115 protein-coding genes and 1 riboswitch (2 of these 116 running past the window's edge) are annotated in these 115,343 nt (G+C 33.3%); of the genes, 32 read left to right on the top strand and 83 right to left on the bottom strand.

Going from position 1 to position 115,343, the window contains the following annotated elements; genetic code table 11:
* Both BN863_RS08150 and BN863_RS08145 read left to right on the top strand, forming a co-directional pair.
* Nucleotides 1-189 carry the 3' portion of a winged helix-turn-helix transcriptional regulator gene (locus BN863_RS08150; RefSeq protein ID WP_084817494.1) on the top strand. The gene continues 156 nt to the left of window position 1, outside the view, so the window shows 189 of its 345 coding nt (coding positions 157-345); its start codon lies beyond the left edge, outside the window; the stop codon is at nt 187-189.
* Nucleotides 190-216: 27 nt separating this feature from the next.
* A complete protein-coding gene (locus BN863_RS08145) occupies nt 217-666 on the top strand; it encodes a TlpA family protein disulfide reductase (RefSeq protein ID WP_038529457.1) in 450 nt (149 codons plus the stop codon).
* A gap of 65 nt (nt 667-731) precedes the next feature.
* On the opposite strand, the gene BN863_RS08140 is transcribed toward BN863_RS08145, so the two are convergent.
* The 15 genes from BN863_RS08140 to BN863_RS08070 all read right to left on the bottom strand — a co-directional run bounded on the left by BN863_RS08140 (nt 732) and on the right by BN863_RS08070 (nt 13,209).
* On the bottom strand, nt 732-1,115 hold the full coding sequence (locus tag BN863_RS08140) for a VOC family protein (RefSeq protein ID WP_038529455.1): 384 nt from the start codon (nt 1,113-1,115) through the stop codon (nt 732-734).
* A gap of 50 nt (nt 1,116-1,165) precedes the next feature.
* Nucleotides 1,166-1,675, bottom strand: coding sequence for a hypothetical protein (locus tag BN863_RS08135; RefSeq protein WP_038529453.1), 510 nt, complete (start codon nt 1,673-1,675; stop codon nt 1,166-1,168).
* Between the two features lie 21 nt (nt 1,676-1,696).
* On the bottom strand, nt 1,697-2,347 hold the full coding sequence (locus BN863_RS08130) for a hypothetical protein (protein ID WP_148304584.1): 651 nt from the start codon (nt 2,345-2,347) through the stop codon (nt 1,697-1,699).
* Nucleotides 2,348-2,390: 43 nt separating this feature from the next.
* Nucleotides 2,391-2,762 (bottom strand): hypothetical protein, encoded by a 372-nt coding sequence (locus tag BN863_RS08125; protein ID WP_038529449.1) that lies wholly within the window; start codon nt 2,760-2,762, stop codon nt 2,391-2,393.
* Nucleotides 2,763-2,861: 99 nt separating this feature from the next.
* Nucleotides 2,862-3,359 carry a DUF6653 family protein gene (locus BN863_RS08120; protein ID WP_084817493.1) on the bottom strand — a complete coding sequence of 166 codons (498 nt, stop codon included), beginning with the start codon at nt 3,357-3,359 and terminating at the stop codon, nt 2,862-2,864.
* Nucleotides 3,360-3,383: 24 nt separating this feature from the next.
* Nucleotides 3,384-3,806 carry a hypothetical protein gene (locus BN863_RS08115; RefSeq protein ID WP_038529448.1) on the bottom strand — a complete coding sequence of 141 codons (423 nt, stop codon included), beginning with the start codon at nt 3,804-3,806 and terminating at the stop codon, nt 3,384-3,386.
* Between the two features lie 360 nt (nt 3,807-4,166).
* Nucleotides 4,167-4,940, bottom strand: coding sequence for a hypothetical protein (locus tag BN863_RS08110; RefSeq protein WP_038529445.1), 774 nt, complete (start codon nt 4,938-4,940; stop codon nt 4,167-4,169).
* Between the two features lie 185 nt (nt 4,941-5,125).
* On the bottom strand, nt 5,126-5,548 hold the full coding sequence (locus BN863_RS08105; RefSeq protein WP_148304583.1) for a hypothetical protein: 423 nt from the start codon (nt 5,546-5,548) through the stop codon (nt 5,126-5,128).
* Nucleotides 5,549-5,721: 173 nt separating this feature from the next.
* Complete coding sequence (locus BN863_RS08100) at nt 5,722-6,402, bottom strand: Lipl32 family lipoprotein (RefSeq protein ID WP_038529441.1); 681 nt, start codon at nt 6,400-6,402, stop codon at nt 5,722-5,724.
* Nucleotides 6,403-6,445: 43 nt separating this feature from the next.
* Nucleotides 6,446-7,063: an SIMPL domain-containing protein gene (locus tag BN863_RS08095; protein ID WP_038529439.1), complete on the bottom strand. Its 618-nt coding sequence runs from the start codon at nt 7,061-7,063 to the stop codon at nt 6,446-6,448.
* Between the two features lie 29 nt (nt 7,064-7,092).
* Nucleotides 7,093-7,512 (bottom strand): hypothetical protein, encoded by a 420-nt coding sequence (locus BN863_RS08090; protein WP_038529437.1) that lies wholly within the window; start codon nt 7,510-7,512, stop codon nt 7,093-7,095.
* Between the two features lie 361 nt (nt 7,513-7,873).
* Nucleotides 7,874-8,515 (bottom strand): response regulator transcription factor, encoded by a 642-nt coding sequence (locus tag BN863_RS08085; RefSeq protein ID WP_038529434.1) that lies wholly within the window; start codon nt 8,513-8,515, stop codon nt 7,874-7,876.
* Between the two features lie 5 nt (nt 8,516-8,520).
* Entirely contained in the window at nt 8,521-10,554 is a 2,034-nt protein-coding gene (locus BN863_RS17990) for an ATP-binding protein (protein ID WP_051774622.1), read from the bottom strand.
* A gap of 267 nt (nt 10,555-10,821) precedes the next feature.
* Nucleotides 10,822-11,658 (bottom strand): 5'-nucleotidase, lipoprotein e(P4) family, encoded by an 837-nt coding sequence (locus BN863_RS08075; protein ID WP_084817491.1) that lies wholly within the window; start codon nt 11,656-11,658, stop codon nt 10,822-10,824.
* Between the two features lie 228 nt (nt 11,659-11,886).
* Nucleotides 11,887-13,209 carry an MFS transporter gene (locus tag BN863_RS08070; protein WP_038529430.1) on the bottom strand — a complete coding sequence of 441 codons (1,323 nt, stop codon included), beginning with the start codon at nt 13,207-13,209 and terminating at the stop codon, nt 11,887-11,889.
* 555 nt (nt 13,210-13,764) lie between these two features.
* On the opposite strand from BN863_RS08070, the gene BN863_RS08065 reads away from it, so the two are divergent.
* From BN863_RS08065 to BN863_RS08030, 8 genes are all read left to right on the top strand, one after another.
* Nucleotides 13,765-14,511 carry a hypothetical protein gene (locus BN863_RS08065; RefSeq protein ID WP_038529428.1) on the top strand — a complete coding sequence of 249 codons (747 nt, stop codon included), beginning with the start codon at nt 13,765-13,767 and terminating at the stop codon, nt 14,509-14,511.
* A 6-nt stretch (nt 14,512-14,517) separates the two neighbouring features.
* A complete protein-coding gene (locus tag BN863_RS08060) occupies nt 14,518-17,295 on the top strand; it encodes a TonB-dependent receptor (RefSeq protein ID WP_038529426.1) in 2,778 nt (925 codons plus the stop codon).
* Nucleotides 17,295-18,497 (top strand): DUF4249 domain-containing protein, encoded by a 1,203-nt coding sequence (locus tag BN863_RS08055; RefSeq protein WP_038529424.1) that lies wholly within the window; start codon nt 17,295-17,297, stop codon nt 18,495-18,497. Before BN863_RS08060 ends, BN863_RS08055 begins: the two co-directional genes overlap by 1 nt.
* Complete coding sequence (locus tag BN863_RS08050) at nt 18,485-20,209, top strand: hypothetical protein (RefSeq protein ID WP_038529422.1); 1,725 nt, start codon at nt 18,485-18,487, stop codon at nt 20,207-20,209. The genes BN863_RS08055 and BN863_RS08050 overlap by 13 nt, the downstream gene beginning before the upstream one ends.
* Before the next feature lie 103 nt (nt 20,210-20,312).
* Nucleotides 20,313-20,410, top strand: a riboswitch (SAM-I-IV-variant riboswitch).
* A 44-nt stretch (nt 20,411-20,454) separates the two neighbouring features.
* Complete coding sequence (locus BN863_RS08045) at nt 20,455-21,759, top strand: Na+/H+ antiporter NhaC family protein (protein WP_038529420.1); 1,305 nt, start codon at nt 20,455-20,457, stop codon at nt 21,757-21,759.
* Nucleotides 21,760-21,884: 125 nt separating this feature from the next.
* Nucleotides 21,885-22,817 carry a DUF302 domain-containing protein gene (locus BN863_RS08040; protein ID WP_038529418.1) on the top strand — a complete coding sequence of 311 codons (933 nt, stop codon included), beginning with the start codon at nt 21,885-21,887 and terminating at the stop codon, nt 22,815-22,817.
* A 21-nt stretch (nt 22,818-22,838) separates the two neighbouring features.
* The gene (locus BN863_RS08035; protein WP_242404086.1) at nt 22,839-24,509 is read left to right on the top strand and encodes an acetolactate synthase large subunit; all 1,671 of its coding nucleotides are present in this window, start codon (nt 22,839-22,841) and stop codon (nt 24,507-24,509) included.
* 5 nt (nt 24,510-24,514) lie between these two features.
* Nucleotides 24,515-25,882, top strand: coding sequence for an NAD-dependent succinate-semialdehyde dehydrogenase (locus tag BN863_RS08030; RefSeq protein ID WP_038529416.1), 1,368 nt, complete (start codon nt 24,515-24,517; stop codon nt 25,880-25,882).
* 143 nt (nt 25,883-26,025) lie between these two features.
* Here the strand turns inward: BN863_RS08030 and BN863_RS08025 are convergent, their stop codons facing one another.
* From BN863_RS08025 to BN863_RS07935, 19 genes are all read right to left on the bottom strand, one after another.
* Nucleotides 26,026-26,220 (bottom strand): hypothetical protein, encoded by a 195-nt coding sequence (locus BN863_RS08025; protein WP_148304582.1) that lies wholly within the window; start codon nt 26,218-26,220, stop codon nt 26,026-26,028.
* Nucleotides 26,221-26,458: 238 nt separating this feature from the next.
* Nucleotides 26,459-27,118, bottom strand: a complete 660-nt coding sequence (locus BN863_RS08020) for a hypothetical protein (RefSeq protein ID WP_038529412.1) — start codon at nt 27,116-27,118, stop codon at nt 26,459-26,461.
* A 195-nt stretch (nt 27,119-27,313) separates the two neighbouring features.
* Nucleotides 27,314-28,123, bottom strand: coding sequence for an alpha/beta hydrolase (locus BN863_RS08015; RefSeq protein ID WP_038529410.1), 810 nt, complete (start codon nt 28,121-28,123; stop codon nt 27,314-27,316).
* A 260-nt stretch (nt 28,124-28,383) separates the two neighbouring features.
* Nucleotides 28,384-29,562 (bottom strand): carboxypeptidase-like regulatory domain-containing protein, encoded by a 1,179-nt coding sequence (locus BN863_RS08010; protein ID WP_038529408.1) that lies wholly within the window; start codon nt 29,560-29,562, stop codon nt 28,384-28,386.
* A 115-nt stretch (nt 29,563-29,677) separates the two neighbouring features.
* Nucleotides 29,678-29,812 (bottom strand): hypothetical protein, encoded by a 135-nt coding sequence (locus BN863_RS18895; protein ID WP_262486724.1) that lies wholly within the window; start codon nt 29,810-29,812, stop codon nt 29,678-29,680.
* A gap of 313 nt (nt 29,813-30,125) precedes the next feature.
* Nucleotides 30,126-30,500: a GreA/GreB family elongation factor gene (locus BN863_RS08005; protein ID WP_038529406.1), complete on the bottom strand. Its 375-nt coding sequence runs from the start codon at nt 30,498-30,500 to the stop codon at nt 30,126-30,128.
* Between the two features lie 421 nt (nt 30,501-30,921).
* Nucleotides 30,922-31,431, bottom strand: a complete 510-nt coding sequence (locus tag BN863_RS08000) for a 2'-5' RNA ligase family protein (protein WP_038529404.1) — start codon at nt 31,429-31,431, stop codon at nt 30,922-30,924.
* A gap of 367 nt (nt 31,432-31,798) precedes the next feature.
* Nucleotides 31,799-32,752 (bottom strand): calcium/sodium antiporter, encoded by a 954-nt coding sequence (locus tag BN863_RS07995; RefSeq protein ID WP_038529402.1) that lies wholly within the window; start codon nt 32,750-32,752, stop codon nt 31,799-31,801.
* Nucleotides 32,753-33,968: 1,216 nt separating this feature from the next.
* A complete protein-coding gene (locus tag BN863_RS07990; protein ID WP_148304581.1) occupies nt 33,969-34,271 on the bottom strand; it encodes a hypothetical protein in 303 nt (100 codons plus the stop codon).
* A 166-nt stretch (nt 34,272-34,437) separates the two neighbouring features.
* Entirely contained in the window at nt 34,438-34,707 is a 270-nt protein-coding gene (locus BN863_RS07985; RefSeq protein ID WP_051774621.1) for a DUF6090 family protein, read from the bottom strand.
* 270 nt (nt 34,708-34,977) lie between these two features.
* Nucleotides 34,978-36,207, bottom strand: a complete 1,230-nt coding sequence (locus BN863_RS07980; protein WP_038529399.1) for a WD40/YVTN/BNR-like repeat-containing protein — start codon at nt 36,205-36,207, stop codon at nt 34,978-34,980.
* A 295-nt stretch (nt 36,208-36,502) separates the two neighbouring features.
* Nucleotides 36,503-37,519 (bottom strand): TQO small subunit DoxD, encoded by a 1,017-nt coding sequence (locus BN863_RS07970; protein WP_038529393.1) that lies wholly within the window; start codon nt 37,517-37,519, stop codon nt 36,503-36,505.
* 6 nt (nt 37,520-37,525) lie between these two features.
* Nucleotides 37,526-37,948 carry a DsrE family protein gene (locus tag BN863_RS07965; protein WP_038529389.1) on the bottom strand — a complete coding sequence of 141 codons (423 nt, stop codon included), beginning with the start codon at nt 37,946-37,948 and terminating at the stop codon, nt 37,526-37,528.
* Nucleotides 37,945-38,103 (bottom strand): hypothetical protein, encoded by a 159-nt coding sequence (locus BN863_RS18955; RefSeq protein WP_316930383.1) that lies wholly within the window; start codon nt 38,101-38,103, stop codon nt 37,945-37,947. Before BN863_RS18955 ends, BN863_RS07965 begins: the two co-directional genes overlap by 4 nt.
* The gene (locus tag BN863_RS18950; RefSeq protein ID WP_316930382.1) at nt 38,091-38,354 is read right to left on the bottom strand and encodes a DoxX family protein; all 264 of its coding nucleotides are present in this window, start codon (nt 38,352-38,354) and stop codon (nt 38,091-38,093) included. The genes BN863_RS18955 and BN863_RS18950 overlap by 13 nt, the downstream gene beginning before the upstream one ends.
* Before the next feature lie 551 nt (nt 38,355-38,905).
* Entirely contained in the window at nt 38,906-40,546 is a 1,641-nt protein-coding gene (locus BN863_RS07950) for a hypothetical protein (protein ID WP_038529383.1), read from the bottom strand.
* Between the two features lie 356 nt (nt 40,547-40,902).
* On the bottom strand, nt 40,903-41,760 hold the full coding sequence (locus BN863_RS17985; RefSeq protein ID WP_051774619.1) for a DUF6602 domain-containing protein: 858 nt from the start codon (nt 41,758-41,760) through the stop codon (nt 40,903-40,905).
* 66 nt (nt 41,761-41,826) lie between these two features.
* A complete protein-coding gene (locus tag BN863_RS07940) occupies nt 41,827-42,678 on the bottom strand; it encodes an IS3 family transposase (protein ID WP_038529380.1) in 852 nt (283 codons plus the stop codon).
* Nucleotides 42,678-43,049: a transposase gene (locus tag BN863_RS07935; protein ID WP_038529377.1), complete on the bottom strand. Its 372-nt coding sequence runs from the start codon at nt 43,047-43,049 to the stop codon at nt 42,678-42,680. Before BN863_RS07935 ends, BN863_RS07940 begins: the two co-directional genes overlap by 1 nt.
* 393 nt (nt 43,050-43,442) lie before the next feature.
* On the opposite strand from BN863_RS07935, the gene BN863_RS07930 reads away from it, so the two are divergent.
* A complete protein-coding gene (locus BN863_RS07930) occupies nt 43,443-44,414 on the top strand; it encodes an IS110 family RNA-guided transposase (RefSeq protein WP_038529374.1) in 972 nt (323 codons plus the stop codon).
* 58 nt (nt 44,415-44,472) lie between these two features.
* Here the strand turns inward: BN863_RS07930 and BN863_RS07925 are convergent, their stop codons facing one another.
* From BN863_RS07925 to BN863_RS07885, 9 genes are all read right to left on the bottom strand, one after another.
* Nucleotides 44,473-44,916: a nuclear transport factor 2 family protein gene (locus BN863_RS07925; RefSeq protein WP_038529370.1), complete on the bottom strand. Its 444-nt coding sequence runs from the start codon at nt 44,914-44,916 to the stop codon at nt 44,473-44,475.
* 172 nt (nt 44,917-45,088) lie between these two features.
* Entirely contained in the window at nt 45,089-45,604 is a 516-nt protein-coding gene (locus BN863_RS07920; RefSeq protein ID WP_038529367.1) for a hypothetical protein, read from the bottom strand.
* 1 nt (nt 45,605) lies between these two features.
* Nucleotides 45,606-46,517, bottom strand: a complete 912-nt coding sequence (locus BN863_RS07915) for a helix-turn-helix domain-containing protein (protein ID WP_038529364.1) — start codon at nt 46,515-46,517, stop codon at nt 45,606-45,608.
* Between the two features lie 9 nt (nt 46,518-46,526).
* Nucleotides 46,527-47,477, bottom strand: coding sequence for an SDR family oxidoreductase (locus BN863_RS07910; protein WP_038533332.1), 951 nt, complete (start codon nt 47,475-47,477; stop codon nt 46,527-46,529).
* Nucleotides 47,478-47,709: 232 nt separating this feature from the next.
* Nucleotides 47,710-48,231 (bottom strand): GNAT family N-acetyltransferase, encoded by a 522-nt coding sequence (locus BN863_RS07905; RefSeq protein WP_038529361.1) that lies wholly within the window; start codon nt 48,229-48,231, stop codon nt 47,710-47,712.
* 163 nt (nt 48,232-48,394) lie between these two features.
* A complete protein-coding gene (locus BN863_RS17980; RefSeq protein WP_051774615.1) occupies nt 48,395-49,447 on the bottom strand; it encodes a restriction endonuclease in 1,053 nt (350 codons plus the stop codon).
* Nucleotides 49,448-49,611: 164 nt separating this feature from the next.
* Nucleotides 49,612-50,244, bottom strand: coding sequence for a hypothetical protein (locus BN863_RS07895; protein WP_038529358.1), 633 nt, complete (start codon nt 50,242-50,244; stop codon nt 49,612-49,614).
* 375 nt (nt 50,245-50,619) lie between these two features.
* Nucleotides 50,620-53,115 (bottom strand): ABC transporter permease, encoded by a 2,496-nt coding sequence (locus BN863_RS07890; RefSeq protein ID WP_038529356.1) that lies wholly within the window; start codon nt 53,113-53,115, stop codon nt 50,620-50,622.
* Between the two features lie 47 nt (nt 53,116-53,162).
* Nucleotides 53,163-53,852, bottom strand: coding sequence for an ABC transporter ATP-binding protein (locus BN863_RS07885; RefSeq protein WP_038529354.1), 690 nt, complete (start codon nt 53,850-53,852; stop codon nt 53,163-53,165).
* A 28-nt stretch (nt 53,853-53,880) separates the two neighbouring features.
* Here BN863_RS07885 and BN863_RS07880 point away from each other — a divergent pair, with 28 nt between their 5' ends.
* Nucleotides 53,881-54,624, top strand: a complete 744-nt coding sequence (locus BN863_RS07880; RefSeq protein WP_038529351.1) for an arylesterase — start codon at nt 53,881-53,883, stop codon at nt 54,622-54,624.
* Nucleotides 54,625-54,815: 191 nt separating this feature from the next.
* Here BN863_RS07880 and BN863_RS07875 read toward each other — a convergent pair whose 3' ends face one another.
* Both BN863_RS07875 and BN863_RS07870 read right to left on the bottom strand, forming a co-directional pair.
* Nucleotides 54,816-55,085: a CBU_0592 family membrane protein gene (locus BN863_RS07875; RefSeq protein WP_038529349.1), complete on the bottom strand. Its 270-nt coding sequence runs from the start codon at nt 55,083-55,085 to the stop codon at nt 54,816-54,818.
* A 120-nt stretch (nt 55,086-55,205) separates the two neighbouring features.
* On the bottom strand, nt 55,206-56,075 hold the full coding sequence (locus BN863_RS07870; RefSeq protein ID WP_148304580.1) for a helix-turn-helix domain-containing protein: 870 nt from the start codon (nt 56,073-56,075) through the stop codon (nt 55,206-55,208).
* 220 nt (nt 56,076-56,295) lie between these two features.
* On the opposite strand from BN863_RS07870, the gene BN863_RS07865 reads away from it, so the two are divergent.
* The gene (locus tag BN863_RS07865; protein ID WP_038529344.1) at nt 56,296-57,261 is read left to right on the top strand and encodes a sugar phosphate isomerase/epimerase family protein; all 966 of its coding nucleotides are present in this window, start codon (nt 56,296-56,298) and stop codon (nt 57,259-57,261) included.
* Nucleotides 57,262-57,295: 34 nt separating this feature from the next.
* On the opposite strand, the gene BN863_RS07860 is transcribed toward BN863_RS07865, so the two are convergent.
* Nucleotides 57,296-58,804: an SLC13 family permease gene (locus BN863_RS07860; protein WP_242404085.1), complete on the bottom strand. Its 1,509-nt coding sequence runs from the start codon at nt 58,802-58,804 to the stop codon at nt 57,296-57,298.
* A gap of 314 nt (nt 58,805-59,118) precedes the next feature.
* Here BN863_RS07860 and BN863_RS07855 point away from each other — a divergent pair, with 314 nt between their 5' ends.
* Both BN863_RS07855 and BN863_RS07850 read left to right on the top strand, forming a co-directional pair.
* Entirely contained in the window at nt 59,119-59,274 is a 156-nt protein-coding gene (locus BN863_RS07855) for a YqaE/Pmp3 family membrane protein (protein ID WP_038529340.1), read from the top strand.
* Between the two features lie 8 nt (nt 59,275-59,282).
* Nucleotides 59,283-59,579: a hypothetical protein gene (locus BN863_RS07850; RefSeq protein ID WP_038529338.1), complete on the top strand. Its 297-nt coding sequence runs from the start codon at nt 59,283-59,285 to the stop codon at nt 59,577-59,579.
* A 69-nt stretch (nt 59,580-59,648) separates the two neighbouring features.
* Here the strand turns inward: BN863_RS07850 and BN863_RS07845 are convergent, their stop codons facing one another.
* The 4 genes from BN863_RS07845 to BN863_RS07830 form a co-directional block, all read right to left on the bottom strand.
* On the bottom strand, nt 59,649-60,482 hold the full coding sequence (locus BN863_RS07845; RefSeq protein WP_038529336.1) for a phospholipase A: 834 nt from the start codon (nt 60,480-60,482) through the stop codon (nt 59,649-59,651).
* A 268-nt stretch (nt 60,483-60,750) separates the two neighbouring features.
* Nucleotides 60,751-61,848, bottom strand: coding sequence for an alkene reductase (locus BN863_RS07840; protein ID WP_038529334.1), 1,098 nt, complete (start codon nt 61,846-61,848; stop codon nt 60,751-60,753).
* A gap of 136 nt (nt 61,849-61,984) precedes the next feature.
* Nucleotides 61,985-62,455 (bottom strand): nucleoside deaminase, encoded by a 471-nt coding sequence (locus BN863_RS07835; protein WP_038529332.1) that lies wholly within the window; start codon nt 62,453-62,455, stop codon nt 61,985-61,987.
* Between the two features lie 83 nt (nt 62,456-62,538).
* Entirely contained in the window at nt 62,539-62,709 is a 171-nt protein-coding gene (locus BN863_RS07830; RefSeq protein WP_038529330.1) for an adenylosuccinate synthetase, read from the bottom strand.
* Nucleotides 62,710-62,948: 239 nt separating this feature from the next.
* Here BN863_RS07830 and BN863_RS07825 point away from each other — a divergent pair, with 239 nt between their 5' ends.
* Nucleotides 62,949-64,349 carry an NAD-dependent succinate-semialdehyde dehydrogenase gene (locus tag BN863_RS07825; RefSeq protein WP_038529328.1) on the top strand — a complete coding sequence of 467 codons (1,401 nt, stop codon included), beginning with the start codon at nt 62,949-62,951 and terminating at the stop codon, nt 64,347-64,349.
* 80 nt (nt 64,350-64,429) lie between these two features.
* On the opposite strand, the gene BN863_RS07820 is transcribed toward BN863_RS07825, so the two are convergent.
* The 4 genes from BN863_RS07820 to BN863_RS18945 all read right to left on the bottom strand — a co-directional run bounded on the left by BN863_RS07820 (nt 64,430) and on the right by BN863_RS18945 (nt 68,328).
* Complete coding sequence (locus BN863_RS07820) at nt 64,430-64,936, bottom strand: peroxiredoxin-like family protein (RefSeq protein ID WP_038529326.1); 507 nt, start codon at nt 64,934-64,936, stop codon at nt 64,430-64,432.
* Between the two features lie 52 nt (nt 64,937-64,988).
* The gene (locus BN863_RS07815; protein ID WP_038529324.1) at nt 64,989-65,618 is read right to left on the bottom strand and encodes an SDR family oxidoreductase; all 630 of its coding nucleotides are present in this window, start codon (nt 65,616-65,618) and stop codon (nt 64,989-64,991) included.
* A 174-nt stretch (nt 65,619-65,792) separates the two neighbouring features.
* Entirely contained in the window at nt 65,793-67,346 is a 1,554-nt protein-coding gene (locus BN863_RS07810) for an SDR family NAD(P)-dependent oxidoreductase (protein ID WP_038529322.1), read from the bottom strand.
* A 163-nt stretch (nt 67,347-67,509) separates the two neighbouring features.
* Nucleotides 67,510-68,328 carry an FKBP-type peptidyl-prolyl cis-trans isomerase gene (locus tag BN863_RS18945; protein ID WP_084817490.1) on the bottom strand — a complete coding sequence of 273 codons (819 nt, stop codon included), beginning with the start codon at nt 68,326-68,328 and terminating at the stop codon, nt 67,510-67,512.
* Between the two features lie 238 nt (nt 68,329-68,566).
* Between BN863_RS18945 and BN863_RS07795 the strand changes: the two genes are divergently transcribed.
* Nucleotides 68,567-69,466: a DMT family transporter gene (locus BN863_RS07795; protein ID WP_038529320.1), complete on the top strand. Its 900-nt coding sequence runs from the start codon at nt 68,567-68,569 to the stop codon at nt 69,464-69,466.
* A 108-nt stretch (nt 69,467-69,574) separates the two neighbouring features.
* Here BN863_RS07795 and BN863_RS07790 read toward each other — a convergent pair whose 3' ends face one another.
* From BN863_RS07790 to BN863_RS07780, 3 genes are all read right to left on the bottom strand, one after another.
* On the bottom strand, nt 69,575-70,999 hold the full coding sequence (locus tag BN863_RS07790; protein ID WP_038529318.1) for a CotH kinase family protein: 1,425 nt from the start codon (nt 70,997-70,999) through the stop codon (nt 69,575-69,577).
* Nucleotides 71,000-71,133: 134 nt separating this feature from the next.
* Nucleotides 71,134-72,132 (bottom strand): metal-dependent hydrolase, encoded by a 999-nt coding sequence (locus BN863_RS07785; protein WP_038529316.1) that lies wholly within the window; start codon nt 72,130-72,132, stop codon nt 71,134-71,136.
* Between the two features lie 51 nt (nt 72,133-72,183).
* Nucleotides 72,184-72,534, bottom strand: coding sequence for a hypothetical protein (locus BN863_RS07780; RefSeq protein WP_038529314.1), 351 nt, complete (start codon nt 72,532-72,534; stop codon nt 72,184-72,186).
* Between the two features lie 495 nt (nt 72,535-73,029).
* Here BN863_RS07780 and BN863_RS18670 point away from each other — a divergent pair, with 495 nt between their 5' ends.
* Nucleotides 73,030-74,232, top strand: coding sequence for a LuxR C-terminal-related transcriptional regulator (locus tag BN863_RS18670; protein ID WP_038529312.1), 1,203 nt, complete (start codon nt 73,030-73,032; stop codon nt 74,230-74,232).
* 53 nt (nt 74,233-74,285) lie between these two features.
* On the opposite strand, the gene BN863_RS07770 is transcribed toward BN863_RS18670, so the two are convergent.
* The 12 genes from BN863_RS07770 to BN863_RS07715 all read right to left on the bottom strand — a co-directional run bounded on the left by BN863_RS07770 (nt 74,286) and on the right by BN863_RS07715 (nt 86,767).
* Nucleotides 74,286-75,068 (bottom strand): hypothetical protein, encoded by a 783-nt coding sequence (locus BN863_RS07770; RefSeq protein WP_038529310.1) that lies wholly within the window; start codon nt 75,066-75,068, stop codon nt 74,286-74,288.
* A 188-nt stretch (nt 75,069-75,256) separates the two neighbouring features.
* Nucleotides 75,257-76,453 (bottom strand): IS256 family transposase, encoded by a 1,197-nt coding sequence (locus BN863_RS07765; protein ID WP_038527458.1) that lies wholly within the window; start codon nt 76,451-76,453, stop codon nt 75,257-75,259.
* A gap of 97 nt (nt 76,454-76,550) precedes the next feature.
* Nucleotides 76,551-77,297, bottom strand: a complete 747-nt coding sequence (locus BN863_RS07760; protein WP_038529308.1) for a hypothetical protein — start codon at nt 77,295-77,297, stop codon at nt 76,551-76,553.
* A 145-nt stretch (nt 77,298-77,442) separates the two neighbouring features.
* Entirely contained in the window at nt 77,443-78,180 is a 738-nt protein-coding gene (locus tag BN863_RS07755) for a LytR/AlgR family response regulator transcription factor (RefSeq protein WP_038529306.1), read from the bottom strand.
* A gap of 4 nt (nt 78,181-78,184) precedes the next feature.
* Complete coding sequence (locus tag BN863_RS07750) at nt 78,185-79,216, bottom strand: sensor histidine kinase (protein WP_038529304.1); 1,032 nt, start codon at nt 79,214-79,216, stop codon at nt 78,185-78,187.
* A gap of 17 nt (nt 79,217-79,233) precedes the next feature.
* Entirely contained in the window at nt 79,234-80,535 is a 1,302-nt protein-coding gene (locus BN863_RS07745) for a YHYH protein (protein WP_038529302.1), read from the bottom strand.
* A 7-nt stretch (nt 80,536-80,542) separates the two neighbouring features.
* Entirely contained in the window at nt 80,543-81,139 is a 597-nt protein-coding gene (locus tag BN863_RS07740) for a YbhB/YbcL family Raf kinase inhibitor-like protein (protein WP_158408979.1), read from the bottom strand.
* 35 nt (nt 81,140-81,174) lie between these two features.
* Nucleotides 81,175-82,185 (bottom strand): hypothetical protein, encoded by a 1,011-nt coding sequence (locus tag BN863_RS07735; RefSeq protein ID WP_038529298.1) that lies wholly within the window; start codon nt 82,183-82,185, stop codon nt 81,175-81,177.
* A gap of 43 nt (nt 82,186-82,228) precedes the next feature.
* Nucleotides 82,229-83,449 (bottom strand): ABC transporter permease, encoded by a 1,221-nt coding sequence (locus tag BN863_RS07730; protein ID WP_038529296.1) that lies wholly within the window; start codon nt 83,447-83,449, stop codon nt 82,229-82,231.
* 2 nt (nt 83,450-83,451) lie between these two features.
* A complete protein-coding gene (locus BN863_RS07725) occupies nt 83,452-84,198 on the bottom strand; it encodes an ABC transporter ATP-binding protein (RefSeq protein WP_038529295.1) in 747 nt (248 codons plus the stop codon).
* Nucleotides 84,199-84,215: 17 nt separating this feature from the next.
* Complete coding sequence (locus tag BN863_RS07720) at nt 84,216-85,436, bottom strand: efflux RND transporter periplasmic adaptor subunit (protein ID WP_394331997.1); 1,221 nt, start codon at nt 85,434-85,436, stop codon at nt 84,216-84,218.
* Nucleotides 85,436-86,767: a TolC family protein gene (locus BN863_RS07715; RefSeq protein ID WP_038529290.1), complete on the bottom strand. Its 1,332-nt coding sequence runs from the start codon at nt 86,765-86,767 to the stop codon at nt 85,436-85,438. Before BN863_RS07715 ends, BN863_RS07720 begins: the two co-directional genes overlap by 1 nt.
* A gap of 349 nt (nt 86,768-87,116) precedes the next feature.
* Between BN863_RS07715 and BN863_RS07710 the strand changes: the two genes are divergently transcribed.
* Nucleotides 87,117-89,570, top strand: a complete 2,454-nt coding sequence (locus BN863_RS07710; protein ID WP_158408977.1) for a T9SS type A sorting domain-containing protein — start codon at nt 87,117-87,119, stop codon at nt 89,568-89,570.
* 105 nt (nt 89,571-89,675) lie between these two features.
* Here BN863_RS07710 and BN863_RS07705 read toward each other — a convergent pair whose 3' ends face one another.
* The 4 genes from BN863_RS07705 to BN863_RS07690 form a co-directional block, all read right to left on the bottom strand.
* Complete coding sequence (locus BN863_RS07705; protein ID WP_316930381.1) at nt 89,676-90,695, bottom strand: zinc-binding alcohol dehydrogenase family protein; 1,020 nt, start codon at nt 90,693-90,695, stop codon at nt 89,676-89,678.
* A gap of 17 nt (nt 90,696-90,712) precedes the next feature.
* On the bottom strand, nt 90,713-91,507 hold the full coding sequence (locus tag BN863_RS07700) for an SDR family NAD(P)-dependent oxidoreductase (RefSeq protein ID WP_038529284.1): 795 nt from the start codon (nt 91,505-91,507) through the stop codon (nt 90,713-90,715).
* A gap of 29 nt (nt 91,508-91,536) precedes the next feature.
* Entirely contained in the window at nt 91,537-91,830 is a 294-nt protein-coding gene (locus tag BN863_RS07695) for a putative quinol monooxygenase (RefSeq protein WP_038529282.1), read from the bottom strand.
* A gap of 192 nt (nt 91,831-92,022) precedes the next feature.
* Entirely contained in the window at nt 92,023-93,528 is a 1,506-nt protein-coding gene (locus BN863_RS07690; RefSeq protein WP_242404084.1) for a BCCT family transporter, read from the bottom strand.
* A gap of 300 nt (nt 93,529-93,828) precedes the next feature.
* Here BN863_RS07690 and BN863_RS07685 point away from each other — a divergent pair, with 300 nt between their 5' ends.
* From BN863_RS07685 to manD, 3 genes are all read left to right on the top strand, one after another.
* Entirely contained in the window at nt 93,829-94,968 is a 1,140-nt protein-coding gene (locus BN863_RS07685) for a Gfo/Idh/MocA family protein (RefSeq protein WP_038529278.1), read from the top strand.
* 8 nt (nt 94,969-94,976) lie between these two features.
* The gene (locus BN863_RS07680) at nt 94,977-96,734 is read left to right on the top strand and encodes a sodium:solute symporter family transporter (protein ID WP_197539173.1); all 1,758 of its coding nucleotides are present in this window, start codon (nt 94,977-94,979) and stop codon (nt 96,732-96,734) included.
* A 288-nt stretch (nt 96,735-97,022) separates the two neighbouring features.
* Complete coding sequence (gene manD / locus BN863_RS07675; RefSeq protein WP_038529277.1) at nt 97,023-98,240, top strand: D-mannonate dehydratase ManD; 1,218 nt, start codon at nt 97,023-97,025, stop codon at nt 98,238-98,240.
* A 79-nt stretch (nt 98,241-98,319) separates the two neighbouring features.
* Here manD and BN863_RS07670 read toward each other — a convergent pair whose 3' ends face one another.
* The 4 genes from BN863_RS07670 to BN863_RS07655 all read right to left on the bottom strand — a co-directional run bounded on the left by BN863_RS07670 (nt 98,320) and on the right by BN863_RS07655 (nt 102,216).
* A complete protein-coding gene (locus BN863_RS07670) occupies nt 98,320-98,766 on the bottom strand; it encodes a KTSC domain-containing protein (RefSeq protein WP_038529275.1) in 447 nt (148 codons plus the stop codon).
* A 342-nt stretch (nt 98,767-99,108) separates the two neighbouring features.
* Nucleotides 99,109-100,422: a DEAD/DEAH box helicase gene (locus BN863_RS07665; protein WP_038529272.1), complete on the bottom strand. Its 1,314-nt coding sequence runs from the start codon at nt 100,420-100,422 to the stop codon at nt 99,109-99,111.
* Nucleotides 100,382-101,767: a DEAD/DEAH box helicase gene (locus BN863_RS07660; RefSeq protein WP_051774612.1), complete on the bottom strand. Its 1,386-nt coding sequence runs from the start codon at nt 101,765-101,767 to the stop codon at nt 100,382-100,384. The genes BN863_RS07665 and BN863_RS07660 overlap by 41 nt, the downstream gene beginning before the upstream one ends.
* A 164-nt stretch (nt 101,768-101,931) precedes the next feature.
* Nucleotides 101,932-102,216, bottom strand: coding sequence for an EF-hand domain-containing protein (locus tag BN863_RS07655; protein WP_038529270.1), 285 nt, complete (start codon nt 102,214-102,216; stop codon nt 101,932-101,934).
* 298 nt (nt 102,217-102,514) lie between these two features.
* Here BN863_RS07655 and BN863_RS07650 point away from each other — a divergent pair, with 298 nt between their 5' ends.
* Nucleotides 102,515-103,444 carry a sensor histidine kinase gene (locus BN863_RS07650; RefSeq protein WP_242404083.1) on the top strand — a complete coding sequence of 310 codons (930 nt, stop codon included), beginning with the start codon at nt 102,515-102,517 and terminating at the stop codon, nt 103,442-103,444.
* On the top strand, nt 103,437-104,108 hold the full coding sequence (locus tag BN863_RS07645; RefSeq protein WP_038529266.1) for a LytR/AlgR family response regulator transcription factor: 672 nt from the start codon (nt 103,437-103,439) through the stop codon (nt 104,106-104,108). Before BN863_RS07650 ends, BN863_RS07645 begins: the two co-directional genes overlap by 8 nt.
* Here the strand turns inward: BN863_RS07645 and BN863_RS07640 are convergent.
* The gene (locus BN863_RS07640; RefSeq protein ID WP_038529264.1) at nt 104,105-105,034 is read right to left on the bottom strand and encodes an EamA family transporter; all 930 of its coding nucleotides are present in this window, start codon (nt 105,032-105,034) and stop codon (nt 104,105-104,107) included. The two genes, BN863_RS07645 and BN863_RS07640, sit on opposite strands and share 4 nt — an antisense overlap.
* 264 nt (nt 105,035-105,298) lie before the next feature.
* Here BN863_RS07640 and BN863_RS18940 point away from each other — a divergent pair, with 264 nt between their 5' ends.
* From BN863_RS18940 to BN863_RS07610, 7 genes are all read left to right on the top strand, one after another.
* Nucleotides 105,299-105,943: a histidine kinase dimerization/phospho-acceptor domain-containing protein gene (locus BN863_RS18940; protein WP_316930380.1), complete on the top strand. Its 645-nt coding sequence runs from the start codon at nt 105,299-105,301 to the stop codon at nt 105,941-105,943.
* On the top strand, nt 105,940-106,386 hold the full coding sequence (locus BN863_RS18935; protein ID WP_316930379.1) for a sensor histidine kinase: 447 nt from the start codon (nt 105,940-105,942) through the stop codon (nt 106,384-106,386). The genes BN863_RS18940 and BN863_RS18935 overlap by 4 nt, the downstream gene beginning before the upstream one ends.
* Before the next feature lie 2 nt (nt 106,387-106,388).
* A complete protein-coding gene (locus BN863_RS07630) occupies nt 106,389-107,714 on the top strand; it encodes a sigma-54-dependent transcriptional regulator (RefSeq protein ID WP_038529262.1) in 1,326 nt (441 codons plus the stop codon).
* 386 nt (nt 107,715-108,100) lie between these two features.
* Nucleotides 108,101-109,396: a Glu/Leu/Phe/Val family dehydrogenase gene (locus tag BN863_RS07625; RefSeq protein WP_038529261.1), complete on the top strand. Its 1,296-nt coding sequence runs from the start codon at nt 108,101-108,103 to the stop codon at nt 109,394-109,396.
* A 16-nt stretch (nt 109,397-109,412) separates the two neighbouring features.
* A complete protein-coding gene (locus BN863_RS07620) occupies nt 109,413-109,829 on the top strand; it encodes a GreA/GreB family elongation factor (protein WP_038529259.1) in 417 nt (138 codons plus the stop codon).
* A gap of 5 nt (nt 109,830-109,834) precedes the next feature.
* Nucleotides 109,835-110,188 carry a hypothetical protein gene (locus BN863_RS07615; RefSeq protein ID WP_038529257.1) on the top strand — a complete coding sequence of 118 codons (354 nt, stop codon included), beginning with the start codon at nt 109,835-109,837 and terminating at the stop codon, nt 110,186-110,188.
* Between the two features lie 41 nt (nt 110,189-110,229).
* Entirely contained in the window at nt 110,230-110,607 is a 378-nt protein-coding gene (locus BN863_RS07610) for a hypothetical protein (protein WP_148304579.1), read from the top strand.
* Between the two features lie 14 nt (nt 110,608-110,621).
* On the opposite strand, the gene BN863_RS07605 is transcribed toward BN863_RS07610, so the two are convergent.
* From BN863_RS07605 to BN863_RS07585, 5 genes are all read right to left on the bottom strand, one after another.
* Complete coding sequence (locus BN863_RS07605; protein WP_038529256.1) at nt 110,622-111,494, bottom strand: DMT family transporter; 873 nt, start codon at nt 111,492-111,494, stop codon at nt 110,622-110,624.
* 126 nt (nt 111,495-111,620) lie between these two features.
* Nucleotides 111,621-112,721, bottom strand: coding sequence for an MBL fold metallo-hydrolase (locus BN863_RS07600; protein ID WP_051774941.1), 1,101 nt, complete (start codon nt 112,719-112,721; stop codon nt 111,621-111,623).
* 81 nt (nt 112,722-112,802) lie between these two features.
* Nucleotides 112,803-113,375: a TetR/AcrR family transcriptional regulator gene (locus tag BN863_RS07595; protein WP_038529251.1), complete on the bottom strand. Its 573-nt coding sequence runs from the start codon at nt 113,373-113,375 to the stop codon at nt 112,803-112,805.
* Between the two features lie 100 nt (nt 113,376-113,475).
* Nucleotides 113,476-114,093 (bottom strand): fumarylacetoacetate hydrolase family protein, encoded by a 618-nt coding sequence (locus BN863_RS07590; RefSeq protein ID WP_038529249.1) that lies wholly within the window; start codon nt 114,091-114,093, stop codon nt 113,476-113,478.
* 158 nt (nt 114,094-114,251) lie between these two features.
* Nucleotides 114,252-115,103, bottom strand: a complete 852-nt coding sequence (locus BN863_RS07585; RefSeq protein WP_051774608.1) for a universal stress protein — start codon at nt 115,101-115,103, stop codon at nt 114,252-114,254.
* Between the two features lie 188 nt (nt 115,104-115,291).
* Here BN863_RS07585 and BN863_RS07580 point away from each other — a divergent pair, with 188 nt between their 5' ends.
* Nucleotides 115,292-115,343 carry the start of a response regulator transcription factor gene (locus BN863_RS07580; protein ID WP_038529247.1) on the top strand. The gene runs 647 nt beyond the window's last position, so the window shows 52 of its 699 coding nt (coding positions 1-52); it begins with the start codon at nt 115,292-115,294; its stop codon lies beyond the right edge, outside the window.

Below are 115,343 nucleotides of genomic sequence, written 5' to 3'. Positions count from 1 at the left end.
ACCTTGAGTTTACAACTTAAAACTTTAGAAGAAGATGGTGTTATTAAGCGAAAAGTGTACACTACTAAACCGCCTTTAAAAGTAGAATATTCGTTAACCGATTTTGGTAAAACCTTAATTCCGGTTATTCAATCTATAGCCGATTGGGGCGTTTCTGTCGTGGATAACAAACACTTAATGGTCAAGTAAAATCTTGAAATTACACACACTTATACTATGAATACTCTAATACAACACATTCCTGTTATAGATTTAGACAGAGAGCCGGTAGATTTAATCTCGGCTTATAGAAATAAAATCTTGCTTATAATTATCTATAATAACGATTGTCTGGGTTGCACGGGTCGTGCTATTCCGTTGGCATACGAATTTCAGCAGACCTTCCCTTCTATTCAAGTGATTGGGATACATGCGGATTTTAAAAATAGAGAAGGCAACAAAGACACTATTAAAGCCGTGTTTACAAGTGGCGAAGTGCCGTTTCCTATTTATATAGACCAGCACCATAAAGTCTTCGACCAATTTAATGCTGAAGGCACACCACAATGGTTACTTATTTCCGAACAAGGTGAATTGTTTCGCTCTATTTTCGGCTCTCAAGATAATGCGCAGAATAGATTGCATTATGCGTTAGAAAGTCTTGTACATGGCGATGATACCAACTAAAAAACGCTCGAGGTAATCTAAATAGATAACCATATGACGTCCATCGTTCTTAAGCTGAAATATTTTTATTTCGATGTAAGGCGCCAAGGTGGATTCAGTCTGTTATCGCCACCGTAAAATAAAATCAGTTGATTTCCGTCTACATCTTTTAACCGCGCTTCTCGCCAGAGCCAACTTTGGTCTGTAGGGTCTTGGTCTATTTTAATGCCTTTGCTTTTAAGGTTCGCTACATGTTCATCAAGGTTTTTACACTCAAAGTAGACAGAAATACCGGGGCCTTCGGGTAGCGTTTCGGTACGGTGAATAGAAAATGTCGTATTCCCATCGGGACATTCGAACCTTGCGTAATCGGGTAACGCTTTTACAATTAACTTTAGTCCTAAAGTTTCATAAAACGGAATAGATTTTTCCAGGTTTAACGATGGAATAGTAATTTGATTTAAATTCATAGTCTACATTCTAGTACATTCATTTTCACATTTTAATAGTAAAATACACATTATGGTACGTCTATAATATACGTTTCAGATAAAGGCTCGTCTTGCCAAAACGCTAATGGAAAGGACCAATAAGGTGTGTCCTCATATATTATATGATAATCGCCCCAAGCATATTGAAATGTGTAATAGGCTTGAAGCTCTTTACTGTAAATTTTACCAAAAAGATAAGGCGTAGTGGTGCCACTCACTCTATTGGTATAGAGTTCTACCTTATCTATAGTTACCGCTGTTTCCACAGGAAATGTAGCAACAACTTCTAGTCCTGAATCCATGCCATAACTGCTACCGTCTTCTAGGTGATATGTGTAATCTTTATCTTGTTTAATGCTTTCATCATTCACTATTAAAAGCTGCTTTTTAGTAATGAGGTCTTTTTGTACAATATTAGAAAAGGGAGGTTCATTAGAAACATCACGAGTTTTAGGTAGCGAAAGCACAAAGAAAATTAAGACTACTAAGCCAACGCCTAGTAGTAATAACGTAACAAAACCTAGTAGTATTTTCTTCATGAATGCGTGTTGTTTTTCTCTTTATATTTTAGAAACTTGTAATTTTAAAGCTTTATCTGAATCTTCTAATATTATAAAGGTATACTGTTTCCAAGTTAGTAACAGTTTTTTTTTATCTGCACAATCTAGAGACGTAAAAGAAATATTATGTTGTTCATGCTCTTCAGATAGCGAAATGTTATAGGTGTTAAATGCACTGTGCTGATTACCATGAATATCTTCCGACCACTCGCCTATGCAATGTACAAACGTCATGTTTAAGTTTTCAATACTTGCAGTACGACCAAGCTCTATATAAAACGGCATTTCGAAGTCTATTTTTTTAACAACCAAAGCAATATCGTCTTTAGTAGTGAAGGTTAGTTTAAATATGTAATTCTGAAATGCTTTAGGATAGTTTATGCTTTGGTAACCTTCAGCGTCTGTATGATGCCAAAGAAAAGTTGAATAGGTCGTGTTGTTTGCTATGCTATTTAATTCTAGCTGAATGTTTGGTAAAACGTGTTGTGTGGGGTCCGCCTGAATAACAACGTTCGCAGATTCTACATGTAATGTTTCGAATTGAAAACTTGGATTTGTGCCACTTTTTAGAGGAATTGTAATGGAATGGGCTGTCATATCCTGTTTAGATTGGGCATATGCAGACACTTGAATTATTATGCATATTATCATCAATAGTTGTATTTCGATACGCTTCATTATGGAGTACGTTGTTTTAAAAAAGGCGATTTAAATTAAATGTAAACATAAAAATAAGCATACCTAGTGTCGCTAATATATGAAAACAAAACCCCAAAGTGTTTATTACTTTTACATAGATTGTATTCTTAAATCTTAGAATAACATAGAGCGCACAACTTAAAATTACGACTTCTATTGCTAGTATAACTACCGTTAGTAATTCAAATAGCTGAGGATTTCCACATAACAAATCAACACTACCAAAACCAAGTACACCAATAGCAAAAATGGCGTTTACATACGCTATAGATGCGGTTAGTGTTTTTGTTTTATAACCAATGGTTAGCGATGCTAATTGACAAATAAAAATCGTACACAGTAATATACTTACAGTTGTATCATTCATAAATATGAAACCATTTTTAAGCAGAGTACAACTTTATTATATGCTATTGAGTTGCCTAATTAAGTGTGTAAGTTAGCAAATAAACCGTAGCATGTTGTGTTATTCTATGTGTTGGTTTTTCATGTTTTCGAAGACCCAAACCATGCGGTCTAAAAACCACATTTTAGCCATATAGACTATTGATGCTCCTAAAATGGTTAAATACAGGTGAAAGTTCCATAAGCCAATAACTAAAAGTATACTACCTAGAGTTTGTAGAATGGTTAAAATATGAATTGGTGTATAGTGGTGTTTGGGAACGGGATTAGTCTTGCGTTCTGACCATAATTTTTCGCCTAAAACTGCCTTTGACCCCCAGTGATTAAGATGTTTGGGTGCTTTAAATAAAGTCGGGTTAACAAATAACCATATGATGAGAATTGCTATTGGAATAAGACAAAACCAACCTATCCACGCTCGAGACCAAATGGCTACAACCAAAAAGGGTAAAGTTGCAAACCTGGTCCATATAGACCACGGATTGGCATGTTTTAACCAACGCTCGTCCTTAAGGTTAAACGCTTCTGCTATCTTTTTTTCAAAACTTATAGATGACATTGTTTAGGGTGTTAAAAGTCTGTTTTAATCTAATTTTTTATATGTAAGACCAGGGCCATCACAAGCGCTCCAAGTACTTAAAAAAATAGTGTCCGATTGAAGAGTCATTGTTTCTTTGGTGTGCGACGTACAAGACCCAATAAGTTCACTTGCGCCATCGAACGTAAATTCTAGTATCGAATTGTCAATTAAATTATACGTTCCTGTAATTTCGATAATCACTCCCGCTCTGTCTCTTGATTTTAAAAAGGTACCGTCTGCTCGTAATTGATAGATTTCTTGCCAGTCCATTTCTGCACCTGTAGTTTCAGAGTCTGGAATGCTACCCGTCATTTGTATAAGGTTCCAATTCCCAATAAGTTTAGTTTCTGATTGAGTTGCATCATCATTTTGATTACAAGAACATAATAAGCCCATAAACATTAAAAGTAAAATGTATTGTTTCATATATTGTTTATGTTTTATAAAGTAGATGCCTTTTTTATAGTTTGGTTGCGTTAAGATGATGAGAAATAATCAAGTATTTAATTATTATGTCACAAACGTGCAAGATGTTCGATTATGATTGTTTAGGCTTAACGCATCCCATAATTAGCAATACAACACTACATACTTCCAAATATAAGATTTATGTCGCATATGCTTAACATCAAATTATTTAAAACAAAAAAACTTCACTTTATTTTTAATACGACTGTTTTAATGTTTACCAACAATTAAAGACGTGCTAATACACTAAAATATAGGATATATATTCTTTTTAAAAGAAACTATTCTTCTTAGAAAACTAAATGCAGTAGAATACTATCAGTCTGCAATATACCAGTTGTTTAAAGTCATAGTTTCGTTTTTAGATTGTAATTCTACGATACTTTTTTGTAAGTCGTCTACATTAATAATAATGTTAAAATGCACATCTGCTTTAGGTGTGGCTGTAAACATATTAAACTGATTCTGTAATTCCTTTTTATCGAACATAACTTCTATCCGGTCTTTAAATTCTCTATCCTTTAAAATTTTAATTTGGATGAGACTCGGTAAGGGTTTTGTGCTTTCTTTTCTTAAAAAATCAGAAGACCTTGTGTATTGATTCAAATAAAAATCGATGACTTTAATGTCTTGAGACATACTAAATCCTTGTTCTTTTTGTTGTAATTCAACCTGAATACCATAGGTATGTAGATTTTTAAAAGCCAATATCTCTTCTGGAGTTAATTTATCAACTGTGCCATTAGTTAATATTTTAAAATCACGATTTAGATTTTTGTAATCGATGTTTTCTGATGGAATCTGAGAGTATTGTTTGAAAATAGAATCTATACTCTGACCTTTTACATCATTAAATGCAACATCATAATAGGAATTTAAATGGCTATAATTGGTATATTCGTTCTTTAATAACTCTACATGGCCATTGGGTAATATATTAACTAGTAGGTCACTTATTGTTAATTGTTTATCATAATTTTCATCTACTTTTAATTTTTTCTGATCGATAGAAAAGGTATCTCTATAAAATTTTTCTTCGGGAACGGAATACCAGGACAATTCGAAAGTATCAAACTCAATTGGAATTAACATTTTAGGCAATCTAGTGTAGTACCTCTGACTCTGCAAAAATTCGAAAGCGTCACTTAAACCTTCTATTTGGTTCAGTTTTCTGTCGTTTTCAAGAAATCTAGAAGTTAAAGAAGATGATTTATTAGTTTTAGAATCGAAAAATCTTAAGCGGTCAATAAGAATAGGAAAATCTATGGGATGTGCAATTATAATTTCGGTTTCATAATTTTTTTTTGTGTGTTGTACAAACTACTCGCAGCGCTAATAGATAGATACATTGGATATCCTAATAAGATTACACCCCAAATTAATAGTTTAAGTTTATAGCCATCTATACCATAAGTTACCTGTTTTAAACAAAAACAACCATAAGCAATAAATGCATACAAGGCAGCATATGCTAAGACCATAAACATAAGATCCCAATCGAAAGATTTAGAAGAACCCCCACCACCATTAGCAAAAGAACTTCCTAATGCTTTTGCGTAGATTAGCAGAAAAGCACTAATTGCTGTTAGTATTATAGTTACAACTATTAAACTTATTTTACCACCAATAAAAGCAGTTGGAAGCAGGAATAAAAGACCTACACCAATCATAATTAATAGTATCGAGAGAAAATCTGACATGGGATAAATTTATTTTAAGGTTCTAAAGTAGTATAATTTATAAACTAAAAGGTGTAATAAGGCCTAATCTAAAACAGTGGATTTAAGCTTTAAAGTAAATCTGGAAAAATAAAAAAACACCTCTCTATTTGCCATAAAGAGATGTTGATTATCATTACAAATGTATGGTTTGATTATAGTCCTTTTTTAAGTTCTTCAATAGTTTTAGCCATAACCACACCTGGTAATTTTACTGGTGCAGCAACTTCGGCTAAAAATGTTCCATTAACTTCTCCTGTTTTATAGGTTGTAAATCCGATACGGTATAAACCAACAGTTAAAGCTTTTGTAGGATTTCCAACTTCACTTTCGTATCTCAATAAAGAATTGTAACTACTTCCGCTTGGTTGTTTTGGCATTTCACTACTGTCGTCGTTACTAGCAAGTGTTGTCCACGTAGCGCTTTTTACAGCCGCTTCAGAAATGTCTTCTTTAGTAAAAATAGTAGAACGTTCTAAAGTTATGTATGTATCAAAATAATCGCTAGATGATGCGTTGTCTTTGTAATCCGCAGATTCTATTGCATTTTTTACTTTTGTTTTAGCTACAGGCGACAACATTCTTACACCAAGTTCTGGTGCTACAGCTGGAATCCATAAGTAAATGTAATAGAATTTTTTACCGTCTACGACTTCATCTTCGTTACCTGCAGCCGCATAGCCTAAATAAGAAATAACGTCTGTGTAAGGCACTTGAATGGTTTTTGGTCCAACTTTTTTCTCTATAGAACTTCCAAACTTGTTTAATTTTTGTGCTTCTGCATTAAAAACTGAACAGATAGCGAATACTGATAATACTAGTAATTTAATTTTCATTTTTGTGTTTTGGTGTTATGTTAATATATAGACATTTGTAATTTTATAGTAATTCGAAAGACACAGATACACTATGGATTTGTGTAGGTAAAGTGCCATAACTTTGCACATATTGTTCGCTGCTATTTGTATCGTTAATGCTAACAATCTCCCCAATATTTTTATTTAGTGCCTTAGCCATAGCCTCTGCTTTTTCTTTTGCATTGGCAATAGCTTTTGTAGAAAGCGCTACCAATTCTTGACTTGTTAAATCTTTGGTTTCTACATCGACATTGACCACAGACATTCCAGCAGATTTTAATTTTACTATTTTTCTAACTTCAGCTTCGTCTGAGGTTTTTAAATAGTAACAGGCAGTTTCTCTGTTTTGTGAATACGACATGGCAAACTCATAATGTGTATTTTTTTTAAAATTGTTAAAATCTATGCCTGCTTCTTCTGTCTTTTTAATGTAATTTTCTCTTACCACATCTAAAGAGGTGGCTTCTACTTCGCCTTGTCCCTCGTAAACCATAACTTGTTGTAAGGCTATTAAAATGGTATAACTGTCGTCGGTCACATGTTTTTCTGTTTCTCCAACAACTGTAATTGTGTTTTTACTGTTTTGTGCCATACTTGGTAAAGCAAACATTAAGATGATGGCGTACATGATATTTTTCATAATAAATTAGTTTTAAAGTGATTATAATATTAAAAGAATAAAATATTAGCGACTATCATCCAAATCCCTACAACTATGCCAATAAGACCTAGTTTACCTTGTTTAGGCGCAAGTTTTTCTCTTAGAATGATTGCATTGTCTTTAACGGTATCGTTTTTAGATAATACATATTTGTTGATTAAACTAAAGCCCAACATAAATCCTAATACGGCTTGAATGATGTTTCCTGCTAATAAGGTTCCCCACCAGATTGGAAATGTTGAAATCCAACCCAAGTTTAAAATTGAAAAGACGATACCCCAAATTCCATAAAAACAAAAGATTAAACCAATCCATCCTTGGTAAGGTTCTATTTTTTCTAAGAGTTCTTTGGCATTAGGTTTTTTAGATAATAATAACGAGGGTACTGCAATAATACTTAATACGATGAGTGTAATTCCGAAAATCATAAGGTGTTTTTAAAGGTTAAAAGTTGTTTCGTTTTTCTTAATGATAACATCATCTAGTTTTGTGATGCGTTTCAAATTCTGAAGCAAATTTAGACGAATAGCCTCTGCTGTTTAACCCCTTATTTGGTGAAAGTGCATATCCCTGAAAACAGTGAGTGTTATAAATTTTACACTGATTTTGAGTAACTTAATGAATGCACTACATTTTATGGTTTTACTTTGAAGTCTATTATTTTAAAAATTAAGCATAACCATGATATGTTCTAGATATAGAACTCCGATGCTTTTTTATACAGATAGATAAAATAAAAAAGGTACTATTTTAAATAGTACCTTTTGGTGTATAATTTACGGTAGATTATTAAGAAACATACCCTTTTTTAATAGCGTATTTGGTGAGACCAGCTAGGTTTCTCACATTCAGTTTTGTAATCAGGTTTTTGCGGTAACTTTCTATGGTGTGTTTACTTAAAAACAGCTTATCTGCTATTTCTTGTGTGGTAAATTCTTCTGCGATAAGCGAGATGACTTCTACTTCGCGTTTTGTAAGTTTAATGTCCTGATCTTTTTGTTTTTCGAATTTGTTTTTAAGATAGATGTCTTTAATTTCTCTAGAGAAATATTTTTCACCACCTAAAATGGTTTTAATCGCTTTTAGAAACTCTTCTTTTTGTGCATTTTTCTGAAGATATCCATCGACATCGTTCGCAATAAGATTGTCTATAATCTCTGCCGAATTATGCATACTCACTACTAACGTTTTAATATCCCTAGAGCTATTTTTAATCCATTTATTAAGTTCAATGCCATCAATCTCTGGCATGGTCACATCGGTAATAACCAAATCTATTTGTTCTTCAGTATTGATAGAAATATATTTCTGAACGTCGCCACCGTGTTTTCCGGTGTATACAATATCGTAATCACTTTCTGTGCTTAGAATACTTAATAAGCCGTCTAAAAACATTTTATGGTCGTCGGCTATGATAAGATTATGCTTCATTTTAATTAGGCGTTTAGGGGAATTTCAATATTTATACTTGTACCACGATGTTGTTTAGAATCTATATGTAACGTTCCATTATAACTTGCTACCCGCTGCTTGATATTGGTTAAGCCTATACCTAAAGATGTTTTAGAAACATCAAAGCCAATTCCATCGTCTTCGTATACAAAAAAGATACAGGCATTTAGGAGGTCTAACTGAATGTCTATGGTTTTAGCTTTAGCGTATTTAAGCGTATTGGTGGTCAATTCTTGAAATATTGAAAACAATTCGTTTTGTAAATTTTTGTTTAGGGTGTTAATCTTAGCTTCGTCGAAAAACGACACGTTTATAGTGATGTTGCTAGCATCTTCTACCGTGTAAATATATTCCTTAATTAAAAAGACAAGGTGTTTTTCTCTTATTTTCTTTGGTAATAGATTGTGCGATAGGTTCCGTACTTGCTCGTAAGTATCGTCTAACTGACTGTAAATTAACGCCATCTTTTCTGGATGATTTGTTAGCTGACTGAATTGTAATTTTATAGCCGCTAAATTACCACCTATACTATCGTGCATTTCTTGCGCAATTTTTTTACGCTCCTGATTTTGTCCTTCTACAGAAGCTTTGATAAGTTTTAATTCCTGATCTTTTTTTAATGAATTGACGCGCTGTTCGTTAATCTCTTTTTCTTTTAAATTAAGTAACCCTTGTGCTTGTAGTTTTTGGTAATAGATAATTAAAAGCGCCACAATGGGAACCAATAGAATAAAAAACGCTACCAGCACCACATATTTAATGGTTTTTTCGCGGTCTAGTTCTACCGCCTTTAAGGCTTCTTTTTCTTTAAGTAGAGCAATCTCGCTTTGACGTTTTTCGGCTTTATTCTGAAATTGTAAAACCTGGTTCTCGTTTTGTTTTGCAATAATGGCTTGCTGCAGTTTGTACTTCTCTATATCTGCATCTTTATTTTTAATGTTTAAACTCTTATTTAAGTTTTCAATCTCTAATAACTTTATTTTTTTCTCCTTTTCAAGCGTTTCAAACTGAACTTCTAAACTATTTATTTCTTTCTCTTTCTGAGAGTTTTCTATAGAGTCTTTAATCTTATAATAGCGTTTCCCGTAGTGATACGCATTGTTGTAATCGTCATTTCTAACCGATAACTTTTCTAACATCAAATAGGTGTGCATTAAGACATCTAAAGACCCTAAACTCATTGCTTTTGGTAATGCACTGGTGTAGATTAAAAGGGCATCGGTATTGCGTTTTTCATTGTACAGAACAGTACCAATCTTGTCTGAAATAATAAGATCTAGATTATGAAACCCATTATCGAAACTTATTTTTTTGGCTTCGTAAAATTGATACAAAGCTTTATCTGATTCGCCTTTGTTTATATAGTTATCGCCTATATTAATGATAACGTTTATTAAGGCTTGTTTTTGATGAGGATCCTGTTCGCAGATCTCTTTAGCTTTCTGCAAATAGGTATTAGAGGTTTTGTATTGATTTAGTGATGAATAAATGGAACCTAAATTGATATAGCTTCCTAAAATAATTTCTTGATCGTTAGAATATGTAATACATTTTTCTAAAAGCTCTAAAGCTTCGGTGTTTTTACCCAACGCAATATAAGTACTTGCTAGTCCGTGTATGTGAGAGTAATATAAATTGGTCTCGTTATGGGCTTCACTAAGTTCGGCTCCCTGAATATGCCACTTTTTACTTTCGTGATATAAGCCCTTATTTTTATTATTTATAGCAAGTAATTGATAGGCTAAAATGGTTAATCGAATGCTTAAAGAATCGTTTACCGAGGCTCTACTTTTAAGTGCTTTTTGAGTGTAATAAATAGAAGAATCTATTGCTGCATAACGATTGTGATAGTAAGCCAATAGAAAATTTGTATTTACTATGGCCTTATTGGTTTTAAACTGAGGTAGCAAACGATGCGCCTCTTGATATGCTTTTTTATCGGAGCCATTATTGAAATAGTAAAACAGGGAGTCTATTTTCTGATTTTCCACCTCAATAACTGTCGTGCTTTGCGCCATACATATGGACGTGTAACAGATACAAAAAAATAAAAGTATGTTTTGGGACTTAAAACGCATGCGCAAATGTAGGCAATGTAGTACGACTAATTATCCCCGAAAACCGTGTTTTATGTGTTTTACGAAAAAACAGGACAATACGCAATTCACATGTTTGGGCTAACGGCATTGTATTTTAATATCAAATGGATTCTGAAATACTTAAATATATTAAAAATGAAATGCGGAAATACATTCAGCATCGCACTCAAAACAGGTTCAATGCGATTAATACGATTTTAATTTGGCTCTTCTTAGAGAATCCTTTTTAACGTCATTAATGCCATATGGGTTTTTATTATACAATCCATATTCCCAAGCGCCATACATAGGATTAGGAAATACAATATACGAAGCTCCGTATTTAGATTGTAAACTATCGGTTATCTTATGGCGTTCTGGGGTTGTTTTATGATCATATACACTGTCGAAATCGCCAAGATTATCTCCCAGATACATAATGACATGGTGTGTTTTTAGTACACTTTGTCGTCTTAAATCTTTATTTGAAGTATCGGTTTGAAGCAATACATGTGCTGCATCAGCAAAAGGTAAACCTTCTTTTTTTAAATTATTAATGGTTGCTTGAGTCTGTGAATATTCACGATTAGAAATGTAAAATATATCAACATTTTTACTCGCAGCATAATTTAAAAAATCGACTGCTCCGGGTACAGGCTCTGCAGATTCTAAGTTAACCCATGTATCCCAACTTTCAGCTGTAAACTTTATATCAGTTTCAATTAATTTCCCTGAGTACGGACTGTTATCAAGAACCGTTTCGTCTATATCGGTTATTATTGCTAGTGGCATATTGCTATCATGCTCTAACAGGTGTTGGTCTAAGCGCAGTCGAGCAAGATTATAAGACTGATAACACAACGCTTTGTACTCGGAAGCTAGTTGTTGCCACAACACAGCCAACATTAAATTCTCTTGGGTTGGTACGCTTAATTCTTGTTTTACAGCAGCTGTACCACTTTGTATTGCATGCGACGATTCAGAGATTTTAGGCGAGCAGCTAATTAAGATAGAAATAGCTAAAAATGGTAGTATACGTTTCATAACGATATGGATTGTTTTTTATGTCTGTTTATATGTGAGAGGAAGAATATTGTTTTAAGTGCCGATTTTTAGAAACACTTGATTTGCTTTCCTCCCTATTCTCATCCCAAACTTTTTGGTTTTACAACTGCTTTTTCTAGAAATAATCAGTTCATAAAATTAATAGTAGATTGCTGATTATATAAATACACTGTCAAATATAGTATATCAATAGAAAAGCTGTTAATACTACTGCGGATTCTTTACAGCTATAGCACCCACTGTTAAAAACAACAAGAACCCCAAAGCCATGTAACTTATATAAGCATAAGAACCGAACGTGCTAAAGCAATAACTAAACAAACTTGGTGCAATGGCACTTGCTACCACTAAAAAGCTCATTACTTTTCCGGTAATAGCACCTAAATGTAAACGACCATAATATCTTGGCCAAGTTACTGCATTAATTACAGCAAATAATCCGCTTAATAGTCCTAAGCCAGCCACTAATGCATACACGCCAAACGGATGCGACAAGCACATTAATCCGCAAGATGCTAAAATACCACCACCAATCATAACGTATAAATATATTTTATGACTGATGTAATCACTTAAAATATTACATAATGTAGATACTGATAACGCGATAATAGAAATGGGGATAAAAATAGCAATGGCATGGGTTTTGGAATACCCTTGACTCCCAAAAATAGACACCACGTGAAATGTAAATCCTGTAGTAAAAAAACTATTAAACGCTAAAATTAAACTAAACATCCAGAAACCGCGGGTTTGTTTTGCTTCGTGTAAAGTAAAGTGCCTGAGTACCTTTTTAAGTGGTTCTGTAATTGTTTGTACTTCATCACTGGTTTCGGGCGTTTTTACACCATCGGGAACCATATTAAAATCTTCTGGTTTATTTCTATACAATTGCAGGATACCAAAACTAAACACAAATAGACATACAGCCAGAATTTGCCAACTCCGCTCCCATCCATGATTATCAATTAAATAATTTAAAACTAAAGGCGAACTCGAAAATCCAAGAGAAACAGTTACACTACTTAAAGCATTAACTTTACCTCTATTTTTATCGAACCACAACATGATCATGTTTCTAGATGCCATTGTTAAAACACCTTGTCCACTAAATCGAATACAAAAAAACAAGACACACATAACACCAAACGGAACCATCCAAGTAGATATCTTTAAAAGCGTGTTAATAGCGTGACTAATTTCTACAGCAACAGAACACAATAGTAATGACATCCCTAATACAACAGTAGCACCAAAGGCCACATAGCGCGCACCATAGCGGTCGAATAAAATACCTGCTTTCGATACAAAAAAGGCACTTAGTATAGTTCCAATCATATACGCATTACTAAACTGATTTCTACTTAAGCCCAAAGCATCTTTTACCGGGTCGGTAAAAACAGACACCCCAACCGTTTGCCCCGGAATACTCGCAAGCACACCAATACTTCCTATAAAAAGCACAATGTAGCCATAGAAAAAAGGAACGTTTTTAGGATTAACAAAAGAGAATTTATTGGGCGTAGACATATTAAAATTTGAGGGTATAAAAGTAACAGTTTTAAATCAGTGCCATAAAATAAATGATTCTTTTTTCGCTTTAAACTTTTACTTAACAGTTTCTATTTTATATCTATTAAAATAGATCAATCGCAATACTAACGATAAGGATTAATAACTCATGCAGTATAGACGGAACATATTTTACCACTAAGAATGAAGATAACGCAAACCTTGTGTTTTGGGATTATTGAACGACCTAATGCTAACGACATTTACTTTATTAGAGCATCTCTGATTTACTTTTTTTTATAAATTCTGTAACAAAAACTGAAAGCCTATTGTAATATATTTTCAATAAATCAGTCAAATATATATATAGTTTAAATTATTTCGATAATTACATTTTAGAAGGGTGTTTTCTTAAAATTTCATATTTAAATTCAATCATTTTGCTCACTTAATAAATTTAACACGCCTAAAGCTTAAAACAAGCATACAGTATAATATTAAGGGTCTTATTCAAGAAAAATATTTAAATTTAAATTAACATTAATTTTATATATTCACGGCTAATTGTTATCTATGACCTCTTTTTTACTAAACAATAGCAAAAAAAAACATGCTAATTTTACACTGTTATGTAGTGTGTTTTTATCCAGTTTTGTTTTTGCTCAAACAGATTTTTCTACAGAAAGTTATTATAAAACTTATGATACTTTAAGTCAAAATATTAATTTAATTAATGGCAAAGAGTATTTGGACACTTATAGAAGTTTAAAAAAAGAAAACCATAAATTTTATAACTCCGATATATTTTTAAAAGGTTCTATAGTTTATAGCGAACAGCCTTATTACGGTGTTGAATTTAAATATGATATATTAAATGATTTAATTATTGTAGAATTAATTAATGAAAAGGTAAGTTATGTTAGTTTAAATTCTGAATTGGTTGCCGAGTTTACTTTAGCTGGAGACAAATTTATTCATTTACCTAATCACGAGGTATTAGAGCGCTATTACAGAAATGGATATTTTAAAGAAAGTTTTAAAGGAACAAATTATACACTATTTACAAAATACATAAAAGATAAAAATGAAGTAATTGACCAACTCAAAGTTTATTACACATTCAATTCTAAAGAAAATTACTTTCTGCAAAAAGACGATACTTACTATCAGATAAATAATATAAAAGACCTTACATCTATTTTTAATTCACAAAAGAAATTAATTCAATCTTTTTATAAAGAAAATAAAAACCTTTATAGAATAAATAGAGAACAGTTCTTTAAAACAATTTTATTCACCTTAGATAATATTAATGCTTAAAATAGTATGAATTCAAGACAAATATTTTTAGCATTTTTACTTTTATTGATAGTGCAATTTGGATTTAGTCAATCTGATAGAAAAACATCCATAGTTTTTGAAAATGTTACGCATATAGATGCGCTACTGCAATTAGAAAAAAAGATAGATTTCGTTTTTTACTTTGATGAAGCTTGGTTTGGCGACACATTAATATCAAAAACGTTTACCGGTGCAACTAAAGAAGAAATTATATACGGTATTTTAGAAGACACTCCTATTAATTACACTATTATAGATCGTAATATCATCTTAACAAAAAACAATAATATTAGAGAAGAATTACCGCTTAATTATTTTTCTGAAGACGATACTAAAACCGAAGTAATCTCAGAAGTTACTGAAGACGCCATTACAGCACCTGTGTTACAAAAACAATATACAACACACTATAATGAATTAGATAGCCGAGTATATTCAATAGGTAAAGAAAACGACCAAGCTTTAAAAAATAAGTATACTATTTCTGGAAATGTAGAAGACTTTAATACAGGAAAAGGAATAGAAAATCTATCCGTTTACGTTAAAGATAAAAATGTAAATACAACTACCGATGCAAATGGTTACTACAGTTTAGAGCTTCCTTCTGGATTTCACATTTTAGAAACATCTTCGCTATCACATGGAAAAATTCAAAAGCAAATTATTGTGTACGGAGATGGTACTTTTAGTTTTGACCTTAATGAAAATTTAGAGCAACTAGAAGAAGTTCTTATACAGTCTAACAGAGATGAGAATATTAAAAGAGTGGTTTCTGGTGTTACAAAAATAGATGTTGAAAGCATTAAAACTATTCCTTTGGTTTTAGGGGAACGGGATATTTTAAAGGTAGCGACTACTATGCCAGGTGTTAAAAGTGCTGGTGAAGGTGCACTTGGCTATAATGTTAGAGGAGGAAAAGCAGATCAGAATTTAATTCTTTTTGATGATGCTGTAATATATAATCCATCACATTTCTTTGGTGTATTTTCTGCTATAAATCCTTTTATTTCTGGGAATGTAGAAATTTATAAAGGAACAATTCCTTCGGAATTTGGAGGAAGATTATCTTCTGTAATCGATATTTCTACCAAAGACATTAATAAGAATGAATTTTCTGGCGAAGGAAGCATTGGTCCGGTTACTGCTAATTTAGCTATTGAAACTCCTATTGTTAAAGGAAAAAGCGCTTTAATGATTGGTGGAAGAGCAACATATTCTGATTGGATATTAAATCAATTAAAAGACAAATCGATAAAAAACAGTAATGCGTCTTTTTATGATGCTGCTTTAAAATACGAACATAAGATTAACGACAACAACAACATTCAGGCCACTGCATATTTTAGTAAAGATGAATTTAGTATTTCCTCAGATTCTATTTACAGCTATGGAAACTTGATTGGATCTATAAAATGGGATCACAAATTTAATGAGAAAAACAGTCTAGAAACCCAATTTGCAACAAGTCAGTATAGCTATAATATTTTATACGATGGTGCATTTAACACTAATTTCGATTATGGTTATACTATAAATGAAAGTCAGTTAAAATTAAAGGCAAAATACAACCTAAATAAAAAGCATAAAATTGAATATGGTTTAAGCAGTAAGCTATATAAAATTCAGCCAGGTTCTATAGAACCTTTAGGTGCAGAATCTGTAATAAGACAAGAAAGTATTGGTAAAGAGAAAGGATTAGAATCGGCATTGTTTATTTCAGATTTATTTGAAGTCAACGATAAGCTATCATTCGATCTAGGGTTACGATTTTCCACTTATTTATCTTTAGGCCCTAAAGATCAAAATTATTACGATCCAAGTTTGCCGATAAGTGAAGAAACAATTACAGAAACAAAACAATACAATAATAACGAAGTTATACAAACATATGGCGGTCCAGAATTCCGTTTTTCTGGTAGATATTTCCTTGATGATAATCTGTCTTTAAAGGCAGGTTACAGCACAACTATTCAATATTCACACTTGCTTTCTACAAACACTACAGCATCTCCTGTAGATTCATGGAAACTATCAGATCCTAATTTAAAGCCTGAAAAAGCGCAACAAGTATCGATTGGTTTATTTAAAAACTTTGAAAACAGTGATTACGAAATTAGTCTTGAAAGTTATTACAAGAAAATGAAGAATCTTCTTGATTTTAAAACTGGAGCAGAACTGGTTTTAAACAATAATATAGAAACAGAATTATTAACTGGAGAAGGAAAAGCTTATGGGGTTGAATTCCTTCTTAGAAAGAGTTTAGGCCGATTAAATGGTTGGTTAGGATATTCTTATTCGAGAACCTTAATAAAACTGGATAGTGAATTTTTAACAAATCAAGTTAATGGAGGTGAATATTACGCGGCTAATCAAGATAGGCCACACGATTTAAATTTAGTTACTAATTATAGAATTACAGAACGTTATAGTGTCTCTTTTAACTTCAATTACCAGTCAGGGAGACCTGTTACCTACCCTATTGGGAAATATGAATTTACAGGTACAGAAAATGTACTGTATAGTGATAGAAATAAATTTAGAGTACCAGATTATTTTAGACTAGATGTGGGATTAAACATTGAAGGAAATCATAAAAATGAAAAACTAGCACACAGTTTCATCAATATTTCCATCTATAATGTATTAGGACGAAATAATCCATACTCTGTTTTCTTTGTAAATGAAGGCGGACAAATTGAAGCCTATCAATCTTCTATATTTTCAGTGCCAATTCCAACAATAACATATAATTTCAAGTTTTAATGACACATAAATTTATCATATTATCTCTTGTCATCTTAGGTTTTTCTATGCTTAATTGCACAGAACAAATAGAATTAAAAACCGAAGATTTTCAAGATGCATTAGTAGTTGAAGCTACTTTTACAAATGAGTTTAAAAAGCACGAAATAAAACTTTCTAGAACGTTTAGGCTTGAAAGTAGTGATGTTATTGTAGAAGAAAATGCCGATGTCAAAATATTAGATAGCAAAAACAACGAGTATGTTTTTCAAGATACTGGTAACGGTGTGTATGTATCCAATTTAGAGTTTCAAGCTTTAAAAGATGTCACCTATCAGTTAATAATAAATACTACCGACGGCACACAATATGTCTCTACAGAAGAGCTTTTACCAAGTGAAGCTTCTATAGATAATTTGTATCCCGAATTAGTAAATTTAGGAGACGATTATGGTGTGCAAATTTTTGTAGATACTAACAACAATTTAGGCGATGCACAATTTTTTAGATATGAATACGACGAAACATACAAGCTAATTGCACCTTACTACACAGGTATGGATAGCAAGTTAATAAATGTTATAGAGGGGTTCGATGGTACAATACATTATGATGTCTCTATTTTTCCAAATCCCGAAATGCAAGAAATATGTTATCCAACAAATTATTCAGGAATTATTTTAGCAAATAAAGATGTGGTTACAGGCGATCAAATTGTAAGTTTTCCTATTCGTTTTACAAGTCATAACAATTATAGTGTTTTTAAAAACAGATATAGTATTTTAGTTAGGCAGTATGTGCAATCTGCAAATGCTTATAATTTTTACAGGATTTTAAAAGAACTTCAAGGTGACGATAGTGTTTTATTAGATAATCAACCTGGATTTATTCAAGGAAATATTAGTTCTACTACAAATGAAAACAAAAAGGTTATAGGATATTTTGATGTGTCTACAGTAGATTCTAAAAGAATATTTTTCAATTATAAAGATATCGGCATTGATATTCCTCCATATATCATTGATTGCGATGCACAAACCTTTGACAAATCTGAAACCGACGACGACGACAATCAGTCTCTTCAATTATATAATTATTTATCAAGTCAATATACAGTATACGATCATCCCGATGATTCGACGATTTACACCGTTGCAAAGCGAAACTGTATGGATTGTTCAGTATTTGGAACCAGTATAAAACCAGAATTTTGGGAAGATTAATAAAACATAAAACTATAAAAGTTACAATACTATTGTGCTTTTTAAATATTCTTGTTTACGGGCAAGTCAACGTTAATACATTAGATGCAATTCCTAGAGAAACAGTACATCTAAGTCATAATGCGAATACATTTTTGGTTGGTGAAACCTTATATTATAACTTTTACAGTTTAATTGAAAACAATAAACCAAGTAGTATAAGTAAGATTGGATATGTAGAATTAATTGGACAAGATGGAGACTTCCTTTTTAACCATAAATTAAAACTAGATGAGGGGCTCGGGTCTGGCGACTATTTTATTCCTGCTGATATTGAAACAGGACAATACAAACTCATTGCGTATACAAAATGGATGAAAAATGAAGATGCTGTTTTTATTAGTGATGTCTATATTATAAATCCATTTTTAAAACATTCTAATATACAAGACACCAAATCTATAGCTATTTCAAAATCTAAAAATAGCGCTGTAAATTCTAAACCAATAGAACCTACAGGTATTACAATAGAAACTAATTCGGAAAGTTTAAAACCTAGGCGTTTATCTTCTATTCGTTTAACAACGAACAACGTAGATTTATACAATGGAAATTATGCTTTATCGGTAAGAAAAATATCCCCATTAGAAATTAAAAACAACTCAACAGTTGAAGGTGAAAATATTATAAAATTAATTGATAGTTCTAATACATTACCTGAATTAAGAGGAGAAATTATATCAGGGACTGTTAAAAATAAATCGAATGATTCTTTGGTAAGAAATGCTGTTGTTTCTCTTTCTATTCCAGGTAAAGAGTTTATATTAAAGAATGTAAAAACAAACAATTCAGGTCGCTTTTATTTTAGTCTATCTGAGAATTATACGAGCACAGATGTATTAATACAAGTTATAGATAAAACAACGAACAGTGAATACAAAATTGTTTTAGATAATCCAGAAGTTTACGATTTTACTAATCTTCGCTTTGAATCTGTGTATTTAAATCCAAATTTAAAAGATTGGTTAACAACTACAAGTAAATATACCCAAATAGAGAATGCATATTTTAACTCTAAAAAAGATAGTATAATAAATAGGCTACCTTCTTCTTTGTTTTATGTTGAGCCAGATGTTGAATACGTATTAGATGATTACAAGAGATTCCCAACTTTAAAAGAAACTTTTGTCGAAATCATTCAATCTGGAGCTATTCGAAAAAGCAAAGGCTCCCTTAAATTTAAAGTACTTGAAGACCAAACAAGTTATTATTCTGGTTACGATCCTTTGGTGCTTTTTGATGGTATATTAATTCAGAATAATGAAGATATTATGAATTACGATGCTAGAAATATAGAACGCATAAGTATTTTAAGCGACACTTATTTTTATGGTCCTAGTGTTTATTATGGAATTATAGATATTAAAACAAAAAATGGAGATTTTGTATTAGAAGGTAACGCTGATAATAAAATATACCTCAATCTTGATGCTCCACTTAATTCTAAACTTTTTTATTCACCAAAATACGATACAGAACTAACCGCTTTTAATAGAATTCCAGATTATAGAAAACAACTCTTATGGCTGCCTAAATTAGTAATGGATACTAATTCCAAAAATATCGAATTTTACACTTCAAGTGTAACAGGAACTTACGAAATAGTGTTAGAAGGCTTCACGCTTTCAGGAAAACATGTGGTTATAAAAAAGACTATAGATGTTAAAGACTAATAATTACATAGTTTTCTTTTTATTCACCTGATTGATTCATTAAAAAAATTAACAGATTTTAAAGCTGTATTTCTGATTAAAACAAATACTTTTGCGCCCTTAAAATAATTATCAAGAATCTCAAGACAAGAGATAGCAACCTGCAATAACGAGCAAGGTGCTAAATAGATAAGCCAATTACTTGGAACACATGTTAACTCATCTTTCTACTTATTTGCTACTATAGTCTCTTAAAATTAATTATAATGGCAAACAGTAACTCCGGAACTCCTAAATTTTCAGCATTAATACCGCTATTCGTATTTGTATTTACATTTTTAGGCGTTGGTATTTATAAAGACGATTTTTACGCTTTACCCTCTCCTATAGCCGTAATTATAGGAATTATTGCAGCCTTTCTGCTCTTTAGACAATCAATAGATTCTAAAATAAAAACACTTTTAAAAGGGTGTGGCGATTATAAGATTTTAACCATGTGTTTAATCTATTTACTCGCTGGTGCGTTTGCAGCCATTGCTAAAGCAACTGGTAGTGTAGATGCTATTGTAAATCTAGGATTAGACTATATAGCGATTCAATATATTTATGTCGGTATTTTTATTATTGCTGGTTTTTTATCGGTGTCTACAGGAACTTCCGTGGGATCTATCGTCGCGCTAGCACCTATTGTAGTTAGTGTTGCAGAAAAGAGTAATGCCGATTTAGCCATACTGTGTGGAGCATTATTAGGAGGCAGTATGTTTGGTGATAACTTATCTATGATTTCCGACACCACCATTGCAGCAACACAATCTTTAGGTTGTAAAATGAGTGATAAATTCAAACAGAATATCAAAATCGCGTTACCTGCTGCATTACTAACTATTGCCGTTTTAATTTTTCAAGGTTTGGACTTAAAATCTGATGACAATACAACATTGCTTGTTCAGAGTTACACCATTATAAAAATAGTGCCTTACATACTTGTAATTATACTTTCAATAGTAGGTGTTAATGTGTTTGTAACCTTGCTTTTAGGCAGTGTATCTGCAGGGGTTCTAGGTTTAATGTATGGCGATTTTACATTGCTTGAAGCCACTAATATCACCTATACCGGATTTACAAACATGACCGAGATATTCCTATTATCGCTACTTACTGGAGGTTTAGCTGCATTAGTTGAAAAGCATGGTGGTATCGATTATATTTTAGTCAATATTAAAAAACGCATAAAAAACAAAACATCGGCACAATTTGGAATCGCCACCTTAGTCAGTGCCATCAATTTGGCCATTGCTAATAATACAGTATCCATCATTATTGCTGGTCCGATTAGTAAAACCATTAACGACGAATATCAATTAGATAATAAACGAACTGCCTCTATTTTAGATATTTTTTCATGTATTTCTCAAGGGGTATTGCCCTATGGTGCTCAAGTATTAATGATTCTTAGTTTTTCTAATCAAGGTTTAAATTACTTAGACTTGGTGAGCAATACGTGGTACTTGGTCTTTTTACTATTTTACACAGTAGCTTTTATCTGTTTCAAGCCATTAAGAGCATCTTAGTTCCTGAATTATAAGTATTAGAACACCTCAAGAACATGGTGCGTTATCACGTCAATTTTATCAGTGATAGTGCTAATAATTAAATACAAGCTTCCTTACATTGCGTGTAATTAAAAATAGATACCATGAAAACATTAACACTTACATCCATATTTTTTAGTGCACTATTACTAATTACATCTTGCGATAGCGACGATGATAAATCGACACAAATCCCCGATAACGACACTCCTGAAACAGCCGGAATTGGGTATTCAGAAACTAATGAAGACCCCACCAACATATATAATGCGATTACTGCGACTTTAAATGCCAATGATAATATTGGAATTGTTGCTGAAGTGAATCATTCTGCAAATGCTCAAAACGCGGGTTTAAGTCTAGATTATACAAGAACCGTGTATTTTGGAAACCCAGCTTTAGGGACACCACTTATGCAAGATAATATTCAGGCGGGTTTAGATCTTCCGCAACGTATTAGCGTCTATACAGATGAAGATAATCATACAGTTGTAACTTATAATTCTGTAGATTATATCATCAACAGACACAGTTTAGGAACAGTATCGTCTACCGAAATGATTGAAAATGCTCTAGCGAATATTGTAGAGTCTGCAACCGGTGAGGCTGTTGTTCTTAATCCTATAGAAAATGAAGGTTCAAAAGGTATTGTCTCTGTTGCTAGTTCAAATGATTTTGATACCACTTATAACAACATCATTAACACCTTAAATAATCTAGAGCCAATAAGCATCATGGCAGAATTAGACCATCAAGCCAATGCCGAAAGTATTGGTATGGAGTTAATGCCAGCAAAACTTATTATATTCGGAAATCCCGTTTTAGGAACACCTTTAATGAATGAATCTAGAACCATGGCTTTAGATTTACCTCAAAAAATGTTAGTATATCAAGATGCTGAGGGTAAAGTGCATATTATCTATAATGACCCATTTTATTTAGCAGAACGTCATGATGTAGATGATAATGATGACACTTTAGAAACCATTTCTCAGGCCTTAGAAAACATAGCAAATTCAGGAGCTTCAGAATCATAATAGTTACTAAAACATACCATTATGAACACTAAAATGAAAGCCTCAGATGTCTTTGTCAAAGCATTAGAACATGAAGGAGTCGAATATATTTTTGGACTTCCAGGAGAAGAAAACTTAGATATTCTAGAATCCATCAGGAAATCAGAACAGATTAAATTCATACTTACCCGGCACGAACAAGGTGCCGGGTTTATGGCAGCTACTTATGGCCGTCTTACCGGGAAACCAGGGGTGTGTTTATCGACTTTAGGACCAGGCGCAACAAATTTAATGACGCCTGCAGCCTATGCACAATTAGGTGCGATGCCCATGCTTATGATTACAGGGCAGAAACCGATTAAAAAAAGCAAGCAAGGGAAGTTTCAAATCCTAGATGTCGTAGAAATGATGCAACCCTTAACCAAATATACCAAGCAAGTTACACATGCCAATCATATCCCTTCCATGGTTCGGGAAGCGTTTCGCTTATCGCAAGAAGAACGTCCAGGTGCAGTACATATTGAACTACCGGAAGATATCGCTCAAGAAGAGTTAGACGAACTCAGAGTGTTTGATGTTGTAAACGACAGAAAACCTATAGCCGATTTAAAAGCGATACAACAAGCTGTGTCTCTAATAAAATCAGCGTCCAAACCTTTAGTACTTATTGGAGCTGGGGCTAATAGGAACCGTACGAGTAAAGCACTTACTGAATTTGTAGATACATTAGAAATTCCGTTTTTTAATACACAAATGGGAAAAGGTATAATTGATGAACGTCATGAGTTATATTTAGGAACTGCTGCATTGTCTAACGACGATTTTCTGCATGAAGCCGTGAATCAAGCGGATTTAATATTAAATATAGGGCATGATACCATAGAAAAGCCTCCATTTATAATGGAAGCAGAACGCAACCAAAAGGTGATTCATGTTAATTATTTTGCCGCAGAAATAGATCAGCTGTATTTCCCTCATTTAAATATTATAGGAGATATTGCTAGCAGTGTTAATCAGCTTACAGAAGCTTTAAAACCAGTCGCAAAGTCTTGGGATAATACGTTTTTCCTTCGGGTTAAAGATAATGTGTGTAAGCACTTAACGACCTACGAAGACGATAACCGTTTTCCTATACTTCCTCAACGTTTAGTAAAAATAGTACGCGAAACCTTACCGCAAGACGGTATCGTAACTTTAGATAATGGGATGTATAAATTGTGGTTTGCTAGAAATTACAAAGCCTATAAACAAAACACATTAATTTTAGATAATGCCTTAGCGACTATGGGCGCTGGTTTGCCGTCGGCAATGATGGTTAAAGCATTAAAACCTGATAAAAAGGTGATTTCTATAAATGGAGACGGTGGCTTTATGATGAATGTTCAAGAACTTGAAACCGCCTCTCGACTAAAATTAGATCTTGTAGTTATTATTTTAAATGATAATGGGTATGGCATGATTGAGTGGAAACAAGAAGACGAAGGTTTTCCTAGATACGGATTGGAATATACCAACCCAGATTTTGTTAAATTAGCTGAAAGTTTTGGTGCTGTTGGATACAAACCAGATTCGGTAGCCGCATTTAAAACAGCATTAAACAACGCATTACATGCTAAAGGCATTCACGTTATCGATTTAGCTATCGATTATTCGTTAAATCATGAAATCTTAAATGTACTTATTAAAGAATTTTCAGAACAATTAAAATCTTAAACACCATGAATACATCAATTTCAATAAACCCTGCAACTGAAGAAAAAATAGCGGAATATGAGCGTTTAACCACATCTGAAACGATGTCTAAAATTGAAGACGCGCATCAAGTCTATTTAACTTGGAAACAAACTTCTTTAGATGAGCGTGCACAATTAATGCATAAACTGGCAGAGGAATTTGAAACGAACACTGAACATTATGCCCAAATAGCGACTTCAGAAATGGGAAAAACTATTGCTCAATCCAGAAAAGAGGTTGAAAAATGTGCGTGGGTGTGTCGGTATTACGCAGACAATACTAAAGATTTATTAGCAGACACTTCAGTAGATACAGAAGCCGAAAAAAGTTATGTGACCTTTCAACCTCTAGGTGTTGTATTGGCTGTTATGCCTTGGAATTTCCCATTCTATCAAGCTATTCGGTTTTTAGCACCTGCGCTTATGGCGGGAAACACAGGAGTTTTAAAGCATGCTTCTAATGTGCAAGGGTGTGCTTTTGCTATTGAAGCTGCTATTATTAAGGCAGGGTTCCCAAAAGGCATTTTTTCTAATTTAAATGTAGAATCAGATGCTATTGAAGCTGTTATTGAACATAAACACATTGTAGCCGTAACGCTAACAGGTAGTGGTCCTGCAGGGCAATCTGTTGCTTCCATAGCTGGTAAAAACTTAAAGAAAACGGTATTAGAATTGGGCGGAAATGATGCCTATATTGTTTTAGACGATGCCGACTTGGAAGAGGCTGTAGAATTAGCAACACTTGGACGTTTACAAAATAACGGACAAACTTGTATCGCTGCGAAACGTATTATTGTTTTAGATAAAATATACGATGATTTTTTAAAGTTATATAAAGAGAAAATGGAGGGCGCCAAAATGGGAGAACCTACAAATGAAAATACATATTACGGTCCTTTAGCCCGTTTGGATTTACGAGATGAATTGCATGAACAAGTTAAAAAAACCATCGCTCAAGGTGGTAAATTAATTTTAGGTGGTGAAATCCCTAAACAGAAAGGAGCCTACTACCCTGCTACTATTTTAGCGGATTTAGAAGATGGTATGGAAGCATTTACCGAAGAGTTATTCGGACCGGTAGCGTCTGTAATCCGTGCTAAAGATGAAGCACATGCTATTGCATTAGCCAATACCTCTAAGTTTGGTTTAGGTGCAGGTGTGATTACAAGCGACAAGAAGAAAGGTGAAACAATAGCCTTACAATTAGAAGCAGGAAGTTGTTTTGTAAATAAGCTAGTGGCATCCGACCCAAGACTCCCTTTTGGTGGTATAAAAACCAGTGGATTCGGTCGTGAGCTTTCTGGTTACGGCATTAAAGAGTTTGTGAATACCAAAACCATTTGGGTAGATTAAGACTTATAATATACAAGCAGAACATAAACGACTTATCGTCCTGTAATAATAGAGCGGTTAAACAGCTTAATGCTAAGTCGTTTATGTTACTTTTTTAGGTAATGCAAAAAAGTAAAGTATTAATACAATGTAATTAGGTGTTATTAAGAACACGTTTGACTGATAACAAACGTTAGATAATCATCATTTGAAATGAGTGTGTTTAAAACAGCACTCATTTTTACTGCTACGTCATAATCACGGGTATACGACACAAATACATCGCCTTCAGGCTGAAAGTAAACTTCAGAAACATCTAAGTTTTTATCTCGCGCTGCAGTTTTAAAGAGCTTTTCCAAAACCGTGCCTTGATGTAATCTATACGTATCACATAATTCCTCGACAAGCACATAATCTGGTTGCTCGGGTAATCAGACCGTATAATTGTTATTAATTTTCGACTTTTCAATCTTACATGCATATATTGAATTACTTTCCATATCTTTTAACTACTCGTTTGTTTTTAAATAGATTACCCAATGTTACTTAAATATAAATAATACTATTTATTACCATGTTACAAAGCGATTTAATAGGTTAGTTTAAAGTGCGCTTTACAACTCTTTTACTACGGACTTTTCGTTTCCAATATATAATATAAATACTGCCTAGAATTGTAGGTACAGTCCAAGCGATTATATGTCCGATGCCTAAACCAGCAATTATAAAAGCCGTAATCGATGCAATTAAAGCACCAATCATTTTACCAATATGAGATATTAGCCAAGCTTGTTTAAATCGTTTTGGGGTATTGTAAAAGATGAAATCTTTAATTGATAATAACAAACCGAAACCTCCAAAAAACAGATATAACACGCTAAGCGAATTGCCCCGAATTAAGCCGTAAGTTCCAATACTGATCATAACAAACGAGAAGAAACACATACTTCCAGAAATAAGTTTATCAATCCAATCTGCTTTGTCTTTAGTCTTAAACGTTAACGCTCTATTTCCTGCCAAAACAAGATATATTGTAAATAAACCAATTAAAAATAAAAAAAGATTTTCATGATTAGGCAACCAAGAGATTGGTATAGAAATCAGAGTACTGCCTATCATTCCTATTGAGAATATTTTTCCCATCTTTTTATGCATCAGACTTCCTTTCTTAACTAAAACACTCCAAACTCCAGTAATTAATCCTATACCACCTAAAAAAGCGTGTATGTAGATTAAAATCTTAATCGTTTCTTCCATGTGTATTAAATTTATCAGTTCAAATTTCCGATTATTCTACTGCTTTTAGAAGTTTAAGATTCTCAATCGTCATTTAACAAGGATGAATTGATAAGACTAGTGAAACTTTTTAATTTAAACACCTTTAGTTTCAGGTTACAGACGCTAACCTTTCATAATGTATGAATGCATTTTAAATTTGATATACTACTGTATTTATTCATTCAACGCCCATATCATAGCTTTTTCTTTAGTAGCTCTAAAAATCGTGTTATGTTGCTCGTTAGGCTCATCTGAGTATTTCCATTGCAATCCTAAATCCAATTGTTTTAATGTTTCATTAAGCGCTTTCGTATGCTGCGCAATGTCTACAGCATCAGATCCAGCAAACCACAGTTTCTTTTGTTGTCCGTAATCGTCTTTTGCCAAGGATTCAAAATTTTTAACCAAATACTGCTCATTATACCATAAGGCAGGATCCATAGCGATATAATAATCAAACATAGCATTATCTAAAAGAAAGGTTTCAATCACAAAAATTCCTGCGGCAGACTCTCCAATAATAGCGCGTTTGTCTTGTGTACGATATCTTTTATTTATTTCTGTAAAGAGCTCATTTTTAATAAAGCCTCTAAAGTTATTTGAACCTCCAGGATGAGGTACAATGGTTAAGTCGTATTCAACGTCTGTAGGGCCAGAAAGATCTTTTCTTCTGTTTGTATTCTCAATACCCACTAAAATATATGGTGGAATCTGTTGTGCAGCTATGAGTTTTGCTAACGTATTTGCTATATGCGGAAAATCTTCTTTAATCCCACCGTCTGGCATATATAGCACAGGAAAACGGTCTGTAGACATATCGTAGTTTGGTGGTGTCCAAACATTAATAACACGGTCTTCGTTAACATATGAGGAGCTTATAGTTAAACTGTCGTGTTCTGGAATAGGATCATTATATACAATCCCTTTATTTTTACAGCCAAAGGAAAAAATAGTAAGACACAATAAGACTAATATTTTTTTCATAGCTATAGATTTTTAATAATTAGCAACAGTTTAAATACCCAATTGTGCTAGTGTTCGTCAAGACAATGCAACGAATAAAAACCAACACACAAACAGCACATGTAGATAATTATAAAAACTAAAATACGCAATTTTAAATATCTGTAATCTGATTTATAACAAATTATACTTTAACTACAATAGAATATGGATTTTAAACCTGTATAAATTTCAGTACCAGCCTTTTATTTCCGGGATGTGTTTGTTAAAGTCATATTTAGCTACAACGACTTATTTAAAAAATCTTTTTCAGTAGTGGTTAATAATATTTTCACATCATTAGTATTTAAGCTTTTAGGTATATTTTCAAAAAGAGGTGTATAAAAATCAATATTTCCATTTTTAAGTTTCTCACCTACTCGACTTTTAGTAACGAATAAACTTTGTTCAGAAACAATATAATCGGTATTGTGTTCTGTAACAATAACGGCATTAAGTTTTGAAATATAGTAGCTTATAGAGTATTTTCCGTTTTTTAACGTATGAAAAGAAAGTTCCATACTATGATAGTCCGTTTTCTTTTTGTAGGGTATATTATTAATCCTTGAAATATCATCTTCAAAATCGGTGTTATAAACCATATTAAACTTTAACTGTTTTATAGCTTTATAATCTTTATCGAAAACAATTAAACTCTTATCATGCGTGTAAATCAGCTCACCATTTTGCTTTAAAGCGGCATTAAAATATACTGTATTGGTATGTTTGTTATGCTCTATAGTTTCGATTTCATAATCTTCGGTTAAATTAATGAGTAGCTCTAAAAGTAAATTTAAATGCATAAACTGAAAGAATATTTTATTCTCTACGTATGCTGCTTTTGTAGTGGCTATAGAACTATCAAGCGTTTTTATTTTAGAATAATCTACCGATTCTAAATTGATTATATTTTGTTTGTCTATTGGGCTATTCGATTTAAACAGTGAATTTTTACTAAACCAATCTAACTGTGCCTGAAAAATCCTTGATAACGAATCGTTTACACTAAACGTTTCTTTGTATGTGCTGCTGTGTATTACCTTGTCGGTGGCGTATTTTTTTAAATAACTGTGTTCTAAAATGTCTTTAAACTTCTGTTTTAAATTTAAGTTATAAATAACAACTTCGTCTAATTGATTGTTTTTAGGATTTAGATATATAGTGTCGTTCTCCTTAAAACGATTAAAAGGCATGGTCTGTTCAATATAGTTTATATGCGAAATCACAATGTCATGTTCTAATAAAGGTAGTTTAAGTTTACCGTCTGCATTAGAAATGCTTCCAATATCTAAACCAGGGTAATATACTTGTACCAAATCTATAGGTGCTTTAGACGCTTGGTCAAGAATAACTAAGGTCTTCGATTGCGAAAAACAGGTATAAGCCAAGCAAACAAAAAGGGATGTAATTAATGTTTTCATATTATGAATGTGCTATTACAGTACTTTTTTAAAACTTTTTTTATTAAAATCTTGATACCTGCAGACGAGGTTTGTTTTAGTTTTTTTTAAATATAATTTCTACACGTCTATTGACTTAGTTCCATAGGGTTACGTTACTCACCATTAAATCGTCATGGTCTCCAAATAATACATTCATAAGCTCATGAGCCGAAGCAACTTCAGAAACTTTTAATACTCGTATCCCATTTGAGACACGAGTATTAAGCAAGTATAAATTAAGAGACGCATATTTTTACTGAAGGATTTCTGTATTACGAATATATAAGTGATTTTCTAATTATCATCCATAAGAAGTTTAAAATTCGTTCAGATTCATGAACTTAGATGAGCTGCAAAAACACACTCAGCAAATTATCATTAGGTTTAAAATCAATATTTCTTTTTTTTAGTTTCTCACCTACTTGACTTTCGCTAACAAATAATCTTTGTTCCAAAACAATAGGATTGGTAAGATTTACATTAAAATACAAAAAGAGCCTTTACTTAGGTTAGCAAAGACTCTTTTTCTATTGTGTGGATGGTTAAATTGTTTCAACCATTAGAATCTCTAATTTTCGTTCTCCATCCTTAAAAGGCCAATGTATAATATCGCCTACTTGTCTACCAATAGTGGCCACCGCAACATCGCATAAAATAGATAATTTTCCTTTTTTATTATTTGTTTTGGTGGTTGCCACAAACATGTATTCTTTTTCTTTATTATCTGTATGGTCTTTAATTTTTACACGTCGGTTTACCGTAACAACATTATTTGGTAAGTCGCGTCTAAGGACTTGTTTGGCGTTTTTTAATTCTAAAAGTAAAAGTGCTTCTTCTTGTTTGCTTACTTTTTTTCTTCGGATATGATCTTTTATCATATCGTAAATTCCTGTGGTTAAAATTACATTTTCTGACATAATATTTTTTTTTGAATCGCCTTCCTCATACCATGTCGTTCTGACTCAATCACTCAAAACCGCGCGCATAATATTGAGCGCCTCTTTTTGAGTGCTAAAATGGTAATAAGAAGAAAATAAGATTGAAATTTTGAGAATATTTAAATGTAGCCCTGCCTTGAGTCGGAACAGGGATTAATCAATAAACTCTTTTGAATTTTTTAAAAAAATATCGTCATGTAAATACGATAATGACAGCGCCACCCCTAAAGGTTTTCTTGTAGTATAATAAAAGTGATAGGCTGCCATGTGTAAAATAATTATGCATCTCAAATTTAGTCAATATATTTAAGATTAACACTATAAAAGTGATGAGTATATTAGAATCTCTACTGCTTTAAATGGATGACAGGGCATCCTATTTCTGAATTAGTAATGACATTTAAATAACGACTCTATCGGCAATATAATAGTCATCTAACACTTGCCATGGTCCATCTTGCACTTGTTCTATGACACTAATCTTATGAAAATATAATTCGGTTGGGAATTTATGTTTTTTAATTTCTGAAAATACTGGATCTGTACAGGTCGAATTACGTGGATGCATTAAAGTTACATGTGGATAGTGTTCATTAATCTGCTTTGTACCCAAGATTGTTTCTCTTAAAGTTTTAAACTCAATATTAGGTCCCGTCGCGGGTAAAAAAACACCTGTTCCGTTTGCGAACCGTTCGGGAGCGCCTAAGGTAATACGGAGAGGTTGTTTTAAATACATGGATTTTAAACGCTCAATAATTTCATCAAAGGGTTTTAACTCGTCTTCGCGACACAGCGTAATGTGTGCAGAAATTAATTTGTATTGCTCTGGATTATATGTGGCTCTTACTGTTTCAATGTGTTCTTGTGAAACTTCAATAAATAAAGTCAGTTGTGTTCTAATAGTGTTCATGTTTTGTTGGTTGTTACATCATAACTTTTCTATAATCGGTTTTATATCTGTACTGTTGTAATACACTTACCTTTTAACGTTTCAACCACATATTATCTATTTTAATATTGATTGCTGAAGATGCATTGGTTGTATTAAAACAGTACATCATTTAAATGTCAGGGCTCTATTTGGTATCACCCCTTTTGTTCATCTTAAGTCTGAGTTTATTAGAAACTAAGGTGTTTTAGATATTAAATCTATCAAATAAAAATAAGATAAAACACCTGATATCTCTAAATGTTACCAAATGAAATGAAATTAAACCTAATTTTAATATGCACTTACTAAACATTAAACCGATAAGCAGGTAGTATGTTTAGCTTTATTAAATTTCTTTCATCACTAAATAACTGGTATAAATAACATAAAAGCTTAACAATATAAAGGCTTCCCATCTGTCAAGTTTTTTTCGTGTTCCTGTAAACATGGCTAGTATTAGAAACACAGTTCCACCTATTAGGATGAACAAATCTTGATTAAAATTCGGATTATAAGTTATGGGATGTACAAACGCGCTTATAGAAAGAATTAATAGCACATTAAATATGTTAGAGCCAATAACATTTCCTATAGCGATATCGCTATTCTTTTTTAAAGCCGCAACTACCGATGTAACTAGTTCTGGAAGCGAAGTTCCTGCAGCAATTATGGTTAATCCTATTATTTTTTGACTCACGCCTAGTTTCGTTGCTATATCTATACTATGGTCTACAACTAACTTCCCTCCTATTATGAGTCCTGCAATACCCAATATTACCAAACTCCAAATCTTAAAATTAGATTTATTTTCGTAACTAATAGCTTCAATGGGGTCTTGTTTCAACTGCTTAAAAATAGAATACAAAAAGCAAATAAATACCACCAATAAAAGTACTCCATCAACTCTAGAGATTTCAGGAAGCTGATGACTAAAAAAGTCGTTAGCTAGTACAAAAAGCAATAAGGCTACAAGTAAGGAAATTGGAATTTCTCTCCAAGCTGTAGATGACTGAACTGTAATGGGATAGATTAAACCTGCGATTCCAAGTATGATAAACAAATTAAAATTATTGCTTCCAATAATATTTCCAAAGACGATGTCTGAATGCCCATGAAATGACGCCACAGTATTAACAACCAATTCGGGGGCAGACGTTCCGAAGGCCACAATGGTGAGTCCGATTACTAAATCAGAAATATGATGTTTTTTTGCTAATGACGTAGCACCGTCAACTAGCCAATTTGCGCCAAAAATTAAACTCGCAAAGCCTACAATAATAAATACTGAAGATAGTATCATAATTTTTATTTAATGATTTCAAATGCAGCAAACGGGTTTGTATATAATTTGTTGTAGGGTTGCGTAAATATATCGTAACCAAATACAACAACTTTTAAGCACAACAGTTCAAAGCTTCAACACACATTAGTAACTAATATATACTGGTATATTATAAACTGAAGCTATAAGTTATTTTAGACCGTTTTTTATTTTTCAGTCTTGTTCTGTTTTTGAAAGATTTTATAAATCAAGGACAGGTTTACTATAAAAGCTGACATTATAAAGACATCTATAACAGTTTGTGCCCCTACTATTTTATACTGCAAAGATAACATTGATAATAAAATTAAAATTGTAGAAATTATGATTCCGGTTTTAATGTTGTAATTCATATTTAAAATGGTGTTATGTTATACTAAAATATCATGATTAGAGAGAAAGTATCGTGAGTTTATAACGAAATTAGCAAACCAAGTTTGTCTAAAAGTCTTAATGTATAATAATCAAGTCCTCCATACATTTACATTTTACAGTGTTAATATATTGCATTTAAACAGGATACACACTCAAATATAAGATATATATAATTCAGAATTACGTAACTAAACCAAAATATATAAAAAACACTTACTTACAAATACAACTAATTTGGTTTACTTCCGCTCTACTATTCGTTCTCTAACACTTCTAGAACACTACAATTAGGAGAACAACCAAACACACTTAACCTACAAAACATCGCTAATTTGTACTGATTTTAAGCTTAGCACCTATAACATTGTCCTACAAAATCTACTATTTCATATGGTATGAAAAAAGCGGACTAAAATTTTAGTTTTTACTGCCTACTATCAGTCTAAATTTCTTAAAAAAAAGTCCGTTTTCACCCCAGAATCGAACCCGTTTTTGCTAGGGGTTTTGTTCGAGTCTTGTTCGAGTCATGTTCGATAGAGATTCGGGTATAATTTTAATGCTTTTTTATAAACGAAATCATCTCCCGAACAAAAGCCGAAGATGACTCGAAGCCCATCTGAATATATGGCTTATTTAGGCGTTATAATATCTTTGCTATTCCTACAGCATAGTAAACTAATGCTTACAAATAAAACCATTTCTTATGACTACTATTCATGGAGTAATTTAACAAGCCAATTCATGAGTTTTGTGTTAACCGTCGCTAATATATTTGGTCGTGCTATGTTTATCTTTTCGATATGTTTTAGTTATTATTCATTTAGTCTAGTTCCTCATCTAACATGGTATTTAGAACATTTAAATGCTTTTCTAATGCTGGATAATTTTCATTAATACTAACCTCGGTTTCTGCTATATAAATGGCAATAATATTTTTGAACCTACTGTTATTCAGCATAGATAAATTAGTAGCCTGTTCATTAAATAAATTAGGAACATCTACACCAGCACTAGTAATCATTGAAGCCATATTACCGACATCTATTAAAACTTCTCTCCCTTGTTCATTTGCAATAATTACATTGTCTTCTTGTTCCTTTACTCTGTGTACAAGTGGTTCCAATCCAACTAGCATTTTTCTTATTTTCTCATTAGTAATGTTCTTTAATTCTCCTGTAGTTTTTAATTCTGAAAATACACTGTTTTCTAGGGTGAATTTAGTTTTAGGTCCGAAAGCAAGTGCTAATATCTTATCGAAATATTTTTCTGATAATGTGTCGCTTTTTATATCAATAATATGAACAAGTTTTTTTTTGTGCTTTCAGCATCTCATTAACTCTAGTTTTTACCTTTGTTAATTCCTCTATATTATTAAGTGTTTCTTTTTTAAGTAGAATTAAATAGGTGTCTTGATTATTACTTGTTCTTCTATGTTCATTCCAATTATTAATGGATAGTGCAATCAAAATACCTATAACAACAAGCGCTATTTCACCGATAGCATATTTTAAATACCGTACTAATGGCGAAGTATGATTAGTACTTTTGTGTATTCCCATAAGGTCGTAGCGTAATTTTCTAAAGAATCTTATCATGGGTTGGCGGGTTCTGTTGGTGCGTCTTAACGCCTTTTATTCATCTTAAATATAGGCATATATCACCTTAAAACACTGATTTTATTAGTGTTAATTCCGTAAGCAACCACTTTAAAAGAGAATAATCTAGGACAGTGTACTCAATCGGATAGATTTTATGCAGCAGGTTTAAAATCACTTAAAGGTGAATTAAGCTCTAAATGTTGTATGAATTACAGGCTTTGTAGTATGTATTTATTCGAATATGTGTTTCCAAATCTTCCCATCTATTCCAGTAATAAACCCCGTATTATTATAAAAATCGATATGTGTACTATACTCGTAATTTCTAAAACTATATTCGTTTATCCAAGTCTTTCCCCCATCATAAGTTTCATAAACAACATGGCTTTTATGGAATTGACTTATAGTTTCTGTTATCCCAATGCCTTTACTTTTATCAATAAAATGAAAATCTCTTATTTCCTGATTACCCCCCTGATCTTCCCAATTACCGCTTAGTATATTGCTATTAAAATAAGCGTTTCCTTTATATAGCATGTACGCTTGCGTGTCTTCAATAAGCTGTATATTCTCAATACCGGTGTTACTAGCGGTATCGTTTTCTAGAATGGTATAGCTAAAAACATTATTTATGCCTTGTAGTAGCACAGATTTACTTTTAGAGTAGTTTATACCTGAAGCAATGAAATGGTTATGAGATAAACTAAACCTATTAAAAGAATAATTTCCCCCTTCAGGATTTGTTGAAAAGTTATAAATTAAATCAAAATTAAGATTGTCATTTGTATGGTATATTTCTCCTACATTACTCACTAAACATCCATTGGTTGGCGTACTAAATTGTATACCAAGAATTTGAGAGTAAGATAAACCACGATCAAATATTTTAGTAAAACTAGCACCACCATCATTTGTGTAATACAGATAATAATCGAAATTATCATTAATTCCAATCCAACCTTCATTTTCATCAATAAAATACATGTGTGCTATAATAGCATTAAAATCTTTAATTTCATCCCAATCAGATCCACCAGTAGTAGTTTTGTATAATTTAGAACCTAAGGTGATATAAACAATGTCTTCATTAATCATTTTTATACCCGTAATTGTCCCACTGGGTAAACCAGATTTTAATGGGAAAGTCCCAATAAGTTTCATGGGAGTTGACGCTATGATTTGATGATTTTGGTAAGATATTAAATCGAAATCCTCATTATAAATAATAGGCACAATCACTTTCATTTCTTCCGAACTTACAAGAAACGACTTGGCTTGAGTACCATTGAAAGCAAAATGTGAAATGATGTCTAAATTTTTACCGGTTACAGTTATGGTGTCTCCAATCCTTACTTTTTTTTGATTAATTTCTACATCTGTTTTATCTATTGAAGACTCTTGATCTGAACATGAAAAGAAAATGAAAGTGAAAGCTACTATGAATTTAAAAATGTATCTCATGGGGCAATTTAAATTATGTACAATGTGATTTTAAGGTTCAAATTGAGTGTTTGCGTACAAGAATTTCCCGGTAGATACGAGCATAACGAGCTGGCGTTAACAGATTCAGACGAAGCAAACACTCAACTCCCTTTATTTACCTCTAAATTAAGCAATTATTTATATGCGAGTTCTCCTCAAATTGTTTTTATTTTTTCTTAAGTGCTAACGGTTATATTTAGCGGACTTTATAACTAAAAAAGGACGTTTGATTTAGCACCAAACGCCCTGTGTTTTAATACATGATTAGGTTTAGCTATTTTTCAATCTGATGTACCCAATACGCTCCACTTATGTCTGTAATTTTAAGCGTATATATGCCTTTAGGTAAGTTTGATAAACTATCATGTTCTAAATTAAGTTTTGCTTTTGCACCTAAAGGCACAATCAAACTGTGTGTGCCTGGTTTTACTTTAGCAACATAGTAGTTTGAAATACTTGTTTTGTTTAAGATTGCTAAATCTTCTTGAGAATATTCTAATATTAAGTTGTTTTGTTGGTCATATAAATGAATACTTATAACCCAAGAACCATACACATCCACGCCTTCGGTTCTAAAGACATCAAAAGTAAGGGTGTTGTTTTGAATTTCTCCATTCGTTATTTCAAGTTTTGGTTTTACCGATTTGTTATGAAGCGTCCCCCAAAGTCCGCCATGAAATACTTGATTGGTCATTAATGTCATTCCAAAAATAAATAGCGAACCTATTAAAACGACTTTAGGAAAAATACTGTCTTTTATAGGCAAAAGTCCCGAACCTAACCAATTAAACCATTTGGTTTTGGTGAAAGCGAAATTGCGTTTCATTAAATAATTATCTAAAGAATATTTACCACTTCCAGTTAAAAATAAAACAAATCCGGTAGCAATGCCTAACACACCAATTTGCCATTCATCTAAGCAAGTTGTACCTATCCAGCCCGAACCCAAAAGAATTCCCATAGCTAAGCCAAATACGCCAATACTCATAATTCGAGTAAATAACCCAAAAAGTATAAATAACCCAACAACACCTTCAACAATAGTAAATATTACCATGTTTATCCAAAGCACATCTGGGTTCTCTACCAAGTATTGTATAATAGGTTTTATGCCTAAGGCATGCGGTAAAAAAGCATTAAACTTTTCGCCTATGTAACCAGCTACTTCTGGATCTAGTTTATCTGCCAATATGGTTCTTCTCCAAAATGCCGAGAAATACGTCCAACCTACGACTAACCGTAATGCTAGAGCCAAGAGCCCTGCATCATTTTTTATATGTACTGTTTTCATAATGTATTAAATTGTAAGTGTTATAAAACCTTTCTTTTTAAGTTGAAAACCATATAAAATACCATTCGGTGTTATTTCAAGATTACTCGGTAAGGATTCTGGATTTATATTAAATTTCGACAGTGAAATGCCACAGACAAAGACGTTCACCTTTTGGGCTTTTGCTTCTTCTAGCAAGGCATTAAAATCTGAATTATTTGAGATATCATTCTCTGTTTTACCACAAATAATAACATAAAATGCACCATAGTTTTTCCCATCTTCTTTAGCCAGTTCATTGGCTGTTAGCAAAACAGGTTTTAGTTGTTGAATGTTCTTTGAAAGCACTACATAATTATTCTTTTTAGAGTTAATATCTTGTGCTTGTAATTGAGATGTTCCACAAAGTAAAAGGAACAGTGTTGTTATATATAAGATTGAATTTTTCATTGTTTTTGAATGTTTAAGTTTGAATTCATACTAAAAAAAAGAAGTCCACCAAGCAGAGCAACATTTTTAAAAAGCGGACCTAGCGTTGTCATTTGTCCAACTTGTACAGTTAGCGTAATAGGAATTAAAACGGCTATTAATACTATTGAGGCCATTTTCGTTTTAATCCAAGAAGTAATGAAATGCCTGCAATTAGCATAACAATTCCTGATAGAATCACAGCTATTTCTGGTGTTCCTAGAATATTTCCAATAAAACCCATTGAGGAATTTTCTATTCTGCTCACCGTTTTTTCGGTATTTAAAAAATGATTGGTGCTTGCTATTATAAAAATTAGGCTAAGCATAATGCGAAGTATAACTACAGATTTGTAGCTAACTTCAAGTGTTTGGTCTTGAAATTTCATTTAAGATATTTGTAATTGATTGATATATAGCAGAAATAATAGCTGCTTTACGTTTTCTTATTAAGAAAATCAATTACGAATAGACCTTGAGGTTTTGATATAAAATATAGAGCGGAACATCAGAAACCTCTTGGTTTCTTGATGTTTGAAGTTTAAAAGCATGCTTGAATAGATAGGACGTAAGATCAAAATGAAAAGCTTCTGAAATTAGAACGTCAGGTTGCTGAACACTTGGTTTTGTAGTGGACTGAATCGTTTCAGAAAACTCAAACGTCTGGCAATTGGATTGTGAAATTGTAGATTGACTCTTGTTTAAGACTTTGGTTTGAGGAACCCCTAATTCTGCTTGAACAAAATTCCTAACCTTACAAGGTAAAAGCAAAAGCAACAACACGAGTCCAAAAACAGACATTGTTGAATTGAATTTATTTATATTACCATTTTCTTTCACTCTCCAAATATAGATACAATATTTTCGGAATTATGTTATTTTTTTCTTAATGAAAGTTAACAGTTTCTATAATTATTTTTTTAGTTCATACCCAGGTGTATTAGTCTTTAATTTCTTTATAAGGACTAGGTTGCATTGCGGGGTTTGGATATATGGGATTTATAGTAGGAATAACCGCTACTATTCGTTTTGTTTTTTTATCCATGCGGTACGTTATATTGGTGTATGCTCCTAATTTAAAACGGCCTGAATGTTTAATATTAAAAAAATCAGGTTCTTCAATAATTTCTATAGGATAATAAATTTTATCGGCCCCTTCAAGGAAATCTGCTAATTTGGTTTCAATTAATTTAGTCGTTACTAGATCCGCATCAGTAGGGTAATAAAAATGTTTAGGGTTTTCAGCTACCGTTTTTTCTACAAGATTAACCTTTAAGTTGTAATCTAGGTTGGGTGTGTTTTTATGTCTTAATGGGACGAATGTAACTAACCGAGTCAAGGTCACTTCCACTTCATCTTTATTTATTTTATATCCGATACTATAATCGTCAAGCTTAATATTCGGGCTGAATTGTTTTTCATTTAACACAGCCAACGTCATAACTTCCAGTGGCTTATTGTTTTCTGATGTAACATTAAACAAACCATGCATTCTTTTATAATGGTCTTGTAACGATAGATCTTCGCGATTATTAAATTGTAGCGTGAACGCGTCATTAGTCCACACAATCTCATTGTTTTTTTTACTTATAAAATAGTGTTTTGTAACGCTTTCATAAATGCTTGTCACAAAAAAATAATTATCGTTTTCTGATACCGTATGCTCTATGTGCTCACTTTGTTCTAAAGGCAAAAGCTTCTGTAGGGTTTTAATCGCTTTGTTGTTGGATGATGTTGGGGTATAAAAAGCAATTTCAGGAGTATTAAAAGGGCTTATTTCTTTTGTTATGATATTAACAGCAAGATCGAAAACGGTTTCTTTATCACTTGTATTAAACCTAATAAAGCGTCTGTATTTAACAATAAGGTCTTTATAATTACCTAAAATCATGATGTCATAATCGTTAGGATTTAAGTTTAGTTCAGGTTGTTTTTCTTTTAGTATAGAAACGGCCATATTAATAATCGCATCGTTATCCGCTGATTTTTTTACTGTTAAAACAGCAAATAAATGTTCCTGATAATAATGTTTAAATGTAATTTGGCTTAGGTAGTAAAAGGGATTATGGCCTTTAAAATAAAGCGTGTCTCCCGTTTTTTTACTTACAAGGGTTTTGCTTAAATAAGGGTGTATTTGGTTTTTTATTGAGTTTTTGTTAATCTCATAAAGATTGTCGAAACACGATATTAAGTGATATGCTGTATTTTCTGTAATGGTATATTCAACATCTGGCTGGTTGCTTTTTGGTAACAATCCTTTTGCCTTTAAAGCGGCAATAGTCTTATCTGCCTCTTTAGAAGGCGTGTAAAACGGCAAATCTGGATCATCTAAAGGCAGGATTTCTTTTGAAACTAAATCGATAGAGATGTCATAATTAGTAACAGCTGTATTACTGTTAACATATCGTACAGCTCTTGTGAAAATTACTTTTATACTGCCATAATTAGTATTCCAAACCCGAATATTAAAATCGTTGGTATTTAAAATGTATTCTGGGTGCTTTTCTTTTAATAAGGCTGTTGCGATGCCTATTAACTCGGTTTTACTTTTTGCTTGAAGTGCTTCATTAGAGTATTCCATAGTGTTTTGGGCATGAAGACATAACGTGTTTAAGAGTAAAAATAAGATTAAAGGGTACTGTAACAGAATTTGTTTATAAATCATATTGATTTTGTATTGAAGCACATTATTTGGATTAATAACCCCATTCGTACGAGGTATTCATGCTACCTACGCCTTTTTAACTGTAACAGCGCTTTTAACGTACTTCCTCTTTGTGATTCGCTACAAATATCGTGTGTTTAATACGCTATTTTCACCCTGAATACCGTGAAAATAACAACATGTTTAATATACAAATGATGTCTATGGAAGTTATTTTATGAAAAGTTAATGCTTTTTTACTTGATTTTTACCACAGTACTTTGTTATGCGCTTTACTTATTTTTTATATCATTAAATATTTCTTCCCAAGGCATTTTGTCCAAACGAATCCAATCTATGCCAGCATATAAATGCACTAATGCAATTGCCAATGCATTAGAATCTTTTTGCATACTTTGATAGATATTTTCTTCATAGGGAATTATAAAACGTGTCGGATTATTATTTGGATATTTTTTAATTGCGGTAAATATGTAATTATCTTGTCCAACTACTATTCCTTCAGGTGAATTCTCTGTGACTTTATATTTTTCAACATATTTATTAATGAGTGTTTTGATGGTTTCTAAATTTTCAATTCTATTGTCTCCATTTTTTACATATCTACTTACGATTAAACTGAAAATAGGGTTTCTGTATGGTGGAATTCCAAATACTGGATTTAATGGTTTAGGAATAAAGTGATAAGGGTCGTATTTATTTAGTTCATATTTTTCTCTTTCATTTACCAATGATTTTACGTCGCTAATTTGTTTTAATGCTTTGGATAAGTTAGAATTAGGATTTTCTGATATATCCAAAGAGTATTTCGCTTCTATATAACAATAAACTGCTTCTATCGGAATATTTTCCTTACGAGCCCAATCATTTTTATTTAAGGATTTCAAGGTGGGAAAACTTACTTGGTCATAAATTATAATATCATCGCCAAATTTTTGACCTGCTTTATTTACAACAAAACCACGGCAAACCCCATATTTAGTTGGTAAAAATTCTCTTAAAAGTTCACATATCGCAATTTCATATTCATCTCCATAATCAAAGTTATAATCTGCGCTAATTTCATTTAATCTGCTAGTTATTCTTTTTGAAAGGTTGATTATAAAATCGTCATATAAATATTTACTCATTTTTTATTTGGAATTGGATTTTTCGTATGTCTTGTCCTGAAATATGGCTACAGGTTAAAATTGTTTTTAAGCTGATAATTTATATACCATATTAGGTGTTTTATAATCTAAAGATAAATGTAATCTTATTTCGTTGTATAGATTAATTGCATTTTTTGTAGCTCTCTTGGCGTGCGCCACGTTATCAAAGGTTTGGTCAAGATAGAATTCATCTTTTAGTATGCCATTTACCCGCTCTGCCATAGCATTTTCGTAACAATGATTTTCTTCAGTCATACTAATATCTATCTTTTTTCTTTTTAATATTTGCGTGTATACATTGCTACAATACTGTATGCCTCTATCGGAGTGATGTACAAGTTTCTTTGTGTTTTTAGCTTGATATATAGCTTTGTTTAAAGCTCTGACACATCCTTTTAATTCTAGGCTATCACTTAGGTCATATCCTACGATTTTCCTAGAATACATATCTGTTATTAGTGCTAAGTAACAAAATCCTTTAATGGTTCTTATGTAGGTAATATCGCTTACCCACACCTGATTTGGCCTTGTAATTTCCATATCTTTTATCAGGTTATTGTATTTATAAAAACGATGATAAGAGTTTGTAGTTCTGGCACTGGTTTTCTTTCTTAGTGTAAGCATATTATACTTTCTAAGTACGCTAAATAAAGAGTCTCTGCCGACTTTAAGATTGGCTTTGTAAAACTCATTGTCTAACGATCTAATGAGTTTACGCACACCTTCTCTAGGAAGGGATTTACGTTTTCTACTGACTATTTTTATAATTTGTTGTTCCTGTATTAACCGCTTATCAGCTCTAGATTTGTATTTATAATACGCATCACGTTTAAGTCCAAAACAACGTGTTATAGTTGTTAAAGATGTAAATCCCTTGGATTTCTCTTTGGCTTTAATTAAGGCTTTATACTTAGCTTTTTTTTTAGTTCAGCAACCGATTTATAGCCTAAGTCTTCGGCTGCTACCTCAAGGTATGAATCTAATACCAAAGTATCTAAATCCTTTTTAATCAGTAGTTTTTTAAGCTGTTCAATCTCTTTTTGAAGTGCTTTAATTCTAGATATTTCGTCTTTTGTTTCCACTTTTACTCTGGTGTTCATTAGATCTTTACGATTGTACTTTTTAATCCACTCGTTGACCGTTGTAGGAGCAATGGAGTAGAGTTTACAAAGTTCGCTCTTTGTGTGTTTACCGGTTGTAAGTTCGGCTAAAATTTTCAGTTTGAAAGGTTCTGAATACCGTCTGATTACTTTGTCATTTTTGTACATAATGTTTAAAATTATGTAGCCTTTATTCAGGACGGGTCAAAATTGTTGCCAACGGTTTTGTATATGGTTTGTTGCGTGGTTAAGCAACTAAGTTAACAAATACAAACCGAATAGAAAATCCGCGAGGATTTTCGTAAGTAAGCTAGAACCAAGCAATAAATTATATACGGCTTAAGTTAGCATTTTAATAAAAACACTAAATTAATACCTATAAATTAGAAAGAACAAAAGAGAGGAATAAGGTTATTATATACGGAGAGACTACAGATCTCGTCAACATTGAAAATCCCCTCTCTTTTACTACACAGATTTCGTACAGTTCTATGAGGCTTTTAGACCTCGATTTTAAGTCGTTGAAACTCGCGTAGTCGTCCTTTCAAAAATCATTTTCTTATGAATAAAGATATTAAATATTTTGGAATTGATATTAGCCATTTAGTTTTTGATGTGACAGATTCAGATGGCAATTACTACCAATTTAAAAACACAATTTCTGGCTTTAAAAAATTGACAAAACTCTTAGATTTGGATAGTCATTGTGTTATGGAAGCCACGGGATACTACCACTATCAATTGGCCTATTATTTACTAGAATTAGGGATAAAAGTATCAGTAGAAAACCCTTTAGCTGTTAAACGCTTTATCCAGATGAAGTTGTCTAAGATCAAGACCGATAAGAGTGATTCTAAACTTATTTGTGAATATGCAAAACAAGTAGATTTAAAGCTTTGGGAAGGTCAATCCAAACATCAAACAGAATGTCTTCAAATGACCAGACTCCTTTCTGTGTATACAAAACAGAGCACTATGCTGAAGAATAAAATACATGGTGAAGCCGTTTTAGGAAATCCTAGCAAAGCAGTTGTAAGTTCTATTAAACGAAGCTTAAAACACGTTTTAAAAGAAATCAAAACTTTAGAAGATAAACTGATGGTATTAGTTAAAGAAGTCCACCAGGATGTATTAACTCGCTTAAAAAGCATACCAGGAATTGGAAATAAAACGGCATTGATGCTTGTGGTTCTTACGGATGGTTTTGAGCGTTTTACAAGCGGTAGTGAACTCTGCAGTTATGCTGGATTAACTCCTGTAGTTAGAAAGAGTGGTAGCAGTGTAAATGGACGTAGTAGAATAAGTAAAATAGGAAATCAAAAGCTTCGTAATTTATTATTTATGTGCAGTTTTAATGCCTGTAAATACAACAAAGCATGCAGAGATATTTATGAACGAATTGTAGCAAAAGGGAAGAGTAAAAAACTAGCTTTAATAGCTGTGTGTAATAAGCTTCTAAAACAGGCTTTTGCTATCGCAAAATCTGGTTTAATATATGATGATTCTTATCGAAGTACTTTAGTGAAAAGTTAATGCTTTTTTACTTGTTTTTTACCACAGTACTTTGTTAGCAATAGTTTTTTAATTCGGTTTATTCATTCCAATCCATTCCTCCAAGGATATACCATTTATTTCCTCTTTTTATCCACGTGTGTGTTATTCTGGTGCTACTTTCAAATAGAAGAAAGCGGTAATGTAGAATTGCAATATTATTTTCAATATGAATTCCTTGTTTTTCAATTCGGAATTTTGTTTCTGTTGGCATTGGTTTCGAAAAGTATTTTTCCAAATAATCCGAACCAGAATTCTTTTGCGCAGAATTTTCTAAACGACTAGGCCAACCTAGAAAATTTTCGTCCCACATTGATAAGATTTTTGAGTGGTCAGCATCTTTATGAGCTTTTATATATTCTTCTTCCAAATTCCATAATATATTCTCTTGGTTTTCGTTCGTTTGACTTTTATCAGTACACGATAGTGATAATCCTATGAATAAAATCGATATAATAATATTCAATTTCTTAAATTCTTTCATTTAGATGGTTCTGTTTGAAGTTGCTCGTTTAATTATTGCTAACGGTCTCGTGTATGAGCAGCAGCGGATTTTAAGCGACTACTTTTCGGATTGAAATATACTTAAATTATACGGAAAAACGGTTCGAGTTAACACTCAAACCGCTATTGCTTATACACATTGTTGTGTGTAGTTATTTTTTAATTTCATTGTGAATATCCACTAACTTCAATTCTTTGTGGTAGCTTTCTATTCTTGAGTGTGCAGTTCCGTCAACTAATAAAATGACTATTAGCATTGCAATGGTTGTAATACTAATTGCTCTCCAAGTTGGTGTATTAACAAACAGAATTAATAATGCCGCTATGATTATTAAAAATGGAATTACTTTAAATACAACTGAATATTCCTTTAAAGTGCTTTCTGAACGTTCAATTTCAGATTGGTAAAAAGTAGATACATCAGAATTAAAATCCTTTTCAAATTGATTAACTCTTTGAATGTTTGTGTAATTAAGACCGCTACCAATTATCAAAAGTAATATGCCTGCGACTAAAGTTGGAATGATATAAGCCTTTGCTAAATCCGTTTTTCCCAACTGCCAAAATCCAACACTTGCGATTAAAAATAAAATTGCAAAAAAGATGAAGAAACGTGTTGAGAATACTTCAGCTTTTGCCCACTCTATGGCTAATTTTAATAGTTCCATTTTAGTTTAGTTTATATTTTTCTCTGTATTCCGTTGGACTTATACCTTCTTTCTTTTTAAATAATCTTGAAAAATATTGCGGATATTCAAATCCCAACTCATAAGCTACTTCCGAAATACTTTTATTAGGTTTTAATAAAATATTCTTTGCTTCATCGATTAAACGCAAGTGTAAATGTTCGGTAGTCGTTTTTCCTGTTTCTTTTTTTAGTGTATCACTTAAATAACGTTGAGAAACGGACATTTTATTTGCTATTCGTTCTATACTCGGAATACCTTTTTCTTGTAGCTTTCCTAATTCAAAATATTCAGACAATTGTAGATTAAATCGTTCCAACAAGTTATTTGATAATTCTTTTCTATTCAAAAACTGTCTTTCATAGAAACGATTGGCATATTTGAATAACGTGCCTAATTGAGAAATGATAATTTCTTTGCTAAACTCATCTTGGTTGTTCTGATATTCTATTTCAATATTTTCAACTATCAATTCTATTTGCTTTTCTTCTTTTGGCGAAAGATGTAATGCTTCATTTACTGAATAGGAAAAGAAACCATATCTTTTTATTTGTTGTGCTAAATCTGTTCCTTTCAAAAAATCTTCGTGAAAGTTTATTGAAAAGCCTTTTCGCTCAAAAAACACGCTACTATCCCATTGTAGAATTTGTCTTGGCGCAATGAAAATTAAAGCTCCATTGGTAAAATCATATTTTGTTCGTCCGTAGTTTAAGTTACCTTTTACAAATTTCTTTAAGCTGATGGAATAGCAATCGTTTGTAATTGGTGGCGAACTTTCTTTCGGACAAGGTAAATAACCATCGCCTTTTGAGTTGAAAACACTCAACATTGGATGTTCAGGCCTCGGTAGTTCTAAATAATCTAGATAAGTAGATAATGTTTTAAAGTGCTCCATTATACAAATTTATATATTCCATTTTATACCTGTTTCTTTCTCCGAAAGTTCCCATAATTTATTTGATACGACCTTATCTTTTGCGTGTGATTCTAATTTATGTGCTCCAACAGGACCAGTCCAATTATTTCTTCCCGTTGGACCATAAAAACTACTTTGGTCTAAATTAGGTTCTGTAGCACACATCAATTGTGGGTAAGCACCTTTTTCAGCTGATTGTGTTAATGGTGATAATTTCATTAGATTAAAGATGAATTTCATCATAAAACTACCACTTGAATTTATTAAGTTGGTTCTTGAAGAACCAGGATGACAAGCGTAAGCTTTAACATCTGTTTTCCCAGCTTCTTTTAATCTATCTTGTAATTCGTACATAGACAGTATCTGCGCCAGTTTACTTTGACTATATGCATTATTAGGCGTGTAATCTTTATCCCAATTCAAATCATCAAATTTGATGGTTTTAATTCCCATATCATATCCCAAACTTCCTACTGTTACAATTCGACCTTTGGATTTTTCAATAAGTGGGAACAATAATGCTTGAAGCGTAAAATTTCCATAATAATTCGTTCCCATTTGACTTTCCCAACCATCTGTAGTTAGCGTCTGTTTAGGTACTTGGGCAATTGCTGCATTACAGATAAGTGCATCAATTTGTGGTACTGTTTTTATAACTTCTTCTGCTGCTTTTTTTACTGAATCTTGTACAGCCAAATCCATTTTTATAGCTACAACGTTTATATGATTTCCAAGTTCTTGCTTTAAAGTTTTAATGGTGTCTTCTGCTTTCTTTGGGTTTCTATTAAGCATTACAACTTTTGCTCCTTTTGATAGCAATATTTTCGCTGCTTCAAATCCTGTTCCGCTTGTAGTTCCTGTTAGGACATATATTTTGCCTTTTAAGTTTCCGATTCTATCAGGTGTCCAACCTTTATTCCCAAATTGGTTTGTATTCATTTTGTCCATATTTTTAAAGATTAAAATTATAAGACAAAGGTCGAGTAGAAGTAGTCTTAACTTCTTATACGGATTTTCAAATATTGGATACTTTTTGGTTTGAGTGGTAATTACACACAACGGTCTCGTATAACCGTCAGTTACGGGTTAAATTAGCGATTATTTTCGGTTTAGCACTGACGTTAGCAATTCCGAGTGGATTCGGACGTAGTCGAATCCGCCGTAATTGCGGTTATACATTGTTGTGTGTAGGCTTTTTTTCGATTTTATATATTACGGCATCTTGTCCTTGAAAGTTTGTGTTTTGCTCAAATTCAAGTCCAATTTTTTCCAAAACTTTAATTGAACCAATATTTTCATTCATTGCTCTTCCAATAATTCGTGTCAGATTTAGTTTTTCAAATCCATAATGTAAGCAAGCTTTAGCACTTTCTGTCGCATAGCCTTTATTCCAAACTTTTTCAAAAAATCGAAATCCGATATCAGTTTCATTTTCTATTTCTCCTAATTTCAGTCCGCACCAACCGATAAAATTATTATTTTCTTTATTTATTACAGCCCATCTTCCATATCCATTTAATTTGTAGTCTTGGTAATTTTCTAGAAATATTTTTGCTTCTTCAATACTTTTGAAGGCAGAATTTCCAGTATATTTTATGACGTTTGGATTTCGGTTTAGGTTATAAAAGTTTTCAGCATCATGAAGATTAAATTCTCTTAATAAAAGTCGATTTGTTTCTAAGATTACTCTCATTTGTACAGTTCTTCCAGCTTACACACAACGTGTTTATATATGGTTTGTTGCGTGTTTTAAGCACTGAATTTAGTAAATAAAACACAAACCAAGAAAATCCGCGAGGATTTTCGTAAGTAGGCTAGAACTAGCAATAAATTATATATGTTGTTAGGCATAGTTTTTATTTTTCAAATTCTTTTAAATATCCAATAATGTCCTTGTTTAAATTTTCAGAATTGGTCATTTTGATAAATGTGTCTGGTTGTCTTAACCTTAAAAATTCTATCATAAACCAATATTCATTTAAATGAATGGGTTGTAATTCATTCATCAAGTCGCAAGGACACGAGTGATTCGTTTTAAATACTTTTTCATAAACCTGTTCGTAATATTCTGGATTTACTGAGTGTTCACTTTCTAATTCAGGAACTGTAATTTCTTTCTTGATTTTCTCGTCAATGAATATTGCTATTTGTTTGTTCATTGAATACGCTATCATAATCTCTGAAATTGTACCAAATTGTTCATTATCTTCTAAATAGGCAATCAGAAGGTTCGATTGAGATATCATTCTAAAATCAGATTGTACAGTTTCGGATAAATAAATTCCTGTGTGGTCGCAACCAGCAAACTCTGGATGGTAAAAGCCAATTTTGTTTTTGAGCTTTGAAGAACTTATTTCTAAATCATTACGCCACTTTGTGATTTGTCCTCTCAGTGCAATACTCGGCATTTTTCCTGCGGTATAGATTTGTAAATCAGTTGAGTTTTTTAACGAATAGATTTGCTCGTTTCTATCATCATTTTCGAAGTAATGTTTATAAAGACTTGGCTCTCTTTTTAATTGACTTTCAAGCCAATCGATATCATTAATTATTATTTTGAATGGATAATCTTTGCTTATTCCGTCAATCCAGTCAACTAGATTTGGCTTCAAAGTATTTGATAAGATTACCAAATAATAATCTATCTGATGCATTCTAACTTTGTTCAATTCAGAACTCAAATCATCTATTGAGAGGTTTGTTTTTACTAATCTTTTACATTGAACTATCCAATTTTGGGTTTCTTTCGAGCCGAAAAATAATTGCGTTTGTTTTTGAGCTATAATATCTCGACCTCTATCTCCAGAACCTCCCATTCTACGGATGTTGTAAAAGCCTTCACTTCTTATTATATCAGTACATAATTGTTCAAATCTATCAGGTGAAATTCGACTCCAGTCTATTGTCATTTAGTTCGTGTTTTTTAAATTATGCCTAACGGTTTTGTATAAGAATAGTTGCGTGTTTGCGTGCGAGGAATTTCCGAAGGAAATTCAGATGTAGCAAATACGCAACTACCTTTATTTAAGCACAAAATAGCAATTATTTTTATACGTTGTTGTACAACGTTTTTTTATTCCGCTATTTTTCTGATTAAATCAATATCGATTTTTTCAGTACTTAATTTTATATAATTATAAGATTTGATTTTTGAGTTTTCAAGTTCAAGTATCAACACTTTATTTTTATTCGAGTAAGCAATTCCATTGTCGAAAGTCAGATAGTGATTTCCGAATTCAGATTCCAATTCCTTTTTAGAAAGTCCGATTAGATTTGCTTTTCCCAAATCCGAATCTTTATTAAAAATCCTCATTTCTATTAGAATTTCAGTTTCGTCTTCAAATCTATGTTTGTTTTCTCCGTATTTAAAAACTACAATTTCGTTTATTCCTTTTGGTCCAATGCTGTCAGTTATAAAATTGTAACCATAAAATATTGAATCATTGATTGCAGGATGATATTGATATTTCAATCCGTTATTTACACTCGTTGTTACATTTCCGTTATTCTTTGACTTGAATTTCTGTAAGTCAATTGGGTTTTCAAGAAAGGAAATCAGTTTTGAGTTTTCGGTCGGCTTTTCAGCTTTTTCTATTTTTAATCCAGTCGAATCAACAACGATTTGGGTTTGTTCAGTTCCCTTTTCAGTCGCATTTTTGCAACTTAAAAAAACTAAAAACAATATCGTTAAAACTGTGATTTTCATTGTTTGGTCAAATGTTGTACAACGTTTGTATATATCACATAAGTGCTTATATACTCAAATATAAGATATATAGTGCACAAATACGATACGTTTTTTATGTACGCATTACTAAAATATAAAATGAGTTCTAAAAAGCGTATAATAGTAGTCTTACTGCGTAAGCACTAGATTGTTGGTTTTTACACATTAAAATTCTTAATATCCTATAAAAACATGCGGTTGAATTATAATCGGACTCAAATTTCCGATGGGAATCGGTGGGATTTCAAAAAAAGAATCCAGATTTTAGAGCTGTAAATTAAATTCTAGAATCTGGATTGTAAGGGGTAAAATATATGATGTGTTTTAAGTTATATCAAGACGTGTACACAAGCCTTAACCTTCTTTTCGCAAGACTTCTAACGGGGATCGTTGTAACACCGATTGAATATTACTTAATCCAATACCAAGTACCAATAGAGTAATGCCAGGTAAAATAACAAAAAACGGAATTCCTGAGGGTATAAAGGCTTCTTTAAACACAAATACAGCTAAACATAAACTTGCTATTAAAGCCAATAGTACACCAACCAAACTTCCTAAAAGGCCTAAGAAGAGATATTCAAAAGCAGAAATTTGTAAGATTTGTTTGTTTTTGGCTCCTAGTGTACGTAACAACACTTGCTCTTTTATCCGTTGATATTTACTGGTTCTAATCGAACCAATTAAAACTATTATTCCAGTAAAAATGCTGAAGAACGCCATAAAATTAATCACCCAAGACACTTTCTCTAAAATCGATTCTACCAAGCTAAACACTTGTCTTAAGTCTATAATAGACACGTTTGGAAAACGTTTTACCAAATCTTGTTGTAGGGCTGCCGAACTGCTTTCATCTTTTACTATGGTGGTTAACACATTAAATTGCGGGGCATCTTCTAACACGCCTTTTGGAAACACCACAGTAAAATTAAGTTGTACCTGAGACCAATCGACTTCCCGTATACTTCCTACCGTAGTTTCCATAAGTACCCCTTGCACATTAAACACTACCGAATCGCCTACACTTAATTTGGCATCTTCTGCGAGATTATCTGAAATTGAAATTTGTATCGGGTCGCCCGCTTGTAATTCGGGTATCCACTCGCCTGCTATTATGTGTTCTGAATCGATTAACGTATCGCGATACGTGGTTCTAAACTCATGATTTAACACCCATCTGCGAATTTGTCGTGTACTATCTTGGCGAATGGTGTTTACCAAATCTCCATTAATTTGTTGCATACGCATAGTAACTAACGGAATATTACTTAATACGGGTAAATTCTTAGACATAATACGCTGCGATACGGCTTCGCGCTGCTCCGGCTGTACATCTAAAATAATAATATTAGCGTCTTCGGTATGCTGACCGACTTCTGTTTTAGCTAATAATACAGCTTTGGTAAAATACAAGGTGCTTATTAAAAACGTTCCTAACCCAATAGCTACCACTAAAACCACGGTTTGATTGTTGGGTCTGAATAAATTTAATAAACTCTGTCGGGCTGTAAAGCTCCAATGTTTTGGAAAATAACGTTTAATGGTCTTTATAAACCCTAAAGCTACCAATGCCAATAATGTAAAGGTTATGACTGTAGCGCCCACAAAAAACAAGGCATATTTAGCATCTTTAATTAACCAAAACGAGAATAAAAATAGGAAAACTAAAATGGCTCCAAAAAGTAAAAAGCGTACGGACTTAGGTTCTTGGATTCCGTCTTCATTGACCCGTAACACCTCTAAAGGCGAAACATACCACGTACGAAGTAATGGTAAAAGGGCGAATAAAACCGACATGAATAACCCGAGTAACACGCCTATAAAAAGCGGTTGTGCTGAAATAGAAATGTCTAAAGTAAATGGTAAAAACTCTTGTAAGAGGTATGGAAATATGAGTTGAAGACCTACACCTATTAACGCTCCTATGGCACCGCCTAAAATTCCGATTCCTGCAATTTGAATCAGGAAAATCAGGAAACTTTGAAGTCTAGAGGCGCCCATACATTTTAGCACGGCTATGGCTTTTAATTTTTCTTTAATATAAATATGTACCGAGCTCGCAATACCAATACACCCTAGCAATAAGGCTATAAAGGCGGCTAGATTTAGAAACTTCCCAACATTGTCGTAGCGTCTACCCAAACGTTTAGACGTGCTGGTGTGCGTGTCTAAGTCGGCTTTTTCGAATTCTAATTTAGGTTCTAAATCGGTTTCTAATCGTTTTAAATTTAACGTATCGGAAGCTTTAAAGAAATACTGAAATTCTTTACGACTACCAAACTGCAACAGTGCTGTGGCATCGACAAACCGCCGCGGAATAACCACTGGTGGCGCAACAGAACTCGACACGGCAGAATTTCCGGGCATAGATTTTAAAGCCCCAACAATAGGTAAGGTTAGCTCTCCAATTTTTACAGAATCACCTGGTTTAGCATCAAACTGCAACATTAAGGTGGCATCTACTAAAGCACCACCAGAACGCTGATAATCTGTAGCTGCCGAAGCAGGCGTAGTTTCTATACTACCGTAAAATGGAAAGCCTCCTTCAAGACCTTGAACCTTTACTAATTTTGTACCGCCATTTTTGGGGAACGCAATCATAGACACAAAATTAACTTCGGAAGCGTCTGGTTGTAAAGAATCAATTATCGCTTGTGCACGAGCCGTGGGTTCTTGTTTGGAATCGATAATATAATCGGCGCCCATTAAAACTTTAGACTGACTTTGTAAATTATCTTTTAAATTAGAGCTGAACAGTTGAATTGAAACTACTGCGGCAATCCCCAAAATAATGGACGCCATAAAAAGTAATAAACGGACTTTACTCGCTTTGGCATCGCGCCAAGCCATTTTAAAAAGCCAAGAAAAGTTTAATTTTTTGAAGGTGTTAAAGTGACTCAAAGTGTTGCTGTAGGTTCGTTCGTGATTATTTTTCCACCTTTTAATTTTAAGATGTGTTGCGTGCGGTTGGCCAATTCTAAATCGTGCGTAATAATTACCAAAGTAGTGCCATGGGCTTTATTCAGTTCCAATAGTAATTGAATAACTTTCTCTCCAGTATCTTCATCTAAATTCCCAGTAGGCTCATCGGCAAACAAAATAGTTGGTGCATTTACAAACGCCCGCGCTAAGGCCACACGTTGTTGTTCGCCTCCAGAAAGTTGAGACGGATAATGATGTACACGGTCTTTTAAACCTACTTTGTCTAATAACTCTAAACTTTTTTCAGTAGCATTTTTAGCACCTTGTAATTCTAGAGGTACACTTACATTTTCTAAAGCAGTTAAGGTTGGAAGTAATTGAAAATTCTGAAAAATAAATCCCACCTTTTCATTTCGCAATTGGGCACGTTCATCTTCATTTAAAGCGTTTAAATCGACACCACATAATTCTACTGTTCCTGCATTGGGCTGATCTAATCCAGCGCATAACCCTAGTAATGTGGTTTTCCCACTTCCCGATGGCCCAACGATTGAAAATATTTGGCCTTGCTCGACATCGAACGCGATGTCATGCAATACCGTTAATTGTTTGTTACCGCTTGTATATGTCTTTTCTAAGCCAGTAATCTTTAATATCTTTGGCATATAATCTTATCTATTTAAATCTCTTTTTATGTACGCTGCTCAAAATAACAAATTGCATTCACATCTACCATCTTTCGGCATTCCGAAACTCATAAAGTTTTGTTATATTATTACGGCACTCCTACTCTATTCTTGTGGAGATGCGAAGACTGACAACACCACAAAAACACAGACTACTGATAATCAAACAGAAACCACAACGGCACCAGAAACAAAAGACAAAACCATTTTATGTTTTGGAGATAGTATTACCGCAGGATATGGTTTAGACGATACAAACGATGCTTATCCAGGGATTTTACAACAGACTATAGATTCTTTAAATTTAGGCTATACCGTAATTAACTCTGGTGTGAGTGGAGAAACCACTGCTGGTGGAAAAAGCCGGATTGATTGGGTAATTAAGCAAAAACCAACTGTATTCTTGTTAGAGCTAGGAGCCAATGATGGCTTACGTGGCGTACCAGTATCAGAAACACGTGCCAATTTACAAGCCATTATTAATGTGGTAAAAACTAAAAGCCCAGAGACAAAAATTGTACTTGCCGGCATGCAATTACCACCAAATATGGGTGCAACATATACAACCGAATTTAAAACTGTATTTTCAGATTTAGCGACCGAAAACAACATTGCTTTTATTCCTTTTATTTTAGAAGATGTGGGTGGTATTGCCAGCCTTAATCAAGGCGATGGTATTCATCCTAATGTTAAAGGGCATAAATTAGTAGCCAATACCGTTTGGGATGTTTTAGGGCCTTTGGTTATGTAACTTAATTATATGCTCTTTAACAATTTAAAGCACTTTAGTTAGATTACCATTTTAACAAAAACAGCAGCAGGTTACTCATGGTAACCTGCTGCTGTTTTATACTAATTCTGTACATGTGAAAACTAGAGTGCTTATAGTTTTAAATGATAAAAATAATCCACTACATGGTAAATTTCACCGTAATTAAAACCCTAAACTTTAAGCTTTGGTTTCATAAAAAAGCCTTCTTTTTTCTTGGTTTTATACAAGGTTAAAGTGGCCATAACACTCCAAATTAAATTGGCAACAAAAGATGGTAATGCATTATAATAATAACAGTTTATTGCTATTATAATTGCACCAAAAAGATTTAAGTACTTCGAGTAGTTTACGTACTTATTGTTTTCTATAAGGGTTAGTCCATATGCTAGAACTAATAAGCCAGATCCTGACCACCCTAATACATCTATTAACAATTTCATTTCACTAAATTTGATTCTGTTTTTGTAGTTAAATTAAAGTGCAAATGTCTTGTAAGAGGACTTATTTTAAATGATATAAAAGGCGCTAAAAATGGTAAATTTACGCCATTTTAAAAAAATCTATTTAAAACGATTTCTAAACTCTAAAGGCGTTACCTGCTGGTGCTTCTTGAAGTATTTTACAAAGTTTGTAGGTTCTTCAAAACCAAGTGTATACGCAATTTCTTTAACACTATCTGTAGTGTGTACCAACAAACGTTTTGCTTCTAATATTATTCTAGAATCTATCATTTGTTTTGGAGATTGCGCCATGATTTTTAATGTGGCCGCATTAAGGCGTTTTTCAGTAACTCCCAATTGCAAGGCATATTTACTCACCGACTTAAGCATATGAAACTGCTTGTCTAACACATCTCTAAACCTGATAACACACTCTAAATCTGGACCTTTGTTTAATTTTGTAGTTCTAATATTCTGACGTGCGCGTTCGGAAATTACAAGAATGTTCTGAAGATAATTTCGGAGAATATCCGACTGAAATGTATCAGCGTTAGTTTTTAATTCGGTTTTAATCAGCTGAAACGAGCTATTAAATATTTTAGTTAATCCCGTATTTAAGGTAATATTAGACACTGCATGTAGATCGTTAAACAACATACAACTTCTTAAAAACTTAGTATCGACTTCTGTTTTACAGAAAAAATTATCGCTAAACATTAAAACTTCCCCGTCTATGTATTCGGTGTCATCATAACGCTGCACACTATTTTTATCGACAAATAAAAGGGAATTGGGTTTAATGTCTATGGGATTAAAGTCGACCATATGTTTGGGACTGCCTTTTTTAAACCAGATAATTTGATAAAATTCTGTGCGGTGTGGTACCGTGAGTTCATCAAAAGATTTGGCATACAAATCCTTTAAATTTACGACTTCAAACTCGTGGAGTACGCCTGTTTTAAACCAATATTTTTTAATATCTGATATCACTGAAAAGCACCTTATTTAGAAAGCGCAAACATAGGATATTTTTTTATTGAACATATCAGGCAGGTATCAAAAAAAATCAGCAAATAATTAAGGTGTATGTTTTAACTAGTCAAGGCTTTTAAATCGCTCAGCACATTAGTAGTTGTTAAAGACGATGCAATCTATCCTCCTATGTTTCCTTTAAAAATATTATCTTACTAACATAAAACTAAAAGTGCCCATGGATAAGCGACCAAATACATATTCGAGACGAGATTTTGCAAAACTAACAGCTTTAGGATTAGGTAGTATTCCGTTGTATTCGTTTCAATCGGGATTAGAACATCGCAATTTTAATGCTGCAGACGAACTTGAAGTGCATTTATTTTCGAAACATTTACAGTTTTTAGACTACAACGCCATGTCTGAAGCTGCAGCTCAGATGGGCTTTGACGGCCTTGATTTAACCGTAAGACCAAAAGGTCATGTTTTGCCAGAACGCGTTACTGTAGACTTACCAAAAGCGGTTACTGCAATGAAAGCACAAGGACTTAAAACAAAATTGATGTCTACCGCTGTGTGGGACATTAGCAAGACTTCAGAAAAAACGGTATTAGAAACGGCTAGTCAATTGGGATTTACACACTACCGTACCAATTGGTTAAGTTATCCTGAGGACCGATCTTTAGACGACAGTTTAAAGTTATATGCTAAACAAGCCAATGCTTTAGAATTGCTTAACGCAGAATTGAATTTAATTGGTGGATATCAGAACCATGCAGGAAATCATGTAGGAGCAGCTATTTGGGATTTAGATACAATTTTAAAAGACCTGAAAGGCACACATTTAGGATGCCAATACGATATTAGACATGCCGTTGTTGAAGGAGCTAAAAGCTGGGAACTCGGATTAAGACGCATAAAACCGTATATTAATACCATTGTTATAAAAGATGTAAAATGGGGACTTGTAAATGGTAGTTGGGAACTTATAAACGTCCCATTAGGTGAAGGTATGGTCGATTTTAAACGTTATTTTTCTTTATTAAAACAGTATAACATTCAAGTACCCGTGTCGTTACATGTTGAATACGATTTGGGAGGTGCAGAACGTGGTTTGAACACGATTAGCATGCCTAGGCAAGAAGTACTAAGCCGTATTACCAAAGACTTAATATACTTAAGACAGGCTTGGAAAGACGCTTAGTATGTAATATAATTACGTACATTCTTAAACCTATTTAATGCGTAATCACTTTTGCCGATTGCTCCGCCCATTCTGGAAACACATTGGGGTCGATGTCGAATATAATCGTGCCCCAAAACAGCGTCATAAGTACGATAACAATAGTGGCAAATATGTCGATTATGAGTCCAGTTTTTATCATTTGAATCATTTTTAGTTTTCCCGTTCCAAAAACAATCGCATTTGGAGGTGTGGCAATGGGTAACATAAAGGCCATTGATGCCGCTAAAGTCACCGGTATCATAATAAGTAACGGATTCACCTGAATTTCTGTTGCCAATCCCGAAACAATAGGTAATAGCATTTCTGTAGTTGCTGTATTAGACGTAAATTCTGTAAGCACAGACATTAATGCTGTAAGCGTCCCCACCAAGTTAATAGCAGACATATTCCCTGTACTCGTTAAGAGTCCGCCTACATACATAGACAATCCAGAATCGATAAATCCTTTTGCTAAAGCAAAGCCACCACCAAATAAAAAGACGATATGCCAAGGTAATTTCGCCATGATTTTCCAACTTACTAAAGCTTCATTCTTTTTGGTTGAAGGCACAATAAATAATAACATGGCTATAAAAATAGCAACCGTACCATCATTTAAAAACTTAGGATTTTTAAACCAAGTGCTCCACCCCGGAATGCGTATAAATCCGAGATTTAAATCAGAACGAAACACCCACAACAAGGCCAAAGAAACAAACAATACAAATACCCGTTTTTGTTCGGCACTTACAACACCAAGCGCCTTATATTTATCCTTAAAAAATGATGCATCTAAAGTTTCTATTTTGCCTTTAGGTTTATAAGAGATGTATAATAAAGACAACGAGAACAGAAAAATCATAACCGTAATGGGAAACGCAAACGTAATCCATTGTCCGAAAGAAATCTCTGGCGCATTGGGATAAATAATTTCAAATATGCGTAAGAACGATAAATTTGGAGGCGTTCCCACTAGCGTTGCTATACCTCCAATAGAACAGGCATGGGCAATAGATAAGAGTAAACCTGCAGCAAACGCACTGATTTTTCCTTCGCCATAAACGTCCTCTAAAGCAGATGTTACCGAAAACGCAATGGGTAACATCATCATGGCCGTAGCAGTATTAGACATCCACATCGATAAAAATGAAGACGCGAGCATAAAGCCTAACATAATCCGAAACGGACTCCCTCCTACTACAGACAAAATCTTTAAAGCAATCCGTTTATGCAGGTCCCATTTTTCCATAGCCAAAGCCATAATAACCCCCCCGATAAATAGAAAAATGACATAATTTATATAGGCATCAGAAATATCTTTACCATCTAAGACGCCTAACACAGGAAATAAAATTATAGGAAGAAAAGAAGTGATACCAATTGGTAAAGCTTCTGTAACCCACCAAAACGCCATTAAAAAAGCAATGGCTGCTGTATAGGTTACTTCGGGTTTCCCAGGTTGTAATTCAACAAAGAAAATAATGCTGAAAAATATAAGTAATCCCACGATTATTAATTTCATATTAATCGCGGTGTTTGTCTCTAAAGCTGACATACCGTAGGTCGAGTTAGTTTGTTTTTATTGTTATATACACAAGATGTGGTTATAATTAATGGTTAATTAATTCATCCTGTCTTAAAACATAAGTTCTAAAAAACTTAGTGTAAACAAGTTATAAATTTAAAATGGTTTATGAATAGCACTCTATAAATAAATTGAAATTATTTTAGAGTGCTATTAAAACGTTTCAAGTAAATGCATTCAAACTTTAATGATTTGAGTCAAACAACCCAACATATAGGCCTTACATTTGGGTATAACCAAAAATTAAAAGCATGTCATTACTCACAATTATATTAAGTATATTATTACCACCAGTAGCTGTATTTTTAAAGCACGGTATTGGAACAACCTTATTAGTAAGTATTTTGCTAACCCTTTTAGGATGGTTACCAGGAGTAATTCATGCCTTTTATGTTAACAGTAAATAATTGATATTATGAAGAAAGATAAAAAGAACACAGATTATAATCCGGAAATTACAAAAGAAGACCAATCCATTTTAGGCGATAAGTCTGGAAATTTAAGACAAGATGGTGGCGATGATCAGTTACTTAAGAAACGTAGACACGAACCTGATTTTGCTGCTAATAACTTAGACATTCCAGGTGCGAGTCCGGCACGACCATTAACTAACGGAAAACCACCCCGTGATGAAGAAAATGAACATCACGGTTTAGGAACCGAACATAATGAAAATACTGAACGGCCTATCACAAAATCGGAGAGAGAATAAAGCGTTTTAATTATAAATTGAATCGTTTAAAACAGAAAAGCACTACATAAATTATGTAGTGCTTTTTGTTTATTCTTGTATTCTATACTTTAAAAATTCTAATTCGTTGGTTTTAATAACAAAGCCAAGCCTGACCATGCTATTAAATTGTTCGTAATTTATTAGGCTTTCGCCATATCCCGCAAAATACTCTAACATGAAATATTGATTGGTTGATTTAAACGGATTATAATATAATCGGGTGCGTATCGAGCCTTTCCAATCCCACTCCAAACCCTTTTTTAAAGCGATTTCGGCATTAAGCTTTTCAGGGATAATATCGTAAGAATACGTAAATTTAGATATTCCGATATAATCTATCAAATCGGGATTGTTTACTTTATCTACAAAAGGAGCCCACAACTCTACACTTAAAATACTTTTCTTACTTAAGGCTGTAGAATATTTTAAGTTTATACTATTCCAACTTCTAGAATAAATGCTATCTCGTCCGTTCGATTCATGATTTAACATTAACGAAACAATAGCTTTAGCCTCATCATTATTATTGTAAACCACTTTGCTTAATCCCACAGAAGGATTAAAATTTATCTCTTCAAACGGACTAGAAAATTCATAAATATTCCAAAACGCTTTTTGTGTATAGGTTACATACAAATAAGAATCCCAAACTATTGGATTCCGACTCAGCAATTGCTTAAAACTAATTTGATATTTAATATCTGCGGTTTCAGAATCCACATGCTTGTTGGTCGGGATCCCTGTAATGATGTAATTATCTTCGTGTATTGAAAATCGAGCATCTTCGTTAAGCGACCTATTAACTTCTTCACGGGTATAGGTTTGCGAAAATACGTGTGAGACTATAAAAAATAGTCCCAGTATTAGAAATTGCTTTCTCATAAAGTGTTTATAATTTTTTGAATTATGGCGGTTATCGTGTAACCCGAATTACCCAAGTGTATTCAGGTAAAGTCCTGCAAATTTAGTAATAATCGGGCGGTACTTTAATCCGTATCTTAAAAGTTTTGACACTATCGCGTTTAACGTTTCATTTTGTATTTCAATAGTACCGTGTATTAAAAATTATAAAGCTATTAAAATGAAACAGCATCCCCGTCGAGGATGCTGTTCTATTGTTTTTAAGTTCCAATTACTAATCGGTTCTACTCTAAGATTGCGATGCTTTTGGATAATCTGTATATCCTTTTTCTCCAGTGGTGTAGAAAGTATCTTTATCCCATTCAGCTAAATCTAAATCATTTTCGAAACGTTCAACTAAATCAGGATTCGAAATATATAACTTTCCATACGCCACTAAATCGGCATCTCCTGCTTCAATCACGTTGTTTCCTTGTGCTTTGTCGAAACCATTGTTTATCATTAATGTGCCATTGTATAACGGACGAAAATGTTTAGCAACTTCTGTGACAGCAAATGGAACATCGGACACATCTGTAAATGGTTCCGATAAATGTACATAGGCTAAATTATAGTCATTCAATCGTTTTATAATGTATTCAAAAGTTGGAATAGTTTCTTCATCTACAGTAATTCCAGACATTCCGTGAAGTGACGGATTAAAACGTGCACCTATTTTTTCTTGTGGAATCACTTCTTTTATAGCATCTAAGACCTCGAAAAAGAAACGTGAATTATTTTCTTTACTTCCGCCATAATCATCTGTTCTAGTATTAGAGCAGTTATTGAAAAATTGTTGAAATAAATACCCGTTAGATGAATGAATCTCTACACCATCAAAACCTGCTTCAACCGCATTTATGGCGGCATTTTGAAAGTCTTTAACTGTGCGTTTAATTTCTGCAACAGTCATTGCTTTTGGAGTCACGGTATCTTTAAACCCTTCTGGTGTAAAAGATTTTGCTTCGGGATTTATGGCTGAAGCCGACACAGGTAAATCACCATCATGAAAATCGGGATGCGAAATACGTCCCACATGCCATAACTGAATAAAGATAGTTCCGCCTTTATCGTGAACACGTTTAGTTACTTTTTTCCAACCTTCAACTTGTGCTTCTGTATAAATTCCGGGTGTATTAATATAGCCTGTAGCTTCTCGAGATACTTGAGAGCCTTCTGTAATAATTAACCCTGCGGAAGCACGTTGCTCGTAATATAATGCGTGTAACTCATCTGTAGGTTCTTTGCCCTCATTGTCGGCGCGACTTCTCGTCATGGGTGCCATTACAATGCGGTTATTTAGTTTTATATTTTTATTATATGGTGTTAATAGGTGTTGTTTACTCATTATGTTATGTATTATAATTGATGTTAGGTTTTAACTTGTTATATACTGATTGTTGATATTAAATAATCGATAAAAACACATTTAAAACAGACTACACATACATTATTATTTTAATTTCAGACCTCAATCCGAAAATCTAATACGCCGTTTTATCAACTTTTTTAGTCCACTCTTGAAAAGGTTCTAAGGCCATATCGCGTGCAAGTTGTTCAAACGGAATACTTCGTTTCTCGTAGGGTAATGGAATTTCCTTATAGATAAACGCATCGTCGAAACCAATGTGTGCAGCATCCTCTTGATTGCTTCCGTAGTACACTTTATCTGGTCTTGCCCAATAAATAGCGCCTAGACACATTGGACAGGGTTCGCAAGAGGTGTAAATTTCGCAACCGTCTAATTGAAACGCACCTAAGTTTTTACACGCATCACGTATGGCTGTCACTTCTGCATGCGCTGTTGGGTCATTAGTAGAAGTGACTTTATTATTACCACGTCCTACAATTTTTCCATCTTTAACAATTACACAGCCAAAAGGGCCACCTTCATTATTATTCATTCCTCTAAGCGCTGCAGCTACAGCTTCCTGCATAAATTTTTCTTTGCACATGTTCTTCCTAATTATCTTAAAAATGTCTTTTGTAATCCTCTAAAATACGAATGATAGTCTGTAATAACAGATTAATGCGCGTATTATTTTCTTCGGTTTTTTCGCCAAACCATATAAAGAATTACGGCTACGATAGGTAAAATGATAAAAACCACAATATTAAATGGGTCTGAAAAATCTAAAGGTTCATTGTCATCTGGATTAGGGGTTCCTAATGGTAACTGAGCAAATAATGTAATGCATCTGTGTATCATGATTTTGATTTTTTAAAATATTTAAATGCTGTTAAATGGGTGTTTATATGAACTAAAAACGAGGTTTCAAATCATTTAAACAGTTAATAATAAGATAAAATTTTGAAACAATTTGTGTCTGCCATCGAATGGGTTAACATCTATTATAATAGAGCTAAGAATAGGCACTTCTCGGGACTACCTTTACCAAAAACGAGAGATAACAGCGCGTTATTTGTCTTAAAAACAAAAAACAGATTATGGAAACTCAAACAAAAAAAGATACATTTAAAACTATAAATCCAGCAAACGGTAAGACGTTATCGACTTACACATATATGGATGATTCTACAGTAGAAAAAACAATAGAACACGCACATGAAGCATTTTTAGACTGGCGTTTTAAATCGTTCGAAGAGCGAGCTAAAATTATCACAGCCATTGGTGAAGAACTTCAGAATTACAAAACGGAACTTGCAGAACTCATGACCGACGAGATGGGAAAACTCCTCACTCAAAGTGAGCAGGAAGTAGACACGTGTACTGCAATTTGTGATTATGCTGCGACGCACGCTGCCGACATCTTAAAAAATGAAAAAAGAGAACTTGCCACTGGAGGCACAGGCATAGTAACCTACTCGCCTACAGGAATTATATATGGTATTCAGCCTTGGAATTATCCTTCTTATCAGGTAATTCGTTATGCTATTACCAATTTAATGGCAGGAAATAGTGTATTGCTAAAACACGCCTCTAACGTTACAGGAACAGCTAAATTATTAGAATCTATATTTAAGACGGCAGGATTACCAGACGGATTATTCTCTGTTTTAGTTATCAACCATGAGCAATCGGATGCTATTATTAAACATAAATTGGTACGTGGTATTACCTTAACAGGAAGTCCCGAAGCGGGTAAAAACATCGGAGAAAAAGCAGGTGCAGAAATTAAAAAATCGGTATTAGAATTAGGAAGTAACGATGCTTATTTAATTTTAGAAGATGCAGATATTGAAAAAGCTGTAGAAGAATCTGTAAAAGGTAGAATTTACAACAATGGTGAAACGTGTATTGCAGCAAAACGTTTTATAGCAGTTGATGCTGTCTACGATACATTTAAATCGGCATTTGTAAAAGCAATGTCCGAATTAAAACTTGGAGACCCAAAGGCAAAAGATTCTGAATTAGGACCTATGGCGCGTAAAGATTTACGTGAGAAATTACATGAACAACTGACTGAAAGTGTAGATAAAGGCGCAACAGTATTATGCGGCGGAAGTCCGGAAACTGGAGCGGGGTATTATTATCCAGCTACCGTTTTAGAAAATGTGAAACCTGGACAACCTGCTTACGATGACGAATTATTTGGACCTGTAGCAGCATTAATTAAGGCTAAAGATGAAGAAGATGCTTTTAGAATTGCTAACGATAGTCGCTTTGGACTTGGTGGTGGTATCTTCTCTAAAGATATTGAGCGTGCAACCCAATTGGCAGAAAAGCATTTTGACACCGGAATGGTGTTTATTAACTCTTTCGGACTTGCGCATCCTAACATGCCATTTGGAGGAGTAAAAGATTCAGGATTTGGTAGAGAGCATGGTGGTTTTGGAATGAAGGAATTTGTAAATATAAAATCTATTGTTATTCAAAACGCCTCATAGATTATAATTAATATTAAACCTAAAAAATCCCCTAAACATTGTTTAGGGGATTTTTTTATATCAATCTACTTTTCTCTATCTTAAGCTTCTCCTCTTGCCGGATAATCTTTATCTATAACAAAGTCTAATGACTTTAATAAATCTTCTAAACTTGGTCTAGCAAATGGCATGGTTTGAATTGATGATGCGTAAAGCGTTCTATCTGGTCGGATTAAATATAATCCTGGTTCAACAAACACTTTAGGTTCATCTTTTATTCCTTCAGAAATAAATAATCCCCATGTTCTTGCTTCTTCAATAGAAAAATTATAACCTACAGGTACGTTTGGAATGTCCCATTCTTTTACAGAAGCTGTGGCCAATTCTTTAGTATTCGCACTAATGGCTATAACACTTACCCCTTTATCTTTAAAGTCTTGCATATGCTTTTCAAGGGTTTTTAAATATGTTTTACAAACAGGACAATGTTTTCCTCTGTACACAATAATCATTGTAAAATGTTCTGGATCTTGTTCACTAAGTGTCCATGTTTTTCCGTCTACTAAATCTATTGTTAAATCGGGTGTTTTTGTTCTTGGTTTAATCATAATACGTAATTTTTTAATTTAATTTATAATATGTGGTTACTCTAAAAATAATTTATTGAATGTTTTGTAAGGCTTCTTCTATTGGAGTTTCTCCTTCTAGAATTTCGAATGTTGTGGTATTTGTAGTATGGTCGCGTAAAGCCTGAATAAGTGTTTGTGCCACATCATCGCGACTAATCTCGCCTTGTTTAGATAAGGATTTAGCCAATTGAATACGGCCTTGCCCAGCGTTATTATTAAGTGTACCAGGTCTTACAATGGTATAATTGAGTTTAGAATCTTTTAAGAAGACATCGGCATTGTGTTTTGCCTGTAAATAGTCTTGAAGTTTTTCGCTCTGTTTTGGGTTGTCTGCACCCATAGAACTTAACATAATAAATTTCTTGATATTTCCGGTTTCTGAAGCTTTAATCATTTTTATAGCCCCATCTTGGTCTACAGCTTCTACTTTTTTACCGCCAGAACCTGCTGCGAAAATAACATGTGTTGCTTCTACAACCGTATGAGAAACATCTTGTTCTAAATCGCCGTGAACCGTTCTAATATTTTGTGCTTTAAAGTTTTGTTCTTGCTCGGCAGTTCTTACCATAGCAATAGGTTCAAAATCTTGCGATGTTTTTAAATGATTTACTACTTTATGTCCAGTGGTGCCTGTGGCACCAACTACTAATACGTTTTCCATGATTTATGTTTTGCTGCAAGTTCTTCATTATTTAAAGAATTATTTGACTTGAAAACATATAAAACTAACGCAATTCGTTATCGCGGAAACATCTTTAAATTAAGATGATGTATAAGTAAATAAATAACAGCTATGATACGTAAACTGTACGGTTGAGATTGAACCTTTAGAAACCTACCACTCTATAGGCCTATAATCTTTAAGGAATTTTCCACACCAATGTTTACCTGTATTAATACCATCTAATAAAGGATCCATTACACGGGCAGCACCATCTACGATATCTAAAGGCGGCTGAAAGTCGTAAACCTCTTGTTTCATTTTTGCTAATTCGGCAGGGTCTTCGTCTGTCACCCAACCCGTATCTACCGCATTCATAAAAATCCCACTTTTAGCTAATTCTCCAGAAGCTGTATGTGTTAACATATTAAGAGCCGCTTTTGCCATATTGGTATGAGGGTGACGCGATTCTTTAAACACACGATGGAATTTCCCTTCCATAGCCGTTACATTAATAATATGTTTTTGCCCTGTGTTTTCTTTTTTCATTAGTTCGGATAAGCGATTACATAGAACGAATGGCGCTACAGCATTTACCAACTGTACTTCTATCATTTCTGTGGTTTCTATTGCACCTAATTTTAATCGCCAGCTATTGGATTTTCGTAAATCGACTTGTTGTAAATCGGCATCAAGTTCACCTTCAGGAAAAACCTCGTCTGCGACCAACGAGTTATCAAAACTATACGGTATTTGAGACAGTTTAGCAGAAGCTCTTAATCCGATTCCTGGTTCTGGTCCATGCCATGTTACGGGCATATTTTTATTAGATGACGCTCCTGAGGTTAGTGATTTTAATTCACTTAAACAGTTTGTATGATCGGATAACATATCCTGAACAGCCTGTGGTAAAGTTTCAATATCTGACTCTTCTTTCTCCATTAAATGGGCGTAGAAACCAGCAGGACGCCTTACAGTTTGTGCGGCATTATTAATTAAAATATCTAAACGCTCATATTTTTGTTCGATATAGTTACAAAATATTTCAACACTAGGAATGTGTCGTAAATCTAAACCATGAATATGTAAACGGTCTTTCCAAGTGTTAAAATCATCTTCTTTAGAAAAACGTATGGCAGAATCGATTGGAAAGCGTGTGGTTGCCACCACTGTTGCTCCACCACGTAATAACATTAAAGTAATGTGATATCCAATTTTTAATCGCGACCCCGTAATAACAGCAACTTGCCCATTTACATCGGCAGTTTGAAAACGCTTCGCATAGTTAAAATCGCCACAATCGGTACACATGGTATCGTAAAAGTGATGCATTTTAGTAAACGGTGTTTTACACACATAACAGTTGCGTGGCGTTTCTAACTCTATGGTTTTTTTATTACTAATATCTGCAGCAGCTAATAATTTAGGAGCCAAAAATATAGGCGTTTCTCGCGCATTTCTAATCCCAGTAATTTTACGTGCCACACGATCTTGAACTTCCTTTTTACGCTTAGCGTTCTTCTTTGCGTCTTTCTTACGTTTAGCAAACTCCTCGCGACTCGGTCTAGAAAACTGCCCAGTAGCTTTTATTAAAGCAATCCTTTTTTCCTTTGGAATATCGAAAATCAGGTTGGTATTGGTATTTAATTGTTCTAAAACAGACAAGCACTCGTCTATTTGTTTTTCACTCAACTTATTCTCAACGTCTCCTTCACTCTTTGCTTGCATATCTTAGTATTTAAGCTGCAAATATACTTTATAATCTTTGATTAATAATGAATCTAAAAATCAGTGCTTGAACCAATATTTATGATGATAAATAAAACCCTTAAACGCAAACATCCCATCTTATAAAGATGGGATGTTTAGTTATTAGTATTTTAAAAAGGTGTTAATTCACCGAAATTAAATTTACATCGAAAATTAATACAGAACCACCAGGGATAATGCTAGCACCGTAACGTCCGTACCCCAAATGAGATGGAATTAATAATGTTCCGCTTCCACCTTCATTAAATAATTGAATACCTTCTTGCCAGCCTTCAATAACATTATTTAAATAAAATGAAATTTCTGAAGGACTTTCATCAAATACTTCACCATCTGTAAAATACCCTTTATAGGTTACAGTAACATTAGAGTCTGCCGTTGGTTTTTCACCATCACCTTGTTCATCTATTACATAATACAAACCAGAACCAGTAGGTTGTGCGTTTAAATTGTTTGCTTCAATATAGTCTACAATTTCTTGTTCATTTTCAGCAACATAGTCAACAATTTCAATATCGAATACTAAAACAGAACCGCCAGGAATACCATTATAATCATTACTTCCATACGCCAAATGTGCTGGAATAATTAGTTGTCCGCTTCCACCTTCATTAAAATAAGGAAGCCCTTCTTGCCAACCTGGAATCACTTGTTGTAAATTAAAAGAAACGGGGGTGTCTTGTGTTTCAAAAACAGTTCCATCGGTATACATTCCAACATACGTTACAGTAATGTCTGATGTTGCTGTAATTTCAGCACCAGAACCTACTTCATCAATAACATAATATAAACCTGATCCTGTCCCAATTGCATCTAAATTGTTTGCTGCAATATAGGCTTCAATTTCTTGTTCATTTTCAAGAGAATAATCTTTAATTGAATCGTCTGAGCTACAAGAGACAAAAAACACTACTAAAAGTGCCATACATACTGATTTCATATTTTATTTTTTTATTTAGGCACAAAAGTAGAGAATTGAAGTAGTAACACATTGTCGAAAATGTTAAAACATTTAACGTTAAAATAACTTTACTATAATCTTAAAATTCATCAATAAAAACAAGGAAAAGCAAGTAAAAACATAAGTTTTTTGTTAAAATGAAAGGTTTGAAATTATTGATTAAAAATGAAATAAAAACAAAAGCTTAAAAAAGGACTAAACCCCTATATTTGCGCCCATGTGGATGTATTTAGGCCTATTATCGGCTGTATTTTTAGGGTTACATAATTTATGTAAAAAACATGCAGTACAAGGAAACGAAGTTTTCCCTGTACTGTTAGGGACTATAACTTCAGGGTTTTTATTGATTTTACCGTTTTATTTAGGATCACAGTATGACCCAGAATATATGAAATCGTTGGGGTTTTATATTGAAGATATCCCCTTAAAAAAACATGGATTTATTTTTATTAAATCGGGTATAATGGCGGCCTCTTGGGTTTTGGCGTACCAAGCATTAAAGCATTTGCCGATTACTATTGTCACGCCTATTCGTTCTGCTGGTCCATTTTTCACCTTTATAGGTGCCATTTTTATTTATCAAGAGCGCCCAAATCTATTACAATGGATTGGTTTCTTTTTAATTATTGGATCCGTTATACTCTACTCTAAGATTGGTAAAAAAGAAGGAATTGTCTTTACCCGCAATAAATGGATTTTTGCTATTATAGCCGCCACCTTTTTGGGTGCCTCTAGTGGTTTATACGATAAATTTTTAATTCAGAATCTAACATTGAATCCGCAAACCCTTCAATTCTGGTTTTGTTTTTACACCGTACTTATATTGCTTATTATTATGTCTTTTACATGGTTTTCTAAACCCGAAAAAAGAAAAGCATTTAAATGGCGTTGGTCAATTCCTGCAGTTGGGGTGTTGTTACAAACAGCCGACTACTTTTACTTTAAAGCGTTACAAGACCCCGAAGCACTAATCATGTTATTATCTGCCATTAAACGCAGTCAGATTATAATTGCAGTAGTTATTGGAGGTCTTATTTTTAAAGAACAAAACAAACGAAAGAAATTGGTGCCTCTAGCCGGCATTATGTTAGGTGTGTTCTTGATTTTATATTCTTAAACTACCATAATAATGCCTTCTAAATAAAGTAAGGAGATTAGAACATGAAAAAGCCAGCTATAATAATATAACTGGCTTTAACGGATTTAATTGAACAACGGATTTATATTATTGATTTAAATAGGTAGTTGCTACCGAAGTACGCTGTACCACATGACTATTTAATGTGTTTATTGCCGTTTGAAAATCTGAACTCGAATTTAAGAACGTATATCCGCTAACTTCTGTAGTAGCATAAGGTTCTACTAAAGCGGCATATGTAGCATATTTAGCCTGAATACTACTGGTATTAAAAGCATTGTCTATGGTTTCTTGCACATAGGCATCGTAAGTAGCTTTATAAGTTTCGTCTGCATACAAATACCCAATTAAAGGCCAACTAGACGAACTAACATCTGAAAAATCTATAGCTACTGCACCTTGAGCATTACCATTCTGTAAGGCTTCATTATTGTCCCACGGAATCCAACTTAGTTTATCATCATCAGGATTGTTGTATAAAAAATAATTGTGAGTCATACGTCCATATGTATCCCAATTCTGAATTACGGTATTTACCGCTAAATATTTCAAGAAGGTATTGGTATCTAAAATTGACTCTAATTCTGCACGCCAAGCTTCTGGATCTGTAGTTCTGTTAGAAGCATGTAATGCGGCAAATAATTCTTCTATATCGCTAAAATCCGCATCATCTTCATTGGTTTTTTTAACAAAGTCATCTTCGGAAAAAGACCCCTCAGCAAAACTTGCACTATCACCATCTGGCTTGTACAGGTTTCCATCATTATCAGAAAACTGCGTATCGATTACGGTATCGTCTACTTCTTCTACCATAGTATAGACACCAAAATATTCTGGTCCGTCACCATGATCCACATAAACGGTGTAAAAAGCAGTATGCGACACGGCTAAACCAGCATCTCTAAACACATCGGCAGCGACTTTTTCGCGTAACATCGATTTGTCGTTATAGTTGTTTTTTAAACTCAATTTCTTAAATCCGTAAAAACGCTGATTATCAATTTGCGGATATTCATCTTCAAACTCATCAAAATCTAGTTTGAATGATAATTTTAAAATTCCAGCCGACCAACTCGATTGTAAACTAGAATTTCCTTTAAAACGAATCCCTACGCGATACCACTCTTTACCTTCGTAAAACACTTCGCCAGGCACAAAAATGGGATCTTCGTCGGAGTCAATTAAACCGTTACCTCCAGAATGCGAACCAAATGTGCCATATAATGTGGTCATATCTGTTAGCATACTATTCCAACGGTCCTCGGTAATTATAATATCCAGACGCTTTACTGCGTCATCTTCAAAAACTTCTTCAAAATCGGGATCGGCATCTTTACTATGCGTTTCTGTTGTCCAATCTGTGGCTTCAAAATCGGTATCATCAAAGACAACTTCGATGTCATCGGTGTCATCAATCTCCGTATCTGTGTTTGTAGAAGTGGTATCGTCTGAACACGAATACATAAAAACCAGTTGCATGGCTAAGACCAATACTATACTTACTTTTTTCATTATTGAATACTTTTTAGTTGTTATCGTATATCAAATATGAAGTAAAATTGAATGGTAAAATTGAAGATTCAACGAAGTACAGCAACTTTTCTGTGAAACAGGAATTATAGTCTTTAAACGACATTAAGTGTTAACTAATTCCCTTTAATTCTCAGCCAAAGTTCTTGTAATAACCCTTTGGCATCTTCAGGATTTTTAGGTGTTTCTTTAAAGTAAATTTCACCGTTTTCGTCGTGTACTATTTCGTATTGAAACACAAAATTATCGGCATTTGGCCCCATGCTTAAAGTACCAAAACGAAGATCATTAAAGTATAATGTATCGTCTTGTTTTGAAATGGTATACCAGCCTTTAGAAATATGAATCATGCGCTGCATTTTTTCATTCGATTTTAAATCGGCAATTAATTCATGTTGCTTTAAATACTTATGAAATGTGATGGGTTTTGTGTCGAAAAACGAATAATCGCCTACCAAATAGGCGTCTTTAGTATCTACATTTGCAGTCCATAACACCGTGTTTAAGGGTGCTGGACGCGTGTCTAAATCGGAATACGTTATATACTGTTGTCGTAAAGCTGATTCAAATTTAGTGAATGCTACTCCTTTTAAAATTAAGCTTAGCACCAAGTACGATGAACTGAATATAAGTCCTATATTATTATAAGTTCTTCGTTTAGCATCAGTGCGTTTTCGACGCATGGCTAATATTAAAAATACTATAAAAGGAACGGTATATAAAGGATCGATTACAAAAATATTCTTGTAAGCTATTCTTAAATCTAAAGGCCAAAACAATTGCGTTCCCCAAGTGGTATGTGCATCTAAAAGCGGATGTGTTATAAACGCCCAAAAAAACAACCACGACCAGTCTTTTACACTTTTATAACTATCGTATTGCGTGACCAACCAGCCAAAGATAGGTGCAAATACTACCGAAAACACTATGGAATGTGTAAACCCTCTATGGATTTCTAAAGCAGTCACCGTATCTGTAACATGAGATGCCAGAACATCTAAATCTGGAATGGTACCAGCAATAGCACCGTAAAGCATGGCTTTATTTCCAATTTTTCTTCCGAGTACAGCTTCGCCAACTGCTGCTCCTAATACAATTTGAGTAAGTGAGTCCATAAGACTACAAACTTAATTGAAGTTCGGGATATCACCACAATTAATCACAAATTAATGCATCTTAGTTGTATTATAATAGAAACCACTTTGCGTATTAGATGCCTCTGGTTTTATGTTATAGTCTGGAGTATTTAGACTGTTATGGTCTTCTAGTCTAGTAAATTCTTTCTTTTGAAAAAATACAAAGCCCATGATATTAAATAGAATTAACGTATAGCCGAAATAGATTAAAGCCGATATAAATGGAATACTTGCACTATCTATAATATAAATCAGTGTTAAAACAATACCAATCCATAATTGATTACACCAAAACGCATATATCGTTAATTTATAAAAACCATATAATAATCCAATACTTAGAAGGAGCACTAAAGTATATATTTCAATTACGTAATCCATATTAAACACGATTGGAGTTATGAGTTAATACTACATGAAATTGCATTTTTAGGCAGTACTGCCGAATACTCGAAAGTGTTTTTTTAATCATCATAAAACGTAGGTTAGGTTAGTTAAGTAACCAACAACTAAAAATTAAAGCATTTTTTTTAATCCTTATTGTCGGTTTTCAAATGTGATTAAGTTTAGAAAAAAAACCAAGGTTTGGTTAGGTAGTTAAAGAGTAGTTTTGGCTAAAGTTACTAAATAACAGCGACTACCTAGTGGGTAGTCAACACCTAAACAATTGATAACAATGTATTTATATTAAAAATTGATAAAGTGATTTTTTACGCGCTCGTGACCAGGACTTAAACTGAATACTTTTAAATTTTAGAAAAACGTTCTAAAACGACATATAAAACGAAGCATGTTCTACCTTTTATTGTGTTCATTAATGCTTGTTTTTTTAAAAGAAGGTTATATATTTGATTTAGCCCTAATTAACCTATTATTTTGTTACGAAATACCTTACTTATATTTTGTTTATTTATCTCATTAATTGCTACAAGTAATAACATAAATGTTGTTCTGCAAGACGATAAAAACTTAACAAAAGACAATACAGAACTAGAACAGAGAATTCTAAAACTTGAAAATATTATCTTGGATCCTGAATCTTCGCATTCAGATTTATACCGTGCATATCTTCAGAAATATGACGTTTACAAAAGCGTTTTTAATTACACCCAAGCATTAAACAATTTAGATTTAGCACTAAAAGAAGGAGTTTTAACTCAAGATAAAGACAAAATAAAAATACAGATTAAAGTAGAACGCTTATTTGTGTATTTCGATTTACTCGACTTTGATAAGGTTAATGAGATTGCTCCAACTATTTCCAAAACTGATTTGGCTTTTTTAGATGAGAAAACTCAAGGGTTTTATTACTCTGTTCTAGCCGTTTTAGAAATTCGAAAGAAAAACTACGACATTGCCGACACGTATTTAAATGAAGCTTTAGTTATATTAGAAAAAAGTGCACCAGAACACTTGCCTCTAATTTACCGAAAAAAACTAGGGATGTATAGAGAACAAGGCAATCACGACAAGGTTATAGAAAGCTTTGAGAAAGGATTGTACTATGCAGAACAATACGAAACAGACATTTATATTATTGCGATGTACGACGATATTTCTGTTTATTATGCTGAAGTTGGCGATTATAAAAATGCACATATAGCCGCAACTAAGGTTAACAATTTAGCTACCGAATTTAATGGCCATAACAGAAGTAGTAAACTACAGCTATTAGAAAAAAATCTACTTCAAAAACGTAAAGAACTAGAAGTTGAAAATGAAAAACGTAACCGGAATTATTTAATAACACTTACGGGAGTACTTATTATTATACTTCTGCTGTTGTTCTATTTCTTTAAATCTGCAAAACAGAAGCGTATTATAGCTGAGCTTGAAACCAACAATATGCGTAATGAATTGGAACGTGTTACCCAAGAATTAAACGAGTCTGGACATACTAAATTAGACTTGAATGCTTATAATCTAACCGAAAGACAACTTCAGATTATTGATTTAGTAAAACAAGGAAAATCGAATAAAGAAATTGGGGAAGATTTATTCATTTCGGTAAATACGGTGAAGTATCATCTAAAAATTATTTACGAAGCTTTAAATATTAATAATCGTTCAGAACTGTAGAACGTTTCTAAATCCGGTTTAAACCTATAATCAAATTTTAATAACGGTTTGGTTTACAAATGTGCTTCAAACCAAAAGTCAATACCTTGGGGTTTTCTTTCAGAATCTCCTCCAGGTCTTTGTCCACCGCCACGCGAACCTCCTCTTCCTCCACCAGCTTGTCGGTTGCCTCGACCTCCACCACGAGACCCCATTTCGTTACCCATAGTTGTATTTTCATTTCTTTTAGATTGCTCTGGTTTCGCAGTTTGTACACCAATCATTAATTTAGAAAAATCGTCTTTAGCTTTAGTTTTAAGTTTTGCCTTAGGTATACTTAATTTATATGTTAATATATTTTCTTCTTGATTGTAACTGTACGTTGCAGAAATACCTATACCATTTAACAGTACATTAAAGTTTTGTTTAGAATCGTTTAATTTAAATAACGCTTCTTCAGGAAAATCTGTAGTCACTAAAGTGTTTATTTGTGCTTTCATTTGTTTTATATCTGCTTCCGATTGAAAGCTAGCCTCACGCCCATTTCCGCGATCAGCTTCAGGTTGCATAGACATTCTTATAGGCTCTATAATAGGGTACGTCATTGCAATATCTTCCTTCTCTTTCCCTTTTAAATCAAAAAACACAGTAACGCCGTGTCTCAACATACCCATCATTGTTTTATTATCGCGCGTAACTAGTTGCACCATAATATTCCCTTGAGTTTGGGTGACTTTATAATCGACTGCTTTGCTAGTTCCCGAAATTGTATCAGACTTTAGACTACCGTCTTCTGAATTTGCAGTAGCAGAAAACGTAAAAAAACTTAGAAAGAACGCACACAGGATTGATTTCATGATACTATAAATTTAAATATGAAAAGATAAAAGTATTGGGATTCTTACGAATCTGAAAATACGATAGACAAACACGATAAATCTTTCTATAAAATTGAATTATATAAAGATGAATTATTTTTAAACGTAGCGTTATTAAGACACTATCCTAAAAAGTGTGTAAGTTCAAAATTTCAGGGTTAGGTTATTTATAACTTAATCCTGTTTTCAAATATAGCTAAAAATTGATTTAGTATCACTCCCCAATTTCTGATTGGCATGGTCCATTTTTTAGTGCTTTCTCTCAAAGCTAAAAACACGGATTTCATAACTGCTTCATCGGTTGGAAACGAGAGTTTGTTTTTTGTGTATTTCCGTATCTTTCCATTTAGGTTTTCTATAAGATTTGTGGTGTAGATTATGGTTCTTATTTCAATAGGAAAATCAAAGAATACTGTAAGCTCATCCCAATTATTTTCCCAACTTTTAATGGCGTAAGAATATTTAGAATCCCATTTAGTTTTGAAGTCATTTAAAGCAGCTTTGGCAGCTTCTTTTGTAGGAGCAGTATAGATTTGCTTCATGTCACGAGTAAATTCCTTTTTGTCCTTCCAGACCACGTAACGACACGAATTTCTTATTTGATGCACAACACAAATTTGAGTCGTTGATTTCGGAAAAATAGTTTTAATAGTATCCGTAAATCCATTTAAATTATCGGTAGCTGTGATAAGTATATCTTGAGTTCCTCGAGCTTTAATATCGGTTAAAACACTCATCCAAAAGGCTGAAGATTCATTTTTACCTAACCATAATCCTAGGACTTCCTTTTTGCCATCTGTTCTCAGGCCTACTGCAATATAAATAGTCTTGTTTATGACTTTAGAGTTTTCCCTAACTTTAAATACGATGCCATCCATCCAAACAATTAGGTAAGTGGCCTCCAAAGGCCTGTTCCGCCAAGCAATAACATCTTCTGTAATCTTATCTGTAATCCTTGAAATAGTGGATGTAGAAATATTAAAATCGTACAGCTCACGTATTTGTTCTTCAATATCACTGTTACTCATGCCTTTGGCATAAAGCGATATAATAATATTTTCGATGCCTTCTGTTGTACTTTCTCTTTTCTTTACAATTAAAGGATTAAAAGAACTATCACGGTCTCGAGGAACTTGAATCTCTGTTTCTCCTAAAACGGATTTTAATTTCTTTTTAGTGTAACCATTTCGAAGGTTGGCTGCTTTACTTTTTTTGTGCTTATCGTAGTCTAAATGGGCATCTAGTTCCCCTTCTAGTAACTTCTCAATACCACGTTTGTGCAACTGTTCTAAAAAGGATGTTAGCTCTGGTGCATTCTTGAATTGTTTTAAAAAGTCTTCGTTTAATAAATCTTCTGGTTTCATAAGTGTGTAAAAGTTAAAATTAATGAATAAAAAAATCTCAGATTAATATTTAACCTGAGATTTTAAAACTTACACAGTTTATGAGATACTGCCGTTATTAATCTAATTCGTCTTCTAAACTCTTAATCAGTAATTTTGTTTTACTTCGTAATCGTTTCGCATTATCGAGCTGAATTTTAGTTTGCATCAAGCGGTCAACCAAACCATTCTGATATATTCTACTCGCTAATAATGCACCATAATCTGATCTATTTCTAGACGTTTGTAATTGGGTAAACTTTGAAGTACTTGGTGAAAACTTATCGAGCAACGAAACATGCGATTCTAACACAGGCTTTAATTTATTTTCGACAATCATTTTAATTTTAGCTTCCTGTTCTTTAAACTCAGTAATCTTATTGGGAAACGTGATGATTAAATCCTTAAGGTTATCGTTTTCCATAAATTCGAACTTATTGGTATTTACAATAGAGTTTATAACACCATCTAACAGATTTACTTTTTTATTTGCCAGATTTACTATGGTATCCTTTGCCCCTTCCGATAGCGTTTCTGGATTTTGACCAACATAATTTAATGTGTTTTCTAAATAGGTTATGGTTTGAGGATACTCGTCTATTAGACCATTTAAAATTCCGAAGTTAGTATGTAACTCTTCATTCAGATTCGAATATATTTTTTGTTCCGAAATGTTATTCTTTCTAATATCATTCCATTCATTGATTTTCCAAGCTATAGAAATACCGATAACAATAAGTACAATTTCTCCTAAAGCATAGACCATATAAGATTTCACTTTTCCTGAAGCTATTAATTGCATTCTAATCTTTCGAAGTAATTTCATCGTTTAATATTAAGTGTCATTATTTTTTAATAAGATTTAAATGTAAACTACTTTCTGAATACTAAAAAAGGAGATATACCAATCCCGTAATCCGATCTATAAACACAGGGATTTTAGGGATTTAAAGTGAAAACATAAATTGTATTTACAAGGAATTCTTGTTGATATACTCTAGAAACTGTGGTTTGTATTGTTCGGAAACTGTGATACGCTGATTATTGATAATAATCTGACTTCGCTCTACAACTTCTATATTTTTTAAAGACACAATAAAAGACCGATGCACGCGCATAAAGTCCGTTTTAGGAAGTTCTTCCTCTAACGACTTTAAACTCATAATTGTTAATACCGCCTTTGGATTATCTTTTAACCAAATCTTGATATAATCTTTTAAGCCTTCAAAATACAACACATCGGCTAATTTAATGCGTAATTGTTTGTATTCGGACTTTACAAAAAGAAACTCTTTTTCTTCAGAAATAACGGTTGAAGCTTTGGTATTATTCCCTTTTACCAAATCGAACCAAGCTTTGGCTTTATTGGCGGCAGTCAGAAATTCGGCATAATCGAAAGGTTTTAATAAATAGTCTATAGCCTCTACTTTAAAGCCTTCCAACGCATACTCATCGAAAGCCGTGGTGAAAATAACGCGAGTACCTTTTGGTAACATTTTAGAAAACTCTAACCCTGACAAATCTGGCATTTGTATGTCTAGAAACAGTAAATCAACCGATTCAGAATTTACATACTCTAATGCTTCAATCGCACTACTACACTTTTTCTTGAGATTTAAGAAAGGTGTTTTCTCTACATAACTTTCTACTAGATTTAAAGCCATAGGCTCGTCATCAACAATAATACAATTCAGTTTTAAAGTGTTCATAGATTTATGTTTCTATTTGTAAATGTACTAAAAATCGACCTTCATCAATTTCCGTTTTAAACATGTATTTATTCGGATATAACAAATCTAAGCGCTTTTTTAGGTTTTGTAATCCAATACCCGAACCACTTTTATCATCTGTTTGCTTAGGGAAATTCGCATTTTCAATTTTAAACTGTACCGTACGTCCTTCTGTAGACAAATTGATTTTAATATCACTGTCTTTATTCGCCGACACACCATGCTTAAAGGCATTTTCAATTAAAGAAATAAACAAAAGTGGTGCGATTTTTATGGACGTAGCTTCTGAAGGAAATTGAGAAATTACCTGGGTTTTATCGGAGATACGCAATTTCATAAGTTCCAGATATTTCTTCATAAAATCGATTTCTTTAGATAAAGGCACCTCTTCAATATTCGTTTCGTACAACAAATACCTCATCAATTTACTTAAACTGTGGATGGTAGATTTTGCTTGCTCAGGTGAAATATCGACTAATGAATAAATATTATTTAGCGAATTGAAAAAGAAATGCGGTTGTAACTGATAACGTAAATGCTGTAATTCGGAATGTAATTTTACATTGGCGGCGTCCTTACGTTCGTTTTCGGCAGTTTCCCAACGTTTTGTTGTTTTTAAAGCAATAGAAAACAATATGGGTGCCACATAAGACAACATTTGCATATAAATAAACATCCGTAACGGTGGCTTATTTGCTGAATCTCCGACCTCTTTACGCTTTAAACCTTCAAAAAATGTAGCTTCTATTTGTTCCTTTAAGGTTAAAAAGACAATTATAAGTACAAGGTTTACAAGAATAAATTGAACCGTTTTTTTATTGAATAAAAATTTATCGATAACTATAAAATAATTGAGATAAAAAATCATAGTATAAAATGCTACTGGTACCCAATAATGTGCTATAATTCTATTTATATCTTGCTCTTGCCCGTACGATAAAAAATATGGCAGACTAAACAATACCAACCAAATTAGAATATGGGAGAAGATTATGATGTTTTTATTTTTATGCATTAGGTTTATTCTTTTTTCTATCTTTTATATTCAGAATTTGTAATGGTTCCGTCTGGATTTATAAATTCATATTTATACGTTCCAGATGTATCCCATCCGTAATTTATAGTATATAAAGCAGATTCCAACTCATAAGTTAAACTATACTGATTGGGTTCAGGATGCTTAAAATCAATAATTTTAGCACCACGTAACGGTTGTAAATCTGGTCGCACACCTTTTGTTTTTGCTTGTGGCATGATTTCGTTTTCAGGCGCTTGAGTTCTGGGATTAATTTCAACTTTACCCTTCATTGATGCAATTAAATACGGATAGTATTTTACAGCGTGATATTGGTAAGTACTATCTGATGTAAAACGTCCAAGACTTTCATCTAACGTCTCATTCGTTTCTCCATATACTGGAAAACCATCCAGAGCATAGGCAATGGGTTTACCTTGACCTACTTTAGCCTGCAAGTGCGTTGGTGGCAAATGGTAATGATAGTCGTCTGCCCTACCACAATGTCCGCCCCATTGGTCTAATTCTCCAATGGCATTTGCATCTTCACCTCGATTGTTTAACGGATTAAAAATCGGGATACCATTTGCGGCAATAGCAATGGCGCCTTTCATAAAATTATCTGTGGTAGACAACGGATTTTCAGCTAATTCCGGTTGCAACGGAATCGCCCACGCATTAGTGCCCGAATAATCGTGCTTAATAGGAACCTGCTGTTGCCAATTGGTTATACCTGTCATCATTTCGTGTTCTGGTATGCCGTTAGACTCTATGTAGAAATATTTGTTGTCGAAACGTGTATTCACGTTATCAAAAACACCAAAAATAGACGTTAAATAAGACACATCATTTTTCGCCATTACAATGCCTTTAGAAGTACTAGTTGTTTTACATCCCGCAATAATAAAAGCAACTCCAACGATGCTAAAAGCCACTATTTTAGAGTCTTGTTTTTGTCTACATCTAAAGCATGAAAATAATACCCAGGCTACACCTAAATATATAAAAAGATTAGCGTACGGTATAGAAACCAAAGATTGCGTTGGCTCTGAAATGTTTTTATTGCTAATCCACGTGCTCGTATTCAGGATATATTCTTGCTCTTCTGTTGTAAATTCTGAAATATCGAAAAAGACAACCTTGTGATTCTCATTTATGAGATATACCGTGTCGTCTATGCGTTCAATAAATTCACCCTTTAAGTTCTTTTCACCATTTGTAAAATGCCAAATTTTGGTGGGTAAACCGTGTCCGCCTTCGTGAGCAAAAGCTTGAAGACATACAAATAGAATGGTTATAAGGGTTATATATTTTTTCATGAACAAATTAATTAGAGGCTATAAAACTAAAAGTGGTTCTATCAATCACAATATCTTCTGGAATAGCTTTCATAAATGTATTTAAATCAACATCAAGTGTATTAGCTTTTGGAAGCTTGGGCGTTTCAGATAATGCGAACAGTGCAATGGTGTATTCATGTTTCCCTGGTCCGCGTGAACAAGGTGATGTATACGAAATAGCAGTTCCATCTTTATTTGGTCCCATATACCAATTGGGATTGTTTGCCATTTTATACGGAATTTCGGAAACCGATGGATTAATTCCCCATAAAAGCAAATACGAATTTATTTCGGATGTATCCTCTTTATGCGGATAGTGATACATGACTACAGCTAAAGGTTTTGTGCCTTCAGGAACGTTAGACCAAGATAGTGGAATGGAATTTTCTACATCATCTACTTTCTCTTCACATTTATAAGCATCTAATAATTCGCCATCGTCTACCGCTTTGCTAGTCAATTTAAAATTAGGATGGATGGTTTTAAAATCATCGTACATATAAATTGAAGTATCGTTGTTGGCACAAGACGTAGCTAAACATAAAAGCAGTAGAGCTATTCCAAATACTGTTTTCGTCTTCATGTTAGAATATGTTCTATTATAAGTTAAAGTCATCATTAATTAACAGTATAACGGACTAAAACTTCATTATCTAAAATCACATTCGTAGACCAGATAAACTCGGCATCATGTTCTGCATCGTCAAAAAGCGAGGTGAAATTGGTATACGACGGTTTATTATCTACCCCAATAGTGTCGTTAGTAAATGTTGAAGCATTTGGCCAATTAGAATCATCGAAATCCGTATTCATCCACGCATTAGGTAATTCCCAATGTAAGGCATAAAACCCCGTTCCGTCTTGACCACCATCGGTATCGCAATTTGTAGAATATCGGTAGTTTCCATCTTCCGAAACACAACTTAAATCCTTAATTGGTGACGTATAAAATGTCTGTGCTTTCCAAGTTTTATTCGTGGTTGCCACAATATTATTTTGTTCATCTTTAACAACAGCAACCATACCGCCATCTCCTGAATGAAAGGACTTACCTCTATTCGCTTCGGAACCTACACCAAGATGTTCTTCCCAATCTACCAATTTCATGGCAATGGTAAAAGGCTTCTCTACTTTAAACTTTACGATACTAGAATTAAACTGCGTAAATGGGACCTTATCTTTTCCTACAGGCACACCATTTACATACATTTCGAAATAATTATCTGCAAATATAAAGGCGGTAAACACTTCGCCGTCTTCATCTATTTCAACGGTTTTAGAATCGTCGAAATGAGATAAGGCTTCGTCTACACTTTCATAAGTATTCCCTTCACAAGAATTAAACAAATCTTCTGAAAACGGAAAGTCTTCATTCGTATAATGTGTTGATGCCGGCACCGTCCATGTTTTACCATCGGTAGAGGTAATTTCTCCAACATCGGTTTTTCGTCCGCGTTCGCACGAATAAATATCTTCTGCAGTCGTGGTCGCAATGCCTTGTGTCACACTTGCCGTGCCATTGAATTTAAAATCTTCTGAACGACTTGCTATTTCTTTAGATTTTGATTTGTTATCGGCACAACCCAACATTAGGAGTGCCACAATAACTAAACTGAATATATGTTTCATAAGCGTAATATTTTGTATTTGGTGTAACCGGTAAAATGCGATTCTATTCGTAACGCAATGCAGTAATCGGTTCTAAAGCTGATGCTTTTCTTGCAGGATACCATCCGAAAAAGATACCTGTTACGGCACAAACTGCAAAGGATATAATTATAGAATACATAGCCACACTTGTAGGCCAATGTAAGAATTTTTCAATAAACACGGTTGCTCCTAGTCCTAAGATTACACCTAAAACCCCTCCGGTGATACTAATTAAAATGGCTTCAATTAAAAATTGCATCAAAATATCCGAGCCTTTTCCGCCAACGGCCATACGCAACCCAATTTCTTTAGTCCGTTCTTTTACCGAAACGTACATAATATTCATAATTCCGATTCCTCCAATCAATAATGAAATTCCTGCAACTGCCACTAAAAGTACGGTTAACATATCACTAGTTGAACTAAAGGTAGTGATTAATTCTTCCATGGAACGCACGTGAAAATCATCGTCTTCATTAGTCGTTAATTTATGTTGAGACCTCAAAATAGCCGTGACTTCTGTTACCGCTTGTGGCGCATCTTCCTCACTTATGGCAGACGCTACAATTTCATTTAAATGATCGATTGCTAAGATTCGTTTTTGAACCGTTGTATATGGTGCTATTACCACATCGTCCTGATCTTGACCAAAAGTATTGGTTCCTTTCTCTTCTAAAACACCAATAATTTTAAACGGAATACTATTAAAACGTATCATTTTACCAACGGGATTTTCACCGTCAGGAAATATATTGTCTACTACAGTTTGCCCAATAACAGCGACTTTTGCCGCGGATTGTACTTCTGTATTGGTAAACATACTTCCACTTTTTAATCCCACAACTTTAATGTCTAGATACTCCGGATTAACGCCATAAATCGAGGATGGCCAGTTATTAGACCCGTTAATAACTTGTCCGCCACCATTCACTAACGGAGATATATAATTCAAGGTGGTAGCCTGTTCTTTAATAGCCAAGTAATCTTTAAGCGTTAAGGTTTCCATGGCACTAGGATCTTGTCTTACCCCACCACGATTATCGGATCCCGGTTTTACATTTATCATATTCGATCCCATGGCAGAAATTGTCGTTCTAATACTTTCTTTAGAACCTTCTCCAATGGCTAACATTGCAATAACCGAAGCCACACCAATTATAATACCCAGCATGGTTAATAAGGTTCTCACTTTGTTTAGAACAATGGCCTTATATGCGATTTTTAATAGATTTAGTAGTCTCATAATTAATGATCTTCTTTAGGTAATTTTGCTAATTCTGACGCGGCAGATAAAATGCTATCATTTTTTTCGTCTTTTATAACATGGCCATCCTTTAAAACAATGGTTCTGCTACTAAACATAGCGATATCGGGTTCGTGAGTTACGAAGGTTATTGTAATACCTTGTGTTTTATTTAACTCCTGAAATAGAGACATAATCTCGTAAGAGGTTCTCGTATCTAGATTTCCTGTAGCTTCATCGGCTAGAATCATTACAGGGTTATTTACAAGCGCTCTTGCAATAGCCACACGCTGTTGTTGTCCTCCAGAAAGTTGCGATGGTGTATGGTGTAAACGTTCACCTAAGCCAACCATTTCGAGTGCTTTTATAGCACGTTCTCGGCGTTCGCTATTCGACACTTTACTGTTGTATAATAGAGGTAACTCTACGTTTTCTATAGCCGAAGTACGCGCTAATAAGTTATAAGATTGAAAAATAAAACCAATTTTCTCGTTTCTAATCGTTGCCAATTCATTTCTAGATAGGTCTTTTACTTTTACGCTATCAATTTCATAGCCACCAGAAGATGGCTGATCTAAACAGCCTAAAATATTTAGCATCGTACTTTTTCCCGATCCACTAGATCCCATTATAGTCACAAACTCCCCTTCTTTAATGGTAAATGAAATTCCTTTTAAAGCATGAACCGTTTCGTTTCCCATGGTAAACTCACGCTTTAAATCTTCAATTTTTATGATGTCTTTTGTCATGATGCTTTCGGGTTTTATTATTTTTTTCCTGGTCGTGATGGCATAAACGGACTATCGCCTGTACCTCCAGATGATTTTACACCAGCATTAGCTTTTAAAGCATATACCACATTATCCCCTTCTTTAAGACCACTTAATATTTGCACATTTACACCATCGCTAGCTCCAATTGTTACAGACTGTGGATGTATTGAGCCGTCTGGAGATTCTACCCAAACTTTAGTTGCTTTTTCTTTATTAGTGTTTTGTCTTTCGCTAGTATTTGATTTTGTATCAGTAAAATTATATTGTGTATTATAGGCTTCCAAAACGGCCAATTCTGGATAAAAGTTTATCCCTTTAGCTTCGGTAGTTAAAACGTCATTCAATTCTAAAGTGTAAATAGAAATGGTTGCTGTTAATCCTGGTTTTAATTTTAAATCTGGATTATCGGCTTTTATTACTACCGTATATGTTACTACATTAGAGGTTACCGTAGGTGCCAAACGAACTTGTGTTACTACCCCTTCAAAAGTTTCACCTATGTAAGCATCTACCGTAAACGTAACGCGTTGTCCTTCTTTTACTTCACCTATATCGGCTTCATCGACATCGGCTTCTACCTGCATTTCTTTTAAATCTTTTGCAATGGTGAATAAGGTTGGTGTACTTAAACTGGCCGCAACCGTTTGTCCTTCGTCTATATCACGAGATAGTACCACACCATCTATAGGCGAGTAAATATTGGCATATTCTAAATTTGTTCTAGACTTTTGTAAATCTGATAAACGCTGAATAGCCGTGCTCTTAGCTGTTTCGTAATTAAAAACGGCATCGTCGTAATCGGATTTACTAATAACTTGCTTAAAATACAAAGTATTTTGTCTGTCAAAAATGGTTTTCATATAGTTACGCTGACTAACAGCATTGTCATAGGCCGCTTGTGCTTGTGTTGTTTCTGCTTTTAAATTGGTTTTATCCAATTCTGCTATAAGTTGTCCTTCTTTAACTTCGCTATTATAATCTACATAAATGCGTTCTACAACACCAGAAACTTGCGTTCCCACTTCTACTTGTGTAATAGGCTCTATGGTTCCCGTTGCAGTAACCATAGTCGTTACACTTCCTTTTTGTACAGCAATTGTTTGTGCTGCGATAACGTTAGTATCTTCTTTACCCATAAAAGAATAGGCTACCACTGCTAATGCAATTGCGACAATACTGATTATAATGATATTTTTTTTCGTTTTCATGTTGATTATAGTTTAATGTCGTTTCCTTGATAAAATTGAAGTAATTGGTGGTATAAAATGTTTAAATATTTAGCTTGAATGTAATTCTGCTGGGCGGTGGTGTATGTATTCTGATTTATAATTAAATCGGTAGTACTTAAATCGCCTAACTCGTATTTTGTTTTCGCTAAATTGTACGATTGTAATGCTGCTTCTTGCGAGGCTTCTGCGGCTATAAGTTGTTCTTGAGCCGATAATGCATTTTGATACGCTGTTTCTACTTTTTTAAAGATTTCTTTTTCTGTAGATTGCTTCTGAATTTGAGCCCGTTCAATATTTATCTTTGCTGTTTTTACTGCATTTTTAGTTTCATTTCTATTGAAAATCGGAATAGTTAAATTCACTCCTATTTTCTGATTAAAATTCACATTCAATTGGTCTGAAAAATTGATATCAGAAATACTTGTGTATCCTGAGCCCACACTTCCAATTAAGGATAAGGTTGGCATATATCCGCCTTTAGCAATATCCAGTTCTTTTTCGTTGATGGCAATATCTAAATCACTTGCACTCATTTCTGGTAACACATTTAATGCTTTGTAATAGATATTCATTTTATCCATTTCAAGATTAATCAGGTCTATATCGTCTGCAATAGCTTCTACTTCAATTGTATCTAACGGCCCTAATTCTAACAATTGCTTTAGTGTAATTATATATTGCTGATAATTATTTTTTGCGGTAATCACACTGTACTTATTGGTAGCCGCTTGCGATTGCGCTTCGGTATAGTCGTTAAGTGCAATGGTACCAGCATCTAAACGTGCTTTAGATCGAATGACTTCTTTCTCTGAAGCTTCAAGATTATTCTGAGCTATAATGATGTCTTCTTTGGTATATAAAATTTGAAGGTAATTCTCTAGAATACTAACAATGATATTGTTTTTAGCTTCTTCAATCAAAAATTCATTTTGATCTACCAGTAATTTATTCTGGGCAATCTGATTTTTTAACTGACTCCCTTGATACAACGTCATCGCACTTGAAACTCCAACATTGGATGAGTAAATCTGATCGGTTACATAATCGCTTGTAATGGGATCAATGGTATTACCATTAGAGAAATTCTGAGTTGCACTACCAAATAAATCAGGTAATCGGGCAGATTTTGCACGGCTGTAGTTTACTTCGGAGATATCTTTACCTAAGCCAGCATCTTTAACGGTGATGTTATTTTCTACAGCGTACGTAATGCAATCTTCTAACGACCATACTTTGGGTTTAGCTATAGAATCGCTGGTTTGTGCCGATGCTACAATCACAAAGAAAAAGCAAAATATATGTGATATTATTTTCATTATTTTGAAAGTGTTTACAATTAACACTTCAAAAGTGTGATTATATCCTCTATATATAAAAGGCAATAGAAGTTTGCCCCTTTTCTCTATACGAACTCGACAATTTTAACGATGAGATTTTTTAGAAAACACCGAATGTTTCATTATTAATTCTTTTAGTAAAAATAAAAAATCAATAAACAGCCCCTTAACCCCTAATTATCAGTTAGTTTGATGTTGTTATTTTTGTTATATTTAAATACTTAATTTCTCTAAATACTTTTTTTGATAGCAACGTCCTAGTGCACCATTTTCATTTTTTAGAAAACGGATGATTACTAGTTATACTAATTATTTAAACGTTGTAAACATGAAGAAAAACATTATTTTAATCTTAACACTATTACTCTTTACTAGTGTTAAGGCTCAGGAAAAGAATTTTAGACAAGAGATGATAGACTCTGGAGAAAAGCAAGAAAAAATCTCCGAACAATTTAAAACCCAATCTACCGATTATCTTTCATTTATACGTACTAAAGCATGGAACGTAACCAAGCGATCGTCTCCGCTCTTTAAAAATACAAAAGAAATAGATATGCCAATTATAGGTGGTCGTGTTAGATCGTCGTTAGTAGATACCGATAATGATATTGCTCTTGTTGCTCCTTCAGGTGGTGGAATTTGGAGATTTGATGCTGAAGCTGGCTCGTATTTCAATCCTTTGGATGATTTTGGTTCTTTTATGCCAATTACATACATAACACAAGATCCAAAAAATCCAAATACAATTTTGTTTGCTACTGGAGATGAAAAACATGGGACTGCTGGTAATGGGGTTTTTAAATCGACAGATGGTGGGCAGACATTTGCTCCATTAGAATCGACAAACCCAATAAATAATGGTTATTTTCAATTTATAAGATTTATAAAGATTTCTCCGGAAGCTTCAAATATAATTTACATGGCAGCGTACAATAGAGTGTACAAATCTGTAGATTCTGGGGAGAGTTGGAATCTCGTTTTTAATAGTACTAGAGCTATTAGATCTTTAGAATTTGGTGAAGGTAACAGTATTCTAATTGCTGCAGATCTTGAAGGGATATACAAATCGCCTTCTGGAGATTTAAATACATTTACTGCCTTAACAAATAATGTTCCTTATGATGCTAATGCAAATAGTTTAGTAATACAAGGATTAGCACTAGCCACTAATCATGCAGACAGGTCAATAGCCTACGCCATTTTTGTTCAAAATAATGATGAAGCAGACATATATAAAACAACTAATAATGGAACAACTTGGACAAAAGTAACAAGGCCTGGTTTCTATATTGCTCAAGCCTGGTTTTGTTTAACCATAGGTATTCATCCTACAAATCCTGATATTGTTATTGCAGGTAGTGTGGGTTGGGGATACACTACCGATGGTGGTTCCACTTGGAGTTCAGGTGCTGATTTAGAAGTCGATTATCATGATGTTCATTTTCATCCTTCAAATCCAGATGTAGCTTATGTTGGATATGATCAAGGTATTGGTAGAGTAGATTTTGATAATTATAAAGATTATTTAGTTTGGAACGGAGCTGGATACATTACTGTATCTCAACCCGAACAACTTGAACTTGGTAAAAAACCTGGTTTTAATACAAGTCAAATTTATTATGGCGATTATTTTCCCGAAGCCTATGGAGATGCTCAAATTTTCGGACAACAAGATGGTGGATGTTTTGCTCAAGTGAACGGTGTTGAGAAACGAATTAAAGTTGGGGATGGCGGTTCTGTATTTGTAAATAAGCAAGACCCCAACAAAGCCATTGCTTCTACTCAGTATATGAACTTAAGTAAAACAGAGGATGCATTAGTTCCAAATTATGGATCTTACACCCAAATATCCAACATTCCTGGTAAAAGTGGTAGATTTATCACTCAATTTTCAGGAAATAATGCCGATGGTAATCAGCTTTATCTTCCTCTAGATACAGGTATTGCAAGATCTTTAGATGGGGGAAATTCATTTACAACAATTGCTAGCGATGATTTAATTAGAAGTATAACTACGGTAGAAAACGCATTAGACCCTGTTGTTTATTCCATTGGTTTAGATGAAAATGATAATTACAAACCAAAAGGATTTCGTATAACGAATTCAGCTACAAATGCTGTTGCTAAATCAATACAATATTCAGACAGTAATTTAGGAACAGGAACTCCTGATCATATAAATATTGACCCAAATAACAATAATGCAGTGTATGTAACATTTGCCGGTGGTGATGCTTATAGATTTTCAGGTTTTGAAAATTCAAATATTATAATGGAATCTGTTAGAGGAGATATATCCGATGTTCACTTTAATACCGTAATTGGTATTAAAAAGGAACCCGATTTACTATTTGCAGGTACCAACATAGGACTTTTTTATTCTGAAGATCAAGGTAAAAATTGGATTTTAAATGAAGACATTCCATTTACACAAATAACCGATTTAAAATTTAGAGAATCAGATAACAGGCTGTTTATATTTACATATGGAAGAGGTACTTGGGCTACAACTATTGAAACCGAAACCTTGTCTATTCCTGAATCTTCAAAAAACAAAACTGTTATAGTATATCCAAATCCCACGAATGATAGCTTCACTGTTAAAACTGATAAAATAAACAACCTATCATTACTGCTATTTGATGTTAAAGGTCATTTAGTTTTAAAAAGTAATAGGATAAATAATGTTGATGTGAGTAAATTATCTTCTGGACTTTATATGTTACATTTAAAAGATAACAACCAAAATTTAATTGCGACTTCTAAAATTGTAATAGAATAAATGCTAAAAAAAGAGGCTGTCTAGAAAGTATTGAAATCGGTCATTCTAAATGTGATTTAGATTGAGGAAAATCTAACTTTCAAGACAGCCATTTTTTTAATATGTTTAAAACTCAATCACCGTTTTACCGATACTTTTTCCAGATTCTTGTAAGCGATGCGCATCCTTTAAATTGGCTACAGTAAATCCTTTAAGGGTTGTTGTTAATGTAGATTTTAAAGTTCCGGCGTCTAACAACTCGGCTATTTTATTTAATATGTCGTGCTGACGTTCCATATCTTCTGTGGTATACATCGAGCGTGTGTACATATATTCGTAAGATAAGGAAACACTTTTATTCTTTAGCAGATTTAAATCTAAGGGTTTAGAGCTTCCCGTAATAGATACGATATGTCCTTGAGGTTTTACGATATCGGTTGCTAATTCCCAATACCCTTCTAAATCGACGAAATCTAATATGTAGTGGACTTCGGGATGACCTATTGTTTCTAATTCTGATTTAAGGTGATGATGATTAACCACAAAATCTGCCCCTAGATCTTTGCACCATTGTGCAGAATCTTCTCGAGATGCCGTGGCAATTACCGTAAGATTGGTTAACTTTTTAGCCAATTGAATCGCTATTGACCCTACACCTCCCGCTCCAGCAAGGATTAAAACGGATTTACCATTATCTGTTTCAGCATTTACTTTTATGCGATCGAAAAGCGATTCGTAAGCCGTTAAAGTAGTCAGTGGCATGGCGGCCGCTTGTGCATGAGTTAGCGACTCTGGTTTCTTTCCAACAATACGTTCATCGATTACCTGATATTCTGCATTACAGCCAGCTTTAGTAATATCGCCAGCATAATATACCTGATCGCCAACCTTGAATTTAGACGTTTTATCGCCTACAGCTTCTACAGTACCAGAAGCATCCCATCCAATGATTTTCGGCGTGTCGAGAATCGTATCTTTTGCGGCATTATGTCTCACTTTAAAATCGACTGGATTTACTGAAATCGCTTCTATTTTTACTAATAATTCGTATCCTTCTGGTGTTGGCTTTTCCGTGTCGAAAGCGATAAAACTATCTGCTTCTGTTATGGGTAATGATTGTTTAAATCCGATGGCTTTCATTTTCATACGTCTTAAATTACTTGTTATAAAATAGATTTGATCAATCCACCTTCTACACGAATAGATGCACCATTAGTGGCAGATGCTAGCGGACTAGAATAATAGACAATAGTATTAGCGACTTCTTCTACATCGGCAAAACGACCAATCAGCGAGGTAGGTCGCTGTTTTTTAAAGAAATCTTTTTCAACTTCATCCATAGATTTATTTTCAGATTTCGATAAATCCTCAATAAACTGCCCCACACCTTTAGATTTTGTTGGTCCTGGCAGAATTGAATTTACGGTAACTTGAGTCCCTTTGGTTAATTCGGCTAAACCTCTACTCACCGCCAATTGTGCTGTTTTTGTCATCCCGTAATGAATCATTTCTTCGGGAATAAACACAGCGGATTCGCTAGATATAAAAATAACTCGTCCCCAGTTTTTGGCTAACATTTTAGGGAAATAATGTCTTGACAAACGTATACCACTCATTACATTGACTTCAAAAAAGCGTAACCAATCTGCATCGCTAATGTCTTCAAAAGCCATAGGTTCGAAAATACCAGTGTTATTAATTAGGATGTCTACCTCTGGCAGTTTTTCTAGTAACGCATCAATTTCATCGGATTTAGAAAAATCTGCCGCAATTCCAGACACTTTTGCGTCTTCTATATTAGATTTCAGACTATTAACGGCATCATCTACACGATTTTGGTCTCTACCATTAATTACAACAGTAGCGCCTTCAGTTAAAAATCGCTCTGCCGTTGCAAATCCAATTCCCGCCGTAGATCCGCTTATAAATACAACTTTATCTTTAAGTTTTAAATCCATAATTCCTATTTTTAAATGTGTATTCTATTTTAAGAAAGCATCGTCATTTTTTTCACTGTAAAGGCATTAAGTTTACCTTCGGTAGCTTCTGTAAATGCAGTAAAATGAGCTGTGTTTAAATGCCCGTTAAGAGCCTCTTCGTTCGCCCAGTTCTCGTACACCACAAAATTATTTAAATCGGTGTTGTCTTGAAGTAAATTGTAATTTATACAACCTGTATCGTTTAAAGAAGCTTCTACTAATTTTAGAAGTGCTGCCTTTACAAATTCAGTATGTTCTATTTTCGCCACAATTGTAGCGACTATTGTTAATTGATTCTTCATGATTATATATTTTAAAATGCTATGGTCTTAAGGTGTTTTATATTTTAAATGCAAACTGCTAATCCTTTATAACCAAATCGATTATAGCCTTTTTTAAAAGAAAGCACACAATAACCTATATTTTATAGCTATAAATTTACGAGTAATTTCAGCCACACCGTACCTTTTAAAACTTAAATCGGTCTTAAAATTTTATCGCTTTGGTATGGATTTCTTGAATTTCACAACATCCTTTAAGAAAATTGCAATCATGATTAAGATGAAAAACGCAAATGGCAAAGACGTTATAATCAACAATTTTGAAACCGTTCCTAATACATCAATATCCGGTTTTACATTACCCAAAAGAACTAGGGCTATGGTGGCAAGTAAAATAAATACAGACCAGATTACACGATGTTTTTTATTTGGATCTTTAGATCCTTTATCGGTAAACATACTTAAGACAAATACAGCCGAATCTACAGAAGTGACTAAAAAACTAACGAGTAATAAAATGGTTGTTAAATTCAGGACTGATGCCATTGGATAATGCTGAAAGAATACAAATATGGATGAGAATACATTTCCAAATTCGTTAGAATACGTTTCCATGCCTTCTATAAGCTGAAAAGCTGAAGTTCCAAATACTGAAAACCAAAAGAACGTTCCCAAAGATGGAATCATTAAAACACCTAAAAGTAATTGTCGCAACGTGCGTCCTTTAGAAATGCGTGCAATAAAGATGCCTGTAAAAGGTGCCCAAGCTAGCCAAAATGCCCAATAATAAAACGTCCAATCGGTTAAGAAAGCCATTCCCGGATTATAATCGCCTAGTGTTAAACTCATAGGAATAAAATCGATAATGTAGTGAAAGGTACTTTGTGCAAACGCATTCAGAATGGCCAACATATCGCTTGTAACAAATATAAAGAGCAGAATGAATAGCGTGATTATGATGTTTAATTTAGAAAACAATTTGATGCCTTTATTTACACCTTGCCAAGCAGAATAACAAGCAATACACGAAATCCCTACACATAAAACAAGGATTGTAGTCATTCCTAATTCTGCTTTAAAAACATGATTTAAGCCCCCTTTAATCTGAGTGGTTCCCAATCCAATAGCAGCTACGAGTCCGAAAACAGTGGTGATAATTGTAATAACATCTACAGATTTTCTAATCGTCTCGCTTTGTATTTCGTCTTCTACCGTTGCACTAATACGCACATGTTTACGTTTTACATAAAGGGCGTATCCTACAACCATAGCGAAGAGTCCGTAAAACGCCCAAGCGGTTAAACCCCATTGATAAAAGGTATATTCTAATGCTAAGGTTTCTGCAGGCAATGCTGAGGTATACGGCGGATGCTGTTGCATAAACACAGGTTCCTGAACAGCACGTAATAAAATACCTGAGCCCATACCAGCACTGTACAACATGGCTGTCCATGCCCAGAGAGAATGCTCTGGTTTAGCATCTGGTTTGCCTAGTTTTATGGTGCCAAGTGGCGATAAGGCGACACCCAATAAGAGAAGTACACAGCCTAAACCCAGATATAAATAAAAATAACCGAAGTAGTTCCTAACCCATAAAGAGGCTTGTTCAATATTGTTATAACTAGATTCGGTGGCAAAGAATACCATTAAGGTACATATAAAGATTATGCTTATGGATGCGATTAAAACGGTGTGTTTCTGAAGTGCTTTAAATATCAAACTTGAATGTATTTAAAGTAAAAATAGTAATTTGGATAGACTATCACACAAATCATCCAGATTCTCAATCTTTTCTATTAAAAAAATTAGACTTTATCACTAAAAACCATGTTGCATTGCGTGTCATATAGGTGATTAAAAAAACAAGAATTCCACTCTGAAAATCATTTAGAATGTTAACCTATAAAATTGGTTTACCAGATTGTTTTTTCTTAAATTAACACTTTATAAGATTTAAAAAATTTTAACCGATTTTTTTAATGATAATAACAAATTTGCTAATTAACATCAACTAAACATATGAGTAATACATTAAAAGTTTTAGTCTCTGGTACCGGATTTGCTGGACAAGGCCACACTGATGCCTTTCGAGCTGTGGGTGCCGAAGTTGTAGGAATTGTTGGGAGAACACCAAGCGTTGTAAAACAAGTCGCTAAGAAAATGGATATCCCCTACTACGGTACAGATTGGAAACAAGCTCTAAACGATTGTCAACCAGATATTGTATCCATTGCTACGCCTGGAGGAGCACACTACGACACCATAATACAAGCTATTGAATTTGGTTGTCATGTTTTTAGCGATAAACCTTTAACTATAGACGGCGATTCAGCCAAAACATTATACAACCTTGCCATACAAAAAAATGTAAAAACAGCATTTGCATCAAGTTTCCGTTATATGCCATGTATTATACATGCAAAACAATTAGTTGCAGAAGGAGCAATTGGCGAACCTACTGAAGCCGAATTTATATCTCATTTTAATCTAGAACGTGAAATTCCTTTTGGTTGGTCGCATAGAAAAGAAGATGGTGGCGGACGTTTAAACAACAATTTTACCCATATGATGTCTATTGCAACCTCTGTAATTGGAGAAAACATCTTACAATTAATCGGGGAAGTACGCGACGACCTTGGAAAAGCTCCAATTGTTGAAGGTGTACACAATTTTAAAACCAGAAGAGACCACATTCCTAAAGACCTAAACGACCCGAATTTAAAATGGGGAGAAAGTAATGTAGAATGGTCGTATACCGTAATGGCTAAACTAGAAAGTGCTTTTGCAACAAAACCAGTTTCTGTGTTATTTAAACACGGTGGACTTAACCCTAGGTTTAATGAAGATCACATAGTGTTTTACGGCACTAAAGGCGCTATTTATATTAAGGGACATTATGGCATGGGACCACTTTATATTTGGGACGCTGATAAAACATGGAAAGCATTGCCTTTACCTCAAGCAATAATAGATGATCAACCCAAAGTGGAAGGCGATACAGAACGCAATTGGCAATACTTAGCAAGAGAGTTCACTAAAGATATTAAAGGAGAAGATTTTACGTATTATCAATCCTTTAAAGAAGGAAGTCTATACCAACAACTTATCGATTTAATTAGAGAAAATAACAATTGGACAGATGTAAGCCAACTTCAATAAGATAAACTATGGAAAATAATGCTATGACTTACGAGTACTTGGTAATTGCTGGGTACTTTTTGCTCATCATTGGAATTGGGTTTGTCTTTAAAAATATGGCTAGTAAATCTACGAGTGATTACTTTCGTGGAGGCGGAAAAATGCTTTGGTGGATGGTAGGTTCTACAGCCTTTATGATGCAATTCTCTGCATGGACGTTTACAGGTGCTGCAGGAAAAGCATTTACAGATGGCTTTACGGTTTGTTTAGTCTTTTTAGCCAATACTTTTGCCTATTTCTGTGGTTGGGCCTATTTCGCCCAACGGTTTAGGCAAATGCGCGTCGATACTCCTACCGAAGCTATAAAAGGTAGATTTGGTCAGCAAAATGAGAAATTTTTCTCTTGGGCCCTTATTGTGTTCACTTTAATTAACGCAGGAATATGGCTTAACGCACTTGGTGTATTTACCAGTGCCGTTTTCGATGCAGATATTGGTACCACAATAATAGTTACAGGATTAACAGTAGTTTTCGTTTCTGTATTATCTGGTGCGTGGGGTGTTGTGGCTTCAGATTTTATGCAAACCTTAGTCGTAGCTGTAATTTCCATAGCTTGTGCGGTAGTCGCCTTAGTTAAAGTAGGCGGACCAGTAGAATTAATCTCTAAGTACCCTTCAGATTTTATTATGGGTCCAGATATGAACTACGGACTTATATTGGTAGGAACTTTTGTATTCTTCTTAGCCAAACAATTAATTACTATCATGAATATGCATGATGCATTTCGTTTTTTAAATGCTAAGGATTCAAAAAATGCTAAAAAAGCATCTTTATTAGCCATGATTCTTATGGGACTTGGTAGCATAATTTGGTTTATACCACCATGGGCATCTGCTATTTTATATCCAGATGCCGCATCTGCCTATCCTGAATTAGGAAGTAAAGCCGGAGATGCTATTTACTTAATATTTACGCGTAATGTTATGCCTGTAGGAACTGTAGGATTATTACTTGCGGGATTATTTGCGGCAACAATGTCATCTATGGATTCGGCCTTAAACAAAAACACCGGAATACTTGTCCGTAGTATTTATCAACCTTTTCTAAAAAAAAGAGGAAAGGAAGTAGACGATAAAAAACTATTAAAACTGAGTATGGTATTGAGTTTTATTAGTGGTATTTTAGTTATTGCAATGGCTTTATTCTTTAAATCGCTTAAAGAACATAGTCTTTTCGATTTAATGATGTCGCTTTCAGCTATGATTCAAGTACCGTTATTGATACCACTTCTTCTTGGGCTTTTTATAAAGAAAACACCTAAATGGGCCCCTTGGGCGACTGTAGTACTTGGACTATTTATATCGTGGTTAATGACAAGTGTTATTACGCCAAATGTCTTTGCAGGTTGGATTGGAATCCCTGATTTTACAGCTAGAGAAGCTACAGATATGAATTTAATACTAACACTAGGTGCACACGTATTTTTTACGGGAGGCTTTTTCTGCTTAACCTCATTATTCTATAAAGAAGCTAAAGATGATAATAAATTAGAAACAGAACACTTTTTTGAATTGTTTGAAACTCCTGTAATAGCCGCAAACGATCAAGACACATTCGACCAACAGCAAAGAAAAAAGTTAGGTACAATGGTAATGATTATGGGCGCAGGTATTTTCTTAATGATACTCATTCCAAATCCGTTTTGGGGACGACTCATATTTGCAATCTGTTCGATTATAATTTCAGGAATAGGTTATGTTTTAAAACGAAGCTCAAAAATCACTTAAGTTTACGCGAATGTGCTCTATTTATTACATATTGAATTAGTGAAATAATGAACAAAACATTAAAAAAATAATATAATTTTAAATACTTGGTCGTTTATATTTGTAGAGATTGATTATCCGTTTAACACCCAAATCGTTTTTTGAAATGTCATGCAGAACTTGCTTCAACATCTCATTACGTTTTACGTTTTGGTTTAAACATAAAGTCACTAAACATTTAGGATTTAGTTCTGAAAAATCAATCTACTTAATAAGCCATGTATGAAACTCTAAAAAGAATTTATACACATGAAAATAGTTGATATAAAAATATTTGTCAGTAACCCTGGACGAAATTTCGTTACTGTAAAAATAGAGACAGATGAAGGTGTTTTTGGTTTGGGAGACTCGACTTTAAATGGTAGAGAACTCGCTGTAGTTGCTTATTTAGAAGAGCATATTAGACCTTGTCTAATTGGAAGAGACCCACATAAGATTGAAGATATTTGGCAATATTTATACAAGGGATGTTATTGGAGACGAGGCCCTATAACCATGACTGCAATTGCTGGTATAGACATGGCGTTATGGGACATTAAGGGTAAAGTTGCAGGTTTACCTGTATATGAATTATTAGGTGGTAAAAGCCGAGAAAAAATTAGAGTCTACGGTCATGCAAATGGTCAAGATATAGACGATACCTTACATCATTTAGATCATTTAATTTCTGAAGGTTATAATGCTGTGAGGTTACAATGTGCCATTCCTGGGCTAGAAGGTACTTATGGAACTTTAGCAGGTAAAAAGGATTATTTTGAATTACAAAGCGATAGGCCTTTACCTCCAGAACAACTGTGGGATACAAAAGCATATTTAGATTTCGTTCCTGAATTATTTAAGAAAGCCAGAGAAAAATATGGTAATAGTGTCGACTTGCTACACGATACTCATAGCCGTTTAACGCCTATTGAAGCCGCTAGACTAGGTAAAATTCTTGAACCTTATAATCTCTTATTTTTAGAAGATAGCGTTACAGCCGAAAACCAGTCGGGGTATAAATATGTTCGTGAACACACCACCACTCCACTTGCCGTAGGTGAAATCTTTAATTCCATATGGGATGCTAAAGAACTCATAGAAAATCAGTGGATAGATTATTTACGAACGGCGGCAACACATGCTGGTGGTATTACACCAATGCGAAGAATGGCAGATTTTGCATCGCTTTACCACGTAAGAACAGCACCACATGGACCGCCAGATATTTCACCTATTGGTCATGCCGCTCATGCTCATTTAAATTCATGGACACCAAACTTTGGAATTCAAGAGTTTATTGGGTTTGGAGGTGAAGCTTTAAACCGTGTTTTTAAATATCCATTGACTTTTGAAGACGGACATTTACTGGTGAACGACACACCTGGATTGGGTGTTGAATTTGATGAAAAGGCCGCCGAGCAATATCCTTATAAAAGATCTTATTTACCTGTAAGCCGTTTAAAAGATGGCACCTTATGGAATTGGTAAATTATAAGCATTAAAAAGCACGAATCTCAGTTGAGGTTCGTGCTTTTTTATATCATCAATTACGTAAAAAACAAGCGTATTAAGCTGTTTCAACAATACGTTTAGATTTTCTGTAAATGTATTTAGGAAAAATGTTACGTTTTGCAAAACGACTCACTTTATCACTATTAATCATTTTTATATACACAGGTTTTGTAACTCCAAAATATTCGTAAGTCGAACCATCTGCAAAAGTAATTTCTAAAACTAAATTATTCCACTGAAAATCAGCTACACCAGAATTAATAGTTTCATTATACACCTCTTTATTAGCTTCTCTAGTTTCAGGAGCAATGCTTACTAAAAAATGATAACCATCTGTAATTTTACGTGTTTTAGCTTCAGCTTCTTCCACTAACGGATCTCCTGCTTGAAATTTATCTGGATGCCATTCTTTAGCAAGGCTACGATACTGCTTTTTTAAAGTCTTTAAATCTACGTCTTTATCAACTTCAAAAAGTTTTCTGTATTCCGTTATGCGTTTCATATTCAATTATTTTTTGAAGGCGCAAAAATACATTTAAATATTTTAGTAAACATCATCTTTTTCAAATAAAAAACAACTAAAAATCAATACGTTAGATTAATATTATATTGTGATTAAATTTTGTGATTAGTTTACGGGGATTATATTGGGTTTAAGGTATATCGAGCGGAGTCGAGATACAGTTGAAAAGGCTTTTGATTCCACTCAAGCACCCAATATCATGAATACTTATGCTGTTTGTGCGACGCTGAAACGAGTTCAGCATGACGTACACTTCATCTAAACATCACCATGAATTTAGTTCAGCGCCTTATTATCTTTATAAACATTTATAAATCTAACCTACAATATATAAATACGAACTTTCTTCTTTTTAAGTCGCGAATTATTTAAATCCGATACTAACTTATCTGCCATACTTTTAGGCACAGCTACGAAAGCACAGTCTTGTTTAAGTTCTATAGCTCCCAATTGATCTTTTGTTAGTCCTCCTTGTTTAAAGAATAATCCGGCAATATCCCCTTTAGATATTTTATCTTTTCGTCCGCCAGAAATAAACAACGTTTCCCAAAACTGAGGTTTATACGGTACTTTTTTAGAAATGTCTATGGCTTTATCTTTCTCTATAAATTCAGGCAGTTGCTCCTGAGCCCATTTTAAAATGTAAGCTGTTCCCTTGGCATTTACACGAGCTGTTCTTCCATTTCTATGCGTAAACTCCTCTACCGCATGTGGTAATTCGTAATGAATGATAAAATTTAGTTCTGGAATATCAATACCACGAGCAGCCAAATCTGTTGCCAATAATACTTGACTGGTTCCATTTCTAAACGTTATTAAAGCACGCTCACGATCTTTTTGTTCCATACCACCCGAAAAACAAGAATGACTGATTCTCTTTTTTCTTAAAGCTTCACTGACGTTTTCGATACTATCTCTTAAATTACAGAAAATAATCCCTTGCTTATTTCCGATATGTAAAATTAAATCGATAAGCGTTTGTTCTTTATCCTGCGTTGGAGACACCACCGTTTTAATTGCTAATTTTGAAGGTGTTTTTGCATCTAGAAAATCGATAACCACCGGTTGATGTAGATGTACGAAATTCGGTATTTTAACTCCTTGCGTCGCTGAGGTTAATACGCGCCTCTCAATATTTGGCAACTGTGTTAAAATGCCTCGCATTTCCTCTTCAAAACCTTGTTCTAAGGATTTATCGAATTCATCTAAAATAAGATTTAAAATAGATTCCCTAGGAAAACGATTAGCGCTAAAGTGATCTAAAATACGTCCAGGCGTTCCAATAAGAATGGCTGGTGTGTGTTTAAGTTCTATTTTATCCTTAGACATTGGGCGTCCGCCATACACAGCATTCACTTTAAATCCGGTTCCCATTTCGCGAACTACTTGTTCGATCTGAATCGCCAATTCACGTGTAGGTACCACTATTAATGCTTGAACTTCGTCGACTTCTGGGTCTAGCATTTTTAGTATAGGTAATAAAAATGCTAAGGTTTTCCCTGTTCCGGTAGGCGAAAGAATTACGGTGTTTGTTGCATTTTCTATAGCTAAAAGGGCTTCCTCCTGCATTGGATTTAACCTTTTGATATTCAGTTTATTTAAAATATCCTGCTGTGCTTTTAATATGTTTGCCATTGCAACTATTTATTTTTTTCTTTTTAGAAGTCACTTGTTTTGGAACTACTGCTGTATGTTCGGTAATGTATTGCGCCAATATTTTATCGACCAATTCATCTTTAGTTAAATGATGAAATGTGGTGTGAATTTTATTTCTAAACGTTTCAGACACCTCACGATTCGGCTTTGTTTTAAAGATCTTATTCGCCCAAATTAAGGCATTGTTTTCTTCAATTGTTTGTTCGTCCGCTTTCTTTAATTCTGAAAATGTGATCCCTAATTCATTTTCAAAATCAGCTATATCTTGTACTTCTTCTTCCTGAATTATCGTTAACGACAATCCCTTTGCTCCTGCTCTAGCCGTTCTTCCGCTACGGTGTACATAGGTATCGTAAACATCTGGTAAATGATAATTAATAACGAATGCGACATCTTTTACATCAATTCCTCGTGCTGCTAAATCCGTTGCAACTAAAAGATCGATATACCCTTCTCTAAATTGTCCCATCACACGGTCGCGAATCCCTTGTGTTAAACTCCCATGAATGGCTCCAGATGAAAATTTATTAATTGCCAAGTTCTTAGCTAATTTATTTACTGCTGCTTTTGTTTTACAGAAAATAATACCGCGTTGTCCTTCTTTAGATTTTAAGAAATGTAATAAAACCTCTAGTTTCTCGATAGGCTCTACCACAATATATTGGTGGTCGATACCTTGATGACCAACCGTTTCCATATCTGCTTCTACCTGAACCACATGTTTAGACATATAATTCTGAATGAGTTGCTTTATGGTTCCAGGCATAGTCGCAGTGAATAATAACGTACGACGTGATTTCGGAATTTCTTTAATAATATGGTCCAAATCCTCTTTAAGTGCACTTACCATTTCATCGGCTTCATCTAAAATGAAATATGAAATGGATTTTATATCTATGGCGTTACGATTTACCAAATCGACTAAACGACCAGGAGTTGCAATAACGATTTGTGTGGCCGTTTTTAATCGCTCTATTTGAGGTTTTATAGGAATTCCTCCGCATACTGAAGCGATAGAAATTTCAGGATTATAAGCTGCCAAATCTGTTAAATTTGAAAATATCTGCTGACCTAATTCACGTGTAGGCGCTAAGATTAACGCTTGAATAGATTCTTCTTTTGTATTAATAAGCTGAAGTAAAGGCAGTCCGAAAGCTGCGGTTTTCCCTGTTCCTGTTTTCGCTAAAGCTACTAGGTCTTTAGTTTCATTTAAAATTAAAGGAATGGTTTTGGTTTGGATATCTGTAGGTACAGTAATCTTTAAATCGGTTAAACTTTGTAACAAAGTTTCTTGTATTCCTAATTCAGAAAAGGATTTTGACATAATGTAATTTTCGGCAAAGATAATGACACTTTTCTCAGGAATGCTTGCAATTCTAATTTATTCGGATTTCCTGCTGTCTAGATATAAAAAATGCTAGGTTTGTTTAGCTCTTAACAAACCTAGCATCAGCACTATTTAATGTAATTATTAGGGGGAAGTTGTATTTAATCTCTAGACGGTCTTCCTTTTGGTTTAGGCGCCTTTTCTAATTCTTCTAAAGAGATAAAGCCATTTTCGTCTGTATCTATATCTGCAAAACTATCTTTTAAAGGGCCTTTTACTTCTTCTGCAGAAAGCTGACCATCTTCATCAGCATCCATTTTCTTCATCATTTCTTCAGCTGAAGGCGGTTCTTTACGTTCTCCTTTAGATTGCGCATTCATAGATTGAACGCTACAAACAGTGACTAATGCGATTCCTAGTACGGTTTTTAAAACTTGTGATTTCATAATTATTATAGATTTTATATGACAAAGTTCTACATTAGTTAGATATCATTTTAAAGTAATCAACCAATAGCATGTACTTTTAAGTGAACGGCATATTAACATAAGTAAATCCCTATTTCTATACCCAGAATCTGTAGCAAATAAGCATTGCATTCATTTTTAATTACTTTAATTTGTAGTGTATTAAAGAAGTAAATAAGACATGAACAAATTGAAACGCTTTAGTTTTCAAGTAGGATTACTAATTATAATATGGCTTGTGTTATGGTCTGGACAAAATTGGGTGAACCATTTTTTTATGGAAAATCTCTCTGCTTTTGTCGCTCAGATAATTCTGATATTCTTTCTTATTTACTATGCTGCTCCTAAGTTTTTATTCAGTAAAAAATACGTATTGTTTATTGGAATTTCTATACTGGCATTGGGAATAATTACAATTGCAGGTTCCTTCTTTACACCGCAAAGTTTGATGCCTTTACCACGACCACATGGCGGCGGACCTAATATTCTTCCGCGAAGACCTCCATCTATGTTTCTTACGCAGGGTTTACTAATAGCGCTTGCTTATATTTTAGCGATAGTGGTTGAAGTTGTTTTTCATAATCAGAAAAATGAAGAAGCCTTAATTAAGAGTCAAGCGGAAACTTTAAATACAGAACTGAAACTCTTAAAATCTCAGATTAATCCGCATTTCTTATTTAATGCTTTAAACAATATCTACGCATTATCGGGCATAGATACCGCTAAAACCCAGCAGAGTATTAGTTACTTATCGGATATGCTGCGTTATGTGCTTTACGAATGTGAACAGCCTTTAGTATCCCTACAAAAAGAGATGGATTACATCGATAATTACATCAAATTGTTCCGTTTAAAAAGCAGCAAAACCTATCCGATTTCTACAGATTTTAAGGTAAGCAATCCCAACATCATGTTATCCCCTATGCTTTTAATTCCGTTTGTGGAAAATGCCTTTAAACATTCGAATATTGAAAAAATTACCGATACATTTATAACGATAAACATAGAGACTACGGATCAGACTATCCGTTTTAAAATTGAAAACAGTATTCCAGACACGCCTTTAAGTAAAGATGCTATGGGCGGTATTGGCTTAGAAAATGTAAAAAAGCGTTTATCTATTTTATATCCCAACACCCACAGTTTACAAATTACAACAGTAAATAATATATTTAGTGTGTCTTTAAAATTAGAACAACATGTATAAATGTATCATAATAGACGATGAAGAATTGGCTAGAACTTTGCTAGAAACTTATGTAAAAAAGCTTGATTTTTTAGAATTAAAAGGCAGTTTCGAAAATCCGTTAGACGCGTTAAAGCTTCTAAAAACAGAACACATCGACCTTATTTTTCTAGATATACAAATGCCTGACTTAAAAGGAACTGATTTTGCAAAACTTATTCCCGCAGAAACCAAAGTGATTTTTACCACAGCCTATTCTGAATATGCTATTCAAGGTTTTGAACTTAATGCTTTAGACTATTTACTGAAACCTATCACGTTCGAGCGGTTTTTAAAAGCTGTGAATAAGTTGAAGGCTGATGTTGTTGAAATTCCAAAAAGTGAATCCATTACCGTTAAATCGGGTTACGATTTACACAAAATAAAACTAGCCGATATTAATTATATTGAAAGTGATAGCGAGTATGTGGTGTTTCATTTAGATAACAGAAAAATTATGAGTTATCAGACGCTAAAATCATTAGAAAAATCCTTACCTGAAGCCCTTTTTATAAGAGTACATCGTTCTTATATTGTAAACAAGCAGCACGTTACAGGTCTAAAAGGGCGTGATTTAATTTTAGATACAGTAACTATTCCGGTAAGTGATTCGTATTACGATACTGTAAAAAGTACCTTGTTTTAAACTTTCAGATTCTTTTTGAATCTAGAAAACATCACAAACTTTTTCTTAGAATTTATAAAGTAAACACCCGTTAACAAAACACATCCAGCAACAATAGACTGCTGACTGATGTTTTCGTCCAAGAAATACCATCCTAATAGTAAAGCAATTACAGGATTTACATAAGCTGAGGTTGCTACTTTCTCTGTAGATACTTCTTTTAATAAAAAATTGAAGGCTGTAAACGCGACGATACTCCCAAAAAGAATAAGTAAAACCATAGCGCCTTGCGCCTTTAAACTCCAATCTAACGGACTAGTCCACGTTTCTCCCAACACTAAACTCCCAATTATTAAAAGCGTTCCTGCAGTTAACATTTGATAGCCAGTCGTAACAAAAAAGTGAGACGGTAAATCGGCTTTAGACACAAAAATACTAGCAAAACTCACCCCTAAAACACAGGTAAATATAACCGCAATTCCAATGCTACTTTCTCTAGATAGATTTAGGGTATCTTGACTAATTAATAAATACATCCCCACCAAACCTAAACCAACACCTACTAAAGATTTTGGTTTAATTTTCTTGCCTTGGAGGATTCGCATAAGGAAAATCACAAACAAAGGTTGTGTGGCTACAATTAACGCAGCAAAGCCACTATCGACATACTTTAGTGCCCAAACAAAAATACCATTTCCATAAAATAGGAATAGAAATCCAGCAATAACACAATTAAAAAATTGCGCTCTTGTTATGCGTAAAGGTAACTTTAAAATTTTCGATATAATCATGATTAAAGTTCCTGCACTTAAAAAGCGAATGGCTGCCAATAAAAAGGGAGCAACTTCGGTCACCACAATTTTATTCATTAAATATGTAGAACCCCAAATCACATAAATGGCGAAAAACGAAAGTATAATTAAAATACCTTTTTTGGGTTTACTCATAATTAATTTGATGAAATGATTAATATAATTAGGATTCACAAAACTAGGAAATAAATTTAAGCTTGATTCAAGTCTTTGCTTAAAATAACCATATAATTTTAAAAACTGTATCTACCTGAATATCAGCAGAATTAAAGTGTGATTGTAACTTCAGAATTAAGGTCATAAACTAAAATGTAATCATCAATAAAAGCTCAAAAAATCTTCATATAACTAAAATAATGGTGTAATATTTGTATAAATTTATAGATTAATTAAAATTTTATGAATACTACTGAACACGCTTTAAAAGAACGTATAAAAGAATTGACTTGTCTTTATGAAGTTTCGTCTATTATTGTGAATGCCAATTACGAGCAAGTTGAGGATATGTTCCATGCTATTTCTTATAGTTTAAAAAAAGCTTTTCAGTATCCGGATCACACAGAAATTTGTATTCATAATAACGACATTACAGTTAAAACAGGAAAAGCAGATAAAAATTCACCTTGTATTTTTGGGCCAATAAAATTGTTTAATATTAAAAACGGCTATATTAAGGCGTGTTATTCTTCAGCAGAAATAGTTCATGAACCCTTTTTAGATGAAGAACAAACGCTTCTAAAAAATGTTGCATTAAAGGTTGGAAGTCTATTAGAGCGTTTTCAAATTATTAAAAACGAAGCGTCTTTAAAACGACAGATGGAACGTAATGACCGGTTAAATATTCTTGGAGAAATTACTGCAGGAATCGCTCACGAACTCAATACACCTTTAGCAAACATCCTTGGTTTTGCGGAGTTACTTCAAGAAAAAATTACGAGCAAAGATGAATTAAACGACTTAGATAAAATTTTAAGTAATGCCATTTACTCCCGTGAGGTGGTTAAAAAGCTTATGTTTTTGCGTGCGAAATGCCCCAAGAAATGAAGACCGTAAATATTATACCTCTTATTAAAAATGCCATAAGTTTATTAGAGCCAAGTTTTAAAAAGCATCAAGTAAAATATATCGCCAAAATAGATAGTGAAACGTTACATCTTAAAGCAGATAATATACAGCTTACTCAAATTATATTCAATTTAATTATTAATGCCATATATTACTCTAAACCTAACGACCTTATTGTTATTGAACTTACAGAAACAGAACACAATATGTGTTTAAAAATTAGTGATCAAGGTGAAGGTGTACCTGCCGAAAACATTGACAAGGTTTTTCAACCTTTTTTTACTACAAAACCCGTTGGTGAAGGTTCTGGTTTAGGTTTGAGTGTTGTACATGGTATTGTTACGAGTCATAAAGGAAGTATTACTGTAGAAAATAATACACCCCAAGGCGCTACATTTATTATTAATTTACCTAAACTTTAAGCATGTCTTTATTAAAAGAAAATATATTAATTGTAGACGATGATGTACATATTTTAGAACTGTTACAACGTCATTTACAATCTTTAAATTACCATACATTTAAAGCTATTTCTGTTCGTGAGGCAGTTACCATCTTAAAAGACACTAAAATAGATGTGTTAATTACAGATTTAAAAATGCCAGAAATTGATGGTTTTGAGCTTTTAAAATTTGCCTCGGAACATTACCCTAATATGTCAAAATTGGTTATTACAGGCTTCCCTTCTATTCAGGATTCTTTAGCGGTAATAAAATCTGGAGTAGTAGAATATTTAAGAAAACCTTTTACAAGGAATGAGTTAATAGAAGCATTAAACAAAACTTTAGCGCAAAATACTAAACCCTCTAAATCGGAAAACAGCTCTGATTTAAATCGCGAAAAGTATGGTGAAATTATAGGTAAGTCGAAAGGCATCAAGCATGTTATTCAGCTTATAGAGCGTGTAAAAAACAATAAAGCCACTGTATTTATTTCTGGTGAAAGCGGCACAGGGAAAGAGTTGGTTGCGCGTTCAATTCATTATCAGGGACAATTTTCTAAACAACCTTTTATAGCTGTAAATTGCGGAGGCATTCCAGAAAACTTATTAGAAGCAGAGCTATTTGGTTATGTTAAGGGCGCATTTACAGGTGCAGATACCAATAGAAATGGATTCTTTCAAGCGGCCAATGGTGGAACTATTTTTTTAGATGAAATTGGCAACGCTTCTTTAGCAGTACAATCGCGATTACTACGTGTACTTCAAGAAAAAGAAGTCGTAAAAGTAGGTGCCCAAAAATCTGAAAAAATGGATTTAAGAATTATTACTGCCACCAATAGTAATCTTAAAGAGATGATAAAAAATAAAACCTTCCGAGAAGATTTATATTATCGCCTTACGGTAGTAGAAATAAATGTACCACCACTTAGAGAACGCTCTGAAGATATCCCGTTATTGGTCGATAAATTTTTATTTAAATATGGATTGGAATATAAAGATAAGTTTATAAAAATAGATCCAGCTGCACTTAAAATTCTAGAGCGTTATACATGGCCTGGAAATATTCGAGAATTAGAAAACATTCTTCAACGTGCCATTATTTTAAGCGACAATACGGTTACCGTAGAATCGCTACCTGAATCTTTAAAATACGATATAAACTTTTCTGACGACAACTTTATATCATTGAAAGCCATGGAAAAACAATACATTTTAAAAGTTCTGCATGCGTGCGACAACAATAAAACTAAAGCTTCAGAAATTCTTCAAATTAATAGAAAAACCTTACGCGAAAAACTAAAAGATTGATATCGTTTACTGAGTAATTTTGTACCTACTGGGTGATTTTGTACCGATACCTAATTATCTACTTTCAAAATTAATTTCACATAAACCTCTTTAAAATCAAGTGTTTTAAAGGGGTTTCTATATTTCCACGCACACCTAGAATTCTATTGGCATAAGACTTGTCTTATATATGTTGTAAATAGAAATATATACGTATGAAAACAACTGAATTAAATATTTGTCCGGATTGCGTGCATTTTAAAACATGTGTTTTAACGGCACACAAAGAAAAAGTTTGGTCGTGTAGCGAATTTGAAAATGTTCATTTTTTGGATTTAGCAAATAGGCCACCTTTAGAAAAACAAACAGTTAACTTATTCTATTAATATCAGTTATAACTTTTTTATATGATTACAAAAGATATAAAATTACCAGTAAAGAAAAATGAGACAGGTATGGTTGCCAATGTTTTAGAACAATTTAATAAAGCAGCCGACCACATCGATTTAAACCCGAATATTCGCAGAATCCTTAATGTTACCAATAATGAAATTATTATTCATTTCCCGGTTAAAATGGACAATGGTGATGTAGAAATTATCACCGGATATCGCGTTCAACATAATAATGCATTAGGGCCTTATAAAGGCGGCTTACGTTATCATGAAACAGTAGATATAGATGCTGCTAAAGCTTTAGCTATGTGGATGACTTGGAAAACCTCGTTAGCAGGTTTGCCTTATGGTGGAGCTAAAGGTGGAATTAAAATCAATCCAAAATTATATTCTCAGTCAGAATTAGAACGTATTACTAGACGTTTTACTTATGCTTTAGGAGATAATATTGGGCCAGAACATGATATTCCTGCTCCAGATGTTAACACCAACGCACAAACCATGGCTTGGATTGCAGACACCTATATGTCAACCAAAGGACCATCTGAACGGTCAACCTATCAGCACGTAGTAACAGGAAAACCTGTAGGTTCTGGAGGTATTGAAGGGCGTGATCGTTCTACGGGATATGGTGTATTTATTACCATTAAATTATGGGCAGAACAACGCAATATTTCACTTAAAGGAAAAACCTTTATTGTTCAAGGATTTGGAAATGTTGGATATTGGGCTTCGTATTTTATGGAACAAGAAGGTGCCATTTTAGTCGGTGTTCAAGATGCATTTGCTAGTATTTATAAACCTGAAGGTATTGATGTTAAACAACTGCAAGTACATGTTACCAATAATGAAGGTAGTGTAAATAATTTTGCAGATTCTAACGCCATTGAGAAAGCAGATTTCTTCGGAATTGATTGTGATATTATTATACCAGCTGCACTTGGAAATCAGATTACGGGAGACAATGCGCACATTATAAAAGCAAAATTAATTGCTGAAGGTGCTAACGGCCCAACAAATGTAGAAGGTGAACAAATCTTATTACAAAACGGTGTGGACATTATTCCAGACATTTTATGTAATTCTGGAGGTGTAATTGGAAGTTATTTTGAATGGTTACAAAACAGAAACGGAGAACTATGGCATATGGATGAAGTGATTCTTAAACTTGAAAAAGTATTAAAAGAATCTTTTAAAAGAGTTTACGATTACGCAATAACAGAAGGTGTAGATATGAGAACAGCAGCCTTTTGTTTAGCAATTCAGCGCATAGAAAAAGCTTATATACAACGTGGGATTTTCCCTTAAAATATTAAAAATAAATATGAAGTACGGTCATTTAATTCTTGAAAAGAAAGAGTATGTGTTTTTAAAACGCATACTTAATCTTTCAGGTTATTCTAAAGATATAGAAACAAAAAAATCATTACAAAAATTAAGTAATGAATTAGTAGATGCAGAAATTGTAGATAATGAAAACATGCCAGATGATGTGATTCGTTTTAACAGTATGGTTACTGTGTCTCATGGCGATTGGGAAAAAACAATTAAAGTTGTAATTCCACAAAACAAAGACTTAAGTCTGAATAAAATTTCTATTCTAACACCAATGGGTTCTGCCCTATTTGGATATGCTATTGGAGATATTATTTCATGGGAATTTCCTGGAGGAACAAAACAATTAAAAATAATCGCAGTAGAACAAGAATTTAATTATAACGGATTAGACATTGTAATATAAAGCTTATGCATTTATACAAATTAGATATCGATTTAGATTATACTCACCAGGATAGTACTGGTGAGTTAGAATCTTGGATACACCATTTGGAGGGTATTAAAAAGGAATTAAAAACGTTTTGCACTAAAAAAAAGTATAGCAAACATGCCTTAATTAAAAAGGCTGTTCTTTTAAAAGCATCAACAAATAATTCCATTTTAAAAACGCTTCGCAATTATAAGGAGTTTAGAGAGTTTTGGAATACATGTGATGCCGCTCAATCTGGTATGGCATTTATCCGTGAACACAATAAACACAAAAGCGATTATCTAAAGCATATCAACGAGTATAAATCTTTTAAATCTAAACTAACGGTATAATGCCTCTAGTCATGTTACATTCCAATCAAGTAAATAACCAAATGCAATTTAAAGTTGACGAAAACAGACGTTTGTTCATCAAAAAAGATATTCTTGAAATCTCTCAATGGACAGACGATTTAGAGTATAAAAACACAGAAATCAATGCGTTTAGTGTTTTAAACAGACAATTGATTAAAAGTGAAAAAATTCAAAATTTAATTCAGAATTTTAGACGTAGAAATACATTAATTATGGGTGTACTATGCCGATATGAGCAAGCTTTAAGACAAGAATTAGAGTTTGGTCAAATAGAATATGATATCCAACGGGCTAAACTTCATGAAAAAAAACGTGTAGAATATTTAACCGTCGTAAAAGAATATCGTGCTTTAAAAACAGATATTTATAAGCATTTAACACTTTATAAGCGTAAGTAAGATTCTTAACCTTGCTATGATTTAGAGTCTTTAAGCGCTAATTTCTTTGTCTTTTTATCTTTATAAATAATATTGGCAATGAGTGAAACAATAATTAATAAAATTCCAAATAACGACCAAAACGGATAAGATTCTCCAAAAATGGTTACACCAAGAATTAAAGTAAAAATAACTTCAACATATTTTATTGGTGCCACTTGATTTGTTTGTGCATTTTGAAATGCTTTGGTCATTAGCAATTGCCCAAAATATCCAAACACACCTAAACTCGCTAAGAATACCCACTGCATTCCTACTGGAGTTACCCAACTATTTATAGATACTACACCACCAACTATTGCAGATATTATCATAAAATAATTTACAACCACAACAGGATGTTCAGATTTACCAATTTTACTGATAATAATGTAAACTAAACCACTAAATACTGCAGAAATTAGTATTAGCATTAATCCAAACGTATCTAAATTAGAGTCAAAACCTTTTAATATTACGACACCTAAAAAGGCCAATATAAAGAAAACCCATTGTAATGGAAACACCTTTTCTTTTAAGATTAATACAGCGAAAATAGCCGCAAAAATAGGTGCCAAATATCTTAAGGAAACGGCAGTTCCTATTGGTAAATATTTGGTGGACATAAAAAATAAAGCCATTGATGTTAGTCCTACAACACCTCGTAAGATTAATAACTTATTATTTTTACCTACTAAAGGAATCTTATTTTTCAATAAATATCCGAAAGTAAAAAACAGAGACCCTAACGATCTAAAAAACACAATTTGAAATGCTCCAATATTATCTAAATATTTTACAGCACCGTTCATACAAGCAAAAGCTAAGGTACTTAGCAGCATTAATTTAATGGATTCTTTTAATTGCATCTTACATTATATTTTTTACTTTAGAATCCTTTTAATTCCAAAATTTGAAGTTGCAAAAATATATAATTCTCCATAGAATGATATCTTAATTCTTTACGATTTATTTATAATGTGTTGTATTCAATTTTAATCCCACCAAGAATCAAATTTAGTTGTAGCATCATCAATCATTATAGGTGTTCCTATTTTTGGAATCACCACATTTAAGTTATGTAATTTTGCCGCTTGCTCTAAGCGTTCAACAGGTTCTGTCCATGTATGCATGGCTAATTTAAAAGCGCCCCAATGTATTGGCATCATGCGTTTAGCTTTAACATCTACAGCTGCTTGTGCGGTTTCTTCTGGATACATATGTATTTCGTGCCAAAGTTCATTGTATTGTCCACATTCTATCATCGCAAAATCAAAAGGACCGTATGTATCTCCTATAGTTTTAAAATGCGGTCCATAACCACTATCTCCACTAAAGAAGATATTTTCAGATTCAGATTTTATAATCCATGAACTCCATAAAGTTTTACCTTTATCAGTCAACCCTCTTCCAGAAAAGTGTTGTGCAGGAGTACACACAAATGTTAAGTCTGATACTTTTAAATCTTCCCACCAATCTAATTCATGAATTCGTGATTTATCAATTCCCCATGATTCTAAATGCGCACCTACACCTAATGGAACATAAAATTGATTAACGTTATCTTTCAATTTTGTAATACTACCATAATCTAAATGATCGTAATGATCATGAGAAATTATAACCGCATCTATAAACGGTAAATCTTCTATATTAATTGGCAAATGGTCGCTGAAACGTTTAGTACCTAACAAAGGATGTGGTGCAGGAACATCGCCAAACATTGGGTCTATTAATATATTCTTAGACTGTATTTGGAGTAAAAATGTAGAATGTCCAAACCAAAACATGCGCGCTCTTCCAGAGTAACTTTTTAAATCTGTAGCTTTAATGTATGCGACTTCGATGGGATGATTGGGAACGGTTTCATTTGGCGGATTAAAATACCCGACTAACATTTTAAAGAATTTGTTAACCCCCATTGACATATCTACATGACCAAGATTTACAAATTTCCCATTTTCGTAATGATTAGTTTGTGCAAAAGATTGTTCTTGTACAACCGAAGGTCTAGATCCAAATTCCGGACTACTATATAAAAATATAATACCACCTAGAATTAGCAGTAAAATACTCACTCCTATTATAATTCCCATTTTTTTTAATATTCGTTTTAACATGATTCGTAATTCTAAATAGTTTAACCGAATAAAAATTCGATTATTTAAAAAATTTTTTTAGTTTTTAATGGCATCCCAGGCTAATAAAAACATAGTGTTTGTATCTTCTTCATTTAATTTTAAAGTTTTGGAATCGATAAGCTTTACAGTTTCATTTAAAAACGATTCGAGTAAAGCAGATAAAATTTTATTATCTAAATTCTTAATTAAGCCTTCACGCTTACCTTCATCTAATAAATCTAGAACAAAAGATGATTTTAAATTTCGTAGAGATTCTGGAATCATTTCAAAATATGGTGATTGCTTAACTTGATGTATAAAACTCATCTCCTTGCGATTATTCACTCCAAAATTGATGTAAAATAACCAAATTGCTTTAAATTTTAGTTTATAAGGCAAATTGGTATTTAATTGATTCTGACTTATTTCTGTAATGTTTTTAAGTAATTCTGTAGCAATTGTACTAATTAAATCGTCTTTACTTTTAAAATATACATAAAGTGTAGATGGGGAAATATTAACCTTTCTTGCTACATGCGCCATTTTAACTCCAACAAAACCTTTAGCGTAAACTATAGCTATAGTTTCATTAATTATGGCTTCTCGTTTTAATTCGTCTTTGTGTTTCACTTTACAAATATATAATATTAAACGAATAAATATTCGATTATAAAGCAAATAAAAACTCGAGCTCACTAGACTCAAGTTTTTAATAGAATATAATTAGATATTAAATCATTTTAAAATCTAATAACAATTCACCTTCAATAGCGGCTTGCAAATGATCTCCTTTATGGATTTGTCCTGTACCGTAAGCAGGTGTTCCTGTAAAGATTAAATCGCCTGGTTCTAATGTGAAGTATTTAGATACAAAAATAATAATTTCTTCAAAATTATAAATAATTAAACTAGTATTTCCTTCCTGTACAGTTTCACCATTAATTTTTAAATCGAAATTAATATTCGTTAAATCTGAAAAATTAGAAATTGGTTTCACTGGGGAAATTGGAGCAGCACCATCAAAACCTTTAGCTAAATCCCATGGTCCTTTTCCTTCTCTAACATCGTTTAAAACATCTTTTGCAGTATAATCAATAGCAACTGCAATTCCTGAAATATAAGATGCAGCATCAGCTTCAGCTATATTTTTACCTGTTTTACCAATTTCAACCACCAATTCAACTTCATAAACTAAATTTTCAGTGAACGATGGATATTCAACATCTTTATTGTCTTTTACTAAACTTGATTCTGGTTTAGAAAATATAAGTTGTTTTCCGTTTTTAGTTGTTGTTTTTAATTCTTCAGCATTAAGAACATAATTTTTACCTATTGCTAGTACTTTCATTGCTATGGTATTTAAAGTATAATGTTGTTTGTTATTTATTTATCTATTTTAATAATTAAAGAGGCTAAATGTAACCTTTTTAAAGTCATCTTGAATTAAAATTATTTTATAAGGTATTAAATTAACAACTATAAATTTAGGCTTAAAAATAAGTTTCTTTAGAAGTTTTTAATATTTAAAATCAATAAAGGAACATTTGCTCGATGCGTTATCGATTTACTATACGACTGATTTAATAATCGTTTTAAAAAATCTTGTTCTTTAGCAATTACGCAAAGCATATCTAATTTTCTACTTTGTACAAATGCACGAATTCCTGTAGAGACACCAATTCCTGTAAGCGTAAAATATCCAGCCGAACAGTCTTTAAGCATAACTTTTAACGCCTCTTTCTTTTCATTTTGAGACGATGTTAATTTCTTAGCACGGTCCATAACATGACATATAGATACTGTTGCTTTTTGAGATGTTGCAATGTCTAAAAGTGGACTTAAGCCTTTTTCTGTAAAAGAAATATCGAAATCTGTAGAGATTCCTATTTCTTTAAAATTTTTAAATTCTGCATATTTAGGTATTGCAATTATAGGACAATTAACAACACCTATTAATCCCGAAGTATTACTTCCTACTGTAATTTCTTTTATTGCTCCAGCCCCTTTGGTTCCCATAACAATACAATCTATTTTAAAATCTTCGACCACTTTTTTAACCGCAGAAGAGAATCCTTTAAAAATAGATAAGCATTTATATTTATGGTTTTCGTTTGAATAAGTTGCATTAACTTTGTCTAATACATCTTTTAATCCGTTTTTACTTTTTTCATTTTGTGCTTTATAAATAGATTCTTTAGCCATCGCGGTTGTAAGTCCCATGTACCCATCTGAGCCTGGTTGATCGAAAGAATTTAATATATAGAAATTACATGTTTCATTTTTAAAAAGCTCTAATGCATATTCTAGCGCGTGCCATGCGTTTTCGGAAAAATCTGTAGGTAAAAGTATATTTGTCATAGTCTTAATTTTCTTGTATAAAACTACTAACAAAACCACAGATAAACAATGATTTTAGGCATATTTAAACTTAAAATTAGGTTAAAAACCTCATTAATAATAAAACCATTATACTTTAAACTATTTTTAGTATAAATTGTAATTCAAGCAACGTACATTTACTATATATTTAGTAGAATTAGTATTATATGATAAAAAACATTCTAATTGTTGAAGATGAATTTAACGTGGCAACCTTTA

The sequence above is a fragment of the Formosa agariphila KMM 3901 genome (assembly GCF_000723205.1).
Taxonomy (GTDB): Bacteria; Bacteroidota; Bacteroidia; order Flavobacteriales; family Flavobacteriaceae; genus Formosa; species Formosa agariphila.
The sequence above is the reverse complement of the archived record's forward strand: the minus strand, read 5'-3'. Positions and strand labels throughout refer to the sequence as shown.

Coding starts and splice junctions, on each gene's coding strand:
- BN863_RS08145 (WP_038529457.1), top strand. CDS start 217: ATGAATACTCTAATACAACACATTCCTGTTATAGATTTAGACAGAGAG.
- BN863_RS08140 (WP_038529455.1), bottom strand. CDS start 1,115: ATGAATTTAAATCAAATTACTATTCCATCGTTAAACCTGGAAAAATCT.
- BN863_RS08135 (WP_038529453.1), bottom strand. CDS start 1,675: ATGAAGAAAATACTACTAGGTTTTGTTACGTTATTACTACTAGGCGTT.
- BN863_RS08130 (WP_148304584.1), bottom strand. CDS start 2,347: ATGATAATATGCATAATAATTCAAGTGTCTGCATATGCCCAATCTAAA.
- BN863_RS08125 (WP_038529449.1), bottom strand. CDS start 2,762: ATGAATGATACAACTGTAAGTATATTACTGTGTACGATTTTTATTTGT.
- BN863_RS08120 (WP_084817493.1), bottom strand. CDS start 3,359: ATGTCATCTATAAGTTTTGAAAAAAAGATAGCAGAAGCGTTTAACCTT.
- BN863_RS08115 (WP_038529448.1), bottom strand. CDS start 3,806: ATGAAACAATACATTTTACTTTTAATGTTTATGGGCTTATTATGTTCT.
- BN863_RS08110 (WP_038529445.1), bottom strand. CDS start 4,940: ATGTTAATTCCAATTGAGTTTGATACTTTCGAATTGTCCTGGTATTCC.
- BN863_RS08105 (WP_148304583.1), bottom strand. CDS start 5,548: ATGTCAGATTTTCTCTCGATACTATTAATTATGATTGGTGTAGGTCTT.
- BN863_RS08100 (WP_038529441.1), bottom strand. CDS start 6,402: ATGAAAATTAAATTACTAGTATTATCAGTATTCGCTATCTGTTCAGTT.
- BN863_RS08095 (WP_038529439.1), bottom strand. CDS start 7,063: ATGAAAAATATCATGTACGCCATCATCTTAATGTTTGCTTTACCAAGT.
- BN863_RS08090 (WP_038529437.1), bottom strand. CDS start 7,512: ATGATTTTCGGAATTACACTCATCGTATTAAGTATTATTGCAGTACCC.
- BN863_RS08085 (WP_038529434.1), bottom strand. CDS start 8,515: ATGAAGCATAATCTTATCATAGCCGACGACCATAAAATGTTTTTAGAC.
- BN863_RS17990 (WP_051774622.1), bottom strand. CDS start 10,554: ATGGCGCAAAGCACGACAGTTATTGAGGTGGAAAATCAGAAAATAGAC.
- BN863_RS08075 (WP_084817491.1), bottom strand. CDS start 11,658: ATGAAACGTATACTACCATTTTTAGCTATTTCTATCTTAATTAGCTGC.
- BN863_RS08070 (WP_038529430.1), bottom strand. CDS start 13,209: ATGTCTACGCCCAATAAATTCTCTTTTGTTAATCCTAAAAACGTTCCT.
- BN863_RS08065 (WP_038529428.1), top strand. CDS start 13,765: ATGACCTCTTTTTTACTAAACAATAGCAAAAAAAAACATGCTAATTTT.
- BN863_RS08060 (WP_038529426.1), top strand. CDS start 14,518: ATGAATTCAAGACAAATATTTTTAGCATTTTTACTTTTATTGATAGTG.
- BN863_RS08055 (WP_038529424.1), top strand. CDS start 17,295: ATGACACATAAATTTATCATATTATCTCTTGTCATCTTAGGTTTTTCT.
- BN863_RS08045 (WP_038529420.1), top strand. CDS start 20,455: ATGGCAAACAGTAACTCCGGAACTCCTAAATTTTCAGCATTAATACCG.
- BN863_RS08040 (WP_038529418.1), top strand. CDS start 21,885: ATGAAAACATTAACACTTACATCCATATTTTTTAGTGCACTATTACTA.
- BN863_RS08035 (WP_242404086.1), top strand. CDS start 22,839: ATGAACACTAAAATGAAAGCCTCAGATGTCTTTGTCAAAGCATTAGAA.
- BN863_RS08030 (WP_038529416.1), top strand. CDS start 24,515: ATGAATACATCAATTTCAATAAACCCTGCAACTGAAGAAAAAATAGCG.
- BN863_RS08020 (WP_038529412.1), bottom strand. CDS start 27,118: ATGGAAGAAACGATTAAGATTTTAATCTACATACACGCTTTTTTAGGT.
- BN863_RS08015 (WP_038529410.1), bottom strand. CDS start 28,123: ATGAAAAAAATATTAGTCTTATTGTGTCTTACTATTTTTTCCTTTGGC.
- BN863_RS08010 (WP_038529408.1), bottom strand. CDS start 29,562: ATGAAAACATTAATTACATCCCTTTTTGTTTGCTTGGCTTATACCTGT.
- BN863_RS08005 (WP_038529406.1), bottom strand. CDS start 30,500: ATGTCAGAAAATGTAATTTTAACCACAGGAATTTACGATATGATAAAA.
- BN863_RS08000 (WP_038529404.1), bottom strand. CDS start 31,431: ATGAACACTATTAGAACACAACTGACTTTATTTATTGAAGTTTCACAA.
- BN863_RS07995 (WP_038529402.1), bottom strand. CDS start 32,752: ATGATACTATCTTCAGTATTTATTATTGTAGGCTTTGCGAGTTTAATT.
- BN863_RS07985 (WP_051774621.1), bottom strand. CDS start 34,707: ATGGGAATACACAAAAGTACTAATCATACTTCGCCATTAGTACGGTAT.
- BN863_RS07980 (WP_038529399.1), bottom strand. CDS start 36,207: ATGAGATACATTTTTAAATTCATAGTAGCTTTCACTTTCATTTTCTTT.
- BN863_RS07970 (WP_038529393.1), bottom strand. CDS start 37,519: ATGAAAACAGTACATATAAAAAATGATGCAGGGCTCTTGGCTCTAGCA.
- BN863_RS07965 (WP_038529389.1), bottom strand. CDS start 37,948: ATGAAAAATTCAATCTTATATATAACAACACTGTTCCTTTTACTTTGT.
- BN863_RS18955 (WP_316930383.1), bottom strand. CDS start 38,103: ATGGCCTCAATAGTATTAATAGCCGTTTTAATTCCTATTACGCTAACT.
- BN863_RS18950 (WP_316930382.1), bottom strand. CDS start 38,354: ATGAAATTTCAAGACCAAACACTTGAAGTTAGCTACAAATCTGTAGTT.
- BN863_RS07950 (WP_038529383.1), bottom strand. CDS start 40,546: ATGGAATACTCTAATGAAGCACTTCAAGCAAAAAGTAAAACCGAGTTA.
- BN863_RS17985 (WP_051774619.1), bottom strand. CDS start 41,760: ATGAGTAAATATTTATATGACGATTTTATAATCAACCTTTCAAAAAGA.
- BN863_RS07935 (WP_038529377.1), bottom strand. CDS start 43,049: ATGTACAAAAATGACAAAGTAATCAGACGGTATTCAGAACCTTTCAAA.
- BN863_RS07930 (WP_038529374.1), top strand. CDS start 43,443: ATGAATAAAGATATTAAATATTTTGGAATTGATATTAGCCATTTAGTT.
- BN863_RS07925 (WP_038529370.1), bottom strand. CDS start 44,916: ATGAAAGAATTTAAGAAATTGAATATTATTATATCGATTTTATTCATA.
- BN863_RS07920 (WP_038529367.1), bottom strand. CDS start 45,604: ATGGAACTATTAAAATTAGCCATAGAGTGGGCAAAAGCTGAAGTATTC.
- BN863_RS07915 (WP_038529364.1), bottom strand. CDS start 46,517: ATGGAGCACTTTAAAACATTATCTACTTATCTAGATTATTTAGAACTA.
- BN863_RS07910 (WP_038533332.1), bottom strand. CDS start 47,477: ATGAATACAAACCAATTTGGGAATAAAGGTTGGACACCTGATAGAATC.
- BN863_RS07905 (WP_038529361.1), bottom strand. CDS start 48,231: ATGAGAGTAATCTTAGAAACAAATCGACTTTTATTAAGAGAATTTAAT.
- BN863_RS17980 (WP_051774615.1), bottom strand. CDS start 49,447: ATGACAATAGACTGGAGTCGAATTTCACCTGATAGATTTGAACAATTA.
- BN863_RS07895 (WP_038529358.1), bottom strand. CDS start 50,244: ATGAAAATCACAGTTTTAACGATATTGTTTTTAGTTTTTTTAAGTTGC.
- BN863_RS07890 (WP_038529356.1), bottom strand. CDS start 53,115: ATGGCTTGGCGCGATGCCAAAGCGAGTAAAGTCCGTTTATTACTTTTT.
- BN863_RS07885 (WP_038529354.1), bottom strand. CDS start 53,852: ATGCCAAAGATATTAAAGATTACTGGCTTAGAAAAGACATATACAAGC.
- BN863_RS07880 (WP_038529351.1), top strand. CDS start 53,881: ATGTACGCTGCTCAAAATAACAAATTGCATTCACATCTACCATCTTTC.
- BN863_RS07875 (WP_038529349.1), bottom strand. CDS start 55,085: ATGAAATTGTTAATAGATGTATTAGGGTGGTCAGGATCTGGCTTATTA.
- BN863_RS07865 (WP_038529344.1), top strand. CDS start 56,296: ATGGATAAGCGACCAAATACATATTCGAGACGAGATTTTGCAAAACTA.
- BN863_RS07860 (WP_242404085.1), bottom strand. CDS start 58,804: ATGAAATTAATAATCGTGGGATTACTTATATTTTTCAGCATTATTTTC.
- BN863_RS07855 (WP_038529340.1), top strand. CDS start 59,119: ATGTCATTACTCACAATTATATTAAGTATATTATTACCACCAGTAGCT.
- BN863_RS07850 (WP_038529338.1), top strand. CDS start 59,283: ATGAAGAAAGATAAAAAGAACACAGATTATAATCCGGAAATTACAAAA.
- BN863_RS07845 (WP_038529336.1), bottom strand. CDS start 60,482: ATGAGAAAGCAATTTCTAATACTGGGACTATTTTTTATAGTCTCACAC.
- BN863_RS07840 (WP_038529334.1), bottom strand. CDS start 61,848: ATGAGTAAACAACACCTATTAACACCATATAATAAAAATATAAAACTA.
- BN863_RS07835 (WP_038529332.1), bottom strand. CDS start 62,455: ATGTGCAAAGAAAAATTTATGCAGGAAGCTGTAGCTGCAGCGCTTAGA.
- BN863_RS07830 (WP_038529330.1), bottom strand. CDS start 62,709: ATGATACACAGATGCATTACATTATTTGCTCAGTTACCATTAGGAACC.
- BN863_RS07825 (WP_038529328.1), top strand. CDS start 62,949: ATGGAAACTCAAACAAAAAAAGATACATTTAAAACTATAAATCCAGCA.
- BN863_RS07820 (WP_038529326.1), bottom strand. CDS start 64,936: ATGATTAAACCAAGAACAAAAACACCCGATTTAACAATAGATTTAGTA.
- BN863_RS07815 (WP_038529324.1), bottom strand. CDS start 65,618: ATGGAAAACGTATTAGTAGTTGGTGCCACAGGCACCACTGGACATAAA.
- BN863_RS07810 (WP_038529322.1), bottom strand. CDS start 67,346: ATGCAAGCAAAGAGTGAAGGAGACGTTGAGAATAAGTTGAGTGAAAAA.
- BN863_RS18945 (WP_084817490.1), bottom strand. CDS start 68,328: ATGAAATCAGTATGTATGGCACTTTTAGTAGTGTTTTTTGTCTCTTGT.
- BN863_RS07795 (WP_038529320.1), top strand. CDS start 68,567: ATGTGGATGTATTTAGGCCTATTATCGGCTGTATTTTTAGGGTTACAT.
- BN863_RS07790 (WP_038529318.1), bottom strand. CDS start 70,999: ATGAAAAAAGTAAGTATAGTATTGGTCTTAGCCATGCAACTGGTTTTT.
- BN863_RS07785 (WP_038529316.1), bottom strand. CDS start 72,132: ATGGACTCACTTACTCAAATTGTATTAGGAGCAGCAGTTGGCGAAGCT.
- BN863_RS07780 (WP_038529314.1), bottom strand. CDS start 72,534: ATGGATTACGTAATTGAAATATATACTTTAGTGCTCCTTCTAAGTATT.
- BN863_RS07770 (WP_038529310.1), bottom strand. CDS start 75,068: ATGAAATCAATCCTGTGTGCGTTCTTTCTAAGTTTTTTTACGTTTTCT.
- BN863_RS07765 (WP_038527458.1), bottom strand. CDS start 76,453: ATGAAACCAGAAGATTTATTAAACGAAGACTTTTTAAAACAATTCAAG.
- BN863_RS07760 (WP_038529308.1), bottom strand. CDS start 77,297: ATGAAATTACTTCGAAAGATTAGAATGCAATTAATAGCTTCAGGAAAA.
- BN863_RS07755 (WP_038529306.1), bottom strand. CDS start 78,180: ATGAACACTTTAAAACTGAATTGTATTATTGTTGATGACGAGCCTATG.
- BN863_RS07750 (WP_038529304.1), bottom strand. CDS start 79,216: ATGCATAAAAATAAAAACATCATAATCTTCTCCCATATTCTAATTTGG.
- BN863_RS07745 (WP_038529302.1), bottom strand. CDS start 80,535: ATGAAAAAATATATAACCCTTATAACCATTCTATTTGTATGTCTTCAA.
- BN863_RS07740 (WP_158408979.1), bottom strand. CDS start 81,139: ATGAAGACGAAAACAGTATTTGGAATAGCTCTACTGCTTTTATGTTTA.
- BN863_RS07735 (WP_038529298.1), bottom strand. CDS start 82,185: ATGAAACATATATTCAGTTTAGTTATTGTGGCACTCCTAATGTTGGGT.
- BN863_RS07730 (WP_038529296.1), bottom strand. CDS start 83,449: ATGAGACTACTAAATCTATTAAAAATCGCATATAAGGCCATTGTTCTA.
- BN863_RS07725 (WP_038529295.1), bottom strand. CDS start 84,198: ATGACAAAAGACATCATAAAAATTGAAGATTTAAAGCGTGAGTTTACC.
- BN863_RS07715 (WP_038529290.1), bottom strand. CDS start 86,767: ATGAAAATAATATCACATATATTTTGCTTTTTCTTTGTGATTGTAGCA.
- BN863_RS07710 (WP_158408977.1), top strand. CDS start 87,117: ATGAAGAAAAACATTATTTTAATCTTAACACTATTACTCTTTACTAGT.
- BN863_RS07705 (WP_316930381.1), bottom strand. CDS start 90,695: ATGAAAATGAAAGCCATCGGATTTAAACAATCATTACCCATAACAGAA.
- BN863_RS07700 (WP_038529284.1), bottom strand. CDS start 91,507: ATGGATTTAAAACTTAAAGATAAAGTTGTATTTATAAGCGGATCTACG.
- BN863_RS07695 (WP_038529282.1), bottom strand. CDS start 91,830: ATGAAGAATCAATTAACAATAGTCGCTACAATTGTGGCGAAAATAGAA.
- BN863_RS07685 (WP_038529278.1), top strand. CDS start 93,829: ATGAGTAATACATTAAAAGTTTTAGTCTCTGGTACCGGATTTGCTGGA.
- BN863_RS07680 (WP_197539173.1), top strand. CDS start 94,977: ATGGAAAATAATGCTATGACTTACGAGTACTTGGTAATTGCTGGGTAC.
- manD (WP_038529277.1), top strand. CDS start 97,023: ATGAAAATAGTTGATATAAAAATATTTGTCAGTAACCCTGGACGAAAT.
- BN863_RS07670 (WP_038529275.1), bottom strand. CDS start 98,766: ATGAAACGCATAACGGAATACAGAAAACTTTTTGAAGTTGATAAAGAC.
- BN863_RS07665 (WP_038529272.1), bottom strand. CDS start 100,422: ATGGCAAACATATTAAAAGCACAGCAGGATATTTTAAATAAACTGAAT.
- BN863_RS07660 (WP_051774612.1), bottom strand. CDS start 101,767: ATGTCAAAATCCTTTTCTGAATTAGGAATACAAGAAACTTTGTTACAA.
- BN863_RS07655 (WP_038529270.1), bottom strand. CDS start 102,216: ATGAAATCACAAGTTTTAAAAACCGTACTAGGAATCGCATTAGTCACT.
- BN863_RS07650 (WP_242404083.1), top strand. CDS start 102,515: ATGGAAAATCTCTCTGCTTTTGTCGCTCAGATAATTCTGATATTCTTT.
- BN863_RS07645 (WP_038529266.1), top strand. CDS start 103,437: ATGTATAAATGTATCATAATAGACGATGAAGAATTGGCTAGAACTTTG.
- BN863_RS07640 (WP_038529264.1), bottom strand. CDS start 105,034: ATGAGTAAACCCAAAAAAGGTATTTTAATTATACTTTCGTTTTTCGCC.
- BN863_RS18940 (WP_316930380.1), top strand. CDS start 105,299: ATGAATACTACTGAACACGCTTTAAAAGAACGTATAAAAGAATTGACT.
- BN863_RS18935 (WP_316930379.1), top strand. CDS start 105,940: ATGAAGACCGTAAATATTATACCTCTTATTAAAAATGCCATAAGTTTA.
- BN863_RS07630 (WP_038529262.1), top strand. CDS start 106,389: ATGTCTTTATTAAAAGAAAATATATTAATTGTAGACGATGATGTACAT.
- BN863_RS07625 (WP_038529261.1), top strand. CDS start 108,101: ATGATTACAAAAGATATAAAATTACCAGTAAAGAAAAATGAGACAGGT.
- BN863_RS07620 (WP_038529259.1), top strand. CDS start 109,413: ATGAAGTACGGTCATTTAATTCTTGAAAAGAAAGAGTATGTGTTTTTA.
- BN863_RS07615 (WP_038529257.1), top strand. CDS start 109,835: ATGCATTTATACAAATTAGATATCGATTTAGATTATACTCACCAGGAT.
- BN863_RS07610 (WP_148304579.1), top strand. CDS start 110,230: ATGCAATTTAAAGTTGACGAAAACAGACGTTTGTTCATCAAAAAAGAT.
- BN863_RS07605 (WP_038529256.1), bottom strand. CDS start 111,494: ATGCAATTAAAAGAATCCATTAAATTAATGCTGCTAAGTACCTTAGCT.
- BN863_RS07600 (WP_051774941.1), bottom strand. CDS start 112,721: ATGGGAATTATAATAGGAGTGAGTATTTTACTGCTAATTCTAGGTGGT.
- BN863_RS07590 (WP_038529249.1), bottom strand. CDS start 114,093: ATGAAAGTACTAGCAATAGGTAAAAATTATGTTCTTAATGCTGAAGAA.
- BN863_RS07585 (WP_051774608.1), bottom strand. CDS start 115,103: ATGACAAATATACTTTTACCTACAGATTTTTCCGAAAACGCATGGCAC.